Genomic DNA, 113,831 nt, shown 5'->3' with positions numbered 1-113,831 from the left:
TAGTCACGCATGTAGATATAGCCATATGTTGAGGAAAAGAGAAGGCCTGGACCGCTCCCAGACATTGAGACTGGCCGAACGGATGAGGGCCTTGACAAGGGAACCAACGTCGGCAATGACACGTCCGACGGACATGAGACCCGCCTCGACGACCGGCGTCACGATCGCGCTCCTGGCCGCCCTCCTGGCTGGCTGCACCGGCACCGACCGGGCCGGCAGCGCCGCGGATCGACCATCGGCCACCGGCACCCCGCCGCCAGCGACCGCGACACCGACCGCGCCAACCGGCACCGCGCAGACCGGGCCCGTGCTGCCTGGACCGGGCGCCACCGATGCGGCGGCCGGGCGGGTGACGCTGTTCCGCTCGGGCGGTTTCGCCGGACGCGGCGACAACGTGACCATCGAACCGGACGGCCGGTGGACGGTGGTGGACCGGGCCGGCAGCCGTCGTACCGGAAAACTCGACGCCGCGGACCTCGGCCGGCTACGCGGCCTGGCGGCCGACCCCCGGCTGACCACCGAGGCCCGCCGCACGGCCACCGCGACGAGCTGCGCGGACGCGTTCAGCTACCGCCTGACCGTCGGCGCCGTCGAGACCGGATACGTCGACTGCCCCGCCGATCCCGCGCCGCCGCCGGCCACCCGTGCGCTCGTCGAGCTGCTGCTGCGGGTCACCGGCTGACCGACCGGCGGCTCAGACCAGGTAGTCCGGGGGCAGGCCGGTGCCGCGCAGCTCCGTCGGCAGGTGCGCCACGTCGTTGACGGTGATCAGGTTCGGCGGCCCGGCCGGGCCGTACCGGATGACGGTCAACCCCGCGTTGTGGTGGTTCAACCCCAGCCACCGCCGCTCCGGTGCGTCGAGGGCATGCCGGACCAGCCAGGCGATCAGGAAGGCGTGCGTCACCACCAGCTCACGAACCGGCCCACCCTCGCCCGCTCCCTCATCGACGGCCACCGGACCGGTGAAGCGCCGCACCGCCGCCGCCGTCACCCGCGGCCCGTCGGCCCGCGCGGCCGTCGAGAATCCGGCCAGGAAATCGGCGTACGCCGACGGCAGGCCGGCCGGGTCCGTGTCGTGGGGGAGGTGGTCACCGGCCAACTCCGTGGCGTACACCGGAACACCGGGCAGTGCCGCGGCGACCACCTCGGCGGTCTGCGCGGCCCTGCGCAGCGGCCCGTGGTGTACGGCGACGAACGGCCGGCCCCGCAGGCGCTCACCGAGCAGCGTGGCCTGCCGCCGGCCACGCTCGGACAGGCCGGAATCCGGCTCGGTCGAGGCCGTGTCGGCGTGCCCGGTGAGGTCCTGTTCGCCGTGCCGGGCCAGGTACAGCAACCGCGTTCGCATGCCGTACACCCAAACACACCCGAGGGCGCGGGACTGGCCCGCGCCCTCCGGTTTTTGATCTTTACGCTACGCCCGGGGGAACATCTGGCCGATGCGGATCTTGTTGCCGAACGGGTCCCGGATGCCGAAGTCGATCCCGTACGGGCGCTCGGTCGGCTCGTCGGTGATCTCGACGCCCTTCGCCACGAGATCCTCGTGGGTCTTGTGGGCGTCGTCGGTGGTCAGGAAGAGGTACCCACCCAGGGCGCCCTTGGTGAGCAGCTCCCGCACCTGCTCGGCCGTGGCCGGGTCCAGCGCCGGCGGGCCCGGCTTCTCCAGCAGGATCTCGCGCTCCGGGTCACCGGGCAGGTTCACCGTCAACCAGCGCATGAAGCCGAGATCCTGATCGGTGTTGACCTCCATACCGAGCTTGTTGACATAAAAGTCCAGCGCCTCGTCCTGGTCGAGGACGTAGATCTGGGAGCGGCTGATCGCGTTCATCGTCATGCCCATGACGCTAGAGGTAGACCGTGACCTGCGGCTTATCCAAAACTGCTGGGTCGGGTCCACGCTTTGGCGAAGCAGGACGGCACGTTGCCCGCCGCCGCGCGGCGACGCCGGAAATCCGTGGGGGACTCCCCCACGATCTGCCGGAACGTCCGACTGAACGTGCCCAGGCTGCCGAAGCCGACGGCGTAGCAGATGTCCGTGACGTCCCGGTCCGTCTCCACCAGCAGCGTCATCGCCCGCTCCACCCGGCGGCGTTGCAGGTAGCGGTGTGGCGTCTCGCCGAACGTGGCCCGGAACGTCCGGATGAAATGCGCCTCGGAGACGTGCGCGATCCGGGCCAACGCGGGAATGTCCAGCGGCTCGGCGTACGCCCGGTCCATCGCGTCGCGCGCCCGCAGCATCGCCCGATTGGACTCCTCCACGGCCCGGCTCACCGCAGGCCGCCCGGCGGAAGGACCGACGTCTGCGCCACGTCCTGGTCACGCAGCTTGGCGTAGACGACCTCGGACGTGAACCCGCCGATGAACCCGATGGCCAGGACGAAGAAGACCAACTGCCGCGCCGCGTCACCGTCGAGCAGGCCCGGGTTCGTGGCGATCTGCGCCGCGACGAACAGCAGGAAGGCGATGACACCGGCGGCCGAGCCCAACGCCGCCGCCCGCAGCCAGTTGCCACTGCCGTCGTACGCGTTGCGCACGATCGCACCCCACACCGAGGCGAACAGCGGGGCGGCCACGAGAACCGCGACGTTCTGCCACCCGCCGGTCGGAGCGGCGTACGCCAGCGGGATCGTGGCGAGGGCGAGCAGCAGGAGGACCAGCGCGGTGACCAGGCCCGCCACCGTACGCCGCCCGGCAGCCCGCTCGGCCTCGCGGGAGGCGCGTTCCTGCTCGGCGCGGCGCTGCACCTGGGCGCAGAGCGCGGTGACGATCGGCTCGGCGGCACCCGGCTGCCACGGCCGGGCGAGCACTGCCACCTCCTCCTCGGTGGCGACGCCGCGCTCGCCGCTGAGGCGCTGCCAGACCTTCTCGGCACCCCCGCCGAACGCGGCGACCGCCGCCACCGGGATGCGCCGGGACAGACCGATGAGCCCGGCGATGAACGTGGAGCGTTCGCCGCCCACCAGCAGCAACGCGTCGGCAGTCAGCAGCGACCGGTAGAAGCTGACCTCCCAGTCGTCGGTCGACTCGGGCACGACTGTGAACAGCTCCGGATGCCGCTCGGCCTCCGCGAAGCCCACGTCCTGCTGGTAGCGACCACGGACCAGGATCGACCCGGGCGTCGCCCGGCCGGAGCTGATGTAGCCGCGCACGACGTCCCGTTCCAGGTATTCGGGATCGCCGGAGTACACGACGATGCGACAGCCCTGGTTGGCGAGTGCCGCACCCAGTTCGGCCGCCGCCGCAGGCGCACGCTCCGGGTCGCGTACGGCGGGCGAGTAGGAGCGGCCTGCCTGGGCGCTACCGGCGATCGCGACGAGCGGGCTCATGCGACTCCTCGACGGTCGGTGATACCCGAACTATAGGAGCGGCAGACCATCGGTGCCCCTGCCGACGGCACTGCCGGCGATCGTGACGAGCATCTGGCACGATCAACCCGCGTGGACCTGAGCGACCTGCAACTGAACCTGAGGCAACTGCTCAACCAGTGGGACCCGATAGGCGTCGCAGAGACCGCTCCGGACGAGTACGACTGCATGCTCGGCCCGTTGCTGGCGAGGTTGAGAGGCGGCGCGGGCCGGTCCGAGATCAGCGAGTTCCTCTGGCACGAGCTTGAGAAGCATTTCGGGCTTGATCCCACCCGTCACGAGGTCGGCTCCGCCGCGGATCGACTCGTCGTCTGGTGGGCCACCGCCAGACCGGCTCCCTAGCGACAGCCCCTTGCGGTGTCTCAGTCAACCGACGCGCGAAGCCGACTTATGGCCCTGAGCACCTCGTCCCGATTGCCGGCAGCCTTGAGCCAGTTCGGCAGCCGCGCCACCAGCGTCATGCCACCCGGCTGCGGGCCCCGCTCGCGCAGTCGCGCACCGACGTATTCCTGCAAGAGGTCGAGGTGAGTACGGTTGAGCGCCCAGAGCGTCTTCCCGCCGCAGCACTGGACCGTCAGCCACAACGGCAAGCCGAAAAACGGATCTACCGGACCGCCCCAACACGACTCCCGAGATCCCCGTGGCGACCAGGACGCCGAGTACGCGCACCTCGTGCACGAGAGCCGACGGGGCCACGAGGGCACCCGCTTATCGGCCGTTGGCCGTGCAGCGTTGATCGCCCGATGCCCGCAACGCGGACAGACGACGTAAATGTCCTCGGCCGCCATCTCGTACAGGCTGACCAAGGGATCGCGGAAGCGATCCTGCCCCGCACCCTGCCGCTCGTCCACGACACAAACCATGCCGCACGTTGTCCAGCCGGGCGTGACACCCACGTCCCGGGCAGCTCCACGTTCAGGACGCCAAGACCGAAGACTCGGAGGCGGTGTTGCCGCTGCCCGAGGTCACCTGGCTCACTCTTCTCGAACACCAGGAACGGCAGCCGGCAGAGCGAGCCGCCCTCGCCGAGGTGTGGGAGGACCACGACCTCGTGTTTCCCTCGGAACGGGGCACTCCGATGGAGCCGACCAACCTCAGCCGCTCTTTCGCCCGACTCCGGGAAACCGCCGGTCTGCCTGGTGTCCGCCTACACGACCTGCGGCACACCGTGGTCTCGCTACTGATGGAGCTGGGCGTACCGCCGCACGTCGTTCAGGCCATCGCTCGGCACGCCGACGTGAAGATCACGCTCAAGGTCTACGCTCACGCCAACCTCGACGCGATGCGTCTGGCTCTCGGCAAGCTCGACGGGAAGCTCTCGTGAGTGCCGTTGCTGTCAGCGTTGCTGTCAACCGGTTGACTCCCGGCAGAGCCGGGCGGGAAAAGCCTGATGGAATTGGAGCCCCCGGCCGGGATCGAACCGGCGACATCTCGCTTACAAGGCGAGTGCTCTGGCCAGCTGAGCTACAGGGGCGCGTGCGTCGTGGTCAGCATAGCGAGTGACGTCCGGATATCCCGCTCGCGAGGGCTCCCGAGCACGGGAAACGTCAGCAACCCGACGCCCACTGGTATGACGACTTGTCGATTGATGTGCGACCGTGCCCGACTGACCGGAATGCGTAGGTGATGGGTCCCGTTAGACCCACCCCGCCTTGGCAGCGCGGAGAAACACGTTTACGGTGCAGTGACACGGACGACAACCTGGCCGCCCCCGCGACCGGGCCCGCCGTCCGCTGACCGGCACGGGTACGTGCCGGTCGCTCCTTCACTCGGATCGTCCGGCACGTTCCTGCCGGTGAGAGGAAGCGCACCACCATGGCTACGGTCACCTATTCCAAGGCATCCCGGATCTACCCGGGCACCGAGCGTCCCGCCGTCAACGAGCTGAACCTCGAGATCGGCGACGGCGAGTTCCTCGTTCTCGTCGGCCCCTCCGGTTGTGGCAAGTCCACCAGCCTGCGCATGCTCGCCGGCCTGGAGGACGTCGACGCCGGCTCGATCTACATCGACCAGCGCGACGTCACCCACCTGCCCCCGAAGGCCCGCGACATCGCGATGGTCTTCCAGAACTACGCCCTCTACCCGCACATGACGGTGTACGAGAACATGGCGTTCGCCCTCAAGCTGCGCAAGACCTCCAAGTCGGAGATCGACCGGCGGGTCAAGGAGGCGGCCGGGCTGCTCCAGCTGGAGGAGTACCTGAGCCGCAAGCCGAAGGCGCTCTCCGGCGGTCAGCGTCAGCGTGTCGCGATGGGCCGGGCGATCGTCCGCGAGCCGCAGGTCTTCCTCATGGACGAGCCGCTGTCGAACCTCGACGCCAAGCTGCGCGTGCAGACCCGTACCCAGATCGCGTCGCTCCAGGCCAAGCTGGGCGTCACCACGGTCTACGTCACGCACGACCAGGTCGAGGCCATGACCATGGGCCACCGGGTCGCCGTGCTGCTCGACGGTGTCCTCCAGCAGGTGGACACCCCGCGGGCGCTGTACGACACCCCGGCCAACGTGTTCGTCGCCGGCTTCATGGGCTCTCCCGCCATGAACATCAAGACCGTTCCGCTGAACGAGCAGGGCGCCGAGTTCGCCGAGCTGCAGATCCCGCTGACCCGCGAGCAGGTCGCCGCGGCCCGCGCCGAGGGTGGCGACGGCAAGGTGACCGTGGGCTTCCGCCCGGAGGACTGCGACCTGGTCAGCCCGACCGAGGGCGGCATGCCGGTCGTCGTCGAGCTGGTCGAGGACCTCGGCTCGGACGCCAACGTCTACGGGCACGCCGCGCTGGGCGGCAACTCGGAGCGCTTCGTCGTCCGCACCGACCGGCGCACCATGCCGAACATGGGCGACACCGTGTTCGTCAAGCCGCGCACCGGCCGCAGCCACGTCTTCCACGCCGCCACCGGCAGCCGGATCTGACGTAACGCCGTACCGGAAAGGGGCGGTCCGCTTCGGCGGGCCGCCCCTTTCGTCGTACCCGGGGAGGGTTTCTCACCCCCAGGTGCCAGCACCAATGTGGCTCCGCGGGGCGACTCGGCAGGGCGGGCCGCGCCCGTAGCGTCGCGGCACACCGATCCCGAGGAGACGCCGTGTCCGCCACCGCCACAGTGCACCCGACCATCCGCTCCCGGCCGTACCGGACCGCCCGCCTGGCCGGCCGCAGCCTCGCCTACTGCGCGACGCTGGTGCCGGTCGCCCTGCTCGCGCTGGTGACCGCCCCGCTGGGTGGGGTCGCCGCCGCCGCGCGGTGGCGGAACCTGCGTACCGGGCTGCTCGGAGCGCCACCGACGCCCGCAACCGGCCGACGGCCCGGCCCGTTCGCGGTGCTCGGCCACGGGCTGCTCAGTCTGCTGCTCGGCGTCGTGGCCCTCGTGCCGCTCGGCGTCGAGCTGCTGATGGTGCTGCGCGGCGTGCTGTACGGAATCGTCGACCGCGGTCCGTACGACCACTCCTGGGGTGGCCCGACCCGGGCCGGCGCGTGGCTGGCGCACTTCCTCGTCGGCCTGCCGATGGCCGCCGCCGCCCTGGTCGCGTTGATCGGCATCGCCGCCGTGCACCAGCGGCTGACCCGACGTCTCGACGGGGAGCGCGCCCCGGCGTGGCTGATTCCGGTCACGCTGCTGATCGCGGTGGCCGGGGCGCTGCTCTTCGTCGCCTGGACCCACCAGATCTGACGACGAGGCCCCCTCCCGCACACCTGCGGGAAGGGGCCTCGTCGACAGTCGTTACAACTCGACCGAGCGGCGGCGGGCGACCTCGGCGAGGGTGACCGCGGCGGCCACACTGGCGTTGAGCGACTCCACCTCGGAGATCATCGGGATGCTCACGGTCAGGTCGCAGGTCTCGCCGACCAGCCGCGACAACCCGCGCCCCTCGGAGCCGACCACCACCACCAGCGGCCCGACAGCGGCCTCCAGGTCGTACAGGTCGGTGTCGCCGTCGGCGTCCAGGCCGACCACCATGAAGCCGGCGTCCCGGCACGCCTTCAGCGACCGGGTCAGGTTGGTGACCTGGGCCACCGGCACCCGCGCGGCGGCGCCGGCGCTGGTCCGCCAGGCGGTCGCGGTGATCCCGGCAGCCCGCCGCTCGGGTACGAAGACACCCTGCGCGCCGAACGCGGCGGCCGAACGGATCACCGCGCCCAGGTTGCGCGGGTCGGTGACCCCGTCCAGCGCCACCAGGAGCGGCGCCTGCTGCTCCAGGGCCGCGGCGACCATGTCCTCGAAGGGTTGGTACGCGAACGGCGGCACCTGCAACCCGACGCCCTGGTGCAGCACGCCGCCGGTCATCCGGTCCAGCTCGGCGCGGCTGATCTCCAGGTTGGCGATGCCCCGGTCGGCGGCCGTCCGGATGATCTCGTTGATCCGGTCGTCCATGTCGATGCCCTGGGCGACGTAGAGCGCCGTCGCCGGCACCTGGGCGCGCAGCGCCTCCAGCACCGGGTTGCGCCCGACCAGCAGCTCCGGGGTGTCCTTGGACGGGTTGGACTTGCGCCCCGGCGCGACCCGGGGGCCGGTCCGGCCGGCGGTCGGCCGACCACCCCGACCCGCGGCGCCACCCCGACTCGTCGGTACGCCCCGGCCACCGCCCTTGCCCCAGGTGGTGTCCTTGCTGCCCGGCTGGCCGATCTTCGGGGCACGCCCCTCCTCGGCCGCCGCCCGGCGCTCCTTGTCCTGCTTCCAGGCGGTGCGCTGCGGCAGCTTCTCGGTGCCCGAGTAACCCTTGTGCCAGGGTCGCTCGTCGGCGGGCAGGGTGCGCCCGCGTCCGGCGAGGGAGTCCTTGTTCTTGCCGCCGGAGCCCTTGGGGGCACCCGCCTTCGGCGTCAGTCGCCGGCCACGGCGCTGCGAGTTGCCGGCCATCAGTCCTGCTCTCCAATAGTCCAACGGGGGCCCTGGGGGGTGTCCTCGACCACCACGCCGGCCAGCTTGAGCTGGTCACGTACGGCGTCGGCGGCGGCCCAGTCCTTGCGGCCCCGGGCCTGCGCGCGCTGCTCCAGGGCCAGCGCGATCAGGGAGTCCACCACGGCGCGCAGATCGTTCGAGCTGCCGCCACCGGTCCAGGCCTCGTCGAAGGGGTCGATGCCGAGGATATCCAGCATGGCCCGCACCGCGGCCAGGGTGGTGCGGACGGTCACATCGTCGCCGGTGCTCAGCGCGGTGTTGCCGTCGCGCAGGTGCTGTTGCAGCACGGCCAGCGCGGCGGAGGTGTTGAGGTCGTCGTCCATCGCCGCGACGAAGCCGGCCGGCAGCTCACCGAGCTGCCCGGTGCCCACCCGCTCGGCGGCCCGCTGCACGAAACCCTCGATCCGCCGGTACGCGGTGGCCGCGTCGCGCAGCGAGTCCTCCGAGTAGTCGATCACCGAGCGGTAGTGGGCGGCGGCGTAGTAGTAGCGCAGCTCCACCGGCCGCACGCCGAGCGAAGCCACGTACGTCAGGTCGAGCGCGTTGCCTGCGGACTTGCCCATCTTGGCCCCGCCGATGCTGAGCAGCCCGTGGTGCACCCAGTAGCGGGCGAACGGCAGACCGGCCGCCTGGGACTGGGCGATCTCGTTCTCGTGGTGCGGGAACGTCAGGTCCAGACCGCCGCCGTGGATGTCGAACTCCGGGCCGAGGTAGCGCCAGCACATCGCCGAGCACTCGATGTGCCAACCCGGGCGGCCCAGCCCCCACGGCGACGGCCAGTACGCGTCCGCCGGCTCGTCCGGCTTGGCGCCCTTCCAGAGGGCGAAGTCGCGCGGGTCCCGCTTGCCCCGGTCGGGGGCGTCCCCCGCCGACTGCATCGCGTCCGGCGACTGACCCGACAGCGACCCGTACGCCGGCCAGGACGCCACGTCGAAGTAGACGTCGCCGGAGCCGTCGGTCGCCGGGTAGGCGTGCCCGTCCGCGATCAACTTCGTGATCAGCTCGTGCATCTCCGGGATGTGCCCGGTGGCGCGCGGCTCGTAGGTGGGCGCCAGCACGTTCAACGCCCGGTACGACTCGGCGAGGATCAACTCGTTGGCGTACGCGATCGACCAGAACGGCTGACCCCGCTCCCCCGCCTTGACGAGGATCTTGTCGTCGATGTCGGTCAGGTTGCGGATGAACGTGACCTCGTAGCCGGCGGCCAGCAACCAGCGGCGCAGCACGTCATAGTTGACGCCGGAGCGGAGATGGCCGATGTGCGGCGGCGCCTGGAGGGTGAGACCACACAGGTAGACCCCCACCTTGCCGGCTTCCCGCGGGACGAAGTCCCGCACCGATCGGGTGGCGGTGTCATACAGGCGTAGCGTCACCGTACAAGGGTAGCCGTCCGCACCTGTCCGGGCCCGCCGGTGCCGGGTCGTACGCTGCGTGCTGTGGATGAGACGGCGGGGTCCGGTCGGGCCGGGGAGACGTCCCAGACTCTCGACCGGGGTCTGCGACTGCTGCACCTGGTCGCCGACGCGCCGGCCGGGTTGACCGTCACCGAGGTGGCGACGCGACTCGGCATCGGCCGGGCGGCCGTCTACCGGCTCGTCGGCCCGCTGACCGGGCACGGCATGCTGCGCCGCGACGGCGACGGCCGGCTCCGCCTCGGCGCCGGGGTGCTGCACCTGGCCCGACGCGCCCAGCCGCTGCTCGCCGAGGGGGCGCTGCCCGCGCTACGCCGGCTCGCCGAGCAGGCCGGCGCCACGGCACACCTGACCGTGGTGGAGGGCGGCGAGGGCGTCGCCCTGGCCGTGGTCGAGCCGAGCTGGACGTCGTTCCACGTCGCGTACCGGACCGGCGCGCGGCATCCCCTGGACCGAGGTGCCGCGGGTCGGGCGATCCTGGCCGGTCGGGGCGGCGCCGCCGAGCCGGTGAGCAGCAGCGGAGAGCTGCAGTCCGGGGCGTACGGGGTGGCCGCGCCGGTGCTCGGCGTGCCGGGTCTGGAGGCCAGCGTCGGGGTGGTCGCGCTCGCCCCGCTGGACGTCGACCTGGTCGGCCCCCAGGTGCTCGCCGCCGCCACAGCCGTCACCGCCGCCCTCCGCTGACCCCCGCCGGTCGCCCACCTGGGCCGCCTGGGGCTTGATCAACTCGGATTCATGGAAAGCGCGGCATCCCAGCACCAGCGACAGCCCGATTTCCATGAACGCGAGTCGATCATCGCTGGGTGTCATACCACGATCGGTGCGTGGGCTCGCGGTTGTCCACAGGGGCCGACGGAGGCTCGGAGTGGGTTGTCCACAGGGGTTTCGGCGGGTGGTTCGCGGTCCGCACGCTGTACGACATGCCACCTCGTCCGTACCGACCCGATGCCCTCACCTGGCAGGTCTTCCGTGGCTCCGACGCTGTCCGGGCCGGCCTTCTCAGCGAGCACCAGTTGCGCAGCGCCGCCTGGGTACGACTGCGCCATGACATCTACGCCGACGCACGACTGGACCGGGACCACGCCCTGGCCTGTCGCGCCGCTCTCCTTCGGCTACCGCCCGGGGTGGTCGTCGGTGGCCCGTCGGCCGCCTTCCTGCACGGCATCGAACACGCCGCCGCATTCACCGACGACGTGCACGTCCTCGTGCCCCGATCGCTACGGGTCGGCGCGCAACGCGGCCTCCGCGTGCACGTCCACCCCGCGCCCCTTGACCCGGAGACGCGCGATCGCCTGGTGACCTCCCCGGCCACGAGCAGTTCGCCGAAGGCGGGACACCCAACCGGAACGAATCACCGACCGGGACCTGAGCACCCGGCCGACGCAGGCTCTCCACGAACAGCCCACCCAACCGGCGCTTCCCGCCCACCCGGGTCAGAACGCCCGCCCGGCCCAGGCCCTGCGCCGCGAACAGGCGTGCCCCGCCCACCCGGACCAGAACGCCCGCCCGGCCCAGGCCCCGCGCCACGAACAGGCGCGACCCGCCCCTTGGACGCACGGCGGCCCCGGGGGCGCGCGGTGGTGGCAGGACCAGGCAACCCGGTGGGGGTCAGGTGGGGTGACCACCGGACGGCCGCCGAGCCTTCCCGGTTCCCGCGCGGCTCGATCCCCCGCTCCGACCCCGGACAGGCCGCCTGGGAAACGGCAGTCTGGCTCGACCCGATCCGTGCGGTCAGCATCATCGACGCGTTGCTCGGGCAGGGGCTGACCGACCGTGCCGCGCTGATCGAGGCGGCTGCTCGTAACGCGAACCGGGCCGGGAGTCGCCGGGCAAGCTGGCTCTTCGACCTGGCTGACGGCGGGGCCCAGTCCCCGCCGGAATCGCAGCTGCGGGTGCGGTTGACACTGGGCGGGCTGCCACGCCCCGTTGTTCAACATCCGATACGCCTGCCCAACGGCGTGGTCCTTCATCCCGACCTGGCGTGGCCGGAGTACCGGGTAGCGGTCGAGTACGACGGGCAGTGGCACGCCGACGCCGATCAGCTGCACCGCGATCGCCGACGACTCAACCTGCTCGTCGGCGCGGGTTGGGTGGTGCTGCATGTGACCAGTCGACGAATGCATACCGAGTTCCCGGCGGTGCTCCGCGAGGTGCGCGCCGCGTTGAATGCCCGCGGCTGGCGGCGGTGACCACCCGGGGCTCACGTGATCCACTCGGGTTCCTGGAAGTCGGGCTGTCCCCGGGCCCGCGATACCCCGACATTCAGGAACCCGAGTGGATCAAGCGCGGGGAGGGCGACGCGGAGGCCCGGACGCCGGCGAGGCCCGGTCGACCAGCGTCGACCGGGCCTCACGGTGGTGTCTTACGGGCGGGCGTTCGGCTTGAGCGGGGTCGTCACCGCCGCGTACGCGTCGATGATCCCGTACCCGTAGAAGCCGTTGAAGTTGCGCCCACCGGCGCAGTACGCGTCGAAGCTCTCGTCACGGCCCTCGTTGCGGTACTGCTGCAGGCGCGGCTCCGGGCAGGCGTGCTCGGCGGCCGTGCGGTAGAGGTGCTGCTCGACCTGGTCCGGGGACATGCCGAAGCCGCCCCGGCCCTGCGGCTTGCCGTACCGGCTGATGATCAGCGCGGCCACACCGGCGGCGTGCGGGGACGCCATCGAGGTGCCCTGGAGGTAGGTGTAGTAGCCGCACTCACCGTTGGGCTTGCACTGCTTGAAGACGGACTCCTCGAACCCGGCGACGATGTTGCCGTCGGCGTCGACCGAGCCCTCCTCCTGGAGCACGTGCTTCGGGTAGGACGACAGGATCATGTTGGCGTCGGTGCGGAAGGTGTCCGTGCCGAAGCCGTCACGGAACCAGCCGCCCGGCGCGGCGACCGAGATCTGCTCGGTGCCGTAGTTGGAGTAGTCGGCCTTCTTGCCGGACGGGCCGACCGACGACACACCGATGACGTGCGGGCCCTCGGTGGGCAGATCCCAGCAGCTGTTGTTGTCGATCGGGCGCGGGTACGGGTCGGCGCCGTAGTCCGGGCTGGACGTGTCGGTGCGCGGAGCGCCCAGGTCCTCGTGGTTGTTGCCGAGCGCGCCGACCAGGGTGACGCCCTTGTTGTGGGCGAAGACCAGCGCCCGCTTCATGGCCTTGATGATGGCCCGCTGCTCGGCCTGCGCCTCGGGCGAGTCGGCCGGGTTGGCGGTGCAGTTGTAGAGCCACGGGTCGACGTAGAACGACATGTTGACCACGTCGAGCCCGTTACGACCGGCGTAGACCAGGGCGTTGACGACCGGGTTGAGGAAGAAGTAGCCGGAGTCCTGGCCGCCCTTGAGCTCCACCAGCGACACGTTCGGGGCGACCCCGGAGAGACCGAAGCCGTTGGCGGCGGCGCCGATGGTGCCGGCCACGTGGGTGCCGTGCCCGCCGTCGTCGGTGCCGACCGGGTCGAGGCAGCTCGGCACCTCACAGGGGCCGTCCACGTCGGTCAGGTCGGGTGCGAAGTTGCGCGACAGCGCCCAGTTGAAGTTGGGCGCGATGTCCGGGTTGCTGGCGTCGACGCCGGTGTCCAGCACGCCGACGGTGACCCGACGGTCACCGGGCTCGACCTTGCGGGCCTTGTCGGCCCGGATCATCTCCAGACCCCAGAGCTTGTCGTCGAGCGGGTCCATCTTGGCCCCGCGCCGGGCGGCAGCGCCGGCGGCGGCCTTGGTAGCGGCCATCAGGTGCTCCTGCTCGACCCGGTCCAGCTTCGGCTTGCGGCCGATGGCCTTCTGCTCGGCGGCGCCGACCAGGGTCGGCGCGGCGGCCGCCCGGGCCGCGAAGTCGGCCCGGTCACTGGTGACCTGGAACATGCCGACCTCGTCGGACGAGGACACCACCGTGCCACCGGCGGCCCGGATGGCGGCGACCGCCGTCTCGGCGGCGACCCCGTCCTCGGCGACGACCGTGAAGGTGCGGGACGTGCTCGGCGCGGCGCTGGCCGGTACACCCAGGCTCGCTGCCGTAAGTGCCAGTACCGCCGCGGTCGCGACGGCACCGGCGGTGAAGCGCTTGCTCACCACATCGGATCCTCTCGTTGAGGGACGTGGCAGCCATCACACAACACCCGCCCGATTTACGCCAGGTGAACGTCCGTTATGGCGGTGAATCTGTCCTTCATCCGCCCAGCTCGATACCCACGTCCACCCGGTCGGCCGATCCCGTCGCCAGTTCCGACAGGACCATCGGCAGGTCGGCCAGGGTGGCCACCTCCGCGTCGGGGGTGAGCCCGGCCGGGCGGGGCAGCCCGTACCGGTTCAGCCACACCGACCGCAGGCCGGCCCGTCGGGGTGCCACCACGTCGTGCTCCCACGAGTCACCGACGTACACGATCTGCTCGGCGGGGACCCCGGCGGTCGCGACCACCGCCGCGTAGAACTCCGGGGCGGGTTTCTTGGGCAGGCCGTTCTCGTGCGCGTACATCTCGAAGGCGAACTCCCCGGCGAGCCCGCAGCGCTCGGCGCGGCTGTTGCCGTTGGTGGCGAAGCCCAGCGTGTACCGGGTGCGCAGCGCGGCCAGGGTCGGCGGGACGTCCGGGAAGGGTCGGGTGAGGGCGAAACGGCGGGCGAAGAAGAGAGCGGCGATCTCGTCGAGGTGGTCGTCGAGCCCGGCGCGGGCCAGCGACCGGGCCAGCGCGGCGCGGCGGATCTCCAGCACCGGGGCGGCGCTCAGCTCGCCGAAGACCGCGCCCCAGTCGGACTCCAGCTCGGCGAGCGTCACGTCGGCGGCGTCCGGCGTACGGCGGCGCATCTCGTCGAGGACGGTCACCAGCCCGGCGGTCACCGCCGGCCGCAGGTCCAGCAGGGTCTCGTCGGCGTCGAACACCACTGCGGTCAGCACGGGTACCACTCTCTCACCGGGTGGTTGCCGCCAGCGCGGGCTCACCGGGGGCGGGCGCGGGCGTACCGCGCAGTTCGTCCAGGCGTACCAGAGCGACCCCGGCGACGATCAGCGCGCCGCCGAAGAGCTGCCAGGCGGTCGGCAGTTCGTCGAGGAACAGCCAGGCGATCAGCACCGCGAACAGCACCTCGGTCAGCCCGACGAACGACGACAGCCGGGGGCCGAGGATCCGGGTGCCGGCGATGCCGGCGAGGTACGCGATCACGGCGGCGACCAGGGTGAGCCCGACGATGGGCAGCAGCCAGGTGGTGCGGTGCCCGGCGAACGTGACCTCGCCGAACGTGGCGCGCAGCGGCAGCAGACCGGTCAGCCCGACGAGGAGCAGCACGGCCGCGCCGACGGCCATCCCGCCGCTGGCCATGGCGACCGAGGGCAGTCGGGGGTCGACCCGGCCGGCGAGCACGAAGTAGCCGGCCAGGCCAAACGCGGCACCCAGCCCCCACAGCACGCCGATCGGGTGGAAGCCGGCGGTGCCGGTGATGTCCAGGACGAAGGCCAGCCCGCACAGGGCGGCGGCCGAACCGGCCACGGTGAGCCGCCGCGGGCGCTGGCCGTGCCGCACCCACATCCAGCCGACGACCAGAATGATGCCCAGGTACTCCAGCAGCAGCGCGATGCCGACCGGCAGGTAGCGCACCGCGTTGAAGAAGCACACCTGCGCCAGGGCCACCCCGAGCAGCCCGAACATCACGATCGCCGCGCTGTTGCTGCGCAGCACGTGCCACCTGCCACGCAGGGACAGCAGGGCGGGGATCGCCAGCACCAGGGCGGCCACGCCGACCCGGGCGATCACGGCGGCCTCGGCCGACCAGCCGGCTTCGATGAGCGACCGCGCGAAGGTGCCCGAGGTGGCGAACGTGACCGCGGAGAGCAGCGCCAGCGCGGCGCCGGCGGCGGGTCGTGACTGCATCTCGCGCTCCTCGGGGACGACACGGTGTCATGAGCAAACTATCCTTGTGCTCATGACGCTAGGCGGCCACCGTGACAGGAGTCAAGTTGCTATTCGCTCATGACACCGAATGTTCGTTGATCGCCGCCACCGCGTTGGTCAACACCGCGGGCCGCGACGGCGAGCTGCTGCCCGACGTCGCCGCGCTGGACGCGTTCTTCACCCGGCACGCCTACAGCGGGCGGCACGAGCACACCGACGCCGAGCTGCGCGCCGTGCGGCAGTTGCGCCCCCGGCTGCGCCGGATCTGGCACGCCGAGCCGCCCGAGGTCGTCGCCATGGTCAACGCCCTGCTGCTGGAACACCGGGCGTTGCCGCAGCTCATCGAGCACGACGACGAGCCGTACCACCTGCATGCCGTGCCCCGCGACGCGCCGCTGGCCACCCGGATGGCGGTGGAGGCGGCGATGGCCATCGCCGACCTGGTCCGCATGGGCGAGCTGAGCCGGCTGCGGATCTGCGCGTACCCGGACTGCGACAACGTCGTCGTCGACCTGTCCCGCAACCGATCGCGGCGGTTCTGCGAGGCCGGCTGCGGCAACCGGGCCGCGGTGACCGCCTACCGGGCCCGCAGGGCCGCCGGCAGGTCCTGAGCGACGTCGGCCCGCAGCTCGTACTCCACCTCGCCGTGCTCGGTCCCCGGGATCGGGTCGTCGAACTGGAGGTGGAAGGTGCGCACGTAGCGCAACCCCGCCTTCACCATCACCCGCCGGGACCGCTCGTTGACCGCCATCGTCTGCGCCCACACCCGCCGCACCCCGACGACGTCGAGGGCGTACCGGACCAGCGCCCGCGACCCCTCGGTGGCCAGGCCGCGCCCCCACGTCGCCCGACGCAGCCGGTAGCCCAGCTCGGCCTCCGCGCCGTCCGCCGACGGGTCGAGCGCGAACCAGCCCAGGAAGTCACCGGCCTCCCGATCGAGGGCCGCCCACCGACCGAGGCCGGGATGACTGTCGTACTGCGCGAGCAGCTTCGGCAGGTGCTCGTCCCGGACGGTGGCACGCGGGGTGGCGACGCCGCCGGTGAGAAAACGCATCACCTCGGGATCGCTGTCCAACTCGACCAACGCGTCCACATCGGCCACGGTCAACCGCCGAAACCACAGCCGCTCGGTCCCCGCAGGAACCAGGTCATCGCCATCCATGACCGGATCATCGCGCCCGCCCGATGACCCCGTCGACCCGTTTACCCCAGGCCGCCCCGCGACCGCCGTCGCGCGCCAGGCGGTCGCGTCAGCGCGGCGGCGCGACCACGAAGAGCCGCCAGGAGTACGCGTCAACCACGAGCACGGGCCCGCCCGGGTCCTTGCTGTCGCGCACCCCGACCACGCCCCCAAGGTTCGTAGCCACCTCGACGCACTGGTCGTTGGAACCACTCCGGACGCTCTTGCGCCACACAGCTCGGGTCAACTCCACGACTCCGCCACTTCCCTCAGCACCTCGACCGACTCCTGCGGTGGCAACGCCTGCCCGAGAGTAGCCTCCCAAGTCCGCTGTAGACGCAGCAGATCCGCTGGTCCGTCCAGCTCCTGGCCGCCGATCTGGCCACCGAGGTAGGCAAGGTCGCTGTGGTCGGCCACGGTGGCGAGGATGAACGGTCCGTTCAGACCTGGGTACTCCTCGGCCGAGCGAGGCACCACATGTAGCTGGACTCGCGGATGCTCGGTTGCCAACCGCGCCAGGTGCAGAGCCTGCTCGCACATCACTTTCCGCCCGCCGACGCGTCGCCGAAGCACGGACTCGTCGAGCACAGCGACGACGTGCGGCGGTCGGTCCGAGTAGAGCACCTGCTGACTGTCCATCCGATCCGTCAGTCGCCGCTCCACCTCATCGGTGTCGAGCAGTCTGTCCGATTCGAAGACAGCGCGGGCATAGCCTTCGGTTTGCAGCAGGCCAGGGACGTGCAGCGGGTCGAACCATCGCAGTGCCCGCGCCTCCGCGAGGATGGCACGCCAACCGCGCAGCCAGACCTGCGCTTTGTCCAGGCTGACCAGTTCGGAGGCCATGCGGCCGAAGAGGCCGCCGGTGTCCAGGGCACGGTCGACGAGTTCCAGGTACTTGGCGGTGGGCGGCTGCTGACCCAGCTCGACGGCGCTGACCATGGACGGCGAGTAGTTGACCGCCTTGGCCAACTCGTCCTGACTCCAGCCCCGGCGAACACGCGCCCGGCGCAGCTCGGTGACCAGGAACGCCGCCGCCGTCATCTGCCCATCGGCCATGACCTGCCGCCTCTCCACCCCGTCGACGATCAACTCCAGCCGGCCGCCAGCGGCGTCACCACCGGAAACAGGACGGCTGTGACGACCCGGCCAAACCCTTCCGACCGTAGTCGCCCGATCACCAGACTGTGAAGTGCGGCACCGCTCCCCGTCCCCCGGGCCCGGCGGCGCCGCACGGGACCGCCCGATCCCCCGTGCCGGGCGGTCCCACCCCACAGAGCGAGCCGTCCGACCGCGCCGCCACCAGGGCGCGCGGGGTGATGCCACAAACGAGTCAGCTCGAAAGGACTGCCACACCATGTGCCGGACCGCCCGGGACGACCGCGCGACCACGCCCCGACGGCCGCACCTGCCGCTGCGTCCACTGTGGCTGTGCCGGGTGTGTGCCGGGCCCTGGCCGTGCCCGGTCGCCCGGCTCGGGCTCCGCCGCGAGTACGCCCACGACCGGATCGCGTTGAGCATCTACCTGTGCACAGTCCTGCACGACGCGGCGGCCGACCTGTACCGGCTCAACCCGCACGACGGGCCGGACCCAGCGGCGCTCTACGTCCGCTTCCTCGGCTGGGCGGCACTGCCCGAACCCTGACGCTCGTCGACGGCGGCCCTGCCGTCGAAGGGAGCGTCTAGCGCATGGCGAGCCGTTCCAGCAGGGCGGCGCTGCGCGCCAGCAACGCCCGCTCCTCATCCGTGAGTTCGGCCTCGATGGCCTGGGCGAGCCAACCGGCTCTGCGGCTGCGCTCCGCTTCCAGGGCGGCCCGGCCCGCGTCCGACAGCTCGACAAGCGACTTGCGGCCGTCCGTGGGGTGCGCCCGCCGCGTGATCAGCTTCTGCTCCATGAGCAGCCCCACCGCCCGCGCCATCGACTGGGGGCGTACGCGCTGGTCGGCGGCGAGGTCGCTGGTGGTCATGGCGCCATCGCGATCGAGTGCGCCGAGCACGGCGATCTGACCCAGCGGAATGCGGTCCTCGTGCTTGACGCGCCGGGTGAGCTTGCCCATCGCGGTGCGCAGTTCGGCGGCGATGGCGGCGGCTTCCGAGGTGGGCACAGGGCACTTTACCCCGCTCGTCAGCGCTCCTGGGCAGCTGACCTGCGCAGCAATGCTGTTCAGCGGGACTGTTCAGCATAACTGAGCAGCATTGCTGTAGGGTTTGTCGTTGTCGGGCCCAGCGCCAGCGTTGTCGCAGCTGGGGTCACGGCAGGCGACAACGAAAAGGACCTCCCATGTCCGCACCGGCAGCCGGAACCGTCACCACCACCATCGAGACCGTCACCGCCCGCCGCATCATCGACAGCCGGGGAAACCCCACAGTCGAGGTCGACGTCACCGTGGCGGACGGGTCCCTCGGCCGGGCCGCCGTCCCCTCCGGCGCCTCCACCGGGGCCCGGGAGGCCGTGGAGCTGCGCGACGGAGACCCGACGCGCTGGCACGGCAAGGGCGTCGACCGCGCGGTGGCCAACGTCAACGGGGAGATCGCGGCGGCCGTGCGCGGCAGGGACGCGGCAGACCAGGCGAGTCTGGACGCCGCACTGATCGCCCTCGACGGCACCGCCACGAAGTCCCGGCTCGGCGCCAACGCGATCCTCGGCGTCTCCCTCGCCGTCGCCAAGGCCGCCGCGGCGGCCCACCGCCAGCCCCTCTACCGCTACCTGGGCGGCGCCGACGCCCACCTCCTGCCGCTGCCGATGATGAACATCGTCAACGGCGGCGCCCACGCCGACAACCCGCTCGATTTCCAGGAGTTCATGATCGTGCCCGTGGGCGCGGACACCTTCGCCGAAGCCGTCCGCATGGGCAGCGAGGTCTTCCACACCCTGCGCCGCGATCTGCTGGCCGCCGGGCACTCCACGGGCGTGGGCGACGAGGGTGGCTTCGCGCCCGAGCTGCGTACCGCCGAGGAGGCGCTCGACTTCGTGCTGACCGCCGTCGAGGGCGCCGGCTACCGCCCCGGCACGGACATCGGCCTCGTCATGGACCCGGCGTCATCCGAGTTCTTCCGCGACGGCGTGTACGACTACACGGGCGAGGGAGTACGCCGCACCCCCGCCGAGCACGCCGACTACCTCGCCAGGCTCATCGACGCCTACCCGGTCGTCTCCATCGAGGACCCGATGGCGGAGAACGACCTGGACGGCTGGCGCGAGCTGACCGCCCGTGTCGGTGACCGCTGCCAGCTCACCGGTGACGACGTGTTCTGCACCAACGAGACGCTGCTCCGCGAGGGCATCCGCACCGGCGTCGGAAACTCGGTCCTGGTCAAGGTCAATCAGATCGGCACCCTGACCGAGGCGCTGGCCACGGTGGCCACGGCCCAGCGGGCGGGCTGGACAGTCGTCATGTCGCACCGCTCCGGCGAGACGGAGGACACCACGATCGCGGATCTGGCCGTGGCCACCGGCTGCGGTCAGCTCAAGACCGGCTCGCTCTCCCGCTCCGACCGGACGGCGAAGTACAACCAGCTGATCCGGATCGAGGAGGAGCTGGGCGACTCGGCGCGCTTCGCGGGCCGCTCCGCACTGCGCCAGGCGTGAGCGGCGCGCGGCGCGGGTCAGGGGTGGGTCATCCGGAGCAGGTCGAGCACCTCGTCGAGCTGGGTCTCGGTGAGCTTGCCCGAGTCGACGTGACCTCGGGAGATCACGACCTCCCGGATGGACGCCTGCTTGGCCAGCGCCTCCTTGGCGATCGAGGCGGCCTCGTCGTACCCGAGGTAGCGGTTCAGCGGGGTGACGATCGACGGCGACCCCTCCGCGTACGCCAGGCAGACCTCGGCGTCCGCGACCAGGCCGGCCACCAGGCGGTCGGCGAACAGCCGACTCGCCGCAGCCAGCAACCGGATCGACTCCAGCAGGTTGCGGCCCATCACCGGCAGCATCACGTTCAACTCGAAGTCGCCCTGCGAGCCGGCGAACCCGACAGTCGCGTCGTTGCCGATCACCTGGGCGCAGACCTGCCGCATCGCCTCGGCCACCACCGGGTTGACCTTGCCCGGCATGATCGACGAGCCGGGCTGGAGGTCGGGGATGCGCAGCTCCCGCAGGCCGGCCCGGGGGCCGGAGCCCATCCAGCGAATATCGTTCGCGACCTTGTAGAGACCCACCGCGATGGTCCGCAACTGCCCCGAGGTCTCCACCAGCGCGTCGCGGGCGCCCTGAGCCTCGAAGTGGTTGCGCGCCTCGGACAGCGGCAGCCCGGTCGACTCGCGCAGCTTGCCGATCACGGCGGCGGCGAAGCCGAGCGGCGTGTTGATCCCGGTGCCCACGGCGGTGCCGCCCAGCGGCAGCTCGGCCAGCCGGGGCAGCGAGCCCTCCAACCGCTCGATGCCGTAGCGGACCTGGGCGGCGTACCCGCCGAACTCCTGCCCGAGGGTGACCGGGGTGGCGTCCATCAGGTGGGTACGCCCCGCCTTCACCACCGTCTCGAACTCGGACGCCTTGCCCTCCAGCGCCTCGGCGAGGTGGGTCAGCGACGGCAGCAGATCCTCCGCGATGAACTGGGTGGCCGCGAGGTGGATCGAGGACGGGAACACGTCGTTGCTGGACTGGGAGGCGTTGACGTGGTCGTTCGGGTGCACGGCCGAGCCCAGTTCACGGCTCGCCAGGGTGGCGATCACCTCGTTGGCGTTCATGTTGGACGACGTTCCGGAGCCGGTCTGGAACACGTCGACAGGGAACTGGTCGTCGTACCCGCCGTCGGCGACGTGCGCGGCGGCGGCGGCGATCGCGGCGGCCACGTTGGCGTCGATCACGCCCAACTCGCCGTTGACCTCAGCCGCGGCACCCTTGATCTGGGCCAAGGCCTTGATCTGGGCCGGTTCGATGCCCCGCCCGGAGATCGGGAAGTTCTGCACCGCGCGCTGGGTCTGCGCCCGCCACAGCGCCTCGGCGGGCACCTCCACCTCGCCCATCGAGTCGCGTTCGATCCGGTAGCCGGTCGTCTCTGGAGTCGTCACGCGTACCATCCTGCCGCGCCCGTGGCCGACCCGCAGATGATCCGTCAGCCCAGCTCGGCGAGCAGCCGTTCCACCTCGTGCCGGTCCGGCGACTCGACCTGGCGGAACAGGGACAGCGCCCGGGTCAGATGCGCGCGTGCCGCCGACGGGTCGGTCGTACGCAGGCAGCGGCCGATGCCCTCCAGCGCCCGGCCCTGCTCGTATCGGGCACCAATCTGGGTCGCGTCGGCGAGCACCCGCCGGTACAGGTCGAGCGCGCTGGTCACGTCCCCCTGCTCCAGGATCGCCCGGGCCAGCAGGCTGCGCGAGCCACACTGGGCGATGCGGTCCCCCGCCTCGGTCATCGCGACCAGCGCCGCGCGGTGCAGGTCGGCGGCCCGCTCCGGGCGGCCGGCCTCGCACTCCATCATCCCGATCTCGTTCAGCACCTCACCCTCACCGAACCGGGCGCCCACCTGCCGCTTGATATGCAGCGCGGCCCGCAGCAACCGGCCGGCCGGTCCCACGTCACCCATCCGATGTCGGAGCATCCCGAGGTGCCCGAGGGCGTTGCCGACCCGGCGCGGGTCGCCGACCTCGCGGGCGATCCCCAGGTGCCGTCGGGCGGTGCGCAGCGCCTCGTCGTTGCGGCCCCACAGCAGCAGGGTCATCGACAGGTTGTTGAGTTCGTTCGCCAGCGCCCCCTTGTCGCCCATCCGCGTCGCCAGTGCCCGGGCGGCGTCGTAGCACTCCCGGGCACGGCGGAACTCGAAGTTCGCGGCGTACGAGGTGCCCAGGTTACCGAGGGTGTTGCGGTATTCGCGGCGCAGACCGAGCTGGCGGAAGATTTCGAGCGACCGCTCCATCAGCCGGGTCGACTCCGAAAAATCACCCAGCCGGTAGTGGGCCGAGGCGAGATAGTTGAGCATCGTCGCCACCGCCCTGTCGTCGCCCAACTCCTCGGCGGCGCGCAGGCCGGCGGAGTGCGTCTCGATCAGCTCGTCCAGGCGGCCGCCCTCGAACTGGGCGTGCCAGCAGGCCCTCGCCAGCTGCCAGCAGTGCCGGAGGAACCGTTCCGTCTCCGCCAACCGGACCAGGGCGGTCCACAGGGGCAGGTTCTCGTCGAGCCAGGCGCTGCCCTGCTCGGCGGCGATCGAGACCAGGTCGGCGCGGATCGGCTCCGCCACCACGATCAGCGAGTGGGCCGTGGAGAGTTCTCTCTTGCGGGCGATCGTCGTGGCGACGTGCAGGTGGTGATCGAGCAGGCGCTCGATGCCGTCCCGCCGCTCGACCGCCCGCTCCGGCTCGGCCACCAGGGTCCGCGCGTACTCCCGGACGAGGTCGTGCAGCCGGTACCGGCCCGGCTCCGCCTCCTCCACCAGGTGCGCGTCGACAAGCTCGTCGAGGAGGTGCTGGGCATCGGGCAGGGGCAGCTCGGCGAGGACGGCAGCGACCGAGTCGTCGAACCGTACCCCCGGGTGCAGGCCGAGCAGCCGGAACGCGCGCTGCGCCGCAAGCGACACCTGGGCGTACGACAGGGCGAAGGCCCGACCGACGGACCGGTCGCCCGCTTCGAACTCGGCCAACGGGTCTGGGCGGCTCGTCAGCCTCTCGGCCAGGTCGGCGATGCGCCAGCGGGGCCGATGCGCCAGCCGGGCACCGGCCAGCCGAATGGCGAGTGGCAGGTGCCCGCAGCGGCGGACGACCTCGGTGGCCGCCCCCGGCTCGGCCGCCACCCGGTCGACACCGACCACGTGTCCCAGCAGCTCGACGGCCTCGTCGGTGTCGAGCACGGGAAGCGACGACGGTCGCCCCTCGTCGACACCGACCAGCCGGCGACGGCTGGTGATCAGGATCAGGCAGTGCGAGCCGTTGGGCAGCAGCGGAGTCACCTGGTCGGCGGTGGCCGCGTTGTCCAGCACGAGCAGGGCTCGTCGGCCAGCCAGCTCCGTGCGCCAGAGCGCCAACCTGTCGTCCTGGTTGGTCGGCACCCGCTCGACGGGCACACCGAGCTGCCGCAGCAGCGTGGCCACCGCCGCGGACGGTGTCAATGGGGTGCGCTCACTGTGCCCGTGCAGGTCGATGTAGAGCTGGGCGTCCGGGTAGTCGTCCGCGAGGGCTGTCGCGAGGTGCACCGCGAGCGTGGTCTTACCGCTGCCGGCCATCCCGTCGATGAGCTGGATTCGCGCGCCGGCCTCCACATCCTTCGCCAGACGTGCCAGCGTCTGCTGCCGGCCGGTGAAGTCACCGATCGCCCGGGGCAGCGAGCGGACCGGCGCGATCGGTCGGATCTCCCGACCGGCCAGCGCGAGGTCGCCAGCGAGCACGCGCTGGTGCAGCGCCTGCAACTCGGCGCCCGGCTCGATGCCGAGGTCCTCGGCGTATGAGCGCCGGCCCTCCCGGTAGACCGCGAGCGCGTCCGCCTGTCGGCCGCCCGAGGACAGCGCCACCATCAGTTGGCCCCGCAGACGCTCCCGCAGCGGGTGCTGGTCGACGCTCTCGGCAAGCTCGTCGATCAGCTCCGCGGCGTGCCCGAGGCGCAGCTCGACGTCGACGCACTCCTCCAGGGCGGTGAGGCGCTGCTCATCGAGCGCCTGCGCGCGGCGACGGACACTGCGGCTGGGGACACCGCCGAGCGCCGGCCCGCGCCAGAGGGCCAGGGCCGAGCGGTACCGCTCACCCGCGTCGGCCAGCCGGCCGGCCGCGGAGGCGGCCCGGGCCTCCTCGACGCCACGGGCGAAGACCTCGGCGTCCAGATCGCTCGGGGCGGTGCGGACGCCGTACCCGACCGGATCGGTGATGATGGTTTCCGGGGCGAGCCCCAGCTCGGTGAACCGGCGACGCAACCGGGAGACGCAGGTCTGCAACTGGGCCCGGGCGGTCGCCGGTGGGCGCTCCTCCCACACCGCATCGACCAGCTCCTCGATCGGCACCAGCCGGCCGGCACGGAGCAGCAGCATGGCGAGCACGACCCGGTCCCGACCAGCGGTGACGGTGGACTCGCCACCGCCGACGCGCAGAGGCCCCAGGATCCCGAACCGCATCTGCTCCCCCGCGTCGATGGCGCAACTGCCAGCAGCGTAGCCCGATGATCACAGATCGCCTCAGTCTGGTGATAGCGATCTGAGAGCGGATCGAGTGCGGTGCGCCGCAGACTCGATCCGGGTTGTCGGTGACGACATCCGACGGGGGCGGTGCGCCCCTCCCACCCCAGGGGCGGGGCGCACCGATGTCGGCAGAGCACGGACGACAGAAGGGGTGCCGGGCGAATTCGCCCGGCACCCCTTCGCGTACGCGTCGGTCAGCGGCGGCCGACGGTGAGCACCGGCTTGGTGACCTCGGCGAAGAAGTCGTTGCCCTTGTCGTCGACCACGATGAAGGCCGGGAAGTCCTCCACCTCGATCTTCCAGACCGCCTCCATGCCCAGCTCCGGGTATTCGAGCACCTCGACGTGCTTGATGCAGTCCTGGGCGAGGCGGGCCGCGGGCCCGCCGATCGAGCCGAGGTAGAAGCCGCCGTGCTGCTGGCAGGAGCGGGTCACCTGACCGGACCGGTTGCCCTTGGCCAGCATCACCTGCGAACCGCCGGCGGCCTGGAACTTCTCCACGTACGCGTCCATCCGCCCGGCCGTTGTCGGGCCGAACGAGCCGGACGCGTACCCCTCGGGGGTCTTCGCCGGGCCGGCGTAGTAGACCGCGTGGTCGCGCAGGTACTGCGGCATCGGCTCACCGGCGTCCAACCGCTCGGCGATCTTGGCGTGGGCGATGTCCCGTGCCACCACGAGCGGGCCGGACAACGACAGTCGGGTCTTCACCGGGTACTTGGACAGCTCGGCGCGGATCTCGTCCATCGGCCGGTTCAGGTCGACGCGGACGACCATCTCGGCGTCGAGCGAGTCGTCGGTGACGTCGGGCAGGAACCGCGCCGGGTCGGTCTCCAGTCGCTCCAGCCAGACGCCGGACGGGGTGATCTTGGCGACGGCCTGCCGGTCGGCCGAGCAGGAGACGGCGATCGCCACCGGGCACGAGGCGCCGTGCCGGGGCAGCCGGACCACCCGCACGTCGTGGCAGAAGTACCGGCCGCCGAACTGCGCGCCGATGCCGAAGTTGCGGGTCAGCTCCAGCACCTGCGCCTCCAGCTCCAGATCCCGGAAGCCGTGGGCGCTCATCGAGCCCTGCGTCGGAAGGGCGTCCAGGTACTTCGCGGAGGCGTACTTCGCGGTCTTCAGGGCGTACTCGGCGGAGGTGCCGCCGATGACGATGGCCAGGTGGTACGGCGGGCAGGCGGCCGTGCCGATCAGCCGCAGCTTCTCCTCCAGGAACTGCATCATCCGCGTCGGATTGAGCAGCGCCTTGGTCTCCTGATACAGGTACGACTTGTTGGCCGAGCCGCCGCCCTTGGCCATGAACAGGAACTTGTACGCGTCGGGGTGCCCGTCCGGGTCCTCGGCGTACAACTCCACCTGGGCGGGCAGGTTGCTGCCGGTGTTCCGCTCGTCCCACATGGTCAGCGGGGCGAGCTGGGAGTAGCGCAGGTTGAGCCTCGTGTACGCCTGGTAGACGCCCCGGGAGATCGCCTCGGCGTCGGTGCCGTCGGTCAGCACGTGCCGGCCACGCTTGCCCATCACGATCGCGGTGCCGGTGTCCTGGCACATCGGCAGCACCCCGCCAGCGGCGATGTTCGCGTTGCGCAGCAGGTCCAACGCGACGAACCGGTCGTTCGGCGAAGCGGCCGGGTCATCGATGATCGCCCGGAGCTGGGCCAGGTGCGCCGGGCGCAGGAAGTGCGCGATGTCGTGCATCGCCTCGGCGGTCAGCGCGGTGAGCGCGGCCGGCTCCACGGTGAGGAAACGACGGCCCCCCGGGCCGTGTACGACGTCCACGCCCTCGTCGGTGACCAGGCGATAGTCCGTCTGGTCGGGACCGGTCGGCAGCAGAGGGGCGTACGAGAATGCGGCGGCACTGCTCATGAGCGGCAAGCCTAGGGCAGACCGGTCGATCATTCCCACCCGCCGGGCTGGGTCTGGGACGCCGCTCTCATCCCCCGGGCTCCACCGCGCTCCGCGCACCGGTGTCCCGCCCGCTCAGCCGTCCTTGCCGCCGTCGGGATCGGGACACAGTTCACGCTTGGGCCCGCAGTCGCCGTCGTTGCCCCGTCCGGGGCCGGTGCCGCCGGGGCCGGGGTTGCCACCGTCGCCGGGAGGCGGGACGGGGGTGCCTCCGGTGGCGCCGAAGCGGACGTACCCGATCTCCCGCCCCTCACCGATGATCATTCCCTGCGACCCGACGGCGAGGGCGTTCGCGGAGGTCCGCAGGACGGCCAGTTCCCGGCCGCTGCGCGGGTCGAGGGCGACCAACCTCGACGGTTTCTCGTCGGCGAGCACCGCCGCGTACGGGGTGAGCGCCGCGCCGGCCTTGGCACTGGCCGGACGGGTCCATCGCACCCGGTCGGCGCCGAGGTCACGGGACACCACCGAACGCTTGTCCGCAGAGCGGAACACCGCGTAGCGGTCGTCGACCGCCACGAGCTTGGTGCTCGCCTCACCGACCCAGAGCAGCCGCCCGTCGTACCCGTCGATGACCGCCTCGCGGCCGTCCGGACCCACGCCGATCAGCACGTTGCGCGCTCCCTGCGGGTCCTCACGCTGGACGCAGCCGGCGGTGTCGGCGGTACGCAGGTTGACCCCGGCCCGCTGCCACGCCTCCTGCCCCGTCGCCGGGTCCCGCGCCGAGATGGTGAAGTAGCAGGTGCCGTCCTGGGAGCGGGCGGCGATCCGCAGCATCCGGCCGCCCACCACGGAGAGCCGCTCGTCCCGGCCCGGCTCGACGTTCTGCAGCACCCGGCCGGTGGCGGTGTCCACGACGTGCACCCGACCGTCGACCGGGAAGCCGAGCAGCGGAGGCACCGGCTCCGGCCCGGCCACCCCGTCGTCGATGCGGGAGGCGCTGAGCCGGCGAGTGCCGCGCAGGCCCGGGTTGTCGGCGAGCAGCCCGCTGTGCACGCCGGGCAGGAAGGCCGTCCAGAGTGGGGCGGCGCCCCGGGGGTCCCACGCGCTCAGGGTGCAGTCGGTGGCATCCGTGCAGCGGGCGTCCAGCAGCAGGTTGCGGTACGTCCACACGGCCACGGCGTCGTCGTCGCGTCGCCGGGTCGCCCCGGTGGTCGGGTCGAGCAGCTCGTACCCCTTGACCAGGAGCTTGCCCACGGCGACGACCGAGTCGCGGTCGCCGCCCGCGACCGCCGACCAGTCCGCCTTGCGTTCCCAGAGTTGGGCGCCGGTGGCCAGGCTGCGGGCCTCCACCCGGGTGCGCTGCTCGACCACGACGGCGTCGCCGGCGATGGTCACGCTGCGCGGGGTGCCGCCGACCCGCTGCTGCCAGACCACGTCCGGCTCGGAGATGGGTTCGCTGCGGTCCACCCACTCCCACAGGCCGGGGAACGGGTTCCACACGCCGGTGGCGGCGAGGGCGACGACCACGGCGAGGCCGAGCAGCAGCCCACCGCGCACGCTCCCCTTCGCCACCCGCACACCGTAGCCACGATCACGGATCTTCCGTACGCCCCGCGCCGCCGTGTCGCCGCGCTTTCTGACGGCCGGGGTGTTAACGGGGGGCCCTTCCTCTACCGCAAGCGTTAGGAAGGGGCCCTTCCTTCGGCCCGGACCGCGCTGCGCACCAACGGCAGCGTGCGGTAGGGGATCTGCTCCGCCAGCGCGATGATCGTCGAGGCGCGGGTGATGCCGGCGGACGAGACGATCTGGTCGATGACCCGTTGCAGGTCGGTGTTGGAGCGGGCCACGATCCGGCAGAGCAGGTCGCTGGAGCCGGTGATGGTGTGCGCCTCCAGCACTTCGGGGATCGCCGCGAGGTGAGCGGTGACCGGGTCGTGGCCCTGCCGTTGACTGATCTCCAGCGTGACGAAGCTGGTCACCCCGAACCCGATCGCGGCCGGCGAGATCTCCGGGCCGAAGCCACCGATGACACCCCGGTCGACCAGCTTGTCCAGCCGGGCCTGCGCGGTGCCCCGGGCCACGCCGAGCCGCCGGGAACACTCCAGCACCCCGATCCGCGGCTCCTCGGCGAGCAGTTCGACCAACCGCACGTCGAGCACGTCGAGCTGCACAGCTTGTTCACCCTTCACGGGTTCAGACCATACCGAATGCACAACCTGACCAGCATTTACACCGACAGTTGCCCACTCGATGCCCGCACCGCGATCCTTCGGTCAAGAACCGGCCCACGAGGCCGGCCGGTACGCGAGGGAGGCCACCATGACCCAGGCGATCGACCGACCCCAGTCGACCGAGGACGTCGACGTCGACCGGCTCGTCGGCGCTGTCGACCACGACATCAGCCACGACCCGTTCCCCGTCCGTGGGCTCGACCACGTGCACTTCCTGGTCGGCAACGCCAAGCAGGCCGCGCACTACTACTCCACCGCCTTCGGCATGACCTGCGTGGCGTACCGCGGCCCGGAGCAGGGCTACCGGGACCACGCCCAGTACGTGCTGACCAGCGGCTCGGCCCGATTCGTGCTGACCGGCGCGGTCCGCCCGGACGCCGACGGCGCCGAGCACGTGGCGAAGCACAGCGACGGGATCAGCGACATCGCGCTGGAGGTGCCGGACGTCGACGCCGCGTACGCGCACGCCGTCGCCCAGGGCGCCACCGGCGTCGTCGAGCCCCACGAGGTGAGCGACGAGAACGGCACCGTCCGGATGGCCGCCATCGCCGCGTACGGCGACACCCGGCACACCCTGGTCGACCGCTCCCGCTACCGCGGCCCGTTCCTGCCCGGCTTCGTGGCCCGCGGCCCGATCGTCGACCGGCAGCCGATGATCGACGCCGGCATTCAGCCGAAGCGGTTCTTCCAGGCCGTCGACCACGTGGTCGGCAACGTGGAGCTGGGCCGGATGGACGAGTGGGTCGAGTTCTACAAGCGGGTGATGGGCTTCTCCAACATGGCGGAGTTCATCGGCGACGACATCGCCACCGACTACTCGGCGCTGATGAGCAAGGTCGTGGCCAACGGCACCCGCAAGGTGAAGTTCCCGCTCAACGAGCCGGCCATCGCCCGCAAGAAGTCGCAGATCGACGAGTACCTGGAGTTCTACCAGGGCCCCGGCGCCCAGCACATCGCCGTCGCCACCAACGACATCGTGGCCAGCGTCGACGCGATGCGCGCCGCCGGCGTGGAGTTCCTGGACACCCCGGACTCGTACTACGAGGACCCGGAGCTGCGCGCCCGGATCGGCAGCGTGCGGGTGCCGATCGAGGAGCTCAAGGCCCGCAAGATCCTGGTCGACCGGGACGAGGACGGCTACCTGCTCCAGATTTTCACGAAGCCGGTGCAGGACCGCCCGACCGTCTTCTTCGAGCTGATCGAGCGGCACGGCTCGCTGGGCTTCGGCAAGGGCAACTTCAAAGCCCTCTTCCAGGCGATCGAGCGGGAGCAGGAAGCCCGCGGCAACCTGTAACACTTGCGAGCGTGACGCAGCCTCCGTCGTACCCGACGCCGCCGGTCGGTGGGCCTCCGCCCGCCGCCGGCGGCGTCGCGCCGCCGCCCGGACAGATCCCCCAGGGGTACGCCGTGCCGCCGCACCACGCCCCACCCGGATACGCGGTTCCACCGCAGTACGCGCCGCTCGGCTATGGCCCACCGCCGTGGTATCCCGGCCCACCCCGGCCGGTGGCCCCGCCGCCGACGCTGAGCCCGGGTGGGCAGCCGCTCGCCAGCTTCAGCGACCGGCTGCTGGCGGGCCTGATCGACTGCGCGGTCTTCATGGTGGTCGGCCTGGTGTTCACCGTGCCCGCGATGATCTATTTCTTCGTCGTCATCGCGCCGGGTCTCTTCGAGGTCGCGTCGGACGGCACCATGGCCGAGCCGGACTTCTACCACGACTTCCTGCTGCCGCTGCTGTGGCTGGACCTCGCGATCATCGCCGCTTCGCTGGTGCTCTCGTACGTGTACTACGTCGAGATGATGTTCCGGACCGGCCAGACCTTCGGCAAGAAGACCATGAAGTTGCGGGTCGTGCCGCTCGATCCGACCCGCACCCTCGACCGCTGGACCGCCGCCAAGCGGTACCTGGTGCAGCAACTCGCCGGCCTGGTGCCCGGGGGCAGCTACCTCGACGGGTTCTGGCAGCTCTGGGACAAGCCCTGGCAGCAGTGCCTCCACGACAAGGCAGCCGAAACGATCGTCGTTAAGGTGGCCCAGTGAGCGAGCGCAGCGAGCGAACCAGCAGGCACAGTAGCGTGGCGTCGCACGCGGACGCGCAGCGAAGCGGAGCGTCGGCGTGAGCGTGCAACCCGGCTGGTATGTCGACCCCGCCGACACCGAGACCCGGCGGTACTGGGACGGCGAGGGTTGGCTCGGCGCGCCCATTCCTGTCGACGCCACCCCGCCGGACGGGCCGCCGCCGGCCGAGCCGCCGCCCGCGCCGGTCGCCCCGGCCGCTCCCGCCACTGACCAGCCGGTGAGCACCGCGCCGGGCTGGCCCCCGCACTCCGGGCCGGCCTCGCAACCGGGGCACGGTCCGCAGGCCGCCCCGGGTTGGGGCCCGCAGGCCGGCCCGCCCGGCTGGACGCCGCAGGGCGTGCCGCCGGGCTGGGCCCCGCCCGGCGGTCCGCCCGGCTGGCTCGGCCGTCCGCCCGAGCCTCGGCCGCACGGGCTCAGGTTGGCCGGTTACGGCCGCCGGCTCGTCGCCCGGCTGATCGACTTCGGTGTCGTGTTCGCGCTGAATGTGCTGGTCAACGGCTGGTTCGTCTGGCGGTGGCTGGACGAGTTGCTGCCATACTGGCGGGAGGCGTTCCGGCGCGGCCTGGAGGGCAACACCTCCACCGAGGGGATGCCACCGATCAGCGAGCAGACCGGGCTCCTCCAGGTGGTGATCGTGGTGATCGCCACCGCGCTGTGGCTGGCGTACGAGGTGCCCGCCATGGCGGCCAACGGGCAGACCATCGGCAAGCGGGTGATGCGGATCAAGGCGGTCCCGATCGCCGCCGACCAGCCGTTGGGCTTCGGTAGGGCGCTGACCCGGTGGACGACACTGGGCCTGCCCACCCTGCTCTGGTATTGCGCCGGGCTCGGCCTGCTGCTGCAACTGGTCGACTCCCTGTCCCCGCTCTTCGATCACCCGCTGCGCCGGGCGCTGCACGACAAGCGCGCGCAGACGGTGGTCGTCGAGGTCCCCGACACCGCCGCTTCCCCCGCCCCAGACGACCACCCCCAGCCCTCGGGAGACACGCCATGACCGACTCCGGACGTCACGAGCCCGCGCTGCGACTGACCCGCGCCGACCTGGACGCGCTGCCCAGCTACGTGCCGGGGCGCAGCCCTGCGGACCTCGCGCGCGAGCTGGGTCTGCCGGAGGCCATCAAGCTGGCCAGCAACGAGGTGCCGTACGGGCCGCTGCCGGGTGTGGTCGAGGCGGTCACCGAGGCGGTCACGGCCTCGCACCGTTACCCGGACATGGGCGTGGTCGCGCTGCGTGACGCGTTGGCGCAGCGCTACGGCGTGGACGCGGACCGGATCGCCACCGGTTGCGGGTCGGTGGCGCTCGCCGAGCACCTCGTCCGGGCCACCTGCCTGCCCGGTGACGAGGTCCTGTACTCGTGGCGGTCGTTCGAGGCGTACCCGATCATCGTGGCGACCAGCGGCGCGACAAGCGTGCGGGTGCCCAACGACGCCGGGCACGGGCACGACCTGGCGGCCATGGCCGCGGCGGTGACCGACCGGACCCGGGTGATTTTCGTCTGCAACCCGAACAATCCCACGGGTACGGCGGTACGCCGAGCCGAGCTGGACCGGTTCCTCGACGCGGTGCCGGACGACGTGCTGGTGGTCATCGACGAGGCGTACCGGGAGTTCGTCACCGACCCGGAGGTGCCGGACGGTCTCGACTTCCTGGACCGGCCCAACGTGGCGGTGTTGCGCACGCTGTCGAAGGCGTGGGGGCTCGCCGGGCTGCGCATGGGCTGGTTGGTCGCCCAGCCGGTGGTGGCCGCCGCCATTCGCAAGGTGGCGACCCCGTTCTCCAGCAGCACGGCCGCCCAGGCGGGCGCGCTCGCGGCGCTGACCCAGGCCGGCGAGATGGAGCGCCGCTGCGCGCTGGTCGTCGCCGAGCGGGACCGAGTCACCGAGGCGCTGCGCAAGTTCGTGCCCGACGTGCCGACCAGCCAGGCCAACTTCGTCTGGCTGCCACTGGGCGACCGGGCCGTGGCGTTCGGCAAGGCGTGCGAGGCGCGCGGGGTGATCGTCCGGCCGTTCGCCGGGGACGGCGTGCGGGTCACCATCGGCACTCCGGCCGAGAACGACGCGTTCCTGGCCGCCGCGGAGGCGGCGCTGACCTGAGCGGACGCAGTGTGACCAACCAGTGACATAAGATTCGTTTGTCCAGTTTTGCGTGTTATTTGCCCTATCTTCCGAAGTAGCCGGCGCGGCGCAGACCCGCGCCGGCCCACTTCGAGAAAACGGGGTAACGAACAGTGCGTACTGCCAAGATCTGTCTCGCCGGAGCGGCCGCCGCCGCGATGGTCGGCTTCCTCGCCGCACCAGCCGCCGCGGCGCCCACCGACACCACGACGGTCACCTTCGAGGTGCTCGTCGGCACCCTCGACATCGACGCGCCGGCCACCGCCGACCTGGGCACCGGCGCACCCGGTGGCACCATCACCGGTCAGCTCGGCACGGTGACCGTCACCGATTCCCGAGGCGCCGCCGACGCTTCCTGGGTCGCCTCGGTGACGTCGACGGTGTTCCAGACCGGCGGTGGTTCTCCGCCCGAGACGGTACTGCCGTCCGAGATCGACTACTGGTCCGGTCCAGCGACCGCGACCACCGGCACCGGCACCTTCACACCGGGCCAGGTCACCGCCGGCGACGCGGCGCCGCTGGACAGCGTCACCCCGCTCACCGCGTTCACCCACTCCGGCGGCACCGGTGGCAACACCGCCTCCTGGAACCCCACCCTGGTCGTCAACGTCCCGCTGGACAGCATCGCGGGCATCTACACCGGCACGGTGACACATTCGGTGGCGTGACCGCCGGGGGCGGTCGGCCATCGCGGTCGCGCTCGCCCTGTTCTGCCTCGCCGGTCCGGGTCTGTCGACCCGGGCCGGTGCGGCCGAGCCGGACGCGGGGTCGGACGAGGGCAGCATCGGAATCCGGTTGCTGGAAGCCCCGACCGACCGCCGCGACGACCCGCGGGCGCTGCGTTACATCGTCGACCACCTACCGCCGGGCACCACCATCAAGCGGCAACTGCTGATCGTCAACCGGACCGGCGAGCCGCGCCACGTCGACGTGTACCCGGCGGCGGCGGTCCTGGACGGTTCGGCGTTCACGTTCGGTGAGGGCCACGCGGCCAACGAGCTGACGTCCTGGATCACGCTCGACCGCAGCGCCGTGGAGCTGGACCCGTGGGGCGAGGCTCGTGTGCGGGCCACCATCACCGTGCCGCCGGCCGCCTCTCGGGGCGAGCGATACGGGGTGCTCTGGGCGTCCACCACCTCGGCACCCCGGGCGAACGGCGAGGTCAAGCAGATCCACCGGGTCGGCGTCCGGATGTATCTCGACATCGGTCCCGGCGGCGAACCGGCCTCCGACTTCGCGATCGGCGACCTGCGGCCGGCCCGTAGCCCCGAGGGCGTGCCGTCGCTGACCGTCCAGGTCACCAACACCGGCGGCCGTGCCATCGACCTGACCGGCGCGATAACCCTGAGCGACGGACCGGCCGGCAGCCGAGCCGGCCCGTTCCCGGTCGGGCAGGGCGTCACCCTGCCCGCGGGTGGCGCCGGGCAGGTCGTCGCCCGGCTTCCCGCCGAGTTGCCGAACGGCCCCTGGAAAGCCGAGGTGCACCTGGAGAGCGGGCTGGTGAAGCGGAACCTGACCGCACAGATCCGGTTCCCCGACCCGGGCCAGGCCGGCCGCAAGGGCAGCGTCGTCTCCCGCATGCTGTCCCCCTGGACGCTGGGGGCGGCCGTCGCGGCGCTGCTGCTGGCCACCGGTCTCGCGGTGCTCCTGCGCCGGTCCCGTCGCTCCCGCCGCTCCCCTGCCGCTACACCCCACGAGCGGATCCCGGCCGGACGCTGACACCGCCGGGGTGCGTCAGCTGGGTCGGCGGCGGCGTGCGGCCAGCCAACCGACGGCCAGCAGGGTCAGGCCCAGCGCGACGAGGAGCAGAACCGACCCACCCGAGCCGGTGACCGGCAACTCTCCACCGTGGCTGGGCGTCGGGGTGTGCGGGTGCCGGGTCGGCGTGGGTGTGGGCGGGGTGACGGTCGGCGAGGCCGGCACCACCTCGAAGGTGACACCCGTGTCGTCCGACGGTGCGACCCGCACGGCGGCGAACGCCCTCGCCGACGTCTCGTCCGACCCGAGCGCCGGCGGCACCGTGATCACGAGGCTCGCGGTCGCGGCGAGCACGCCGCCGACCCACCACCTGGCTGCCCTGCTGCCCATGCGCCGACCCCTCTCACCAGAAACCTGAACCGTGAGAAAAGTACCTTTTCTGGTCAGATATGGGTGAAAGTTTCATGACCCGGTGCCCCGATCAGGTGGCGGCCAGGATCACCGCCTCGGAGGTCAGGTAGTAGCGCTGGTCGTCGCCGTTCGGGTCGACCGGCTCGCGCAGCCGTTCCACCGCGACGTAGCCGTCCTCGGCCCAGACCGCCCCGGGCGCCCAGCCCGTGCCATCCGAGCCCACGTTGAGCGTGTAACGGGAGAGCAGCGCCCCGGTCACCGGGTCGAGGGTCACCAGCTCGTTGGCCTCGGTCAGCAGATGCGCCCGGCCGGGCTGCACCGCGAGCACCCGCGCCGGTCCCAGGCCGGCGAAACGCCACAGCTCGGCGCCCGTTCGCGCCGACCGGCCCACCGCCACCCCGTCGACGACGGCGACGGCCTGGTCACCCGCCAGGGTGACCCCGGCCGGGTCCAGCGCGGGCGCGGCCAGCGGCCCGCCACCGCCCAGCAGCCAGCCGCGGCCGCCGGCGTCACCGGGGCCGGCCGTCCGCAGGCCCAGGCAGCCCGACCGGCCGGTACGACAACCGAGCGGGGTGACCACCAGCCGATCCGGGCCGCCCGGCGGTCGCCAACGCTCACCCACCACACCCGTCGCGGCATCCCGGAACTCGATCGTGGCCGGCCCGGCACAGGCGTCCAGGCCGATCAACTGCCCGGTCGCCGTGGTGCCGAGGTCGCTGCGGCAGGCGCCGGGCAGATCGGCTCGCCACAGTTCCCGACCGCCGGCCACCTCCACCCCGCGGGCCTGCCTGTCACCGGTGACCGTCAGCACCGTCCGGCCGTCCGTGAGGTCGGTGAGAAGGAGCCCGCGCGCGTCCCAGACCGTGGCGGCCCCGGTCCGCCGGATCACCCCCGGCCTTTCGGCGGGCACCGGGCCGTCGGCCCGCCACCGCACCCGCCCGGTGGACGCGTCGAGCGCGACGAGCCGACCGTCGGACCAGCGACTGATCACGGTGCTGCCGCTCGCCACCACCCCGGTCAGCTCCGCCGGCCAGCGCCGGTACGACCAGTAGGGCGTTGTCCGGTGCCGCCCGTCGACCGGTCGGTCGGCGTAGACCTGGCGGTGTGCGGCGTACACCCGCAGCCTGCCGTCCACGATCAACGGGGCGACCGGCAGCCGACCGACCACACCGGCGGCCGGTCGGGGCGCGGCCGGATGTGCGCCGCGCGCCGGCGTGCTCACCTCGGCCGGCGCGAGCACCCGGTGGACGATGACCGCAGCGGCTGCCACGGCGAGCAGCACCACCGCCGCCAGCACGAGCCGTCGTCGGCCCCTCGGGAACCCCATGCCGCACCTCCGCCCGGCACCCTACCCAGGGCAACCGACCGGACCCCGGCCAGGTTGTACGCACGCGGTGCGCGGGTGAGCGGGTCAGGCCGCCTCGACCGAGCCGAGGGTGCCGGCCGCGACGGTCAGGTCGGCGAGATCACGCCGGAGTGCCACCTCGACCGCCCGGGCGGCGAGGCCACCGAGCAGCAGCGCCACCACCCGGCCGTACGGATCGGTGGGCACGGCCTCCTGAGTGACGGTGACCGCCGTGCGGGCGCGGCGGCGACGCCGGACCGGCCGCAGGCTCCAGGTGATCCGGTAGTCGGCCCCGGCACCGGAGGAACAGAGCACCAGACGCTGCGGCGCGAGCGCCTCCACCACCAGGAACTCCTCGGTGAGTGTGCCGCCGCCCGGCTGGGCGCGCGCCTCACGCCAGGCGGTGCCCGGCCCGAACGGGCCCGGGGTCAGCACCTCGACCGGGCCGGCCGCGGTCAGCCGGGTGGCCCGGCCTGGCAGGTCGGTCAGCAGACGCCAGACATCGACAGCGTGCGCCTCGATGAACCCGGTAACCGCCACCGTCGACATGCCACCCTCCCGTGTCGTCGACGGTACGCGCGGTGCGGGCCGGATGAGGGCCCCCAGACGGAATTTTCACCGCCCGGAGGCCCCGTTGTCCGTTCCGGCGGTCGCCTGGCACCGATCGTCCACCGGTGCCCGGCGTGCCGGTCAGCGGTCGAAGCGACCACCCCTGATCGCGCCGATGAACGCTGTCCACCCCGGCGGGCTGACGGCCAGCGTGGGGCCGGCCTGGTCCTTGGAGTCGCGGAGAGCGACCAGACCGAGGACGTCGACCAGGTTGTCCGCCACCTCCACGCAGAGCCCCTGGTCGTTGGAACGGCTGCTGGTGCGCCAGAGCGCTCCGGTGAGATCGTGCATAGTCGTTACCTCCGTGTGCGTCGGGATGCCCCCCACCACCCGCGACCGGGCGAGATCCGGCCGTACGGGTGGCGGGGCGACGTGGTCCGGATGACCAACGGGGTAACCAGGCTTGGTGATCGCACAGACGGTGCGAGCACGAGTCTCATCGATGAGACGGACAGGCGCTCAGGCGCGAGCGGAGGCGGGCGCGCTCCCGACAGGCCGGCTCAGCGGCCCTGCGGACGGACCGGCTCAGCGGGCCGGGCGGACCGTTCCGGTGACCTCACCGAGGGCGATGGTGGTGCCGTCCGGGCCGGGCGCGGTGGCGGTGATGGTGACGGTGTCGCCGTCGGCCAGGAAGGTACGGCTCTCGGTGCCGACCTTCGCGGGCTCGGCACCGCCCCACGTCAGCTCCAGGAAGGAGCCGACCTGGGAACGGTCCGGGCCGGAGACGGTGCCCGAGGCGTACAGGTCGCCGGTCCGCAGGGACGCGCCGTTGACGGTGAGGTGCGCCAACTGCTGGGCCGGGGTCCAGTACATGCTGGCGAACGGCGGTTCGCTGACCCGTTCGCCGTTCCACTCGACCGCCAGCCGCAGGTCGAGCCCCAGGTGCGGCACGTCGCGCAGGTAGTCGACGACCGGCGGGTCCTGCTCCGGAGCCGGCACGAAGGCCTCTGCCAGCGCGTCCAACGGCGTCACCCAGGCCGAGACCGAGGTGGCGAAGGACTTGCCGAGGAACGGGCCGAGCGGCTGGTACTCCCACGCCTGGATGTCGCGGGCCGACCAGTCGTTGACCAGCACCACTCCGAAGACGTGGTCGGCGAAGTCGTCGACGGACACCCGGGCGCCCAGCGGGCTGGGCACACCGACCACGAAGCCGACCTCGGCCTCGATGTCGAGGCGTACCGACGGGCCGGTGACCGGACCCTCGGCGGACGCCCGCTGGCCGGTGGGCCGGGTCACCGGCGTGCCGGAGACGACGACGGTGCCGGCCCGCCCGTGGTAGCCGATCGGCAGGTACTTCCAGTTGGGCAGCAGCGGCGGCTGACCGGGGCGGAAGATCTGCCCGACGTTCGAGGCGTGGTGCTCCGAGGAGTAGAAGTCGACGTAGTCGGCCACCTCGAACGGAAGCAGCAGCTCCACGTCGGCCAGGGGCACCAGCAGCGGTTCCACCGCCGGCCGGTGCGTCGGGTCGGTCAGCAGCTCGCCGATCCGCTGGCGCACCGCCGTCCACTGCGGACGTCCCAGCGCCATGAAGTCGTTGAGGGTGGGCCGGCACAGCGCGCCAGCAGCCAGCACCAGCTCGGCGGTCTCGGCACCGGCCAGGTCGAACACCCACGACCCGATCCGTACGCCGATCCGTGGCCGGCCTCCACCGGAGGAGAACACCCCGTACGGCAGGTTCGTCACCCCGTACGGCGAACCGTCAACGCCGGTCACCCAGGTCATGCGTCGTGCCCCCCGTTCACCAGCCCCAGCCGGATCAGATCGGTAAGTGGTTCCAGGATGCTGCACGAGCCGAAACCCACCCAGAGTGGGCGCGGCGCGTCCAGCCGTTCGTTGGCGCGTTCGAGCAGCGGGCGCGGGTCGAGCGCGGTCAGCAGCTCGGCGACCACCCGCACGCTCGCCCCGTCGGCTGCGGCGAGCGTCGCGGCCAGCACGTTGGCGTACCCGTGGTGGGTGAAACCGGTCTCCGGGTCGAGGTGACGCACGGCCTGGTGCAGCCCGGCGGTGAGCTTGAACGGCAGGGCCCGGTCCCGGCAGGCGCAGATCACGGCGGCCAGCTCGGCCGGCGTGGGGAACAGTTCGGCGGCCAGCCCTCCGGTGCGGAACTTGGCGGCGATCGGCACGCCGTCGGCGCGGGCGGCGGCGACCGCGTCGAGGGCGCCCATCAGCCCGAAGGTCAGCGGCAGCTCGGCGTAGACAGCGTCGACGTCCGGCAGTTCCTCGGTCAGCCGCAGCAGCTCGGCGATGCCGGGCAGCGGGTTCTCGCCCCGCTTGGCGACGGCCACCTCGACCTGGCGTGCGGTGACGCCGTCGGGTGCCAGGAACGAGAGCGCGAAGGGCAGACGACCGATGCCGGTGTCACCGATCAGCCCGATCACCAGGCCCTCAGCCGGGTCGACGAGACCGTTCAGCTCACCGGCCGCGACGGTCGACGCGGGGATGAGCAGCGGGCCCACCAGGTCGGCGTACCAGGCGGCGCGGTGCCGGCGGTGGGCGGTCAGGGCGTCGGGCAGCGCGGCGCTGCCCGGAGGGAAGACGGCGGCGTCGTCCACCAGGCCGTCGAGGAGCGCGGGCACCTGCGTTGACACGGAACAAGAATGTACGGGACGCTACAAGGAACGGACAACAGCGTCCGATTATCGGACGCCTTCGGCCGGTGAACGGGATATATCGGGAGGCGACATGCCGTACTACCGCAGCGTCGGCGAGGTGCCGCGCAAGCGCCACACCCAGTTCCGCCAGCCCGATGGCAGCCTCTACGCCGAGGAGCTGATGGGTCAGGAGGGCTTCTCCTCCGACTCGTCCCTGCTCTACCACCGGCACGCCCCCACGGCGATCCTGGCCGCCGACGAGTTCACCCCGCCGACGTACACCCGGGCGCCGAACCTGCCGCTCAAGCCGCGCCACCTGCGCACCCACAAGCTCGACGCGGGCGGCGCCGACCCGATCCTCGGCCGGCAGTACCTGCTCGCCAACGACGACGTCCGCATCGGGTACGTCCTCGCCGACCGGCCCTCCCCGCTGTTCCGCGACGCCACCGGTGACCACTGCCTCTACGTCGAGGCGGGCAGCCTGCGGGTCGAGTCGCCGTTCGGCGCGCTGGACGCGGTCGCCGGCGACTACGTCGTCATCCCCACCTCGACCATCCACCGGCTGGTGCCCACCGGCGACCAGCCCGTTCGGCTGCTCACCGTCGAGGCGGCCGGGCACATCGGCCCGCCCAAGCGCTACCTCTCCGTCCGCGGCCAGTTCCTGGAGCACTCGCCGTACTGCGAGCGCGACGTCCGCGGCCCGGACGCCCCGCTGCTCGTCGACGGCGAGGAGGTCGAGGTGCTGGTCCGCCACCGTCGTGGCTGGACCCGCTACGTGTACGCCAACCATCCGTTCGACGTCGTCGGCTGGGACGGACACCTCTACCCGTGGGCGTTCTCCATCCACGACTTCGAGCCGATCACCGGCCGCATCCACCAGCCCCCGCCCGTGCACCAGACCTTCCAGGGCCCCAACTTCGTCATCTGCTCGTTCGTGCCCCGCAAGGTCGACTACCACCCGCAGTCGATCCCGGTGCCGTACAACCACCACAACGTCGACTCCGACGAGATGCTCTTCTACACCGGCGGGAACTACGAGGCCCGACGCGGCTCCGGCATCGAGCAGGGCTCCATCTCACTGCACCCGTCCGGCTTCACCCACGGCCCCCAGCCGGGCGCCGCCGAACGCTCCATCGGCGCGGACCACTTCGACGAGTTGGCCGTCATGGTGGACACCTTCCGGCCCCTCGAGCTGTGCGACGCGGCGCGCGCCTGCGAGGACGAGGGGTACGCCTGGACGTGGGCGCGTTCTGTTTAGTCGCTGTTGTGGGTTTTCGCCGGAGCCCGCCCGCTCTGGGCGGTCAGGCTTGATCCCGACGCGGGCGGGCTCCGGCGAAAACCTGACGTGGGCGAGCTGAACGACGCTGGTGATCTTTTCGGGGTTACGCCCTGCGTCGGGTTGCGCCGTGCGGCGGATTGCGCCCTGCGTTGAGGTGCCTGGGTCAGCGGAAGGTTGTTCTGGTGAAGATGGCGAACTCGGCTATCGCGGTGACGACGATCGCCAGCACCAGCGGCCACGGCGAGCCGACCACCGCGTACACGAGCAGCAGCACCGGCGCGGCGGCCACCGCGTAGATCGCCAGGGCCATCGTGCGGTCCGCGTGCAGCATGGCGGGCAGGACAGTCCGGGTGAGCCCCGGCAGCCGCGCCGCGAGCTGCCAGACCACGACGCCGCCGGTGAGGGCGGCGAGCACCGCCAGGACACGGGAGAACCCGTCGCTCGTCGACGCCGCGAACGCCACCACCACCGCGGCGACCAGTGACCAGCCCGCGCCGTAGAGCACCAGGCGGTGCAGGCCGTACGCGAGGGTCCGCGGGGAGTCGACCCGGCTCGGGCCGATCGTCACCGCTTCTGCCACGTGCGCCAACGCCTCGGACCAGCGGCGCTGCTCCAGGTGCAGGACACCGACGTCGTGCCCGACCTCGGTGAGCCGCGGATCGAGTCGTAGCGCCTCCCGGTAGGCCCGCTCGGCCAGGTCGAACAGCTCCAGCCGGGCCGCGACCAGGCTGAGCACCAGGTGCGCCTGCGCCTCCTGCGGGGCCAGCTCAACCCCCCGCCAGGCCGCGTTCAGCGCCGGCTGCCCGTTGCGCGAGTCGGCCAGGATCGCCGCCGCGCTGCGCTGGGCGTACGCGTCGGTCGGCCCGAGCGCCAGCAGCCGGTCGGCGGTGACCGCCGCGTCGGCGTAGCGCCCCAGGTCGACCAGTGCCATGGCCCGGACGACGAGCGCCGGCAGGGCCTCCGGTGCGGCGGCCACGGCCGCGTCGGCGACGGCGAGCGCGTCGACCGGCCGGTCGGCGACGAGATGCACCCGGGCCAGCATGGTGAGAGCCTGCGAATCTGCGGGCTTGAGCGCGAGCCCTTCGGTCAGCTCGCCGGCCGCCTCGTCGTGGCGTCCCAGCTCGGCGAGGAGCTGGGCGCGTTCGAGATAGCCGTCGCCGGCGAACTGGTCGGGGGCGGGTTCGGTGGACATCGCGGCGAGCCTAGGCGGCCGACGCGTCGTACACCAGGGCCACCGCGATGCCCGCCAGACCTTCCTCACGGCCGGCGAAACCGAGCCCGTCGGTGGTCGCGGCGGAGACGGTGACCGGGGCGCCGACGGCGTCGGAGAGCACCTGCTGGGCCTCGTCCCGACGGCGGCCGATCTTGGGACGGTCGCCGACGATCTGGACCGAGACGTTGCCGATCTCCAGGCCGGCGGCCCGCACCCGGCGGGCCGTCTCGGCCAGCAGCGCCACGCCGGACGCCCCGGCCCACTCCGGCTGGTCCACCCCGAAGGCGGCGCCGAGATCACCGAGGCCGGCGGCGGAGAGCAGCGCGTTGCAGGCGGCGTGGGCGGCGACATCGGCGTCCGAGTGCCCGGCGAGACCGTCCTGGTCGGGCCAGAGCAGGCCGGCCACCCAGCAGGGCCGGCCCGGCTCGAACGCGTGCACATCGGTGCCGATGGCCACCCGAGGAACGATCATGAACAGAGGTTACGCGTCAGCCGTCGGCGGCGAGCAGATGCTCCGCCAACGCCAGGTCGAACGGACGGGTGATTTTCAGGGCATACTCCGAGCCGGGCACGCAGCTCACCGCGATGCCCTGCTTCTCGACCAGGCCGGCGTCGTCGGTGAGCGGGTCGCCGGCCGCGGCGTGCGCGGCGGTCAGGACGGACCGGCGGAAGCCCTGCGGGGTCTGCACCGCCCGGAGGGCGGCCCGGTCGACGGTGCCCAGCACGACCTCGTCGGCGCCGACCTCCTTGATGGTGTCGACGACCGGCAGGACGGGAATCACCGCGGCCCGGCCACCCCGGACCGCGGCGGCGACCGATTCGACCAACTCGGGCGGGGTCAACGCACGGGCGGCATCGTGCACCAGGATGATCGTCGGGCCGGCCGGCACCGCTGCCAGCGCGGCGGCGACCGAAGCCTGCCGTTCGGCGCCACCCGGCACCACGATCACCGGCGCCACCGGTGCCAGCAGCTCACGGACGCCCACCACCTCCGCGGCGGGCGCGGCCACCACGATCGTGTGCACCGATGCCGCGGCGGCGAGCCGGCGCACGGCGTGCACCAGCAGCGGCTCGCCAGCGAGCAGGCGCAGCGCCTTGGGTCGGCCGGGACCGAGCCGTACGCCGGCACCCGCCGCAGGCACAAGGACCGCGACGTCACCGCGCGGATTGAGCTGCGCGGTCACGTCGCGGTCCTCGGTGGTTTCTTCGCTACGAAGTGGGTACGACGATGCTGTGCGGACTAGGCCTCGGTGAGGACCTTGTCGAGCAGCGTCTCCGCCTCGTCCTTGGTGCTCTTCTCAGCCAGCGCGACCTCGCCGACGAGAATGTCGCGGGCCTTGGCCAGCATCCGCTTCTCGCCTGCGGAGAGGCCCCGCTCCCGCTCCCGGCGCCACAGGTCACGCACGACCTCGGCGACCTTCAGCGGATTGCCGGAGGCCAGCTTTTCCAGGTTGGCCTTGTAACGCCGCGACCAGTTGGTCGGCTCCTCGGTGTGCGGAGCCCGGAGAACGTCGAAGACCTTACCGAGGCCCTCTTCGCCGACCACCTCACGGACGCCCACGATCTCGGCGTTCTCGGCCGGCACCCGGACCGTCAGGTCACCCTGCGCGACCCTCAGGACGAGATATTGCTTGGGCTCGCCCTTGATGACCCGAGTCTCGATTGCCTCGATGAGTGCGGCCCCGTGGTGGGGGTAAACAACGGTCTCGCCGACACTGAAAACCATAGGTTCGAAACCCCTTTCGCTGTGTCTAGGGTAACACGCTCAGGCAACGATGTCTCACCGATGTCCTGACCGTTGGCGCAGCTCAGGGGCCCTGTGAGAGGTCTTTCTTCAGCTTGACAGGCGGTCAAACCGATGGTTCGAACACGCTCCGTAACGCACGGATGACTTCCCGATACGGGTGAACAGAACGTCGAGATCAAGGGCTATGCGCTCCTCCCATGGTATCCCGCCCGGCGGAAACGCGCCCAGATGTAGCGGGAGGTGCCCCCGGTGCGGGACGCTGGAGTCCGAGTCACACGCCGCTCTCGAGACGCTTCCTGGGGGTCCGATGGGCAAGCCGGACGCAGAGGGCCACGGGCCACCCGACGGCCTGCCCGACCTGCCACCCGAGTGGGGCCGCGTCGTCGTCCCCGACGACGCCTCGGCCCTGGCGAGCGAGGCCGCCGAGGTGCGCCGCCAGCTGCGCCGGGCGGTCGGCCGGCACACCGGGCACCGCGCCCTCACCCTGCCGCTGCTGGTCCTGCTGGTGGCGATGCTCACCACCCTGGCCGGCCTGGTCGCCGTGACCTGGCCGCGCGTCGGCCGGGGCACCGACCGACCCACCCCGACGCCCTCCACGCCACCCGTGGCGCTCACCGGTCAGGCCCTGCCCGCGCTGGACCTGGTCGATGCCGGGCAGGTGCCGGTGCCGCTGCGCGGCCTGCTGCCCGCCATGATCATCCTCGTGGACGACTGCGGCTGCCCGGACGTCGTCACCGAGGCCGTTGCGGCGGCGCCCGCCGGCGTCACCGTCGTCACCGTGACCGAAGGACGAGCTGTCGCGACCGCACCGCCGGTCAACGGCGTCCGGGCGCTGGCCGATCCCGCTGGTGGACTGCGCTCGTTCCTCGGGCCCGGCCCCGGCGCCGCGAACGCGCTGCTGGTCGACCGCACCGGCGTGGTGACCCGGGTGCTGCCGGACCCGGGGGCGGTCGACGCGTACCAGGACGACCTGAGCGCCCTGGCCCGCTGAGCGGTCGTCCTACGACGGGGGCAGCGCGACGAGCTGCGCCTCGACGTCGATGGGCTCGTCACCGACTGCCGACAGGGACACCCGGAACGGCCCGCCGGTGGGCAGCACCTCAGCGGAGGCCAGCGTGCCGTCGCAGTCGATGCGCGGCGGGCCGGCGATCTCGGCCCCGGTGCTCGTCACCGCCAGCGTGCCCGGCCGGGTGCACCGGTACTGCAGCAGATAGCGGGAACCGTCGCCGGACGCCTGACGCGTGAGAGCCTGGCCCGGGGCGAGCTCCCGCTGCTCCCGCCAGACCGTGGCTCGGAACGAGGGCAGGTCGCTCCCGGGAGCGAGCACGCCCTGATCGTCGCCGAGGTCGACGACAGCGCCCGTCTCCGGATCGACAAGCGAGGACCCGCCCTCCACCCGGACGGCCTCGCCCGTGTCGGGATCCACCCGCACCGTCACCCGTCCCTCGGGCACGCCACGGGCCAGGACACGCTCCAACTCGGTGCTGACGCTCGGCTCGGCGCTCGGTACGCCCACCGGCCCGGCCATCGGCGTGGGCGCGGCGGCACGCCACCACCAGCCGCCGACCGCCAGCGCGGCCAGGGTCACCCCGGCCAGCACCACCGACCGCAGCCGGTCGTCCGCCGCATCCACCTGGTGAGCGTACCGCTCGAATCGCGGGGCGCTCAGTCCTGTCGATCGAGCAGGGCAGCGTACAGGGTGAGGCCCGGACCGAACGCCAGCATGACGACCCGTCGGGGCGCCGAAGCCGAACGACCTAACCGGTCCAGGATCAGCAGGACCGTCGGCGACGAGCAGTTGCCATGCTCGTCGAGCGTCGCCCGGGACGCGCCCAGCGCCTCCGGCGGCAGGGCCAGCTCCCGCTCCACCACGTTGAGAATGCGGGGCCCACCCGGATGCACCGCCCAGCCGTCCACGTCGGAGCTGACGCCGCCGTGCCGCGCCAACAGGCCGTCCACCAGCCCACGAACGTGCCGGGAGAGGACCTGGGGCACCTTCGGCGACAGCCCCATCCGGAACCCCGCGTCGGTGACGTCCCAGGTCATGTGGTCGGCGGTCGAGGTGTCGGTGACCGACGTGACCTCGCGCAACGCGTACCCCCGACCGCCGGGCACCAGCACGGCGGCGACCGCCGCGTCCGAGAAGAGCGCGTGCGACACGATCTGCTGGGTGTCCACCCGGGCGGTGGACGGCTGGATGTGCAGGCTGGTCAACTCCGCGCAGAGCAGCAGCGCCGGCCGGCCCCGGGCGGTCACGAAGTCACTCGCCGCGCCCAACCCCGGAAGCGCCGCGTAGCAGCCCATGTGACCCACGAACATCCGCTGCGTGTCCGGCGCCATGCCCAGGTCGCGGGCGAGCAGGATGTCCAGCCCCGGGGTGGCGTACCCGGTGCAGGAGCAGACGATGAACAGCCCGATGTCGCTGGCGTCCAGACCGGCCGCCGTCAGCGCACGCCCCACCGCCTCCTTGCCGAGCGGCAGCGCCTCCACCTGGTACCGACGCATCCGGCGCTCGGTCGGCCAGTCCGAGACGTCCTCGAGCAGCGGGTTGACCGCGGCCTGCCGTCGGGTCACGCCCGAGTTCGCGAAGATCCGCTGGGCCAACGACCGGGTGGTGCCGGTGAAGTGCCGGGAGAAGAAGCCCTCCCACAACTCGTCCTGGGAAGCGGACGGCGGCTGCGCTGTCCCGAGCCCCGCGATCACTGGTACGGACACGATCCCCACCTCTCGTCTGACGCTGTCCTCCCCCTGGCCGTCCCACCGGCCACCTCGGCCGGCACCTCCCCCGTACGTGTAACGCCGCGCGGGCTCACCAACGCGGTGCCGATCCGTCGCGGTCCGGGTCCCCGCCCAGAGCGGCGATGCCCAGCCAGTCGGCGCAGACGTCCGAGGTGGCCGGGTGCAGTGAGCCGCACCGGGCGTCCCGGTAGAGCCGCTCCAACGGGTGACCGCGCCGGGTCGCCGACGTCCCCGCCGCCTCCAGCATCGACGCCGCCACCTCGGCTGCCGTGGTGCCGGCCAGCAGCTTCGCCCGCCACACCCAGCGGTTGGTCTCCGCGTCCCCCGGGCTGTCGTCCACCCGGCGGGCCGCCTCGGCCACCACCAGTTGGGCCGCCGCGGTCGCCGCGTCCGCCCGGCCCAGCCGCGCCCGCACCGCCGGCAGGCCGGCCAGGTTGCGGGCGTTGAGATGCTCGGCCGCCGCGTCGATCGCCGCCCGGGCCACCCCCACGTAGACGGCCGCGTAACTCGCCACCAGCCAGTGCGGCATCAGCTGGGCGACCACCAGCGCCAGCCCCTCCACCCCGCCGAGCAGCCGGTCGGTCGGCACGGTGACGTCCAGGTGCAGGTCGTGCGACGACGTGGCGCGCATGCCGAGGGCGTCCCAGGTCGGCTCGACGCTCAGACCGTCACCGGCCGGCACCAGGAACTGCGACACCATTGACTGGTCGGCGGAGCTGCGCGCGGCCACCAGGTAACCGTCGGCGTGCCCCGCACCGGAGCAGAACGTCTTGCTGCCCTTGAGGTGCCACCCCTCGTCGGTCGGCTCGTAGACCGTGCTCAACTGGGAGAGTCGCGCACCGGCGCCGCGCTCGCTCATCGCGACGGCATACCAGGAGCCCTGTGCGGCGGCGGTGAGCAGTCGGTCGCGGGCGGCCAGCGCCTCGTCCGGCACACCCAGAGCCTCGGCCAACTCCTCGGTGACCGCGCCCAGCGCGCCCGTCACCGAGGCGTGCATGTTGAACACCAGCGCGGTCGCGCCGTTGCCCCGGGCAAGTTCGGTGGCCACCGCGGCGTACTCGGCGAAGCTGGCGCCCAGGCCACCCAGCGCGCGGGGCACCATCAGCCCGAACAGGCCGGCCTCCCGCAGGTCACGGAAGTCGTCGACCGGAAAGGAGCCGTCCCGGTCGTGCGCCGCCGCCCGCGCGGCGAACCGCGGCGCCAACCGGCGGGCCGCCTCAAGCGCGTACACCGTCATATCGCTCCCTTCACGGCGTCCCATACCCCGCCACGAGCCGACTATCCTCTGCGGACCCCCTGGCCCTGGTACAGCACAGCGGTCGACCGGGTCGGCACGATGCGCGGGGCACTGCCCGTCGACGTCGCGCCCGGCGTCCGCGCCGCGCGCGCCCGGCGCACCAGCCAGGCGACCAGACCGCCGACCTGCGGACGGATGCCGCGCAGGCGCAGCTCGACACCGTGCCGGGCACACTCGGCCACCAGAGCGCGAGCGTCCACGAACAACCGTGGATCGTGGATGCCACGCGGCACCGTCGGCAGCCGCTCGGCGATCCGTACCGCGACCAGCCGGGCCAGCGCCGTGTCGTTGAGCGTGTCCAGCACCAGCAGGCCGCCCGGGCGCAGCAGCCGGCACGCCTCCGCCACCGCGCGCGGCCAGTCCGGTACATGTTCCAGCAGCTCACCGGCGGAGACCACGTCGGCGCACCCGTCGGGCAGCGGCACCGCGGTGACATCACCCTGGACCACCCGCACCCCGTGCCCGGCGGCCTGGACCAGCGCCGAGCGGGTCAGGTCGACACCGACGTGCCGGTATCCCTTACCGGCGAGGTGCGGCGCGAGCAGCCCGGCGCCGCAACCCAGATCGACCAGGACCGCGTCCGGGCGGGTCGCCGGCGGCACGAGCGCCGCGCGGGCCTCGGCCAGCCAGTGCAGCATCGCGAACGCGCCATCGGGCCGCCACCACTCGCCGGCCAGGTCGTCGTACTGGCGCGGGTCGTTGCGCGGCAGCACCCGGGGACCGGTGGACGCCGCGGCCGCAGCCACGTCTCGCATGGCACCGAGCGTGGCACGACTGCTCGGTAACGACCAGACTTCCCTTATGTCGTCGAGGGTGTTAGGGCTGGTCAGAGCGAGCCATCCGGAACCGGCCGCCGCAGTGACCACGGTGTCCGGTCTGCTCGCCTGGGGAGTGGGGCACCGGCCGTCGGGAATCGTCTCGGTGGTGCTCGCCGTACTCGCCAGCCAGCTCGCCGTCGGCTGGACCAACGACGCGTTGGACGCCGAGCGGGACGCCACTGTGGGGCGTACCGACAAGCCGGTCGCCGCCGGCGCGGTGGGCCGGCGCGTCACGGCCTGGGCCGCGGCGGCGGCCGCGCTGGCCTGCCCGCTGCTGGCGTTGACCACGAGCCCTCCGGCGGCGCTCTGGCTGACGGTCGCCCTCGTCTCCGCGCTGCTCTACGACTGGCCGCTCAAGGCCACCGTCTTCTCGGTGGTGCCGTACGCCGTGTCCTTCGGCGCGCTGCCCGGCTTCGTGGTGCTGGCGCTGCCCGGCGAGCCGACCCCGCCGGTCTGGCTGCTGGCGGCGGCGGCCTGCCTGGGGGCCGGCGCGCACTTCGCCAACGTGCTGCCCGACCTGGCCGACGACGCCCGGACGGGGGTACGCGGCCTGCCGCACCGCCTCGGCGCGGCGGGCAGCCGGGCTGCCGCGGCGGGCCTGCTCCTCGCCGCGACAGCGATCCTGGTCCTGGGGCCGCCCGGGCCGCCGTCGGCCCTCGGGCTGGCGGCGGTCGGCACGGCCGCCGTCGTGCCGCCACTGAGCTGGTACGCCGGACGCTCGGCGGCCCGGGCGGGCCGGCGGCCGGTCGCCGCCTTCCGGGCGGTCATGCTGGTGGCCCTCATCGACGTCGTTCTGCTGGTGGCGAGTGGTCGGGTGGTGTGAGGGGCACCCCGGAAGGTGGCATTGCCGGGTCCCCGTGCGGGCCTCGATCAGCTCCAACTACCCTGGAGCGCGGTCTGCGCGGGTATGGCCACCATGCCCGGCGTGCGGCCGGGTGGGGATCGTAACGAGGAGGACCGACGTGACGCGCTCGATCAGGGGATCCCGGCGGGCGGCCCTGCTGCTGTCCGGGATGGCGGCGGCTACCAGCCTGCTCGCGTCCGGATGCGGCGCCGGCCAGGTCGCCGAGACGGCTTTGAAGGAGCCGTCGGTCCAGGGCGTCAGCCTCACGACCCCCAACGGCGCCTACTCGGTGCGTGGTCTGCTGGTCACCTACCCGGGCACCGAGGGTTACCGGGCCGGCCAGGACGCCCCGCTCAATGCCGTGATCTACAACGATTCGAAGAGCACCGTGACGGTCACCGTCACCACCCAGAGCGCGCGCGAGGTGTTGGTCTCGGGTGGCTCGGCGAGTCCGACGCCGTCGGCCTCCGAGTCGGCGTCCGCCACTCCGTCGACCTCCGCGTCCGGCTCGGCCAGCCCGTCGGCGACCCCGTCCGAGACCGGTTCGTCGTCGGCGACGCCGTCCGCCCCGGAGTCGGCGCGGGCGTCTGGTTCGGCGAGCGCGGCCGCGCCGGGCCAGCCCGCCCGGATCGAGCTGGCTCCGCTGAGCTACCTCCAGCTCGACTCGGAGGCCACCACGCAGCTGCGGCTGGTCGGCCTGACCGAGGCGCTGCGCTCCGGCCAGAACGTCGTCGTGACCTTCGACTTCGGCAACGGCAACACGGTCACCGGCCATGCGCCGATCGCCGTCCCGCTCACCCCGGCCGCGCCCGCCTCGCCGATCATCGAGCGTGAGGGCGGCTACGAGGGCGACGAGGGCGGCACCAGCCACGGCTGACCCCGACCCCGACATCGACGAACACCCCGGCGTGGGAACCACCACGCCGGGGTGTTTTCGTCGTACGAGAGGGCTAGCGTCCCTGTTGTGACCACCTCCCGAACGACCTCTGGCCGTGGCGGCACGGCCGGTGCCGCCCGCGGCCGGTCCGCCACCCGCGAACCGCGTCCGGCGTACGAGTGCGACGCCTGCGGGCACCAGCCGCCCAAGTGGGTGGGTCGCTGCCCGGAGTGCGGCGAGTGGGGCTCGGTGGTCGAGTCCACGGTGACCGGCCCGACCGTCTCCGGTCGGGTGGTGAGCTCACGGCTGCCGGCCGAGCCGGCTCGGCCGATCGCCACCATCAGCGCCGCTCCGGCCCGCGCCCGGCCCACCGGCGTGAGTGAGCTCGACCGGGTGCTCGGCGGTGGGCTGGTGCCCGGGGCGGTGGTGCTGCTCGCCGGCGAGCCCGGCGTGGGCAAGTCGACCCTGCTGCTCGACGTGGCGCAGCAGTGGGCGGTGGGCGCCGGCAGCCCTTCCCTGGTGGTCAGCGGGGAAGAGTCGGTCAGCCAGGTCCGGCTGCGTGCCGAGCGGATGGGCACCCTGCACGACCAGCTCTATCTGGCGGCCGAGAGCGACCTGGCCTCGGTGCTCGGGCACCTCGACGCGGTCAAGCCCGGCCTGCTGGTGCTCGACTCGGTGCAGACCATCTCGACCACCGGCACCGAGGGCGTGCCCGGTGGCGTCACGCAGGTGCGCGCGGTCACGGCCGCGCTGGTCTCGGTCGCCAAGGAACGGGGCATCGCCACCGTGCTGGTCGGCCACGTCACCAAGGACGGCCAGGTGGCCGGGCCCCGGGTGCTGGAGCACCTGGTCGACGTGGTGCTGCACTTCGAGGGCGACAAGCACTCCTCGCTGCGGCTGGTGCGCGGCGTCAAGAACCGGTTCGGCGCGGCAGACGAGGTCGGCTGCTTCGAGATGCACGAGGGCGGCATCAGCAGCCTGGCCGATCCGTCCGGGCTGTTCCTCACCCGCTACTCGGAACCCGTGCCCGGCACCTGCGTGACCGTGGCCATGGAGGGGCGGCGGGCCCTCGTCACCGAGGTGCAGGCCCTGATCGGCGCGACGGTTGCCGGCTCACCCCGTCGTACGGTCTCCGGCCTCGACTCCGCGCGCCTGGCCATGGTGCTCGCGGTCCTGCAACGGCGTACCGAGCGGTTGACCCTGCACGACCGCGAGGTCTTCGCGGCCACCGTGGGTGGCATCCGGGTGGTGGAGCCGGCGGCCGACCTGGCCGTCGCGCTGGCGGTCGCCTCCGGCGGGCTCAACCTGGCCATCGCGCCGCACCTCGTGGCGATCGGCGAGGTGGGGTTGACCGGCGAGGTGCGCCGGGTCGGAGCGGTGCCGCGCCGGCTGGCCGAGGCGGCCCGCCTGGGGTTCAAGGTGGCGCTGGTCCCGCCGGGCTGTGGCCCGGCCAGCACGGGCGCCGGGCCCGACGGGATGCGGGTGACCGAGGTCACTGATGTCCGCTCTGCGCTCCACCATGCGGCCCGCGCGTCCGCCGAGTGACCCAGCGTGTCGACGCGAACGGCGATACCGGACAGCATCGGCGCAAGTGGAAACGGTTCGAAGGGCCGCATCGTGACACATCACAGTAACCACGACAGCACCCACCGCACGGCAGTCCGTAGACTGTGCCCGTGCCGATCGACCGCGATACCACCAAGCCTGCCGGAGCGCCGCCCCAGGCCCGCACCGGCGCCGTGGGCTCGCCAGCCCGCCCGATCAGCGTGAGCGTGACCGCCGCTGCCGGGAGCGCCGGCGATCCGCTGCGGGCGAACCTCGCCCTGATGGCACCCGGCACCGCGCTGCGGGACGGGTTGGAGCGCATCCTGCGGGGGCGCACCGGCGCGCTCATCGTGCTCGGCTACGACAAGGTCGTCGAGGGTCTCTGCACCGGCGGCTTCCCGCTGGACGTCGAGTTCTCCGCGACCCGGGTGCGGGAGCTGTGCAAGATGGACGGGGCCGTGGTGCTCTCCAGCGACGGCACCCGCATCGTCCGGGCGGCCGTGCACCTGATGCCCGACCCGTCCATCCCGACGGAGGAGTCGGGCACCCGGCACCGCACCGCCGAGCGGGTCGCCCGGCAGACCGGCTACCCGGTGATCTCGGTCAGCCAGTCGATGCGGATCATCAGCCTCTACGTCAACGGCCAGCGGCACGTGCTGGACGACTCGGCGGCGATCCTGTCCCGGGCCAACCAGGCGCTGGCCACCCTCGAGCGGTACAAGCTGCGCCTGGACGAGGTTTCCGGCACGCTCTCCGCGCTCGAGATCGAGGATCTGGTCACCGTGCGGGACGCGGTGGCCGTGGTGCAGCGGCTGGAAATGGTCCGCCGGATCGCCGACGAGATCGCCGGTTACGTCGTCGAGCTGGGCACCGACGGGCGACTGCTCGCCCTCCAGCTCGACGAGCTGATGGCCGGCGTCGACGCCGACCGCACGCTGGTCATCCGGGACTACCTCCCGGTCGGCCGCAAGTCCCGCACGCTGGACGAGGCGCTGGTCGAGCTGGACCTGCTCGGCGCCACCGAGCTGATCGACCTGGTGTCGGTCGCCAAGGCCATCGGCTACCCGGCCGCATCGGACGCGCTGGACGCCGCCGTCAGCCCGCGTGGCTTCCGACTGCTGGCCAAGGTGCCGCGTCTGCCGGTGGCCGTGGTCGACCGCCTGGTGCTGCACTTCGGCAGCCTTCAGCGGCTGCTGGGCGCGACCGTGGAAGACCTGCAGGCCGTCGAGGGCGTGGGCGACGCCCGTGCCCGGGGCGTCCGGGAGGGCCTGTCCCGGCTCGCCGAGGCGTCCATCCTGGAGCGGTACGTCTGATCCGGCTCAGCCGGTGATGGTGATCTTCACGGGTGCGCTGTACTTGGTGCCGACCCGCGCGAACACCTGGTACGTCCCGGCCGGCGGGAAGGGGCCGGCGGCCAGCCCAGCGCCATCGCAGCGGGTGGTGTCCCGCCCGTTCCAGCCCACCCGGTAGGAGCGCTCGAACCCGGGCGTGAAGGACTGCACATCCGAGCCCTGGACCTTGCCGCAGGTGTCCGAGGACCACACCTTCTCGGCACCGGCCTTGATGAAGATCTCCTGAAGGTCGGCGCCGACGTTGCGGCTGCACGTCCGATCCGAGGTGTTCTTGATCTTCAGTTGCAGGTCGACCACCGCGCCGCGCTGGACCGAGGTGGGCCGCGCCACCGAGGTCACGCTGATCTCCGCGTCGGTGCAGGTGCCGTCGTCGACCGACCCGGCGGCCGAGCCCGGCGGCGGGTCGTTGCTGGTGGTCTCGGAGCTCGGGTCCGTGGCGTTCGGATCGGCCGACCCGTCCGGGGCATTCGACCCGGCGGGCGCGGACGCCGACGGCGCCCCGGTCTGCGGGCTCAACAGCGGACCGCCCGGCCCGGGACTCGCCGTGGACGTCGGAGTCGACGTCGAGCCCGCCCCCGCATTCGGTCTACCGCCGGAGCGGCTCGACCCGGTGCAGGAGTAGAGCAGGACAATCAGGAAGAGAAGCCCCGCTCCGAGTACGACGGCGCGACGCCGCCAGTACACGGCGGGTGGCAGGGGGCCGACCGTCAGACGCATGATGCCCCCCACCGTAGCCGCGCGACGCCCACCAGCCCGTCACGACGCGCCGGAGCGTCACCGGGCCACCGTGACCAATCTCCACAGAGGACGGACGCGCCGACGTTTCGCCCCCCGCTCAGAGGTAGACCTTGCGCTGGTAGACGGCGTGCGCCCCGGCCACCCGATCCAGGAAGAGCAGCCCCGCGCAGTGGTCGATCTCGTGCTGCAACGCCCGCGCCTCGAAGCCGTCCGTCACCAACCGGACCGCCGCGCCGGTGCCCGGCAGGTCACCCTCCACCACCAGCCGACTGGCCCGCTTCACATCCCCGGTCAGGTCCGGCACCGACATGCACCCCTCCCGACCCGGCTTCCAGCGGGTCGCCTCGACCACCCTGGCGTTGCAGAGCACGAAGGTGCCGTGCACGGTGACCGCCTTCGGATGCCCGGTCACGTCGACGGCGAAGACCCGGGCAGCCACACCGACCTGCGGCGCCGCCAACCCCACGCAGCCCGGCGACACCCGCATCGTGGCGACCAGGTCGGCGGCCAGCCGGACCGTCTCCTCCGCCGTCGGATCGACATCGTCCCCGGCCCGGCTCAACACCGGATGCGGGGCCGAGAGGACGGCCCGCACCTCGCCCGCCACGGCCAGCGACTCCGGCGTCCAGTCCCCCAGACCGGCGTACGCCTCGACGTCCCGGCCGGCGTCCGGCCCGCTCCGCCCGTCGCTCACAGCAGATCCGGGTCTGCCGGCCGAAGGGTGACCTCGACCCCCAACTCGGCGGCCGTCCGGTGCAGCCGTCCCGTCACCGCCTCGGCCACCCCCGCCGGCAACTCGACCTCGGCCAACACCACGTAGAGCGAACCCGCCAACCGGGTGCTCAGGTCGGTCACGTTCCCGCCGGCGTCCACCAGCACCCGGGTCATCGCAGCGACGATGCCCATCCGATCCGACCCGTGCACCGCCAGCACGTACGGCTCGCCGGCCGGGGCCACCTCACCGTCGGGCGTGACCGCGCGGACGGTCGCCAACAGCTGCCCCTCGGCGGCCAGCGGCGCCAGCGCCGCCTCCACCCCGGCGGCGTCCGGCCCGGTGCAGATGAGGGTCATCGCGAAATGCCCCCGCAGTCGGGTCATCGTGCTGTCGGTGAGGTTCGCGCCCAGTTGGGCCAGCACCTCGGCGACGTCAGCCACGATGCCCGGCCGGTCCCGACCGATGACGGTGATCGCGAGCTCGCTCATCCGCGCATTCTGCCCGATCCGCCCATCGCCACCGCGACACCCCGCCCGAGCCGCCCACCCAGCGGGACCGGACCGCGTGACATCATCGACGGCGCCATGACTCAACCCGATTTCGCCACCCTGGTCAGCCGGTGGTTCCAGCAGCACGCCCGTGACCTGCCGTGGCGGGAACCCGGGGTCAGCCCGTGGGCCATCCTGGTCAGCGAGGTCATGCTCCAGCAGACCCCGGTCGTCCGCGTGGTGCCGGCCTGGCACGCCTGGCTGGCCCGCTGGCCCGACCCGGTCACGCTGGCGGCCGACACCCCGGCCGAGGCGATCCGCATGTGGGGGCGCCTCGGCTATCCCCGCCGGGCCGTCCGATTGCGGGAGTGCGCGGTCGCGATCGTGGACCGGCACGGCGGTCAGGTGCCGGACCGGCTGGAGCAGTTGCTGGCGCTGCCCGGCGTGGGCACCTACACGGCGCGTGCGGTGGCCGCCTTCGCGTACGGGCAGCGGCATCCGGTGGTCGACACCAACGTACGGCGGGTGGTCTGTCGCGCCGTGGCCGGTGAACCGGACGCCGGACCGGTCACCCGACCCGCCGACCTGGTCGCCACCGAGGAGCTGTTGCCGGCGGAGCCCGCCGCCGCGGCGCTGGCCAGCGCCGCGTTCATGGAGCTGGGAGCGGTGCTTTGCACGGCCCGGTCACCACGCTGCACGGCCTGCCCGGTCGAGTCGGTCTGCGCCTGGCGGGCCTCCGGGCAGGAGCTGGCAACCGGCCCGACCCGCCGCCCCCAGCGGTACGCGGGCACCGACCGGCAGGTACGCGGACTGCTGCTCGGGGTGCTCCGGGAGACCACCGGGCCGGTCCCGCACCAGCGCCTCGACCAGGTCTGGACCGACGACGTGCAGCGCGCCCGGGCGTTGGCCGGCCTCGTACAGGATGGGCTGGTGGAACCGGTCGGCACCGACTCGTTCCGGCTCGCCGGCGACGGCCCGTCCCTGCCCACCACCACCCTGACCCCCTGACCTCGCCCGACCCGCCCGGCCTCCCAGCCCGCCGGCCGCCGCCCATAGCCGGCCTGCGCCGACGCCAAGATCGCGCTCGATCCTCGATGTAGTGGTGTCGGGTACGCCGGATACCACTACAACCAGGATGTTGCGCGATCTTGTCGGCGCGAAGCCGCCGGTGACGCCGCAGCAGTGCTGGCGGCGCGTGCTGCGGCGCGTGCTGGCGGCGCGTGCTGGCGGCGCGTGCTGGCGGCGCGTGCGGCCGACCCGGGGCCACGGGAGTGTCGTGCGGTGGGACGAAAAAGGCGGGGCCCCGGTGGCTTGCGCCACCGGGGCCCCGCCCCTTGCTGCTGATCGTGCTACTCGTCGGCACCCGCCGCGGCGGTGCCGGCGGCGGTGCCACCGAGGTCGGCGGGGACGGCGTCCGGAACCTCGACCGGCTTGTCCGCGCCGTGGAAGACGAGCTTGGACTTGTCGATGTCGTTCGGGTCGCCCTCGCAGTCGACCACGACGATCTGACCCGGGGTCAGCTCGTTGAACAAGATCCGCTCGGAGAGGTTGTCCTCGATGTCGCGCTGGATCGTGCGACGAAGCGGACGTGCACCGAGCACCGGGTCGAAGCCCTTCGCCGCCAGGTACTTCTTGGCGTTGTCGGTCAGCTCCAGGCCCATGTCCTTGTTGTGCAGCTGGCCCTCGATCCGCCGGATCATGATGTCCACGATCGAGAGGATCTCGGTCTGGCGCAGCTGGTGGAAGACGATGGTGTCGTCGATCCGGTTGAGGAACTCAGGCCGGAAGTGCTGCTTGAGCTCGTCGTTGACCTTCTGCTTCATCCGGTCGTAGTTGGACTCGGAGTCCTCCGACTGCTGGAAGCCGAGCGACACCGCCTTGGCGACGTCCCGGGTGCCCAGGTTGGTGGTCAGGATGATGACCGTGTTCTTGAAGTCCACGATCCGACCCTGACCGTCGGTGAGCCGACCGTCTTCGAGGATCTGCAGGAGCGTGTTGAACACGTCCGGGTGGGCCTTCTCGATCTCGTCGAAGAGGACCACCGAGAACGGCCGACGCCGCACCTTCTCGGTCAGCTGCCCGCCCTCGTCGTAGCCGACGTAGCCGGGAGGGGCACCAACGAGCCGGGAGACCGTGTAACGGTCGTGGAACTCGGACATGTCCAGCTGGATGAGGGCATCCTCGCTGCCGAACAGGAACTCGGCGAGCGCCTTGGACAGCTCGGTCTTACCGACACCGGACGGGCCGGCGAAGATGAACGAGCCCGACGGGCGCTTCGGGTCCTTCAGGCCGGCCCGGGTACGCCGGATCGCCTTCGAGACCGCCTTGACCGCGTCCTCCTGGCCGATGACGCGCTTGTGCAGCTCGTCCTCCATGCGCAGCAGGCGCGAGGTCTCCTCCTCGGTCAGCTTGTAGACCGGGATGCCGGTCCAGTTGCCGAGCACCTCGGCGATCTGCTCGTCGTCAACCTCGCTGACGACGTCCAGGTCACCTGCCTTCCACTCCTTCTCCCGCTGAGCCTTCTGGCCGAGGAGCTGCTTCTCCTTGTCGCGCAGCTGGGCGGCGCGCTCGAAGTCCTGCGCGTCGATCGCGGACTCCTTGTCGCGACGCACCTGGGCGATGCGCTCGTCGAAGTCACGCAGGTCTGGCGGCGCGGTCATCCGACGGATCCGCATCCGGGCGCCGGCCTCGTCGATCAGGTCGATCGCCTTGTCCGGCAGGAAGCGGTCGGAGATGTACCTATCGGCCAGAGTTGCGGCAGCCACCAGGGCTGCGTCCGTGATCGAGACGCGGTGGTGGGCCTCGTAGCGGTCCCGCAGGCCCTTGAGGATCTCGATGGTGTGGGCCAGCGACGGCTCACCCACCTGGATCGGCTGGAACCGGCGCTCGAGAGCGGCGTCCTTCTCCAGGTGCTTGCGGTATTCGTCAAGGGTGGTGGCGCCGATGGTCTGCAGCTCACCACGGGCCAGCATCGGCTTGAGGATGCTCGCGGCGTCGATCGCGCCCTCGGCGGCACCCGCACCCACCAGGGTGTGGATCTCGTCGATGAACAGGATGATGTCGCCGCGGGTGCGGATCTCCTTGAGCACCTTCTTGAGGCGCTCCTCGAAGTCACCGCGGTAGCGGGAACCAGCCACCAGCGCACCGAGGTCGAGGGTGTAGAGCTGCTTGTCCTTGAGAGTCTCGGGCACCTCGCCCTTGATGATCTTCTGGGACAGCCCCTCCACCACGGCGGTCTTACCGACGCCGGGCTCACCGATCAGGACCGGGTTGTTCTTGGTACGGCGGGAGAGCACCTGCATGACCCGCTCGATTTCCTTCTCGCGCCCGATGACCGGGTCGAGCTTGCCCTCGCGGGCGGCCTGGGTCAGGTTGCGGCCGAACTGGTCCAGCACGAGGCTGGTCGACGGCGCGGCCTCACCCGGCGCGGCACCCGCCGCGGCAGGCTCCTTGCCCTGGTAGCCCGAGAGCAGCTGGATCACCTGCTGGCGGACCCGGTTGAGGTCGGCGCCGAGCTTGACCAGCACCTGGGCGGCGACGCCCTCGCCCTCGCGGATCAGACCGAGCAGGATGTGCTCCGTGCCGATGTAGTTGTGGCCGAGCTGCAGCGCCTCGCGCAGCGACAGCTCCAGCACCTTCTTGGCCCGCGGCGTGAACGGGATGTGCCCGCTCGGCGCCTGCTGGCCCTGGCCGATGATCTCCTCGACCTGCTGGCGGACGCCCTCCAGGGAGATGCCGAGGCTCTCCAGGGCCTTTGCCGCGACGCCTTCACCTTCGTGGATCAGGCCCAGCAGGATGTGTTCCGTACCGATGTAGTTGTGGTTGAGCATCCGGGCCTCTTCTTGGGCCAGGACGACAACCCGTCGCGCTCGGTCGGTGAACCGCTCGAACATGCCCTCGTGCTCCTCACATGCCGTGCGCCTTGATGGTCAAGATCTTGGCGGGGCCGGTGCACGAACGTCCGGGACGGGCGTCCGTGCCTCCTTACTCTATCGTCGCTGACCGACTCAGCTGAGGTCGTGTCTCTCCGGTCTGGGTCAGTTCCACGTCGTTTTGCACAACCGTCCGCGCTCAGGAGGTGTTCCGGTACCCCTGGCGCTACGCGCAGAGCGAAATCCGATCGACCCCACGGAAGGCTCCGCAGGGCCCGGGAGGGCCTTGGACGGCCTCCAGGGGCCCTCGGCGGGCGGATCGCGCAAGGGCGAGCGCTGAGCCGAGGCCCGGTGGGCGACCCTTTCGGGAAGTTGTCCACAGGTTGTGGATAGTTACTCCACTGCCTGTGGACAACGCCGGTCGGGCCGGGAAACATTCCGACCGGCCCGTCCGGGCGCGGATACGGCGACGCCGGCCCGGAGGATGCTCCGGCCCGGCGTCGGTGTCGCCCTTGCGGTGGCGACTGCCACCGGTCAGCTGAACGGATCAGCGCTTGGCGTGGTACTCGTCGACGATCTCCTGCGGGATACGGCCCCGGTCCGAGATGTCCTTGCCTTCCCTCTTGGCCCACTGCCGGATCGCCTTGTTCTGCTCCCGGTCGGCGGTGGCGCCACCGCGACCGCGGGCGGCCCGCCCACCGATCACCACGCCACCACGACCCACCTTGGTGCCGGCACCGACGTACGGCGCGAATACGTCGCGCAATTTCGCGGCGTTGGCACCGGACAGGTCGATCTCGTACTGAACGCCGTCGAGCGCGAACTTGACGGTCTCGTCAGCGTCCCCACCGTCCAGGTCATCGACCAGCTTGTGAATGATCTGCTTGGCCACGTCCCACATTCCTTTCGAGCAGGGCGCTCCTGCTAACGAGAGCACAATAACCCCCGTGCTGCTCGCCTCGTCAATAGGATGCCGCTACGACTCGCTGGCAGTCGGCGGACGACTACTCCGGGCGGACCAACGGGAAGAGGATCGTTTCCCGAATTCCGAGGCCGGTCAGGGCCATCAACAGCCGGTCGATTCCCATTCCCATGCCCCCGGCCGGGGGCATTCCGTACTCCATGGCCCGGAGAAAGTCCTCGTCGAGACGCATCGCCTCGTCGTCGCCGCGGGCGGCCAGCTGCGCCTGGGCCACCAGCCGTTCCCGCTGCACCACCGGGTCGACCAGCTCGGAGTACGCGGTGCCCAGCTCGAAGCCGAGAACGTAGAGGTCCCACTTCTCCGCCAGCCCCGGCTCGCTGCGGTGCGCCCGGGTCAGCGGGCTGGTCTCCTCCGGGTAGTCGCGTACGAAGGTGGGCGCCTGCAGGCCCGGGACGACCAGTTCCTCGAACAGTTCCTCGGCGAGCTTGCCCGGGCCCCACTTCGGGTCCACGGCCAATCCCACCTTGTCCGCGTACTCCACCAGCCGGGAACGGTCGGTGCGGACCGTGACCTCCTCGCCGAGTGCCTCGGAAAGGGCCCCGAACAGGGTCACCGATCGCCACTCGCCGCCCAGGTCGAACTCCCGCCCGTCGGCATGGGTCACCACCGTCGACCCGCTGACCGCGATCGCCGCCTGTTGCACGAGATTGCGGGTCAACTCGGCCATCGTGTCGTAGTCGCCGTACGCCTGGTACGTCTCCAGCATCGCGAACTCCGGTGAGTGCGAGGAGTCGACGCCCTCATTACGGAAGTTGCGGTTGATCTCGAAGACGCGGTCCACACCACCAACGACCGCGCGCTTCAGAAACAGTTCCGGAGCGATTCGCAGATACAGATCGGTGCTCAACGCATTGCTGTGGGTCACGAAGGGTCGGGCCGCCGCGCCACCGTGCAGGAGTTGCAGCATCGGCGTTTCCACCTCGATGAAGCCTTGGCCGTGCAGTGAATCGCGCAGGCTGCGCACCGCCGCCGCCCGGGTGCGGACCATCTGCCGGGCCTGCGGCCGGACGATCAGATCGACGTAGCGCTGCCGGACCCGGGCCTCCTCGGAGAGCGGCTTGTGGGCCACCGGCAGCGGCCGCAGGGCCTTGGCCGTCATCTCCCACCGCTGCGCGAGCACGGACAGCTCACCCCGGCGGCTGGTGATCACCTCACCGGTCACGCCGACGTGGTCGCCCAGGTCGACCAGGCGCTTCCACGCCTCCAGCCGCTCCGGACCGACCCGGTCCAGCGAGAGCATGGCCTGCAACTCGGTGCCGTCGCCGTCGCGCAGGGTGGCGAAGCAGAGCTTGCCGGTGTTGCGTACGAAGATCACCCGGCCGGTGACCGAGACCTGGTCGCCGGTGGCGGTGTCGGTGGGCAGCTCCGCGTACTTCGCGCGGATCTCGGCGAGCGTGCTGGTCCGGGGGAAGCCGATCGGGTACGGCTCGACGCCCTCGGCGAGCATCCGGTCCCGCTTCTCCCGGCGGACCTTCATCTGCTCGGGAAGGTCGTCGGCGGGGTCCACTGGCACGGCGTTCTGCTCGGTCACGGCACGCTTCCTCGTCACGAAGACTACGGGGGGTCAGGCCCGAGCGTACTCAAGCCCTCAGGTGGTCGTTACCGGATAACCTGCCCGCCATGGCGGATCACACTCAGGCCCTCTCGTTCGGCGTCGCGGCGGCCGACTACGACCGGTTCCGGCCCCGCTATCCGGTGGCGGCCGTGCGGTGGGCGCTCGACGGGCTGGGCGATTCCGCCCAGGTCGTCGACCTGGGCGCCGGCACCGGCATCCTCACCCGGGGAGTGCTCGCCCTCGGCCACCGGGTGACCTCGGTGGAGCCGGACCCCAAGATGCGCGCCCAACTGGACGCCGCCACCCCCGGCGTCACCGCGCTGGCCGGCGGCGCCGAGTCGGTGCCGCTGCCGGACCGGGTCGCCGACGCCGTCGTGGTGGGGCAGGCGTACCACTGGTTCGACCGGGAGTTGGCGCACGCCGAGATCGCACGGGTGCTGCGGCCGGGCGGGACGTTCGCCCCGATCTGGAACATGCGGGACGAACGGGTCGCATGGGTGGCCGAGCTGGGTCGGATCGCCCACCTCGGTGACAACGCCGGCGACGTCGTCGGACGGTACGAGGACTTCGGCTCCGCGTTCACACCTGTCGAGCTGGGCGAGTTCACGCACCACACGACGCTCACACCCGACGAGGTGATCGCGATGCTGCACACCCGTTCGTACTGGCTCACCGCCCCACCCGAGCGGCGGGCGCGCATCGACCGGGAACTGCGCGACCTGTTCGCGGGCCATCCCGAGCTGGCCGGGCGGAAAACCGTCGACCTGCCGTACCGGACGATCGTGCTGCGGGCCCGGCGGCACTGAACGCCCGCACGGAGGTCGGGGTTCACAGGTTGCGGTCGTAGACCATCCGCAGGCCGATCAGCGTGATCATCGGCTCGTGGTGGGTGATGGTGCTGCACTCGTTGATCACCAGGGAGGCGAGGCCGCCGGTGGCGATCACCGCCTTCACCTCGCCCAACTCCTCGGTCATCCGCTCGACGATCCGGTCCACCTGCCCGGCGAACCCGAAGTAGAGACCGGCCTGGAGGCACTCCACGGTGTTCTTGCCGATCACCGAGCGGGGCTTGGTCGCCTCGACCTTGCGTAGCTGGGCGGCCCGGGCGGCCAGCGCGTCGAAGGAGATCTCGATCCCCGGGGCGAACGCCCCACCCAGGAACTCGCCCCGGCCGCTGATCACGTCGAAGTTGGTGGTCGTGCCGAAGTCCACCACGATCGACGGCCCGCCGTAGAGGGTGAACGCGGCCAGCGTGTTCACCACCCGGTCGGCGCCCACCTCCTTCGGATTGTCGATCGCCAACTGCACCCCGGTCCGCACGCCCGGCTCGACGATCAGGCTCGGCAGGTCGGCGTAGTAGCGGCCGAGCATGGTCCGCAGCGACCGCAGCGCGGCCGGCACCGTGGAGCAGGCGGCCACGCCGGTGATCTCGACGTTGTCCCCGGCGAGCAGGCCCCGGAACATCAGGCCCAGCTCGTCCGCCGTCGAGCGGGCATCGGTCTTGATCCGCCAGGAGTGCACCAGCTTGTCGCCGTCGAAGGTCGCCAGCACGGTGTTGGTGTTTCCGATGTCGATGCAGAGCAGCACTGTCGCAGCCTAGACAACTACTCGGTGCGCAGGTCCAGCGCGATGTCCAGGATCGGCGACGAATGGGTCAACGCGCCCACCGAGAGGAAGTCGACGCCGGTGGCCGCGTACCGGGCGGCCACCTCCAGGGTCAGCCCGCCGGTCGCCTCCAGCTCCGCCCGGTCGCCCACCGCGGCCACCGCCTCGGCCAGCACCTCCGGCGCCATGTTGTCGCAGAGCAGGAAGTCGGACCCCGCCTCCACCGCCTCCACCGCCTCGGCGACCGTGGTCACCTCGACCTGCACCGGGACCTCCGGGAACGCCTCCCGGACCCGCCGGTACGCCGCCGTGATGCCCCCGGCCGCCAGCTTGTGGTTGTCCTTGATCATGGCCACGTCGTAGAGGCCCATCCGCTTGTTGGTGCCACCGCCGGCCCGCACCGCGTACTTCTCCAGCGCCCGCAGGCCCGGCGTCGTCTTGCGGGTGTCCAGCACCATCGCCTTCGTGCCGGCCAGGGCGTCCGCCCAGGCACGCGTGTGGGTGGCCACCCCGGACATCCGGCAGAGCAGGTTGAGCGCCGTCCGCTCGGCCGTCAGCAGCAGCCGGGTCGGGCCGGTCACCGTCGCCAGCACGTCGCCGCGGGCCACCCGCTCACCGTCGCGGACCAGCTCCGACACCTCGACGGTACGACCGAAGCCGGTCACCTCGCCCACCAGCTCGAACACGGCGGCGGCCACGGCCAGCCCGGCAACCACGCCGTCGGCGCGGGCCACCAGATCGGCGGTGTCAGTCTGCTCCGCTCCGATGGTGGCCACGCTGGTGACGTCGAGGAAATCCGGTCCCAGATCCTCGACCAGCGCGCCCTCGATCACCCGCCGCACCTGATCCGGGTCCAGCCCGGCCGCCTGCAACGCCGCCTCTGTCGACCCCGTCAATGCCACCTTCGTTCGCGACTGCGGGGCTCGCAGAACCGGCTCACTCCTCGCGCTCACTGTGCACTCCCCTCCCACTGCTCCGTCACCCGGCCCTGCGCCCCGACCGACCCGACCAGGTGGCCCAGCCACCGTTCGTCGGCCGTCGGGAAGTCCTCCCGCCAGTGGCAGCCCCGGGTCTCACCGCGGGCGTACGCGGCCGCGACCAACGTCGACGCCACCGTGAGCAGGTTGGTCGCCTCCCAGTCAGCGGTCCGCGGTCGGCCCCGGGCCGCGCCCAGCTCGGTCAGCGTCCCCGCCGTCTCCGCCAGCGTCGCCGCGGACCGGAGCACCCCGGCCCCCCGGGTCATCGCCCGCTGGAGCGTCGGCGTCACCCCGGCCGGCACGACCCAGCCCGCACCACCGCGCCACGCGCCGACGTCCGCCGGCTGGGCCTGCTCGGGCAGACCGGCCGCAATGTCGTCGGCGATCCGTCGGGAGAACACCAGCCCCTCCAGCAGCGAGTTGCTGGCCAGCCGGTTCGCGCCGTGCACGCCAGTGCAGGCGACCTCGCCACAGGCGTACAGGCCGGGGATCGACGTGCGGCCGCGCAGGTCGGTGCGGACGCCGCCGGAGGCGTAGTGCGCGGCCGGGGCGACCGGGATCAGATCGGTCGCCGGATCCACGCCGATCGCCAGGCAGGACGCCACGATGGTCGGGAACCGCCCGGTTAGGAAGTCGCCGCCGAGATGGCGGGCGTCGAGGAAGACCTGGTCCGCGCCGGTGGCCAGCAGCACCCGGTGGATGCCCTTGGCCACCACGTCCCGGGGGGCCAACTCGGCCAGCTCGTGCTGGCCCACCATGAACCGCTTGCCGTCGGAGTCCACCAGGTACGCGCCCTCGCCGCGCAGCGCCTCGGAGACCAGCGGCTGCTGGGCGTGCCCGGCGCCGGGCACCCCCGCGCCGGGCGGGGTGATCAGGGCGGTCGGGTGGAACTGGACGAACTCCACGTCGGTCACCGCCGCGCCGGCCCGCATCGCCAGCGCCACCCCGTCGCCGGTGGAGACCGCCGGGTTGGTGGTGGCCGCGAAGATCTGGCCCATCCCGCCGGTGGCCAGCACCACCGCCCGGGCCAGCAGCGCGCCGACGCCGTCCTCGCTGCCCTCACCGAGCACGTGCAGGGTGATCCCGCAGGCCGGACCGAGCCCGTCTGGGCCGTCGCCGGGCGCCCGCAGCAGGTCCAGCACCAGGGCGTGCTCGACCAGCCGGATCCACGGGTCGCGCTGCACAGCGGCGTGCAGGGCCCGCTGCACCTCGGCGCCGGTGGCGTCCCCGCCCGCGTGCACGATCCGGTCCGCGCGGTGCCCACCCTCCCGGGTCAGCATCAGCGAGCCGTCGGGGTGGCGATCGAACTCGGCGCCGATCCGCATCAGCTCGCGCAGCCGGGTCGGCCCCTCCTCGACGAGCACCCGGACCGCCGCGGGGTCGCAGAGCCCCACCCCGGCGATCTCGGTGTCCCGGGCGTGCGCTGCGGGGGTGTCCGTCGGGTCGAGCACGGCGGCGATGCCGCCCTGCGCCCACCGGGTCGAGCCGTCGTCAATGTTGACCTTGGTGACGACTGTGACGTGCAGGCCCGCCTCCCGCAGGTGCAACGCGGCGGTCAGCCCCGCGACCCCGGACCCCACCACGATCACGTCGGTGGTCTCCACCCAACCGGGCTCGGGCGCGGCCAGCAGTCTGGGCAGGGCCGGCAGATCGACCGTCGGTACGTCCATCCCACCAGTCAACCCGAAGGGTCCTCGCCGGGGGAGGCCGGGGCTCAACGAGTGGTTTGGGCTACCCCGTCCGGCCAGGAGCGTGCCGCGCCGGTCACTTCGTCCGCACCGGCAGGCCGGCCGGGCCCGCGCCCTTCAACGACGCGGTCACCGTACGGTCGCTCAGCCACAGGTAACAGCGGACCCCCCGGTCACCGACCCGCCAACGCCCCGCACCCGGCGGGCGCACCACCACCCCGCTGCGGAACCGCAGGTCGGAGTCGTCCGGTACGCCGACATAGCGGCCAAGGACGTTGCGGCAGCCGGTGTAGAGCGGTGCCCAGTCGGCATCCTTGGCCGGGTACGGCCGGTCCGGCGCACGCCACACCCCGACGAACTCGGCGTCGTGCCGACCGCCGCACTCCACCGGGACCAGCGTCTGCACGCCCCGGCCCGCCCCGGCGCGGGTCTGCTGGCAGCCCAACCGCAGCCCGGAGGCCCCCTTCAACGCGTCCCGCAGGCTGCCCGACCGGACCACCACCGTGGCCGCCGCCTCGACCGTCGTCAGCTCGGTCAAATCGCACCGGTACCAGCGGGAACCGGCTGCCCAGCCCGGCCCGGAGGGCAGCGCCACCGACAGCCGCAGTCGCCCGGCCCGCCAGTCGTCGCCCACGTAGGCCGAGGCCCGGGTGTCGCACTCCGTGAACGCCCCGCGCAGCTCCACCGACCCGTTGGCCGGGGCGGCGGCCCGCTCCGGCGGGAACGCCCCGACGTGCACGGTCTCCACCCGGTGCGGGCCGGCGCAGTCCATCGGTTGATAGGCGGCCAGCGTGACCACCTCGACGAAGTCGGCGGCCTGACACACGCCGACGGTCGGCGTGAACGCCGTGGCCGATGGCAGCGCCGCCCAGTCGTCGGTCAGGTCACCGTCCAGACCACCGGACCCGGCGCAGCCGACCAACAACACTGCCGTGACGGCAGTGGCGAACAGGGTCGTCATGGCACGGCGCATCGCGGCCTCCCCCAGCCACCTACCGGCTTCCGCCAGCGTGCCCAGGGTAACCGCAAATGACCTTCCGGTGACAGACCGGAATCGGCTCGCGCGAGATCAGACTCCGGACACGGCGAACGGGCTCGGCACCGGGTCGCCGGCCGTGCCCGGGGCCGCCGCCGCCGGGTTGGCCCCCAGCTCGACGATCCGGTTGTCGGTGTCGACGTGCACCACCCGCGGTCGGTACGACCGGGCCTCGGCGTCGTCCATCTGCCCGTACGAGATCAGGATGACCAGGTCACCGGGGTGCACGAGGTGCGCGGCGGCCCCGTTGATGCCGATCACGCCGCTGCCCCGCTCACCCGGGATGACGTACGTCTCCAGCCGGGCGCCGTTGGTGATGTCCACGATCGCGACCTGCTCCCCGGGGAGCAGGTCGGCGGCGTCGAGCAGGTCCTCGTCCACCGTCACCGAACCGATGTAGTGCAGGTCGGCCTGGGTCACGGTGGCCCGGTGGATCTTCGACTTGAGCATGGTCCGCAGCATCGGGCTCGCCTTTCGCGAAAAGAGTGATGGTGGGGTGCGGCCGGGTCAGGGACGAGGGGCGAGGTGGATCGCCGCGTTGTCGATCAGCCGGGTGGCGCCGACCCAGGCGGCGATCACCAGCCGGGCCGGCCCGCTCACCGGCCCCGGCTCCAGTTCGGGGTCGGTGAGCACCAGGTAGTCGAGCTGAGCGCCGGGCGTACCGGCGCCGAACGCGGCGTGCGCGGCGGACAGCACCTCCCCCGCGTCCAGTCCATCGGCGGCGGCCCGGGACCCGGCCCGCAGCGCGGCGGACAGGCTCAGCGCCGCCGCCCGCTCGGGCTCGCTCAGGTAGCGGTTGCGGCTGGACAGCGCCAACCCGTCCGACTCCCGGACGGTCGGTACGCCGATCACCTCGACCGGGACGTCCAGGTCCCGCGCCATCCGCCGCACCAGGGTGAGCTGCTGATAGTCCTTCTCACCGAAGAAGGCCAGGTCAGGACGCGTGAGTTGGAGCAGCTTCAGGACCACGGTGAGCACCCCGTGGAAGAAGCCGGGGCGGCTCGCGCCCTCCAGCTCCCCGCCCAGCGGACCCGGGTCGAGGCGCACCCGGGGCTGGCCGTCCGGATACATGTCGGCCACCGACGGCGCGAAGACGAGGTCGGCGCCGGCCCGCCGGCACACCTCCAGGTCGGCGTCGAGGGTGCGCGGATAGCGATCGAAGTCCTCGTTCGGCCCGAACTGCAGCGGATTCACGAAGATCGTCACCAGCACGTGGTCGGCCTGCTCCCGGGCCGCGCGCAGCAGCGTCTCGTGCCCGGAGTGCAGGGCGCCCATGGTCATCACCACGCCGACGGTGCCCTGCACCGCGGCCCGGGCCTCGGCCAACTCGGCGCGCGTGTGGACAAGCTGCGTCATGCCGCGACCTCCCGGCTCGTCCCGGCAAGCACACCGAGCAGCGGCTGGGCGTCCACCGGTCGCAGACGGCCCGCGGCGATCGCCCGGTCGGCGGTACGCCGGGCCAGCGCCAGGTACGCGGGGACCGACTCCGGCGCGGTGGCGGCCAGCCGGGCCAGGTGTCGCTCGACCGTGCCCGCGTCGCCCCGGGACACCGGCCCGGTCAGCGCGTCGTCGCCGAGGCGCAACGCGTTCTCCAGGGCGGCCCGCAGCAGAGGGGCGAGCACCTTCTCCGGACGAGCCACGCCGGCGTCCCGCAGCCGGTCGGTCGCCTCGTTCACCAGGGTCACCAGGTGGTTCGCGCCGTGCGCGAGCGCCGCGTGGTACAGCGGGCGGTCCGCCTCGGCCACCCACTCGGGGACGCCACCGAGGTCGGTGACCAGCCGGGCGGCCAGCGGGCGCAGGTCCGCCGAGGCCGTCACCCCGTACGAGATGCCGGCCAGCCGGGGCAGGTCGTCCGGCGTACCGGTGAAGGTCATGGCGGGGTGCAGGGCCAGCGGCCGGGCGCCGACCGCGGCGGCCGGCGCCAGCACGGCGAGACCGTGCGCGCCCGAGGTGTGCGCGACCACCTGGCCCGGGTGCAGGGCACCCCGGTCGACGAGGTCGGCGACCACTCCGGCCAGCGCGTCGTCCGGCACCGCGATCAGCAGCAGGTCGGCGGCGGCGCGCGCGACGGCGGGGACCGGACGGCGGTGCACCTCGGGCAGCAGCAGGGCGAGCCGTGCGCGGCTGGTCCCGGAGTTACCCGCCACAGCCACCACCCGGTGCCCGGCGGCGGCGAGCGCGGCCCCCAGGACGGCACCGACCCGACCGGCGCCGACGACGCCGACCGTGAGCAGACGGGACGTTGGGGCGCCGGTGACGGCGGAATCCCGCGGTGCGGCAGGCCCAAGCTGGGCGGCCGGACGCGGGCGCAGCGGTGCGCTCATGACGACGATCCAGTCCTCGAGAAGGGGTACCGGTCGATCGCAAGTATGCGCCCGCGCCACAGAGCCGAGACAGGATGTGTGAAAACGTTCACCGCCGAAGCAAGGGTCTTCGCGCTGACCGGTCGGGCTCAGTGACCGCGGCCACCAGCGAGCCCGTCTTCCGCCGCTCACGCTCTTGCGGCTCCGGGCTGCTCTCGATGATGGCCTGTCGCGCCCGGACCAGTTCGAGGCGGTCGGCGAAGATCTCCTCCGCCACCCGGCGGAAGGCGGCGACGACCACCTCGAACGGGTCGTCGTCCGGGTGGCCGTAGGGTCGACACGGTGACGCCTCCTGAACCCGGAGTGAGCTGATGTCGATCCCGTGGCGGGACGCGATGAGCCACGCCCTCTACGGGCCGGACGGCTTCTTCGTGGCCGGCGCTGGACCGGCCGACCACTTCCGGACCAGCGTGCACGCCTCCCCAGCGTTCGCCGCCGCGCTGCTGCGCCTTGTCTCGCAGGTCGACGCAGCTCTCGGCCACCCTGCGCGGCTCGACGTGGTCGACGTGGGCGCGGGGCGAGGTGAGCTGCTGCGGTCTCTCGCCGGGCTCGCGGTGGGGGTTTCCGCCCGTTCCTTGCGGCACGAGCCGTCGTCGGTCACTGTCCGTCCGTCGCTCGCGGAACGGATCCGCTTCACAGCAGTCGAGTACGCGGCCCGCCCCGCAGATCTGCCTGACGAGATCAACTGGGTGGCCGAGATTCCCAACGGGATCACGGGGGTGCTGCTGGCTACCGAGTGGTTGGACAACGTGCCGTTGGACGTGGCAGTGCACACCGCCGATGGCTGGCGATATGTACTGGTCGACCCCGAGAGCGGCGTCGAGACAGTTGGTGAACTGGTCAACGCTGCTGATCTTGATTGGCTGAGGAAATGGTGGCCCGCGCCTTCGACCTCCCCAGGTGCGGACAGCGACCCAGATCTGGCGTTGACCTGGACCGACGCGACCAGCCGGGGCGAGTCGGGTTTCCGGGCAGCCCGGCCGGCGGAGGGATCAAGCTTGACCGCCCGGAGCCGGCCGGGCTGCCCGGAAACCCCAAACAGTGACTACCTACGAGCCGAGATCGGCCGAAGCAGAGATGAGGCTTGGGCCGACGCGGTGCTACAGATCAGCCGAGGGTTGGCGGTGGCGGTCGACTACGGGCATCTGCGGGAGGGTCGGCCGGTCGACGGGACGTTGACCGGGTATCGGGGTGGGCGGCAGGTGCCTCCGGTGCCGGACGGGTCGAGTGATGTGACCGCGCACGTGGCCATGGACTCGGTCGCCTCCGCCGGTGCGGCGGTCGCCCGGTGTGCGTACTCCCTGATCTCGCAGGCCGAGGCGCTGCGGGCGCTCGGGGCCGACGGTGGGCGACCGCCGCTGAGCCTGGCCGGCACCGACCCGCCCGGCTACGTGCGGGCGCTGGCCGCTGCGTCGGCGGTGGCCGAGCTGACCGACCCGGCCGGGCTCGGCGGACACTGGTGGCTGCACCAACCGGTCGGCATCGGGCTACCGCCGGCCGTGGCACGATGACGGGCATGACCACCGACGCCGGGGCCCTCCGTGAACTGACCGTCGGCACCGGGGCCGGTCTCGTCGCCGGCACCGGCGATCAGCAGCTCGGCACCGACATGGTGCTCAACATCGGCCCGCAGCACCCCTCGACACACGGCGTGCTGCGCCTGAAGCTGGTGCTCGACGGCGAGCGGGTCATCGCCTGTGAACCGATCGTCGGCTACATGCACCGAGGCGCGGAGAAGCTCTTCGAGGTGCGCGACTACCGGCAGATCATCGTGCTGGCCAACCGGCACGACTGGCTCTCGGCGTTCTCGAACGAGCTGGGTGTGGTGCTCGCGGTGGAACGCCTGATGGGCATGGAGGTGCCGGAGCGGGCCACCTGGCTGCGGATGGCCCTCGCCGAGCTGAACCGGGTGCTCAACCACCTGATGTTCCTCGGTTCCTACCCGCTGGAGATCGGGGCCATCACGCCGGTCTTCTACGCCTTCCGGGAACGGGAAACCATCCAGGCGGTGATGGAGGAGGTCTCCGGCGGCCGGATCCACTACATGTTCAACCGGGTGGGCGGGCTGAAGGAGGAGGTGCCGTACGGCTGGACCGGGCGGGCCCGCGCGGCGATCGGCGAGGTCCGTCGACGGCTGCCCGACCTCGACCACCTGATCCGGCGTAACGAGATCTTCCTCGCCCGTACGGTGGGCGTGGGCGTGCTGTCCGCCGCCGACGCCGCCGCGTTCGGCGCGTCCGGGCCGGTGGCCCGCGCCTCCGGGCTCGACCTGGACCTGCGCCGCGACGACCCCTATCTGGCGTACGACGAGCTGGACGTGCCGGTGGTCACCAAGACCGCCGGGGACTGCCATGCCCGCTTCGAGGTGCTGCTCGACCAGGTGTACGTCTCGCTGGATCTCGCCGAGCAGTGCCTGGACCGGGTGGACCGGCTGACCGGGCCGATCAACACCCGCCTACCGAAGGTGCTCAAGGCGCCCGAGGGGCACACGTACGCCTGGACGGAGAACCCGCTCGGCATCAACGGCTACTACCTGGTGTCGCGGGGCGAGAAGACCCCCTGGCGGTTGAAGCTGCGCACCGCCTCGTACGCGAACGTGCAGGCGCTGGCCACCCTGCTCCCGGGCTGCCTCGTGCCGGACCTGATCGCCATCCTCGGCTCGATGTTCTTCGTGGTCGGCGACATCGACAAGTGACCGGGGCTGGTCGGGGCGTCAACGCCAGCGGTCGGTGGCCGGGGCGCCGCCGGCACGCGGAACGTCGTCCTGCGGCGGGTAGCCGTACCGTTCCTCGACCCGGCGGCGGCCGACCCGCTCGGGGGCGGGCTCCGGCTCGTGACCGCGCTGGCGCGGCGGGCGCCACTCGTCCGGCACGGGCACGCCCCCGACCGGCAGCGCCGGCCGGCCGCCCGGCTCGGACCGGTGGTACGACTCGCGCTCGTCCTGCCGGCGCGGGTCCTCGTGCCGGCGCGCGTCGTCCTGCCGGCGCGGGTCCTCGTGGCGGACGGACGCCCAGCGGTCCGCCAGCCGGTACTCGGTCCCCGTGGCGTCGGCGTGCACCTCGGCCCGGCGTTCCCCGACGTGCAGCTCCCGGCCGTTCTCGTCGTCCCGGACGGCCGCCCATCGGTCGCCGGCCCGCAGCTGCGACCAGTACTCGCCGGTGTCGTCCGCGCGCAGGGCGGGCCCGGGCTGCGGCGCACCGGCGTGGTCGGGCTCGGCCTGCTCCGACCAGCCACGGTCGTCGCGCGGCGAACGGCCGCCCCAGGCGGGCTCGTCGGCCTGGGCGTACCCGTCGCGCTGCCCGGTCCACTCCGGCTCGTCGCGGCGAGCCGTCCAGCCCGGCTTCTCGTCGCCGCGGTCGGGCCCGCTCCGGTCGGAGCCCGAGCCGTCCCGTGCGCCCCGCCAACCGGACTCACCCCGGGCAGCGGGCTGCTGACCCCAGGACCGGTCGTCGACGGGCCGAGCACGGTCGTCGACTGGGCCGGCGCGGTCGTCGACTGGGCGAGCCCGGTCGTCGGCGTACGTGGACCGGGGGTTCTCCGGCTCGCGCCACGAGCGGTCGGCCGGCCGGGCGCGTCCCTCCGTGCCGCCGCCCCGGGTCCATTCCTGGGCCGGCGGGGTCCACTGGCCGGCGTACCCGCCGCCGTAGCGCCCGGCCGGCTCGGCCGGTCCGCCGTCGACGACGGTGTGCCGGGTGGTGACGTGCACGGTCTCGGTGTGCCGGACCACGCCGACGGGCCGGTGCGCCGGCTCCGGGCGGTCGTGCTCACGCGGGCGGTCGTGCTCACGCGGGCGGTCGTGCTCACGGGGGCGGTCGTGCTCACGGGGGCGGGGAGCGGCGGCGTACCCGGGCGCAGGCCGTTCGGCGCCGTAGACACCGCCGGCGGGTGGCTCGGGGGGCACGTCGGCGGCGGCGCGGTGGCGGTACGCCGGTTCCTCGTCGGCGCGCTCGTCGCGACCCCAACCGGCGACCTCGTCCGGGGCCGGCGCCCGAACCCGACCAGCCACCTCGTCCGGCCCGGGGCCCCGAACCCAGCCGGCGGCCTCATCCGGAGCGGGCACCCGAACCCGGGCGACCGGGGCATCGCCGGGGACCGGTACCCGGCTGCGGGCCGGCGGAGTCTCGTCCACCGGATCGGCAGCCGGCACCCGCACCCGGCCGGCGCCTGCCAACTCGGCCGGCGGGGTGGCGCCGGCGAGGGCCGCTCCGGTGGCATCGAGGCGACGGCGGACCGCCGCGATCCCCTCCTGGGCTCGCTGCGCCTGGTCGAGCGCCTGGTTGCCGCGCTGCGCGGCGGCCACGATCTCGGCGCGCAGCTCCCGACGCAGCTCCTCGATCTCGTCCAGCAGCTCATCGGCCCGGGCATCGTCACCGTCGGGGCGCAACGCGATGGAGAGACCGATCAGGACCACCGCCACGATGGCGAGCACCGCCGCGAAGCGCAGCGGGCCGTTACCGTCGGCGACCAGAAGGATCAGCGCCGCCACCGGGGCCAGGGCCACGCCGCCCCAGAAGAGCACGGTCAGCAGCAGCGGTTGACGCCGGGCGTCGGGGGTGACCGGGGCTGGCATGGCTGTGCAGCCTACCGACGATCCCCAGCGGAGGGAACGGGTCCCCGGACGCGCGGACGCCCCCGCCCCGAGATGGGGAGGGGGCGTCCACGGCACACCCGAAGGAACCTCAGCTGGTGGCGAAGGCACTGTTCGAGGAGAAGACGAGACCGACGCTGATCTTGCCCTCACGCAGCCCGTTCTTGGTCAGCGGCCCGCCCTGGTCCAGCGAGGAGAACGAGCCCACCGAGAGCCCGTACGTCTTCTCCAGGCCCGGCTTGCAGAACGTACGCTGCTGGCACTCCGGCGGACCGCCCAGCACCGTCGCGCTGCCGGAGCACTTCGCGGCCAACTCGGAGAGGGTCCGCACGCCGTACTTGTCGGCGAACTCCTGGGTGACCGCGAACGCGTTCTGGTCCTGCGCGGCGGCCGGGGTGCCGAAGGTGATGCCCACCTTGTCGCCCTCGGCCTTGAGCTTGGTCACCGTCGTGTTGATGTCGGGCGAGGACACCGGCTGGACGTTCTTGCCGTTGGCCTTGGTGTTGAGGAACTCGGCCATGGTCGACGCGTACTCCGGGACGACCTGGATCTCGCCCTTCTCCAGCGCCGGCTCGTACAGCTCCCGGTTGCCGATCTGCTGCACCTTGACCTGGTAACCGGCGGCGGTGAGCACGATCCGGTACAGCTCGCCCAGGGTCTGACTCTCGCTGAAGTTGCCAGCGCCCACCACGATCTCGCCACCCGGGCCCTTGGCGATGCCCGCGGTGATGTTGTTGGCGCTGGCGAACTCCTCGGCGGCCACCTTGGGAGTCTTGCGGTCGGCGTCGACGGCCTTGTTGAGCTGGATCAGCTTCGGGGTGTCGAGCGCCGCCGAAACCTTGTCCAGCGCGGCGATCAGCTGCGGGTTGGCCACCTTGCTGTTGACCGCCGGAATGACGTTGTCGGAGTTCTGGAGCTTCTTGTCGTCCGTCAGAGCGATGAGCTGCTGACCGGCGACCGGGGCGCACCCGGCGCCGGAGGCGCTCGTCTGGGGGGCGTCGGTGCCGGACGAGCCGGCATCACCACACCCGGTGAGCAGTGCTGCCCCGGCGACGGCGCCGATGGCGCCCATCGCCAGACGTGTACGTGCGCGCATGTGTGCCGCCCGCCTTCCGTGTCCCGGCGCGACCCGTCCCGGGCCGGCCGCGTGTCCGACGGGCGATCCTGACTGTGGCCGCCCGCAACTTCCACCCAACATGCTCCGCGAGCGACCGACAACCCGGGATGGGCTTCGTCACCGCATCGTCACCGACCGGCCCGCCGCTGGTCGCCGCTTCGATGTCCGCTCACCCGGACGGATCGCGAAGGGGCGTCAGGCGCGGCCGGTGGCGTCGGCGGGCCGGGCGCGGCCGGCGCGCTGCCGTCCGCGTCGCAGCGGACGGGGGGTGACCAGGCGTTCGACGATCCCGAGGAGCAGTTCGGCCAGCAGTGCCAGCCCGGCCACCAGCACACCGCCGGCCACGATCTGCCCGCCACCGGCGGCGATGCTCAGACCGAATCCGGTACGGATGATCTCACCGAGACCGCCACCGTTGACGAACGAGGCCAGCGCGGTCGTGGCGATGACCTGCACGGCGGCGGTCCGGAAGCCGGCCGCCAGGTACGGCACCGCGATCGGCAGCTCCACCCGACGCAGCAACTGCCCGCCGGACAGGCCCATCCCGCGGGCCGCGTCGCGCGCCTCCGGGTCGGCCTGACGTACGCCGGTGTAGGCGTTCGCCAGCAGCGGTGGGACGGCGAAGACGGCGAGCGCCACCACCACCGGCGTACGCCCGAAGCCGAGGAAGGTCAGCGGCAGGATGGTCAGCAGCGCCAGGGTGGGAATGGCCAGGGTGGCGTTGGACACCAGCACCACCAGGCCACCGCCGCGGCCGGTGTGCCCGAGCCACAGCCCGACCGGCCAGGCCACCAGACAGCCCAGCACCACGGCCAGAGCGGAGATCGTCAGGTGCTCGCCGAGCCGGTCCAGGATGCCGCCCGGGTTGCTCCAGTTCAGGGGGTCGTTGAGCCAGAGCACAGCCTGCTGCACGGGGTTGGCCGCGGCGCTCACCGGACGCCCCGGGCGGACCAGGGGGTGACCAGCCGGCCGACGAGGACCAACAGCAGGTCCAGCAGCACCGCGAGCGCCACGCAGAGCACCGTACCGGTCATGATCTCGGCCTTGTAGAGGTTGTTCTGGAAGCCCGCGAAGATCAGTTGGCCGAGGCCACCGTGCCCCACCAACACGCCGACGGTGACCAGCGCGACCGTCGACACGGTGGCCAGCCGCAATCCGGTCAGGATGCCGGGGATCGCGAGCGGCAGGTCGATCCGGAAGAGCCGCCGCCAGCGGCCGTAGCCCATGCCCTCGGCGGCCTCGCCGACCTCCGGCGGCACCTGGTTGAGCCCCGCCACCACGTTGCGGACGATCAGCAGCAGCGCGTACAGGACCAACCCGACCAGCACGGTGGTGGCGCCGGTGCCCAGGTACGGCGCGATGAACGCGAACAGCGCCAATGACGGGATGGTGTAGATCACGCCGGTGACGCCGAGGATCGGGCCGGCCAGCGGGCGGACCCAGTACGCGAGCACGGACAACGGCAGGGCGATCAGCACCGCGATCAGCACCGCGCGCCCGGTGAGGGAGGCGTGTTCGCGCACGGCGGCGAGGATCGTGTCAGAGTTGTCCCGCACGTACTGCCAGGAGAACCAGGGGTTACCCGGGTCGGCCCGGTAGCTCAGGCGGAAGGACATACGTGGACGTTACCCCGGAGGCCGCCAGCGTGGCCGAATCCCCTCGCGCGGCGTCGATCTCCCTGCAGGGCATCCAGAAGCGCTACCCGAACGGCACCGAGGCCGTGCGGGACCTGAGCCTGGACGTCAAGGCCGGGGAGCTGGTGGTGCTGATCGGCCCGTCCGGCTGCGGCAAGTCGACAGTGCTGCGCATGGTCAACCGGCTGATCGAGCCGACGGCCGGGCGGATCATGCTCGGCGACGAGGACGTCACCGACGTCGACCCGGTGCGGCTACGCCGCCGGATCGGCTACGTGATCCAGAACGTCGGTCTCTTTCCACACCAGACGGTTCGCGCGAACGTGGCAACCGTCCCGGGTCTGCTCCGCTGGTCCCGGGATCGGACCCGGGCCCGCGTCGACGAACTGCTCGACCTGGTCGGTCTGGATCCGGGCCAGTTCGGCCGCCGCTATCCGCACGAGCTGTCGGGTGGGCAGCGGCAGCGGGTCGGCGTAGCCCGCGCGCTCGCCGCCGACCCGGTGGTGCTGCTGATGGACGAGCCGTTCTCGGCCGTCGACCCGATCGTCCGGGCCCGCCTGCAGGAGGAGTTCCTCCGCCTCCAGGCCGAGGTCCGCAAGACGATCGTGCTGGTCACCCACGACCTCGACGAGGCCGTCCGGCTCGGTGACCGGATCGCCGTGCTCTCTGAGGGCGGGCATCTTGAGCAGTACGACACGCCGGCCGCCCTGCTTGGCGCACCGGCCACCCCGTTCGTCCGCGAATTCGTCGGAGCCGACCGGGGCATCCGCCGACTGGCGGTCACCCCGCTCGACCGGAAGTCCCTGGAGCCGGTGCCCTCGGGCGCCGCCGCGGATCTGCCCACCGTGGCGCTGGACGGCACGGCGTACGACGCGCTGGCGGTGCTGCTCACGTCGGGACGGGATCGGCTCGTCGTGACCGACGACGGCCGTGCGGTGGGCGCGCTCAGCCGCCAACGTCTGCTCGACCTGGGCCGCTCGCCGAGCTGACCCGGGCCGGTGACCCGGCCGGCGTCGGCGACACCCGTCCGGCTGGGTGTCGCTCGGGTCAGGCGCGACCACCGAGGCTCGCGGTGCCGATGATCCAGCCGGTGAGGAAGCCGTAGCCGGCGCCGCTGCTGGCGTCGCGCAGTGCTGCCAGCAGCGACGGGTCCGGGCCGAGCAGCGCCGCCAGCACGGCGGCGAGCCCGCCGGCCAGCACGTACGCGGCCCAGCCGGAGAAGAACTGGCTGACCGGGCCGGGCACCCGGGCCACCTGGGCGGCGGGCAGCAGATAGAGCAGCGCCACCGCGAGAACCACCAGCGCGACGGCCCGCAGGTCGGCGGCGAACAGTCCGCCGGCCTGCCCGTCCGCGTCCAGCCGCCAGGCCGGCCAGGCGAGCAGGCGCAGGTAGAAGCCACCGGCCGAGTCCGGGTCGGTCAGCGTGGCGGCGGCCCAGCCGGTGTACGCCGGGCTGCCACAGATGCCGACCAGCAGCAGCACGGCGAGCGCGCCGGTGCCGGCGGCCGTCCCGTAGCCGCTGACCGGGCCCGTACGGACGAATGCCATGATCCGCCCAGGTCCCGTGCCGGCCGGCCGGGCGGACCTGGGCTGCCCCGAACGGCTCAGTGCTTCAGCAGGTAGTCGATGAAGGCGGCCCGCAGCAGCGGCGCCGACTCCTCGTAGCCGTGCCCGGTCAACTCCCGCCACAGGGCGTTCGCCTCGTCGATGGTCGGACCGATCGAGTTCGGGGCGCCGTCCAGCACCGTTGCCTCGTCCGCGTTCGGCAGGTGCCGCAGCACCGACCAGTAGAACCCCACGTCGCGACGCTCCCGGGCCCGGGCGAACGCCCGCTCCCGCAGTTCCTCCGTGGACAGCGCGTCGAGTTCCTCGAACGAGGTTCCGCCGGGGGTGGCGGCAGGTGTGTCGGTCATGCGGCGAGCCTAACGGTCCAGATCAGCGCCGGCTCGGCGGACGGGACACGGCTCACCTGTCGTCGGCGTCCCAGCGGCGCGGGCCGGTCTCCCAGCGGGGGTCACGCCACGGGTCGGCCGGTTCCGGCGCGGGCGGTGTCGGCAGCGTCGGAGGCCAGTTGTCGGCCGACTGTGGCCGGGGCACGTTCCATCCCGCGCTGATCGTGCCGTCGCCGACCGGCTCGATCTTCTCCACGCTGCCCGGCCGGGGCCGCCCGAACGTCTCGACCAGCCGGGTCACCAGCAGCCCGACGCCGAGCGCCACGCCACCGAGCGCCCAGTGACTCACCGTCCAGTCGCGCTCCGGCGCGTACGCCTGGAAGACGGTGACCAGGCCGACGGCCAGCACCGTGCCGAACACCCCGCCGCGGCGGCCGTACGCGCTGGTGCCGCCGAGCAGGGACACGCCGATGGCCAGGACGGACCAGTCCAGTCCGGAGGTGGGCGTGACCGCCCCGGGGCCGTTGGCGGCGAGCAGGACACCGGCGAGCGTGGCCAGCACCGTGGAGCCGACCAGCGCGACGGCGGCGACCACGGCGGCCAGCGCGCCCCGGCGACGGGCCGGGTCGGCCACCGGCCGGTATCGGCCCACCAGCCGGCGGATCGACCTGATCGTGCCGAACAGACCGCCGAGGACCGCGACGGCGGCGAACCCGGCGAAGAGGTAGCCGGCCGTACGCCTCGGGTCGTAGTCCCCCTGCACCAGAATCGACGTCGAACGACGTTCGATGTACACCACGACTCCGGCCGCCGCGGCCAGGCTCGCCGCCCAGGCGGGCACCTGTAACACGACCACGGCCAGCGCCAACACGAGACCACCCGCCGCGGCGACCACGACAGCCGACCCCACGGACGCCGTCAGACCCCGGTCGCCCTGTTCCGCGTAGTGCAGCGCTGCGGCGACCGCGACCGGCCCGACGGCCAGGTTGGGGGCGGCGGTGCGCAGGCTCAGCCCGGCGGCGAGAGCGAGCAGCCCGAGGCCGACCGCGCCGACCAGCAACGCACGCAGGCCGGCGCCGCGCAGCGCGTCCGGGTCGGCTCGCCAGAGCAGCCAGCCCAGGGCGGCGAGACCGACCAGCAGCAGGAGTTCCCAGACCACGTGCACGCCGACGCGGTCCCGACCCGGCTCGCCGTGGGTGGGATCGTCGAAGACGTTCTCCAGGACGGCGGCAGGAACCCCGGACGCGGGTTCGACCGATCGGCCCCGGCCCGTGTCTTCGTACCCCATGGCACCGCCTCCCCAGTGGCCGGCCGTCCCGGTCCGGCCCACGGACGGATCGGGGGCGGCCGTTGCTCTCCGATCGGAGGCACCGTACCCGCGCCCAGAGCCAGGCGTAACCCCCTGCTCAGCGCTGGCCGGGACGGCTCTGGCGCTGGTCGGGCTCGTGCTCGTCGTCCGGGCGTTCCGGGACCCGACAGGATCGTTCCAGCCAGAGCGCGGCCCCGACCAGCGCCAGCGACGCCAGCAGCCCGGCCCCGGCGGCCGGCCGGTCGTCGATGGCGGCCCGGGTGGTCTCGACGAAGAGCCACCCGCTGAGACCGGCGTAGAAACCGGCGAAGATGGCCCCGGCCAGCGCCGACGCCTTGGCGAGCACCACGAACCGGGCGACCATCAACGGGTTCACCGGATCCCGGCCGGACTTGCGCTCGATGCGACCACGGGTGTTGACAGCCGCGTACGCCTCCAGCACCGCGAGCGCGGCCAGCGTCACCACCGGCAGCCACGGCAGACGGGGGATGCCGCTGTAGTAGAGGGTGCTGATCAGCAGCCAGGCCACCGCCGCCGCACCCAGGGCGGCCACGACCAGGGTCGAGATCCGGGTGGGGCCCATCCGCGACCGGTCCGGGCCCGGCCCGCCCGGTGGTGGGGACTTCGCCTGCGTCATGCCGGCCGGCTCCACTGGGTCATGCCGTCGACTCTAACGCGAGTTCGGGCCGGGGACGCAGTTCCAGCGCGTCGTCGGCGACCGGGCCGGCGGTGAGCAGGTCGGTCAACCAGCCGTGGCCGGGCAGTCGCCCGTACGGCTGGATGTCGATCCACGGTCGCAGCACGAACGCGCGCAGGTGCGCCCGAGGGTGCGGCAGGGTCAGCTCCTCGTCGTCGCTGAGCACCGGCTCGTCGTCGTCGCCCCAGACCGCGATCACGTCCACGTCGAGGGTGCGCGGCCCGAACCGCCGCTGCGGGTCACGGACCCGGCCGGCGGCGCGCTCCGCGGCCCGCGCCCGCTCCAGCCAGTCGCGGGGCGTGGCGGCGGCGTCCTGGGCCAGCAGCACCGCGTTGAGGTACGCGGGCTGGTCGGCGTCCCCCCACGGTGGAGTCTCGTACACGCCGGAGATCACCAGGACGGTGTCGCCGAACGTGGTGACGGCCGTCCGGAGGTGCTCCAGGCGGTCGCCGAGGTTGCTGCCGAGCGACAGCACGGCCCGGGTCATCGGGTACGCGTCCGGGTCATCGTGACGGCCACGTCGGTGAACGTGTGCGGCACCGGCGCCTCCGGCTTGTGCACGGTGACCGTGGCGGTGCGGACCCGTTCGTCGGCCAGGCAGACGGCGAGCAGTCGGTCGGCGAGGGTCTCGATCAGGTTGGCCGGCTCGCCGGTCACCACCGCCACCAGACGTTCGGCCAGCTCGCCGTAGTGAACCGTGGCGGTGACGTCGTCGCTCGCCGCCGCCGGGGCGAGGTCCAGCTCCAGGACGGCGTCGACCACGAAGTCCTGCCCCTGGGCCCGCTCGAAGTCGTACACCCCGTGCCGGCCGCGGGCGCGCAGTCCGGTCAACTGGATCCGGTCGCTCATCGGTCTCCCTCTCGCCGGCCGGCGGCTGCGCGTACGGTCCGCTCAGCCGGGCCGGCTGGCACCAGGCGCGGGCTGCCGGTGGCGGCCCAGACGGCGAGCGCGTCCACGGTGGCCCGCACGTCGTGCACGCGTACGCCCCAGGCGCCCGCCGCGACCGCGAGCACACTGGTGGCCACGGTGGCGGCCTCCCGCTCGGCGGCGGGTCGCGGTGTGCCGTCGGCGTCGGCGAGCAGTCGACCGAGGTAGGACTTGCGGCTGGCGCCGAAGAGCAGCGGGTACCCGAGGTCCAGCAGCTCCGGCAGGCGAGCGCTGAGTTCCCAGTTGTGGGCGGCCGTCTTGGCGAAGCCGAGGCCGGGGTCGACGACGATGCGGTCCGCCGTGACCCCGGCGGCCAGCGCCTCGTCGATCCGCTGGGCCAGCTCGTCCCGCACATCGGTCACCACGTCGGTGTAGCTCGCCAGGTCGCGCATCTGCCGGGAATGGCCACGCCAGTGCATCAGGACCCAGGGGCAGCCGGCGTCGCGGACGACGCGGGCCATGTCGGGGTCGGCCAACCCGCCGGAGACGTCGTTGACCACGGCCGCGCCGGCATCCAATGCGGCCTCGGCCACGCGCGCCCGGCTGGTGTCGATGCTGACCGGCACACCGGCGGCGGTCAGCTCGCGGATGACCGGCAGCACCCGCTCGGCCTCGGTCACCGCGTCGATCCGCTCGGCGCCGGGACGGGTCGACTCACCGCCGACGTCGATCAGGTGCGCCCCGGCAGCGCGCAGACGGACGCCGTGTCCGACGGCCGCGTCGAGGTCGGCGTACCGTCCGCCGTCGGAGAAGGAGTCCGGCGTGACGTTGAGGACGCCCATCACCACCGGGCCCGGAGCCCGTACCAGATCGGTCACGACTAGACGGTACCGGTCGCGGCGGCGGCACCCGGCGGCCCGGGTCGACCACCCCTGACGTGCTCATTGGAACAGGTGTACGATCGGTCATCCGGGCAGCATCAGGCAGTCCCTTCGCGGCTTGTCGCAATCCGGGGCGGCCCGTACGCTTTGGAATTGGCCAGCATCGAGATGGCGAAGCTTGGAGGGAGGGCCGAAGCGGGGGAAAACCGCCCAAACCTCGCCACCCTCCGTGGTGAGTAACGAACGCAGGGTCAAGAACGCTGCGCCCTGTGGAGCACATTTCCCGCCAGGCTCGTCCATTGCACCGCTGCGGCACCGCCGGCCGCGCTATGGGGAGGTTCCAGTGATCGCCTTCGAGCTCATGGAGACGGCGTCTTCCAGCGTCGCCCACGCGCTCTCCACTCTGGCATCGGCTCCACTCGCGGAGCCGGCACCGAAGGGGATCGACACCAACAGTGTCGTCACCTTCTTCGCCAGCAAGATCGCGCCGATCCTGCTCGCCGTCCTGGGCGTCATCTTCATCGGTCGCGCCAGCCGGGGCGAGATCTCCAAGGTGCTGACCAGTTCCGCGATCGCCATCGTCGGGCTCGCCTTCATCGCCGGCGCGGCAACACTCTTCTTCGTCGGCGGTTACCTGATCGACCTGATCTTCGAATAGGCGCGTTCACCAGATGCGGCTACGCACCGACGACGACATCTACCGGGCCCGCCTGGTCTACCTCGGGCCGCCCGGCTACACCCTTCCGGTCCACCTGCCCTACGCCCAGTACGGGCTCTTCATGCTGCTCGTCCCCCTCTACATGTTCATCCACTGGCTGTTCACGTTGACGGTCGAACTCTTCCCAGCGTGGGAGATCGCGCTCGCCATCGTGACCACGTCGTTCATCTTCCGGCACGTCGACCCCGACCGGCCGGCGCGGGTGGTCATCCGCACCGCGCTGACCGACTGGCGACGTACCCGGGAGCCGGCGATCGAGCAGCGCGACCCGCGTCTGGTCGGCAGCCGGATCAGGATCCGGGAGGAGCTGGCATGACCGGGCGTACGCCGAGCGGTCTGTTGCACGACGCGGGTGAGGCGGTCGCATGAGTCGCTCTTCCACGCCGGGCTCCCCGGCCGGCCGCCCGGCCGCGCCGACCAGTCACCGTGCGCAGTCATTTGATTACCCCGAGGCCGAGGACGAGGTGGCGCTCGACCCCGCGCTGGTGACCTCGCCCGGCCACGGCGCGGTCGGTGTGTTCCAGGCACCTCGGCCGGTCACCCGCCGGACGCCGCCCGCCGAGCCCAGCGCGGTCTCGGCCGGCGAGAACGCCGACATCGACTCGCCGTTCCTGGACCTGTTCGGTGGCGCGCGACCTGGTGGTCCACGGGCCGTGACGGCAGGCCCCGCGACCCGAAGCCAGCCGACGATCCCGCAGCAGCCGCCCGCGGTCGCCCCGACCCCGGCCCGACCGGCTCCCGAGTTGGAGCCACCCTGGACGCCCGACGACCGGTCCACCAACGACCGACAGGCCGTCGAGCCACGACGGGCGGACGCCTACCCGGCCAGCGAATCCCGGGTGCCGCATCAGGCGGGCGGCCGACGCTCGATGCTGCCCTCGGACGACCCCGAGCCGACCGCCGCAGGCGCGTCCGCGTCGACGGCCACCGGCTCGGCACCCCGGACGCCCAGCACCGCGCCCGTCGTCCAACCAACGGCATCGGTGCAGCGTCCGGCCGCCCCGACGGACCGGCCGACCGTGCCGGCGGAACGGCCGGCCACCGCCGGCCCGAGTGACCGGCCCGCGCTGGAGCGGGCGCCACGCCGCCCCGCATCGGAGCGATCCAGGGGGGCCGGGAAGGAAGTCGCCCCGCCCCGCCAGCGGACCGCGAGCAACCAGGACCGGCCGATCAAGCCAACCCGGGTCCGCGCCCCGAAGATCAAATTCGGAGACCGGGATCCCTCGGTCGAGCTGGCCATCACCGAGATCGCCGGCCACCTGACCTTCACCCCCAACACGGTCACCGCCTGGTACTGGCTGCCCGAGGTTCGCTGGGCCTTCCGCCCGGACGCCGAGCGTGAGGCGCTGCTGTCGGCGATCTCCGAGCAGTACGCCGGCCTGGCCGGTTTCCGGCTGCACCTGCGCCGGACCACCCGACCGTTCCCCGCCGACGAGTGGGCGCGCACCATCGACGGGCACACCCCGGCACCGCTGCCCGACGTCGCCGGCACCACCGGCTGGGCAGACCACCTGGTCGCTGCCCAGCGGCACCTGATGGCCGTCAACCACGCCGAGGGGCAGACCTACCTGGGCGTCACCTTCGCCCGCCGCTCCCTCGGCGACTCCATGACCGAACGCCTGCTCCGCACCTTCGGCCGGGGCACCGCCGAGGGCGAGCGCCGCAAGCTGGGCCGCACCGTGGAACAGTTCGACGAGGTGCTCGGCGCGTTCGGCATGCGGGGCCGACGAGTCACCGCCCAGGAGCTGGAGTGGCTGCTCTACCGCTCGGTGGCGCTGTGCATGGCACCCCCGGGCCGGCTCTCCCCGGTGACCGACGGGCACTGGGAGCGCGGTGACCTGCTCGCCCTGACCGAGCAGGTCGAGCGCTACCGCACCCCGTACGGCTCGACAGTGAAACTGGTCAACCGGATGACCGGCGAGGAACGGCACGTGGCCGTGCTCGCCGTCGGCCGGATGGAGCCGCTGGAGATCCCGGAGCGGCACGAGCCCTGGCTACACTTCCACGAGCGACTGCCCTGGCCGATGGAGATCTCCACCCGGGTCGACATCCTCGGTTCCGGCGACTCGTTCCGCAATCTCGAACACCGGCTGCGAATGATCCGCTCCCAGCAGCTCGACTACGCCGAGCACGGCATCGACGCGCCACCGGAGTTGGAACGCCTCGCCAAGCGGGCGCTGGTGATCGGCGACGAGATGACCACCGGGCTGCCCGTCGACTCGGCCCGCGCCCACGGCTGGCACCGGATCGCGGTCGGCGGCCGGACCAGGGAGGAGTGCCTGGAGCGGGCCCGCCGGCTCATCCAGCTCTACTCCCGGGAGCTGCGCATCTCCCTGCAGCACCCGAAGAACCAGGACTGGCTGGCTCGCGAGTTCATCCCCGGCGAGCCCATCGCCAACACCGGTTACGTCCGCCGGATGCCGGTCCCGCTGCTCGCCGCCGCGCTCCCCCAGGCCGCGTCCACCGTCGGTGACCGCAGGGGCGACCTCATCGGGCGTACCGCCGGCACCTGCCGCCGCCCGGTCTTCCTCGACCTGCACTTCCCCATGGAGGTACGCGAACGCTCCGGGCTCGCGGTCTTCGTGGCCGAGCCGGGCGGTGGCAAGTCGACCCTGCTCGGCGCGCTGGGCTACCTCGCCGCCCGACGAGGGGTCCAGGTGACCCTGCTCGACCCGTCCGGGCCGCTGGCCCGGCTCTGCGCCATGCCCGAGCTGCGGCCGTACTCCCGGGTGTTGAACCTGACTGGTTCGGAGCACGGCACCCTGGCGCCCTACTCACTCATCCCGACGCCCCTGCGCAGTGAGTTCGCCACCGGCGCCGCCGGCGACCGCGAGTTCGAGATCGCGGTCTCCAACGCCCGGGCCGAGCGACGAATGCTCGTCCAGGACATCTGCATGATGCTCGTGCCGCCGCAGGTGGCCCGCGAGGCGTCGACCGCCACCCTGTTCCGGCACGCCGTCCGGCAGGTCCCCGCCGAAGAGACGTCCACCCTGGACGACGTCGTGAGCTGCCTCGGGCGGCTCGACGACGACGCCGGCAAGGAGCTGGCGAACCTGCTCCTGGACACCGCCGAAATGCCGCTGGCCATGCTCTTCTTCGGTCGGCCGCCGGAGGGTCTGCTCGGCGCCGACGCGGCGCTCACCGTGATCACGATGGCCGGGCTCCGGCTGCCCGACCTCAAGATCGAACGAGAGTACTGGTCGGCCGAGGAGTCCCTCGCCCTCCCCATGCTGCACACCGCGCACCGGCTCGCCGTCCGCCGCTGCTACGGCGGGTCGATGTCGTCCCGCAAGCTCGTCGGCCTCGACGAGGCGCACTTCATGGAGGGCTGGCGGTCGGGCCGGTCGTTCCTGGTCCGGCTCGCCCGGGACTCCCGCAAGTGGAACCTCGCCGCGCTGGTCGCCTCGCAGAACCCCCGCGACATCCTCGGCCTCGACGTACAGAACCTAGTCTCCACCGTTTTCGTCGGCCGCATCGCCGAGGACGCCGAGATCGCCTCCGAAGCGCTGCGACTGCTGCGGGTGCCGGTCAACGACGGATACGAGGCCACCCTGGCCTCGCTCTCCGCCGCCGACACCAACTCGGCCAACCGCCTCGGATTCCGCGAGTTCGTGATGCGCGACGTCGACGGCCGGGTGCAGAAGGTCCGCGTCGACGTCTCGTACGTCGACGGCCTGCTGGACCACCTCGACACGACGCCCGCCGCGATCGCCGCGGCGGCCGGAGTCCTGCCGAGCATCTCCCTGCCGGATCTGGAGGCGTGACATGGCTGGGCCCCGGGCACGGATCGCGTCGTTCCTGCTCGCGCTCGGCGTACTGGCCGGGGCCACCCTCAGCTGGCCGCTGCTCGGCGCGGAGGCGGCCGCAGCCGCGCCACCGGTCGCCCAGGCCCGAGCCGACCTCTGCACGACAGCCGAATGGCAAGCGGACTTCCGGGCCTGCGTAGGGAAGCTCCAGGCGGTCAGCGAGGACGAGGTCAAGTGCCGTAACGCGCCGACCCCGGGCACGCCGGACTCCGGCCTCGCCGGCTGGTTCGCCGCCGCGCCCCCGGCTGAGGCGGCGAACGGAGTAGCCGGTCGGTACAGCCTCTACGGATACGCGGGTTACAGCTACAACACCTACGACATCGACGGCGGCTGCGCGTCGAGCGTGCTGCATCCGGATTACAAGTTCACCACAACGATCGCAAACGGCGAGTTCATGGCCGCCACGGCGATCATCGGCGCCTCGAACGCGCTCAGAGAACGCGCTTGGGATCCCGGCTCGATGTGGGGCTGGGCCGACCCGTTGGTCGAGAAGGCGACCAAGGCCGTCTACGAGAAGGTGTTCAGCGTCTTCGGGATCGTCACGCTGTGCGTGGTGGGGCTCTATCTGCTCTGGCGATCCCGGCAGTCGGACATGAGCAACGCCATGACCACCGCGGGCTGGGCTCTGTTGGTGATGGTCGCGGTCACCGCGCTCGCCGCCTGGCCGGTGAAATCGGCGAACATCGCCGACGGCGCGCTTGTCACCAGCCTCGGTGTGGTGCACGACGCGGTGGGCCCGCAAGCGAAGGAACCCGCACCCGGCCGATGCATCGACCCAGATCGCTGCAAAGACCTTAGAACCCCGGCCGTCCGCGCGAGCGACACCGCTACCGAGACCATGCTCTATCGGAACTGGGTCCGGGGGGTCCTCGGATCGGCGGACAGTGAGACGGCCCGCAAGTACGGTCCGGCGCTGTACGACGCCAAGGCGTTGTCGTGGGACGAGGTCGAGAAGCTGCGCGCCAACCCGGCCACCCGGGAGGCGACGATCAAGGCCAAGCAGCAGCAGTGGGCGCGGGTGGCCGAGCAGATCCAGACCGAGGACCCGGAGGCGTACGAGTACCTCCAGGGTGTCCGGGACATGGACCGGGTCGGGGCCGGGTTCATCGCGGTGCTGGCCTCGGTCCTGTTCGCCATGTTCGACCTGACCGCGTCGCTGCTGGTCCTGCTGGGCTTCCTGATCTTCCGATGGGCGGTGATCGCGGCACCTATCCTGGGCACGGTCGGGTTGCTCCGACCGGCCAGTGCCGGCCTGCGGCGGCTCGCGAACGCCGTGGTCGCCGCGATCTTCAACATCGCCATCTTCGGCACCGGGGCCGCGATCTACCTGTTCGCGGTCGATTTGATCATGAGTACGCCCACGCTGCCCGGCTGGCTCCAGGTGGTGCTGGTGTGGTTGTGCGGAGTGGTCGGCTGGCTGCTGCTGCGGCCGTACCGGCGGATCACCCAGCTCGGCGGTAAGGACAGCAGCGAGGCGGTCAGCTCGGCGGGGTCCTGGCACCGCCGGTTCTTCCGGGACATGCGGACGGCGGCGCGGCTCGACGTGGCCGAGCCCGGGGGCACGATGGAACCGGTGGGCGGACGTCGCCGATCGCCGGACGCCGAGCAGACCCGACTGCGCCCGGAGGCACGTCGGGAAGACCCGGCCCCGACGCCGACGCCAACCCCGGTCGCGGGCCGACGCGCCAGCGATGGTCGACCGGACGGTCAGGAACGCGCCGATGAGGCGCCGACGAAGGAGACCGGCAACCGAGGTCGTCCGGTGCCGCCGCAGCCCCGTCGACGGCAGCCGGCGACCTGGACCGAACCGGACGTGCCGTCGGAGAACCCCTCGTTCGTGGTCTACCGGCCCGGCTCCACCGAACGTGCGCCGGACCGCACCGGACCGCGGGTGCGCTCAGAGGCTCGGTGACGGCGATGCGACGGGCCCTGGAATTCCTCTTCACCCGGGCGCTGCGGTCTCGACTGGGAGTGGCGGTGGTGATCGCGGTACTGGTCTTCGGGGTGATCGGGGCGGCCCGCCTCGCGTCCGGTCCGATGGACCCGACGGACGGCTTGAGCAGCCGACCGAGCCGGCCGATCACCACCGTAGACCCGACGGCCGGTGACGACGGGGTGACCTCCACCGAGGCTCCGCCGTCGCCGGTCACTCCGCCCGGCGCCCGCACGCCGGAGCAGACCGCCGGCCGGTTCGCCTCGGCCTGGCTGGGCCGACCCGGAATGACTACCGAACAGTGGCAGGCCGGCCTGCGGCCGTTGTCGACCCCGGCGCTGACCGAGAAGCTGGCCGGCGCCGAGCCCGGCGGAGTGCCGGCCGAGGAGGTGACCGGCCCACCATCGGTGCGATCGCGCACCGAGACGTTCGTCGAGGTGCTGCTACCGCTCGACACCGGGCGGCTCCGGTTGGAGCTGGTGGTGGCGGACGAGGGTTGGCTGGTCGACGTGGTGGACTGGGAGCGACAGTGACCGCCGGCCGAGCAGGCCGTGCTCTTCGCCGCCCGATCCGGGTCGGCGTGATCGCCTCGGTGCTCACCGGGGTGCTGCTCCTGCTCTGCTGCACCGGAGGCACCGCGGCGTTCTTTCTCAGCGGTCTCGGCGGCGACGCGGAGAACGGAGACGCCCTGGCCGGCTGGGGCTGCGGACCCGTGCGTCCGGTGGACATCGCCGGCGAACTGCCTCGGTTCGCCGAGTATGGCGACGCGCAGATCCGCAACGCGGCAATCGTCATCAAGGTCGGTCAGGACATGGGGGTGCCCTCGCGTGGCTGGGTGATCGCCCTGGCCACCGCGATGCAGGAGTCCGCGCTGCGTAATCTGGCGAACACCGGGGTGCCCGCCTCTCTCGCCCTGCCGCACGAAGGCGTCGGCGCGGATCACGACTCGTTGGGTCTGTTTCAGCAGCGGCCGGGATGGGGCTCGGTCGCCGAGCGGATGACGCCCGCCTACACGGCCCGGAAGTTCTACGAGAAGCTCGTGAAGGTCCGCAGCTGGCAGCGCCGACCGCTGACCGTCGTGGCCCAGCAGGTCCAGATCAGCACCTATCCGGACGCGTACGCCAAGCACGAGGAGCTGGCCAGCAAGATCGTGGACGCGCTGGCCGGCGGCGCGGCCCGCACCGTCGAGATCAACGGAAAGGCGGTGTGCGACGCAGCCGAGCGCGGCCAGATCGCCGCCTCCGGCTGGACCGCGCCGATCTCCGGTGACGTCGGCTCCGGCTTCCGGACCGCCGAGCGACCCAGCCACAACGGTGTCGACATCGGAGCGGGCAAGGGCACCGAGATCCGTGCCGCAGCCGCCGGCCGGGTGCTGGTCGCCCGCTGCGACCCGGACAATCACGGACGGCGGAGCTGCGACGTGGACGGGTACCCCGGCAAGGGCGGCTGTGGCTGGTTCGTCGACATCCTGCACGCCGGCGGCTACATCACCCGGTACTGCCACATGGTGGTCCACCCCCGGGTCGCACCCGATCAGATCGTGCCGGCCGGCGAGGTGATCGGGCAGGTGGGCAGCAGCGGTAACTCGTCCGGTCCACACCTGCACTTCGAGGTGCACTTGCGCAACGACCGGTCCAGCCGGGGCGCGATCGACCCGATTCCGTTCATGCGCGAGCGGGGTGCCCCGCTGCGCGCCGCGGAGTGAGGCTGTCGCGGGCATGACCGGACCGATGCCGGACCCGTTCGCCGACCAGCCCGACTGGGCACCCCGGCCACCCCGACCACTGGCCATCGTGCCCGCCACCGGACGGGTGGAATTACGCGGGCAGCGGGTGCTGGTCGGTCTGCCCGGGCTGGGCTGGCGAGGGGACCTGCGCGCGGACGACCGCGTCGTGCAGGGTGCCCGGACCTACGTGCCGGTCATCCCCGAGCACGAGTGGTACCGGGCCGAGGCCGACCAGGTCGAGGTGTTCGCGCCGCTGGTGCCGGTGGAGCGGGTCTGGGTGGAGACGGTCGGTGAACGGCCCGGATCGGACAGCAACCGGGACACCGGGATCCGGCTGGTCTCGCTGGACGGCCCGTCCCATCGGTCCCCCACGCCCGTGTTCGAGGCGGACGCGGTCACCGGACGCCGGGTGGTGCACGTCGAGGGTGGGCTGGAACACCGGGACATGCGGGCCGTCACCGAGACCTACTCCGGGGCCGAGGGCGACATCTGCGTGCGGATCACACCCGAAGTGGAGTGGTACCGCTGGGCCTGGCGGGGCCAGTCACCCACCACTCTAGAGGTTCCGGTCCATTTGTTGTGGATCGAATGACAGTCAGCTCACTTTTGCTCCGCTGCAGACCCGCCAGCCTTCCTGCTTTCGGACGTCGAACTGCCAAGTGTCCGTCAAGCTTTGCTGGGTCCCATCTACCGTGGCGCTGCGGCGAACTGTCGTCACGACAGTGGCAATGTTGCCCTGATCGTTGACTTCAAGGCTGCCCCAACTGACCAGGATGCTGACGTCTAGCTGCCGCTCACGCGTAAGCAGGTCGGCTCGTAGCGCGCGAAGTGGCTCCAGTTGTGTCCCGCCCTCGCACGTGTACTGATCAGCTCGTGCGTCGTTGCGGTCCACGAGAAATGCCCGCAGGTAGTTGTCGACGGCCACGTCGGGGGCGCTTCGGTCGGGGGCCGCCGCGCGGTTGTACAACACGTACCCCGTCGCTATCGCACCGAGGCAGAGCAGGGCGAGCACCCCACCGACCACGGTGAGCACGGTTCGCAGTCGGCGGCGGCGCGGCTGTGGTGCCGGCGCTGGCGGGGCCGGCGGCAGCTGCTCGGACGGAGTCCGTTGGGCCGGTACGCGGGAGACCTGGGAACCGGCGGGGGGCTGCACTGATTCCACCTCCTGAAGTTAACGGCTGGACGGCCCGGAGCCAATGCCTCAGATCCAGCGGATCGTGACGGACCCCTCCCCACCGGTGAGATCCGCGACAACACCGGCGCACCGCCGCGGTACCTCCCAAAGGAGCGGCTCGGGCTGGGATACCGTCACTGCTCGGGGAGGGGTTGCCGACCTCGGGTGAGGGGGTGGACACGGTGGCCGGTCCGAAGGCACGCACGAACCGAGCGGCGGCGCTGCACCGCCGGGCCGCAGCTGTCGTGACCGCCGCCGCCGGCATCCTCGACGAGACTCGGCCGGCCCCCGCGGATCAGCGCCGCCAGTACGAGTTGGCCGACCGACTGCGGGTGGTTGCCGCGCGGCTGGCCCCGGGCTGGTCGGGCGCCAATCTGGACTCGCTCACCGTGGATTCTCCGGCGGGTGACGGCCCGCCGTCCTTTGTGCGGGTGGGTACGGCGGCGCCGTTGGATGACGCCCGGTTCCCCGCGCTCGTGCCGTTGATCGGGGCCGGGCACCTGAGTGTGGACGCCGATGCGCGGGAACCCCGGGTGGCGGGGCTGCTGCGGGCCGTGCTGCTGCGGTTGCTGGGCGGGGCACCCGCCGGTGCGCTGCTGGTGCGCGCGGTGGACGCCACGGGTGCGGTGCTCACGCCGTTCGGCGCGCTGGCTGATGCCGGGCTGCTGCCGCCGCCGGCGGTGGACGTGGCGGGTCTGCGGGCGGTGTTGACGGAGGCGGAGCAGTGGGTGACCCCGGGTGCGAGCGGGCGTCGTCGCCACGACCGCACCCTGCTGCTGGTGGTCGCCGCGTTGCCGGAGCTGACCGGCCCGACCGACCTGGTCCGGATCGAGGCGCTGGCCGAGCAGGGGCCCGCGGCCGGTCTGCACCTGGTGGTGGCCGGTTGGCCGCCACCGGGCCCGTACGCGTCCCGGGCGCCGTTGGCGCAGGCGACCTCGCTGGTGCTGCGCAACGCGTACGCGCTGCTCGGCGACCCGCCGGGGGCGTCGTTCGCGAGCCCGGGGGCCGAGCCACCGGTCGGGTTGAACTCACCGGTCTTCGTGGAGACGGACCCGCCGGCTGATCTCGTCGACGCGGTCTGTCGACGGCTCGCCGCCCAGGTGGAGGCGGGTTCCCGGCTGGCGTTGGCCGATCTCCTGCCGGCGACGGGTGAGCAACTCTGGGAGGCGGACTCCTCGAACAGCCTCACCACGATGGTGGGTGACGCCGGGGGCCGGCCGGTGCCGCTGGGTTTCACCGAGTTGACCCCGCACTGGCTGGTCAGCGGCCGTTCCGGGGCGGGACGTGCGGCGTTCCTGACCACCGCGATGCTGGGGCTCGCCGCTCGGTACGGCCCGGACGACCTGGCGCTCTACCTGGCGGATCTGGGCGACGGTGAGTCGTTCGTGGAGTTTCTGCAGACCGAGCGGGACCGCTCCTGGATCCCGCACGTGCGGGCCGCGGCGATGGCCGCCGACCGGGAGTACGTCCGGGACCTGCTCGGCCAGTTGACGGCCGAGGTGCAGCGCCGTGCGGAGGCTGCCGGGCGGGCCGGTGGGCAGCGCTTCGCGGAGCTGCGCCAGCACCGCTCGCTGCCCCGCATCGTCTGTGTGGTGGACAATGTGCCGCTGCTCTTCGCCGAGCGGGATCGGCTGGCCGCCGAGCTGACCGCGCAGGTGGATGTGTTGGCGCGCACCGGTCGGGCGTACGGCGTGCACCTGGTGCTGGCCGGCGCGGGCGAGCTGGGGTTGAGTGGCCGCGCGGACGCCGGGCACCGGGATTCGGTCCTCGGACAGTTCCCGGTGCGGGTGGCGTTGCCGGGTGGCGGCCCGGTGCTGGAGCCGACCAACGATTCGGCCGCGGGACTGCCGGTGGGCAGCGCGGTGGTGAACACCGCCGGAGGGCTGGGTGGCCCTCGGGGCGCGATCCGTGGCCACGAACGGTTGATCCGGCACCCGGATCCGCTGGACCATCCGGAGGTCGTGGAGCAACTGCGGCACGAGCTGTGGGCGGCCCGGCCGGCCGGGTCGGCGCCACCGGTGGTGTTCGCCGGTTACGCTCGCCCGCTGCTGAGCAACGATCCACGTCACCGGGCGGCTCTGGCGGGCCAGGCGCACGGGCCGGCCGCTCTGCTCGGCCGGGCGGTGGACGTGGCCCGTACGACGGTTGCCGTTCCGATGGGGCCGGCGGCCGGGCGCAACCTCGCCGTGCTGGGCTCGGGGCCGGCGGCGGGCGGCCTGTTGGCGACGGCGGCCCGGAGCACCGCAGCTCATCATCCGCCGGGCACCGCCCGGTTCCTGGTGGCCGCGCCGGACCAGGGGGCACGCCCACTGGCGGAGGAGTTGACGGCGGAGCTGGCCGCCCGCCATCCGGCGTGCCTGGTGGACGTGCCGGCGCTGCTCGCGGACACCGACGGGGAGCTGCCGACGTACCTGGTGGTCTTCGGGTTGGATCGGCCCGGGCCGCGGGAGTTGCCCGCGGATCGGCTGCGCGCGCTGCTGCGGGACGGGCCACCGGCGGGCCGCCACCTGCTGGGCTGGTGGCGGGCGGTGCTGCCGTTCGCCGCGCTGCTGGAGCCGGACGGCGAGGTCGACAAGCTCGCCGCCGTCGTGGTGCTGGACGTGCCGGCGGCGCAGCTCGCCGCCGTCTTCGGCCGGCCGGTGGAGTGGCGGGCGCACCCGGAGCGGGCGGTGCTGTGGGACGGTCCGGACGAGCGGGGCACGGTCCTGGTGCCGTTCGCCGACAGGGTGGGGTGAGCGGACGGTGCACGCGGGAGGTGTCGGTGTGGGGTCGAACGCTACGGTGACCGGGCCGGGGCGGCAGCGGACCGCCGGGCCGGACGGCGATGGCACGCCGGCGGCCGCGGAACCCGTCAGCGGCTGGGCCGAGTATCTGGCGGCGGCGCGGCAACTGGATGCGGTCCGACGCGGCGCGGCTGCCGCCGCCGGTGAGCAGGCCCGCTCGGCGGAGGCCGCCCGGGAGGAACTGACTGTCGTGCGTGCCGGGCTGGCGGGTCAGCAGGAGCGGCTGCGGGAGCGAGGCGTACCGGCGATCTCGCTGGTGCCGTCGCCGCCGGAGCTGACCGAGGCGGCCCGGTCGATGGCCGGCGGTCCGGCCGCCGTGCTGGCGGCGCTGCGGGCCGCGCGGGGTCAGGCCGAGGCGGCGGACGCGGCGTTGGCCGCGCGTCGCGGCCTCCGACCGGCCTCCTGGCCCGCGCGGGCGCGCAACCTCCTGGTGTACGGGCCGTTGGCGCTGCTGGTGCCGCTGATCCAGGTCATCGTGTACGCGATGACGGGTGCCGGCCCGGCCAGCGTGACGGCCCTGATCGCTGGGCTCCCGATGCCGGCGGTCGCCTTCGTCGTCGGCTGGGTGGGTGTCGGTCGGGTGTTCCACGCCAGCCCCGGCGAGCGGCTGGACCGGACGGTGCGCCTCGGTGCGCTGGTCTGCCTGGTGCCGGCGGCGCTGGTCACTGCCGGCCTGCTGCTGGCCCTGCTGGCCGGCTGACCCGGCGTCGCGCGGACCGCACCGCAGACGCGACGGCCGACCACCCCAGGACGGACGGCCGGCCGTTGTCGCGTTCGCCAGGTCAGCGGGGGATGATCAGCGCCATCGCCTCGGCCCGCGACTTGGAGTCGGACTGCAGGACGCCGCGGACCGCCGAGGTGATGGTCTTGGCACCGGACTTCTGGATGCCCCGCATCGCCATGCACATGTGCTCGCATTCGAGCACGACGACGACGCCGCGCGGGGCGAGCTTGCTCATCAGCAGGTCGGCGACCTGCGAGGTGAGCCGCTCCTGCACCTGGGGTCGGCGGGCGAAGACCTCCACGAGGCGGGCCAGCTTGGACAGGCCGGTGATCCGCCCGTCCGGGCCGGGAATGTAGCCGATGTGCGCGCTGCCCCGGAACGGCAGCAGGTGGTGCTCGCAGAGGCTCATCACGTCGATGTCCCGGACGATCACCAGCTCTTCGTGGTTGGCCTCGAAGGTGGTGCTGAGCACCTGGGCCGGGTCGACGCGCAGGCCGGCGAAGAGCTCGGCGTACGCGCGGGCCACCCGGGCCGGGGTCTGCTGGAGCCCGTCGCGGTCCGGGTCCTCGCCGACGGCGATCAGGATCTCCCGGACGGCCTTCTCGATCCGGCCGAGGTCGACTGCGTCCTCGACCGGGCGGCCGGTCAACCGGCCGCTGATCAGCCGGGCGGCAACGTAGTCCAGCCCGTCGTCGCCGTCGGGCTCGGTCGCGGAAACGGCCAGCTCCCGGTGCGGGGAGCTGGCCGTCGGGTCGTCGCTCAGTGCGTACCGTCCGAGTTGTTGGACGGCGTGCCACCACCAACGGACGCCTGCGCGCCGTCGGCCTGGGCCTGCGCCTTGAGCTTGTCCTTCTCCGCAGGGGTGAGCACAGGCGGCTCGGTGGACGGCTGGCGCTTGCCGAAGCCGTTGTACGGAGCCAGCGGCGGGCGCTTGACGACCCGCGCGCAGATCCGCGCCATGTCGGCCGTGGAGAGGGTCTCCTTCTCCATCAGCTCGAGCACGATGCTGTCCAGGACGTCCCGGTATTCCACCAGGATCTCCCAGGCCTCGTCGTGCGCCAGCTCGACCAGTGCCCGCATCTCGCCGTCGATCTCGGCGGCCACCGAGTCCGAGTAGTCCCGCTCGTGGCCCATGTTGCGGCCGAGGAACGGCTCGTCCCCGCTGGTGCCGTACTTGATCGCGCCGAGCTTCGAGCTCATGCCGTACTGGGTGATCATCGCGCGGGCCAGCTGGGTGGCCTTCTCGATGTCGTTGCCGGCGCCGGTGGTCGGCTCGTGGAAGACCAGCTCCTCAGCGGCCCGGCCGCCCAGCGCGTACGCCAGGGTGTCGATCATTTCGGCGCGGGTCTGGGTGTACTTGTCTTCGGTCGGCAGCACCAGGGTGTGGCCCAGCGAGCGGCCACGGGACAGGATCGTCACCTTGTGCACCGGCGCGGCGTGCGGCAGCGCCCAGGCGACCAGCGCGTGCCCACCCTCGTGGTACGCGGTGATCTTCTTTTCCTGGTCGCTCATCACCCGGGTCCGTCGCTGCGGACCGGCGATCACCCGGTCGATCGACTCCTCGAGGGAGTCGTTGGTGATCGCCCGCTGGTCCTTGCGGGCGGTGAGCAGGGCCGACTCGTTGATCACGTTGGCCAGGTCGGCGCCGCTGAAGCCCGGGGTACGCCGCGCCACCGAGTCGAGGTCGACGTCGGGGGTGAACGGCTTGCCCTTGGCGTGCACCCGCAGGATGGCCTTGCGGCCCTCCATGTCGGGGGCGTCCACCGGGATCTGCCGGTCGAACCGGCCCGGGCGCAGCAGCGCCGGGTCGAGGATGTCCGGCCGGTTGGTGGCCGCGATCAGGATGACTCCGCCCTTGGTGTCGAAGCCGTCCATCTCGACGAGCAGTTGGTTGAGCGTCTGCTCGCGCTCGTCGTGGCCGCCGCCCATGCCGGCGCCGCGGTGGCGGCCGACGGCGTCGATCTCGTCGACGAAGACGATCGCCGGGGCGTTCGCCTTGGCCTGCTCGAAGAGGTCGCGGACCCGGCTCGCGCCGACACCGACGAACATCTCCACGAAGTCGGAGCCGGAGATCGAGTAGAAGGGCACCCCGGCCTCGCCGGCGACCGCGCGGGCCAGCAGGGTCTTGCCGGTGCCGGGCGGGCCGAACAGCAGCACGCCCTTCGGGATCTTGGCGCCGAGGGCCTGGTACTTCGCCGGGTTCTGCAGGAAGTCCTTGATCTCGTGCAGTTCCTCGACGGCCTCCTCGGCGCCCGCGACGTCCGCGAAGGTCGTCTTCGGCGTGTCCTTGGTGATCATCTTCGCCTTGGACTTGCCGAAGTTGAGCACCCGGGAGCCGCCGCCCTGCATCTGCGACATGAAGAACAGCAGCAGGAGCACGAGCAGCGCGATCGGCAGCAGGTTGACCAGCAGGCTCACCCAGATGCTGTCCGACGAGACCTTGGTGTCGGCCGGGCCGGTGACCCGGTTGGCCGCCTTGGCGTCCTCCACCTCGTTCCAGACCTGATCGCCAACCTGGTACGGGAATTGGGCCTCGATCTTGTCGGTCTCGGTCTTACCGAACTTGGTCTTCTGGGCAAGATCGAGCTGGAGCGTCTGCTCCTTGTCCTGGAAGACGACCTTGTTGATCTTAGCGGTGTGCAGCTGATCGAGCGCAACGGAAGTGTCCACGCGGTGGTAGCTGGGACCAGCGGTGAACAGCTGACTGAGCACAACGGCGCCGAGGATGACCAGGATGATCCAGACCACCGGTCGGCGGAAGAAACGCGTACGTTCCATACTGTTGTCGAGCGCCGAGGCGCCCGCATCCTCCTGATCGACGTCCTGACCGTCTGATGGTGTCGCCGCCCTGGGCGGCGTCGGAGCCGCCGTGCGGGCCGGCCTCGACCCCGAGGCGCGAAAACTGCCGCGCCGCGGTCATTCGACCGTACACCGTGTACGCGAGGAGTGAGCTTGCGAGCCCCGCAGTGGTGTATCAATCGAAGGCCCGTGTACGCGAGGAGCAGGCCTGCGAGCCCCGCCCCCGGTTCTCCGTCGCCATCGACGACGGGCTCCGTGAGCGGCCTCGCCAGCCCCGCACCAGACGTACGGCGGGTCCGGGCAAGAACCGGCGTGGCGGGGAATCCGACCCGGCCACCCGCACGCCCGGTCACGCGGACGAGGGGCCGGGCGCGAAGTTGCCTCCGCGCCACCGGGCTCCACGGTAACCGGAACAACTGGGAGCCCGCTGAACGTCGGCTTGACGAATACCGATGCGAGTTGCCCTCACTCGGCCCCGGGCGCGACCCGGCCGGGCCGGACGGCCGGCGTCAGGACCGGGCGTAGACCTCGGGCTTGAGCACCCCGACGTAGGGCAGCTCCCGGTACCGCTCGCCGAAGTCGAGGCCGTACCCGACCACGAACTCGGTGGGGATGTCGAAGCCGACGTACTTCACGGGCACCGGCACCTTGACCGCATCCGGCTTGCGGAAGAGCGCGACCACCTCGACGCTCGCCGCCGAACGCGATTCCAGGTAGCGCAGCAGCCAGGAGAGCGTCAGACCGGAGTCGACGATGTCCTCCACGACCACGACGTGCCGGCCGGCGATGTCCCGGTCGAGGTCCTTGAGGATGCGGACCACCCCGGAGGAGGTGGTGCCCTGGCCGTAGGAGGAGATGGCCATGAAGTCGAGTTCGGCCGGCGGGCCGTTGCGGCCCAACGCCCGGGCGAAGTCCGCCATGAACATCACCGCGCCCTTGAGCACGCAGACCAGCAGCAGTCCGTCGCCCACGTGGGCGTAGTCGGCGGAGACCTGCTTGGCCAGCTCCGCTGTCTTCTCGCGGATCTGCGCCTCGGAGATGATCACGTGGTCGATGTCGGCGTCGTACCAGGAGCCGTCAGCCATGACTCCTAGCCTGCCGTACGTCCGATGGCCTCCGTCGGCGGGGCCGCACCTTTCGGCGCGGTCCCGCCGGGGATCTTCGGTGCAAAGGACACCAAAAGCATCAGCTGGTGCGAGACCGCCAGCGACGGCCGTCCTCGCTGGGCTTCCAGTCGGCCGAGTCGCGGCTGTCCGCGGTGAGGCCGGCCGCCGAGGCGGCGACGAGCAGGACGAGGAACAGGAGGAAGAGCAGGAACTCCATGGCGGCGCTCACTTTCGCATGGTTGCTGTCGGTTTCGCCGCCGGTGCGCACCGGACTGAGACCAGTCTCCGCCGACTCCCGTCGGCCGGACAGTGGCAGAGATGCCATTGGGCATCGATTTACTGCCATCTCTCGGGTTACCCTCGTCACATGCTCCGATCCGTCGCCGTCCTCGCCCTCGACCAGGTCGCTCCCTTCGAGCTCGGCGTACTGGCCGAGGTGTTCGGCACCGACCGGACGGCCGACGGCTTCCCGGGGTACCGCTTCGACGTGTGCAGCCCCGACGGCGCTGCCGTACGGACGTCCTCCGGCTTCCACCTCACCCCGAACGCCGACCTCGGCCCGCTGGAGGAGGCCGACCTGGTGGCCGTCCCCGCGCACAGCGCGGGCACCGTCATCCCCGACCCGGTGCTCGACGCGCTGCGCCGCGCCGACGCGCGCGGCGCGCACCTGCTCAGCGTCTGCTCCGGCGCCTTCCTGCTCGGCGCGGCGGGCCTGCTGGACGACCGGGAGTGCACCACCCACTGGCGCTACGTCGACGAGCTGCAACGCCGGCATCCCCGCGCCCGGGTGCGCTGCAACTCGCTGTACGTCCAGGACGGTCGGCTGCTCACCAGCGCCGGCACGGCGGCCGGCATCGACGCCTGCCTGCACCTGATCCGCCAGGTGCACGGCTCGGCCACCGCGACCCGTCTGGCCCGGCGGATGGTGGTCCCGCCACACCGCGACGGCGGCCAGTCGCAGTACGTCGAGGCACCCATCCCCCGGGCTCCCGAGGCGCCGACGCTGGAGCCGGTGCTGGAGTGGCTGATGGGGCACCTGGACCGGGCGATCACGGTGGAGGAGCTGGCCGCCCGCGCCGGCATGGCCCCGCGCACGTTCGCCCGCCGGTTCCGCGCCGAGACCGGCACCACCCCGCACGACTGGCTCACCAACCAGCGGGTGCTGCTCGCCCGACGGCTGCTGGAGGAGACCCCGTTGAGCGTGGAGGCCGTCGCCGACCAGGCCGGCTTCAGCGACGCTGCGGCGCTGCGCCACCACTTCAGCCGCCGGGTCGGCACCACACCGCACAGCTACCGGACCACCTTCCGGGACCGGGCGGACACCGCCGGGGCGCTCAGCCCGAGCTGAGGGTCGTCAGCCGGTCGCCACGACGGAGTACGCGGACACCCCCGGGCAGGTCGGTGGGACCCTGACCGTGCCAGTCGGTGACCAGGGCGTCCAGCGCGGCGACGTGCCGGTGCGACAGCGCCCCGGGCACCGCGCCCAGCTCCCGCGCCCAGGCGTGCAGCACCCGGGTGCGTACGGCGGCGGCCAGACCGGCCAGCTCCGGCACCGCGAGCCCACCGGCGGGGTGCCGGGCCGCCGCCAGCGCCGCCGCCGCCGTCTCGTCGAGGGCGGCGTTGTCCGCCGCCACCAGCCGGGCGGTACGCGCCAGGTTGTCCACCACGCCCGGCCCGAGCGCCCGCACCAACGCCGGCAGCACGTCGGCGCGCACCCGGGAGCGGGCGTACGACGGGTCGGTGTTGTGCGGGTCCTGCCACGGGCTGAGCCCGAGCGCGGCGCAGGCGGCGCGGGTCTGCTCCCGACCGATCTCCAGCAGCGGGCGCAGCAGCGGCACCCCGGCCAGGTCACGTCGGGCGGGCATCCCGGCCAGCCCCCGTGGACCGGCGCCCCGGGCGAGCGCGAGCAGCACGGTCTCCGCCTGGTCGTCGCGGGTGTGCCCGGTGAGCACCGCGACCGCCTCGTGCCGCCGAGCCGCCTCGGTCAACGCCTCGTAGCGGGCCTCCCGAGCCGCCGCCTCGGGGCCACCCATCCGGCCGGCCACCTCGACCCGGGCCACCGTCACGGGCGCGAACCCGGCCTCTCGGGCCCAGCCGGCCACCGCCTCCGCGCGCTGCGCCGAGCCGGCCTGCAGGCCGTGGTCGACGGTCACCAGGCCGGTGGGCCGACCCAGCCGGGGCGCCACGAACACGGCCGCCGCCGCCAGGGCCAGCGAATCGGCCCCACCGGAACAGGCGACCAGCACCGGGCCGCCGGACGGCAGGTGAGTCAGCGCGCGACGGACCGCCACCCGGATCGCGGCCACCGGCGGCGCGAGCGCGCCCATCGACGGACGGTCAGCCAGCGGTCGGTACGGTGCCGGTTGGCCCGTGCACGCGCGCCACCCAGGCGTCCGGGTCGCCCAGCTCGGACAACCGGGGCAGGGTGAGCGGCGAGTTGAAGATCGAGTTGAAGCCCGGCATGCCGACCCGCTCGACCACGCCGTGCACGAACTTGCGACCCTCGGCGTACTGACGCATCTTGACGTCCACCCCGAGCAGCCGACGGATCGCCTTCTCCAACGGGTTACCCGCCTCGCGACGCCGGTTGAACGACGCCCGGATGCGCTCCACGCTCGGGATCACCCGCGGACCGACGCCGTCCATCACGAACTCGGCGTGCCCCTCCAGCAGGGTCATCAGGGCGGTGAGCCGGTCGAGGACGGCCCGCTGCGCCGGGGTCTGCACGATGTCCAGCACACTCGTCCGGCTCTCCGGGTCGCGGACCGCCTCGGACAGCGTCGCCACCCCGCGCCGCAGCCGCTCGACGAGGTGCTCGCCGCCGCTCGACGAGGCGTCGACGAACGCCTGCACCTCGCTGAGGAAGTAGGCCCGCATCCACGGCACGGCGGTGAACTGCGTCCGGTGGGTGACCTCGTGCAGGCAAACCCACAGCCGGAAGTCCCGGGGGTCGGCGCCGAGCTTGCGCTCCACCTCGACGATGTTCGGCGCCACCAGCAGCAGTTGGCCCGGGTCGGCGGAGAAGACCTCGTACTGGCCGAGCACCCGGCCGGAGAGGTAGGCCAGCACGGTGCCGGCCTGCACCCCGGTCAGCCGGGACCCGATCGCCTCGGTGAGCGCGCCGGGCGGCTTGTCGCCGGACAGCCGACTCACCAGCGGGGTGATCACCTCACGCAGCCCGGCGATGTTGGCGGCCGCCCAGTCCCGGCGGTCGACGACCCGCACCGGCGGGTGTGCCACCTGCGCCCGCAGCCCCGTGTAGTCGGCCACGTGCCCGGCCGCCTCGTCGGTCAGCCGACGCAGGTCGCCGACCACGTCGGTGGCCTCGGAGTACGACACCCGGGGGCCCGACTTGCTCAACGCCCCCGCGGTTGCGGCGGCCAGATCCCAGTCCACGAACTGCGCCATGAACCCACCGTACCCGCGTCGCGACAGCCCGGCCCGGGCTCGCGTCGGCGATCGACACCATCGCCGGCCCGGCACCGCCGGAAACCCCGCTTCGACGAAGGTCAGCGGCAACCGCAACCGGCCAGCGCGGCGGCGATGCGGTCCAGCGCCGGCTGGGCGGTGTCCGTCCCACCGGGCACCCTGTCGGTGAGCACCGCGAACGTGAGCAGCCGACCGTCTGCCGTGGTGACCAGGCCCGCGATGGCGTGCACCCCGCTCAGGGTGCCGGTCTTGGCGCGGACGACGCCCGCCCCGGCGGCGGTGCCGGGAGCGCCCCGGTACCGGGCGCCCAGCGTGCCGGACCAGCCGCCCACGGGCAGACCGCCGAAGACGCCGGCCAGCTCCGGGTGGTCCGGGCTCGCGGCCAGCCGGATCAGGTCGGTGAGCAGCGACGGGCTGATCCGGTTACGGCGGGACAACCCGCTGCCGTCGGAGAGGGTGATCTCCTCGGCGGGCAGGCCCAGCGCCGCCACCTCGGCGTCCATCGCGGCGGCGGCGCCATCGAACGACGCCGTCTGGCTGCGGGCCAGCGCCACCTGGCGGGCCAGCGCCTCGGCCACCAGGTTGTCACTCTCGCTGATCATGATGTCGACCAGCCGGATCAACGGCGGCGACTGCACCGCGCCCAACTCCGTACCGGGAGGCGGGGCGCCACCGGCGGCGGTGGCCAGGGCCGGGGCCGTGCCCCGCTTGACGGTGCTGGCGGGTACGCCGAGCAGCCGGGCGAACGACCGGCCGGCGGCGAGGTCCGGCTCGGCGACCCGCTCGGCGCCGCCGGCCTCGGCACCCGGGTCCTTGCGCGCCCCGTTGGTCATCAGCGCGGTCACCGCAGCGCCGTACCCGTCGGTCGGGATGTCCTCGTCCCAGCCGGGGCCGTACACCGGGCCGGAGTAGATCGTGCCGTCGACGGTGACGCTGGTCGGGGCCGTGCCGCCGAGCGCGGTGCGCACCTGCGCGGCCAGGTCGTCCAGGCGTGCCGCCCCGGGGTAGTAGCTCTTCTTGTCCACCGCGAGCGTGGGGTCGCCGCCACCGACGATCACCACCTCGCCGGGCTTGGCGCCGGCCACCGCCCGGGTGGGGATCCGGTACCCAGCCCCGCGAGCGGCCAACACGGTCACCGCGGTCGCCAGCTTCGTCACCGAGGCGGGCATCGTCCCGTCGTCCGCCCCCTTGGCGAACAGCGTCTGACCGGTGATCACGTCGGCCACCGAGACGTTCACCCGGTCGCCCAGGGCGGGGACACCGACCAACGGGTCCAGCGCGGCCCGTACGCCGTCGGGCGCGGGCAGCGGGGCGTTCGGGTCGGGCCCGTCCAGCACGTCCGCCGGAGCGGGTTCCGCAGCGGGGCCGGCGGCGGTCGGCGCCGACGCCGCATCCTCGCCCAACCAGCCGGCGACCGGGCCGGGCCGGGTCACCACGACGCCGGCACCGGTCAGCACCAGCAGCAACACCACTGCCAGCACGGCCACCAGCCGCCCCCGGCGGCGCGGCGAGGTCGGCGGCGCGGAGGGCGCTACCGGCGGCTCGGCGTCGGCCGGTGCCGGCAGCGCGGAGATCGGCGAGCCCAGCGGTGGTACGCCGGTCGGAATGCGGACAGTCGGGCCGTCACCGGACGGTGTGCCACCCCAGGCAGGACTGGCCGGGTGTGCGCCGCTCGGCGGGGCGGTCGTGGGATGGTCTCCACCACCCAGGACCGGAAAGCGACCGCTGTTCGGCCCGGCGGAAGTCGCCTCCGACGGGTGCCACGGCAGCGGCGGAGGCCGCTCAGGCACCGACTCCTCGGGCACCCGCGGAAGGTGGGCGTCGGGCACCGGAACCCGCCCGGTGGCACCGCCGGAGCCGGACCGTCCGGTACCACGCGCGGTGCCCCCGTCCGGGCGGTAGTGTGAATCTTCCCTCCCCACGACCCCCTCCTCCCCCAGCGAAAATCGGCTTGGGTGACACTACTTCGGTCCGAAGACTATGCGGTGGCCGGAGTCGGCGGGTGGGCATTCACCTGTCCGGAGGGCCGCCAGTGGTTCCGTTAGCCAGCGTGGGCAGACGAGGGAGCGTGCAGATGGATTTCGACGTGACGGTTGAGATCCCCAAAGGTCACCGGAACAAGTACGAGGTGGACCACAAGACCGGCCGGATCCGGCTGGACCGCACCCTGTTCACGTCCACGCAGTACCCGGCGGACTACGGGTTCATCGAGGAGACGCTGGGCGAGGACGGCGACCCGCTGGACGCGCTGGTGCTGGTCCCCGAACCGACCTTCCCGGGCTGCCTCATCCGCTGCCGGACCATCGGCATGTTCCGGATGACCGACGAGAAGGGCGGCGACGACAAGGTCCTCTGCGTGCCCTACGAGGACCCCCGCCAGGAGCACCTGCGCGACATCCACCACCTGGGCGAGTTCGACCGCCTGGAGATCCAGCACTTCTTCGAGGTCTACAAGGACCTGGAGCCCGGCAAGTCGGTCGAGGGCGCGACCTGGGTCGGCCGCACCGAGGCCGAGGCCGAGATCCAGGCCTCCTACCAGCGGGCCCGCGACGCCGAGGCGCGCGGCGAGTTCACCCACTGACGAACGTTGTACGACCGGGCCCGGGAGCCGCTCAACCGAGCAGCCCCCGGGCCCGGTCGTACAGGTCGAGCACCGCGCAGGCGACCGGCACCACGGCGACCACCAGGGCCGTGTCGGTGAGGTCCGCGACCCTTCCGAGGTACGGCGAGACCGCTCGCCGGGCGTACCCGGTGCCGGCGGCCACGGTCACCAGGCCCAGCGCCGCGCCACCGAGGACCAGGGCCAACCGGCCGGTGTCGTCGGCCCGGTCGAGAAGCACCGCACCCAGCACCGCGTAGCCGGCGAGGCCGGCGAGCACCGTCGGCACCCGGTGCCGCAGCGCCACGAACAGCCGCGACCGCAGCAGCAGGACGGCCGAGACCACCGCCACCAGCGCCGGGCCGGCGGTCCCACCGGCCACCCCGAGGACGACCGTCGCGCCCACCGCCAGCACGGCGTGCCCGAGCAGCATTCCGGTCAGCACCTCCTCGGTGCGGGTGACGGCCGCGTGCACCCGACCCCGGTCCGGCAGGTCCCGGGGACGCTCCGGCTCGGCACCCGACGCGGCGGCCGGCAGGGTGATCGGCGGCAACGGCAGCTTGCCCAACCGGATGGCGAGCAGCGGGATCGCCCCCAGGGCGAAGACCAGCGCGCTGAGCAGCACCGCCGCCGTGCCGGCGGGGGTCAGCAGCAGCGCGCCGAGCGCCGCGCCGGCACCCAGCAGACCGACCGTCACGCCGGCCACGAAGACCCGCAGCCGACTGGCCACCCCGAGCAGACCGACCAGCGCCACCAGCAGCAACGCCACCGAGCCGGTCAGCAGTTCGGGTGCGCCGACCCAGCGCACCGGCCCGAGCGGGCCGACCGGATCGCCGGAACCGATCGCCAGGGCGCCGGCCACGAAGGCGTACGGCAGGGCGTAGCCGCCGAGCGTCGCCCCGGCGGCGCCGTCGCCGTTGGCGCGAGAGGCGACCGCGCCGGCCACGGTGAGCAGCAGCGCCACCACCGCCGCCGCGAACCAGCCGCTGGGCAGCGTCGGACCGCCGGCGAGCAGCGCGAACAGCCCGACGGCGAGCGGCACGGCGGCACCGGCCAGAGCGGCGACCCGGGTGGCGTCCGGTGACCAGGCCCCACCTCGGCGGCGGGCGCCGTCGGCGATCGCCTCCACCACGTCGTCGTACTCCAACTCGGGCCAGTGGGCGCGGGCCGGCACCAGGTGCAGCACCTCACCGTCGCGGACCCCCTGCGGCAGCAGCGCCTGCGCTGTCGCCAGCAGCGCCCCGTCGGTACGACGCAGCACCCAACCGCCGTGCCGCTCGCCGTCGTCGGCCAGGCCCTCGCCGGCGTGTCGAAGCACGTCGGGCAGCAACTCGGCCAGGGGCACCTGCTCCGGCAGTGCGACGTCGACCCGCCGTTGCGGCGCGCTGATGGTGACGCGGGCCAGCCCGGTTGTCATCGAGTGATCTCCATATCGAGGGGGATCGGAGGCTGCGCGGACGACAGGACTTTACCTACGATGAGCCAGGCTCGGGTTACCCAGCGCTGTCAGGAGGCCGAGTGTCCACCGTCGTCATCAAGCGCCCGCCGCGTCGGCCGGCGCCGGAGATCCCCGTCGGTGAGCTGCCCGTCGAGGCGCCGCCGGAGATCCCCGCGGTGGCCGGCGGCCGGTGGCAGCAGATGCTGATGGTGTTGCCCATGCTCGGCGGCACGGTGGCGATGGCGATGATGTTCGGCCGGGGCGGCGGCGCCTACTCGTACGTGGTGGGCGGGATGTTCGGGCTCTCGTCGCTGGCGATGCTGGTCACCTCGTGGGGCAGCGCCTCGGGCACCCCGAAGAAGTCGGAGATGATGGCGGCCCGCCGGGAGTACCTGCGCCACCTGGCCACGCTGCGCCGCCGGGTCCGGCAGACCGCCGGGCAGCAGCGGGCCGGGCTCTACTACCGACACCCCGACCCGGGTCGGCTGTGGTCGACGGTGGACAGCGGCCGGGTCTGGGAACGCCGCCCCGCCGACCCGGACTTCGCGGTGGTACGCGTCGCCGTCGGGCCGCAGACCCTGGCCACCCCGCTCGTCGGACCGGTCACCCGACCGCTCGAGGAGCTGGAGCCGATGACCGCCGGCGCGCTGCGCCGCTTCCTGGACGCGTACTCCGTGGTGCCGGAGCTGCCGGTGGCCCTGTCGCTGCGCAGCTTCGCCCGGGTGCACGTGCGGACCGCCGCCGGTGGCCCGGCCAGCGGTGAGCGGCCCATCGGCGACCTGGCCGCCCAGGCCCTGGGCCGGGCGGTGCTGACCCAGTTGGCCGTGTTCCATGCCCCCGACGAGCTGTTGATCGCGGTCTGCGCCGGCCCGGAACGCCGGGCCGACTGGGAGTGGGTGAAGTGGCTCCCGCACGCGCACCATCCCTCTCGCACGGACGCGCTCGGGCCGGTGCGGCTGGTGACCTCGTCGGGCGCGGAGCTGGAACGGCTGCTCGGCGACGTGCTGGCCAGCCGGTCCCGGTTCAGCCCTGCCGGACCGGCCACCGACGGCCCGCACGTGGTGGTGGTCCTCGACGGCGGTGACCTGACCGGCGCCACCGACCTGACCGGCGACGGCGGCATCGACGCGGTCACCGTGCTGGACCTGGACACTCCGCCGCCCCGCCTGCTCGACAGGTACGCGCTGCTGTTGGAGCTGCGCGGTCGGCGACTGCACTCGTGGTCGGTGGAGGGGCACGCGGAGGTGGGCACCGCCGACCACCTCGACCTCGCCGACGCCGAGGCGGTCGCCCGGCGGTTGGCGCCGCTGCGGCTGGCCGGCACGGCCCGCGGGCCGGACGCCCCGCTCCAGGTCGAGCTGGGCCTGCCGGAGCTGCTCGGTCTCGGCGATCCGGAGAGCTTCACCGCCGAGCAGGGTTGGGCGCCGCGCTCGGCCCGGGACCGGCTGCGGGTGCCGATCGGGGTGGGTGTCGACGGCGGCGCCATCGAGCTGGACCTCAAGGAGTCCGCCCAGGACGGGATGGGCCCGCACGGCCTGCTCATCGGGGCCACCGGGTCCGGCAAGTCCGAGCTGCTCCGCACGCTGGTGCTGGGGTTGGCGGCGACGCACAGCAGCGAGCAGCTCAACTTCGTCCTGGTCGACTTCAAGGGCGGTGCCACCTTCGCGCCGTTCGACCGGCTGCCGCACACCGCCGCGGTGATCACCAACCTGGCCGACGCGCTGCCCCTGGTCGACCGGATGGTCGACGCGATCAACGGGGAGCTGGTCCGCCGGCAGGAGCTGCTGCGCCGCGCCGGCAACTTCGCCAGTGTGCGCGACTACGAGCGGGCCCGTGCGGCCGGCAGTCCGCTCGCCCCGCTCCCGTCGCTGCTGCTGATCTGCGACGAGTTCTCCGAACTGCTCTCCGCCAAGCCGGACTTCATCGACCTGTTCGTGCAGATCGGCCGACTGGGCCGGTCGCTGGGCGTGCACCTGCTGCTCGCCAGCCAACGCCTGGAGGAGGGCCGGCTGCGCGGGCTCGACACGCACCTGTCGTACCGGATCGGGTTGCGCACCTTCTCCGCGCTGGAGTCCCGGACGGTGCTCGGCGTGCCGGACGCGCACGAGCTGCCCCGCTCGCCGGGCCACGGCTACCTGCGGGCCGGCACCGATCCGCTGGCCCGTTTCAAGGCCGCGTACGTCTCCGGAACGGTGCGCCGCCGCGCCGCGACGGCGGGGGCCTCGGCCGGCGGCGGCGCCCGCCTGCTCACGTTCACCACCCACGCCGTGCCGCTGCCCGAGCCGGCCACCCCGGCCCTGACCATGGTTGCCGAGGACGAGGGCGACCGGGAGACCCTGCTCGACCTGCTTGTCGACCGGCTCGTCGGGCAGGGCCCGCCCGCCCACCAGGTGTGGCTTCCGCCGCTCGGTGAGCCACCGGCCCTGGACGAGCTGGTGGGCCCCGTCGAGGTGGACCGGGCGCGCGGGCTCACCGTGGGCAACCCCGAGCTGCACGGCGCGCTGGGTGTGCCGGTGGCAGTGGTGGACCGGCCGTTGGAGCAGCGCCGGGACCTGCTCTGGCTGACCCTGGACGGTGCGGCCGGGCACGTCGCGGTGGTCGGTGCGCCGCAGAGCGGCAAGTCCACCGCGCTGCGCACGCTGATCTGCGCGTTGGCGCTCACCCACACCCCGGCCGAGGCGCAGGTCTACTGTCTCGACTTCGGCGGCGGTGGCCTCGCGGCGCTGCGCGACCTGCCGCACGTGGGCGGGGTGGCCGGCCGCGCCGATCCGACCGCCGTGCGGCGCACGGTCGGCGAGATGACGACCCTGCTGGCCGAGCGGGAGCGCCGGTTCGCTGAGCTGGGCGTGGAGTCGATGGCCGCGTACCGGCAGCGTCGCGCAGCGGCGGGAACGACCAGCCAGCCGGGCACCGACCCGTTCGGCGACGTCTTTTTGGTGATCGACGGCTGGAGCACCGTCCGCGGCGAGTACGACGACCTGGAACCGCTGGTCACCGACCTGGCTACCCGGGGCCTGTCGTACGGGGTGCACGTGGTCGCCACGGCGCTGCGCTGGCTGGATTTCCGCCCGGCGATCCGGGATCTGTTCGGCTCCCGGTTGGAGCTGCGCCTCGGCGACCCGGCCGACTCCCTGGTGGCCCGGCGGGCGGCGGCGAACGTGCCGGAGCGTCCCGGCCGGGGGGTGACGGCGGAGAGCCTGCACTTCCTCACCGCGCTCCCGCAGCTCGCCGCCCCGGACGCGGGCACCACCGACCTCGTCAAGCGGATCGCCGACAGCTGGGCCGGGCCGGTGGCCCCCCGCGTCCGGCTCCTCCCACCGGTGCTGCCGTACGCCGACCTGGATCTCGCCGCGACGACCGGGCTGCGGCTGCCGATCGGGATCGCCGAGGCGGACCTGCGGCCGGTGCTGCTCGACTTCGCCGTCGAGCCGCATTTCGTGGTCTTCGGGGACGCGGAGTGCGGCAAGTCGACGTTCCTGCGGGCGCTGGCCACCTCGATCACCACCCGGTTCACGCCGGAGGAGGCCCGGGTGATCCTGGTCGACTACCGGCGCAGCCTGCTCGGCGCCATCGAGACGCCGCACCTCATCGGGTACGGCACGGCCGCCGCGCACACCGCCGACCTGGTCGAGTCGGCCGCCGGGTACCTGGAGCGTCGGGCTCCCGGGCCGGAGGTCACTCCGGCGCAGTTGCGGGACCGCTCCTGGTGGTCGGGACCGGAACTGTTCGTGCTGGTCGACGACTACGACCTGGTCGCGGCGGGACCGGCGAACCCGTTGCGGGCCCTGGAGGAGCATCTGCCGCACGCCCGCGACGTCGGGCTGCACCTGGTGCTGGCCCGCCGCGCCGGAGGCGCGGGACGTTCCCAGTACGAGCCGATCGTGCAGCGGCTGCGGGAGCTCTCCACCGCGGGGCTGGTGATGGCGGGCAGCCCCGAGGAGGGTGCACTGGTCGGCCCGGTGCGGCCCGGACCGCTGCCGGCGGGCCGTGGTCGGCTGGTCACCCGACGGGAGGGCGTACGCCTCGTGCAGCTCGCACATCTGCCGCCACCATGACCTGTCTCCGTAGTTCCTCCCGTGACGGGTGGGGAAACCGGTAATCTCCGATCGTCGTGGTTCCGTCGGGATGAATGGCTGAAGATGTGACAGGGGTTCGGCACAGCGGTCCGGCAGTGGCCCGACGGGCCGGCCGGGCGCTGCTCGGTGTGGCGGCGATGCTCGCCGTCGCGGTCCCGACCGCCGCACCTGTCGCCGCGCCCAGCAGCGGCGGGCAACTCGCCGGCGCGCCGGCGGCGCTCGCCCCCGGTGACAGCGTGACCCGCACCGACCAGGTCCGTGACGAGCAGTGGCAGCTCGACGAGTTGCGGGCCGACACGGCGTGGCGCAGCTCGACCGGCCGGGGCGTGACCGTGGCGGTGATCGATTCCGGCGTGGACGGCAACCACCCCGACCTGGCCGGCCAGGTGCTGCCCGGCCTCGACCTGGTCGGGCCCGCTGGCGGCGCCGGCCCGGATCCGGTCGGTCACGGCACCACGGTCGCGGGCCTGATCGCCGGGCGTAACGACGACAAGCGGGGCGTGGTCGGCCTGGCGCCGGATTCGCGGATCCTCCCGGTCCGTGTGCTGGACGAACGCAACAAGTACGACGACGCCCTGATCGTCGCGAAGGGCGTCCGCTGGGCGGTCGACAACGGCGCCCGGGTGATCAACCTGTCGCTGGGCGGCAGCGGGGACAGCCCGGCCCTGGCCGCGGCTCTGGACTACGCGTTCGCCCGGGACGTGGTGGTGGTCGCCTGCACCGGCAACCTGGCGACGTCGACCGACTCCAAGGTCTGGTACCCGGCTCGTGAGCCGGGCGTGATCGCGGTCGCCGGGCTGGAGCGCAGCAGCGACAACCTGTGGTCCGGGTCGATCACCGGCCGGGCGACAGTGCTCACCGCCCCCGCTACCAATCTGGTCGGCGCCCGCCCGGCAAACGGGTACTGGCGGGTGCAGGGCACCAGCTTCGCCGCGCCATTGGTGGCCGCCACCGCCGCGCTGGTCCGGTCCCGCTTTCCGGACATGCCCGCCGGCGAGGTGGTCAACCGGCTGCTGGCCACCGCCCGTGACCTCGGCCCGACCGGCCGGGACGACCGCTTCGGGTACGGGGTGGTCGACCCGGTGGCGGCGCTGACCGCGGACGTTCCCCCGGTCACCGCCAATCCGCTGGACGATCAGACCTCGCCGGGCGTGGTCGGCTTCGGTCCGGCCCCCGGTTCGGACGACAACGGCCCGGTCAGCGGCGCCGGCAGCGACCCGCTCGGTTTCACCGCTGGACGACAGCAGACCGGGTGGACGGCCCGGCCGGCAGGCGCGCCGGCCGAATCCGCGCCGGAGCAACTGTGGACCGGGCTCGCGCTCGTCGCCGCCCTGGTGACCGGTGCGGCGCTGATGGTGCGCCGGTTCCGCCAGCGCAGTCGCTGAGCGCGGCAGACGGCAGGCCTGAAGGCCCGGCGAGTGGGGTAGAAGCGTCCGCATGAGCAGGCCCGCCGTACGTACCCTCGACACCAACCGGCGCCCGTCCTGGCGGCGCCGTCGCCTCGACCCGGACCACTCGTTGGGTCTGCGGCTGACCCTGGCGTCGACGGCGGCGTTCCTGGTGCTGGTGCCGTTCGCCCTGCTCGCGCTGCTGGTGCTCGGTGCGTGGGCGCCGCTGCACCGGCTGGACACGACGATCACCGACGCGCTGCACGACCTCGCGGTGCACCACCCGGCCTGGGTCGCGCTGATGGACGTCTGGAGTGCGGTGTTCGCGCCCATGCCGCTGCGGGTCGTGGCCCTGCTCGTGGTGATCTGGCTGCTGCGCCGCCGGGCCCGCCGGCTGGCCCTCTGGGTGACCACGACGATGGTGGTCGGCGGGTTGATGGGTCCACTGCTCAAGTTGCTCGTCGGCCGGGACCGACCGGAACTGCTCGACCCGGTGGCGCGGGCCGCCGGCTACTCGTTCCCGTCCGGGCACGCGCTGAACGCCACCCTGGCCGCCGGGGTGCTGCTGCTGGTGTTCCTGCCGTACGTCCGGCGCTGGGCCTCGCGGGTCGCGCTCTGGGTCGCCGCACTGCTGCTCACCGTGGTGACCGGGCTGAGCAGGATCGCGCTCGGTGTGCACTTCACCAGCGATGTGCTCGGCGGTTGGCTGCTCGGCGTGGCGGTGGTCACGGCGACCACCGCCGCGTTCACCAGTTGGCGGGCGCACACCGGCCTCCGACCGGTCCGGCCGGTGCGCGACGGCGTCGCGCCCGAGGTCGAGCGGCAGCCGGACAAGACCTGAGGCGTGACGACGACGCCGATCGGGTACTGGCCGGCTCATGTCCGACACCCTGGTCCAGATCGTCCGGCGGGTGCTGCTGCCGGTATCTCTCCTGTTCGGTTTCATGGTGCTGCTCGGAGTGCTGATCACTCGCGTGTTCGCCCGGACCTGGCCGTTCACCGTCGAGGACGCGGTGAATCGGCAGTTCGCCGGTGACCGCACCGGCGGCTGGAACGACGTCTCGCTGGTGTTCAGCACGCTGGCGAGCACCCAGATGATCGTCGTGGTCACCGTGCTGGTGGCGCTGGCGCTGCGGCTCTGGCTGAAGCGCTGGCGGGAGCCCCTGTTCCTGTGCGCGGCGGTGACCGCCCAGGCGCTGGTGTTCCTGCTGACCACGATGGTGATCGACCGGCAGCGGCCGGCGGTGGAGCACATGGACGCCTCGCCGCCCACGTCGAGCTTCCCGTCCGGGCACACCTCGGCGGCGGTGGCGCTCTACGTCGGTATCGCGGTGCTGATGGCCCTGCGGGCGCCCAGCACCGGAGCGAAGGTCGCCTGGTGGACGCTGCTGCTGATGGTGCCGGTGGGTGTGGCGCTGACCCGGATGTACCGGGGGATGCACCACCCGAGCGACGTGCTGGCGTCCTTCCTCAACGGCGGCACCTGCGTCGCGATCATGGTCCGGGCGGTGCTGGACCGGGGACTGCGCTGGGGGCGGACCAAGCTGCCGCTCGTCGCACCGGCCCGGACGTGATCCGGCGCGACGCTCAGGTGCAATCGCCGGTGGCGACGGCCCGGTTGCGCTCGGCGCCGGCCAGCGCCACCGGGCGGGCCTCGGCGGCGGTCACCGCGAACCCGGTGTTGGGGTCGTCCGCCGCCGCCGCG

109 protein-coding genes and 1 tRNA gene (1 of these 110 running past the window's edge) are annotated in these 113,831 nt (G+C 72.6%); 42 read left to right on the top strand and 68 right to left on the bottom strand.

The window, feature by feature from the left end; all coding sequences use genetic code 11:
* Positions 1-133 precede the first annotated feature (133 nt).
* Positions 134-682: a hypothetical protein gene (locus tag OG505_RS29160; protein ID WP_405429233.1), complete on the top strand. Its 549-nt coding sequence runs from the start codon at positions 134-136 to the stop codon at positions 680-682.
* A 12-nt stretch (positions 683-694) separates the two neighbouring features.
* Here the strand turns inward: OG505_RS29160 and OG505_RS29155 are convergent, their stop codons facing one another.
* From OG505_RS29155 to OG505_RS29140, 4 genes are all read right to left on the bottom strand, one after another.
* A complete protein-coding gene (locus tag OG505_RS29155) occupies positions 695-1,345 on the bottom strand; it encodes a histidine phosphatase family protein (protein ID WP_405429232.1) in 651 nt (216 codons plus the stop codon).
* A gap of 66 nt (positions 1,346-1,411) precedes the next feature.
* Positions 1,412-1,831 (bottom strand): VOC family protein, encoded by a 420-nt coding sequence (locus OG505_RS29150; protein WP_405429231.1) that lies wholly within the window; start codon positions 1,829-1,831, stop codon positions 1,412-1,414.
* Positions 1,832-1,866: 35 nt separating this feature from the next.
* The gene (locus tag OG505_RS29145) at positions 1,867-2,268 is read right to left on the bottom strand and encodes a helix-turn-helix domain-containing protein (RefSeq protein ID WP_405429230.1); all 402 of its coding nucleotides are present in this window, start codon (positions 2,266-2,268) and stop codon (positions 1,867-1,869) included.
* Positions 2,265-3,323, bottom strand: coding sequence for a hypothetical protein (locus tag OG505_RS29140; RefSeq protein WP_405429229.1), 1,059 nt, complete (start codon positions 3,321-3,323; stop codon positions 2,265-2,267). Before OG505_RS29140 ends, OG505_RS29145 begins: the two co-directional genes overlap by 4 nt.
* A gap of 111 nt (positions 3,324-3,434) precedes the next feature.
* On the opposite strand from OG505_RS29140, the gene OG505_RS29135 reads away from it, so the two are divergent.
* Positions 3,435-3,704 carry a hypothetical protein gene (locus OG505_RS29135; RefSeq protein WP_405429228.1) on the top strand — a complete coding sequence of 90 codons (270 nt, stop codon included), beginning with the start codon at positions 3,435-3,437 and terminating at the stop codon, positions 3,702-3,704.
* A 20-nt stretch (positions 3,705-3,724) separates the two neighbouring features.
* On the opposite strand, the gene OG505_RS29130 is transcribed toward OG505_RS29135, so the two are convergent.
* Positions 3,725-4,213: a hypothetical protein gene (locus OG505_RS29130; RefSeq protein ID WP_405429227.1), complete on the bottom strand. Its 489-nt coding sequence runs from the start codon at positions 4,211-4,213 to the stop codon at positions 3,725-3,727.
* Positions 4,214-4,308: 95 nt separating this feature from the next.
* Here OG505_RS29130 and OG505_RS29125 point away from each other — a divergent pair, with 95 nt between their 5' ends.
* Positions 4,309-4,686, top strand: a complete 378-nt coding sequence (locus tag OG505_RS29125; RefSeq protein WP_405429226.1) for a tyrosine-type recombinase/integrase — start codon at positions 4,309-4,311, stop codon at positions 4,684-4,686.
* Positions 4,687-4,759: 73 nt separating this feature from the next.
* On the opposite strand, the gene OG505_RS29120 is transcribed toward OG505_RS29125, so the two are convergent.
* Positions 4,760-4,836 (bottom strand) — tRNA-Thr (locus OG505_RS29120).
* A gap of 341 nt (positions 4,837-5,177) precedes the next feature.
* On the opposite strand from OG505_RS29120, the gene OG505_RS29115 reads away from it, so the two are divergent.
* Positions 5,178-6,269, top strand: coding sequence for an ABC transporter ATP-binding protein (locus tag OG505_RS29115; protein ID WP_405429225.1), 1,092 nt, complete (start codon positions 5,178-5,180; stop codon positions 6,267-6,269).
* Between the two features lie 170 nt (positions 6,270-6,439).
* Entirely contained in the window at positions 6,440-7,024 is a 585-nt protein-coding gene (locus tag OG505_RS29110; RefSeq protein WP_405429224.1) for a hypothetical protein, read from the top strand.
* A 51-nt stretch (positions 7,025-7,075) separates the two neighbouring features.
* Here OG505_RS29110 and rlmB read toward each other — a convergent pair whose 3' ends face one another.
* Complete coding sequence (gene rlmB / locus OG505_RS29105; protein WP_405429223.1) at positions 7,076-8,209, bottom strand: 23S rRNA (guanosine(2251)-2'-O)-methyltransferase RlmB; 1,134 nt, start codon at positions 8,207-8,209, stop codon at positions 7,076-7,078.
* The gene (gene cysS, locus OG505_RS29100) at positions 8,209-9,624 is read right to left on the bottom strand and encodes a cysteine--tRNA ligase (RefSeq protein ID WP_405429222.1); all 1,416 of its coding nucleotides are present in this window, start codon (positions 9,622-9,624) and stop codon (positions 8,209-8,211) included. Before cysS ends, rlmB begins: the two co-directional genes overlap by 1 nt.
* 54 nt (positions 9,625-9,678) lie before the next feature.
* On the opposite strand from cysS, the gene OG505_RS29095 reads away from it, so the two are divergent.
* Positions 9,679-10,344, top strand: a complete 666-nt coding sequence (locus tag OG505_RS29095; RefSeq protein ID WP_405434787.1) for an IclR family transcriptional regulator — start codon at positions 9,679-9,681, stop codon at positions 10,342-10,344.
* A gap of 893 nt (positions 10,345-11,237) precedes the next feature.
* Complete coding sequence (locus OG505_RS29090) at positions 11,238-11,849, top strand: endonuclease domain-containing protein (RefSeq protein ID WP_405429221.1); 612 nt, start codon at positions 11,238-11,240, stop codon at positions 11,847-11,849.
* 173 nt (positions 11,850-12,022) lie between these two features.
* Here OG505_RS29090 and OG505_RS29085 read toward each other — a convergent pair whose 3' ends face one another.
* The 3 genes from OG505_RS29085 to OG505_RS29075 form a co-directional block, all read right to left on the bottom strand.
* Positions 12,023-13,711, bottom strand: a complete 1,689-nt coding sequence (locus OG505_RS29085; protein WP_405429220.1) for a S8 family serine peptidase — start codon at positions 13,709-13,711, stop codon at positions 12,023-12,025.
* Positions 13,712-13,808: 97 nt separating this feature from the next.
* Positions 13,809-14,531 carry an HAD family hydrolase gene (locus OG505_RS29080; protein ID WP_405429219.1) on the bottom strand — a complete coding sequence of 241 codons (723 nt, stop codon included), beginning with the start codon at positions 14,529-14,531 and terminating at the stop codon, positions 13,809-13,811.
* 13 nt (positions 14,532-14,544) lie between these two features.
* Positions 14,545-15,501: an EamA family transporter gene (locus OG505_RS29075; protein WP_405429218.1), complete on the bottom strand. Its 957-nt coding sequence runs from the start codon at positions 15,499-15,501 to the stop codon at positions 14,545-14,547.
* A gap of 86 nt (positions 15,502-15,587) precedes the next feature.
* Between OG505_RS29075 and OG505_RS29070 the strand changes: the two genes are divergently transcribed.
* Positions 15,588-16,133 carry a CGNR zinc finger domain-containing protein gene (locus OG505_RS29070; RefSeq protein ID WP_405434785.1) on the top strand — a complete coding sequence of 182 codons (546 nt, stop codon included), beginning with the start codon at positions 15,588-15,590 and terminating at the stop codon, positions 16,131-16,133.
* Here OG505_RS29070 and OG505_RS29065 read toward each other — a convergent pair.
* The 3 genes from OG505_RS29065 to OG505_RS29055 form a co-directional block, all read right to left on the bottom strand.
* Positions 16,100-16,684, bottom strand: coding sequence for a GNAT family N-acetyltransferase (locus OG505_RS29065; protein ID WP_405429217.1), 585 nt, complete (start codon positions 16,682-16,684; stop codon positions 16,100-16,102). The two genes, OG505_RS29070 and OG505_RS29065, sit on opposite strands and share 34 nt — an antisense overlap.
* 88 nt (positions 16,685-16,772) lie before the next feature.
* Positions 16,773-16,955 (bottom strand): DUF397 domain-containing protein, encoded by a 183-nt coding sequence (locus OG505_RS29060; RefSeq protein WP_405429216.1) that lies wholly within the window; start codon positions 16,953-16,955, stop codon positions 16,773-16,775.
* A complete protein-coding gene (locus OG505_RS29055) occupies positions 16,946-17,758 on the bottom strand; it encodes a Scr1 family TA system antitoxin-like transcriptional regulator (protein WP_405434783.1) in 813 nt (270 codons plus the stop codon). Before OG505_RS29055 ends, OG505_RS29060 begins: the two co-directional genes overlap by 10 nt.
* A 298-nt stretch (positions 17,759-18,056) precedes the next feature.
* Between OG505_RS29055 and OG505_RS29050 the strand changes: the two genes are divergently transcribed.
* Complete coding sequence (locus OG505_RS29050) at positions 18,057-18,344, top strand: hypothetical protein (RefSeq protein WP_405429215.1); 288 nt, start codon at positions 18,057-18,059, stop codon at positions 18,342-18,344.
* A gap of 37 nt (positions 18,345-18,381) precedes the next feature.
* Here the strand turns inward: OG505_RS29050 and OG505_RS29045 are convergent, their stop codons facing one another.
* The gene (locus OG505_RS29045; protein ID WP_234583379.1) at positions 18,382-18,804 is read right to left on the bottom strand and encodes a MarR family winged helix-turn-helix transcriptional regulator; all 423 of its coding nucleotides are present in this window, start codon (positions 18,802-18,804) and stop codon (positions 18,382-18,384) included.
* A 176-nt stretch (positions 18,805-18,980) separates the two neighbouring features.
* Between OG505_RS29045 and eno the strand changes: the two genes are divergently transcribed.
* Positions 18,981-20,288, top strand: a complete 1,308-nt coding sequence (gene eno, locus OG505_RS29040; RefSeq protein WP_405429214.1) for a phosphopyruvate hydratase — start codon at positions 18,981-18,983, stop codon at positions 20,286-20,288.
* Positions 20,289-20,305: 17 nt separating this feature from the next.
* On the opposite strand, the gene OG505_RS29035 is transcribed toward eno, so the two are convergent.
* The 5 genes from OG505_RS29035 to OG505_RS29015 all read right to left on the bottom strand — a co-directional run bounded on the left by OG505_RS29035 (position 20,306) and on the right by OG505_RS29015 (position 28,822).
* The gene (locus tag OG505_RS29035; RefSeq protein ID WP_405429213.1) at positions 20,306-21,715 is read right to left on the bottom strand and encodes a class II fumarate hydratase; all 1,410 of its coding nucleotides are present in this window, start codon (positions 21,713-21,715) and stop codon (positions 20,306-20,308) included.
* 35 nt (positions 21,716-21,750) lie between these two features.
* Entirely contained in the window at positions 21,751-24,729 is a 2,979-nt protein-coding gene (locus OG505_RS29030) for a BTAD domain-containing putative transcriptional regulator (protein ID WP_405429212.1), read from the bottom strand.
* 257 nt (positions 24,730-24,986) lie between these two features.
* The gene (locus OG505_RS29025; protein ID WP_405429211.1) at positions 24,987-26,654 is read right to left on the bottom strand and encodes a fumarate hydratase; all 1,668 of its coding nucleotides are present in this window, start codon (positions 26,652-26,654) and stop codon (positions 24,987-24,989) included.
* Between the two features lie 114 nt (positions 26,655-26,768).
* The gene (locus OG505_RS29020; RefSeq protein ID WP_405434781.1) at positions 26,769-28,178 is read right to left on the bottom strand and encodes a PQQ-binding-like beta-propeller repeat protein; all 1,410 of its coding nucleotides are present in this window, start codon (positions 28,176-28,178) and stop codon (positions 26,769-26,771) included.
* Positions 28,179-28,315: 137 nt separating this feature from the next.
* Positions 28,316-28,822 (bottom strand): Lrp/AsnC family transcriptional regulator, encoded by a 507-nt coding sequence (locus OG505_RS29015; RefSeq protein WP_405429210.1) that lies wholly within the window; start codon positions 28,820-28,822, stop codon positions 28,316-28,318.
* A 130-nt stretch (positions 28,823-28,952) separates the two neighbouring features.
* On the opposite strand from OG505_RS29015, the gene hppD reads away from it, so the two are divergent.
* From hppD to OG505_RS28985, 6 genes are all read left to right on the top strand, one after another.
* Entirely contained in the window at positions 28,953-30,158 is a 1,206-nt protein-coding gene (gene hppD, locus OG505_RS29010) for a 4-hydroxyphenylpyruvate dioxygenase (RefSeq protein ID WP_405429209.1), read from the top strand.
* Between the two features lie 11 nt (positions 30,159-30,169).
* Positions 30,170-30,904, top strand: coding sequence for an RDD family protein (locus OG505_RS29005; RefSeq protein ID WP_405429208.1), 735 nt, complete (start codon positions 30,170-30,172; stop codon positions 30,902-30,904).
* Positions 30,905-30,980: 76 nt separating this feature from the next.
* Positions 30,981-31,937 carry an RDD family protein gene (locus OG505_RS29000; RefSeq protein WP_405429207.1) on the top strand — a complete coding sequence of 319 codons (957 nt, stop codon included), beginning with the start codon at positions 30,981-30,983 and terminating at the stop codon, positions 31,935-31,937.
* Positions 31,934-33,037 (top strand): histidinol-phosphate transaminase, encoded by a 1,104-nt coding sequence (gene hisC / locus OG505_RS28995; protein WP_405429206.1) that lies wholly within the window; start codon positions 31,934-31,936, stop codon positions 33,035-33,037. The genes OG505_RS29000 and hisC overlap by 4 nt, the downstream gene beginning before the upstream one ends.
* 134 nt (positions 33,038-33,171) lie before the next feature.
* Positions 33,172-33,726: a hypothetical protein gene (locus OG505_RS28990; RefSeq protein WP_405429205.1), complete on the top strand. Its 555-nt coding sequence runs from the start codon at positions 33,172-33,174 to the stop codon at positions 33,724-33,726.
* Positions 33,727-33,853: 127 nt separating this feature from the next.
* Positions 33,854-34,777: a hypothetical protein gene (locus OG505_RS28985; protein ID WP_405429204.1), complete on the top strand. Its 924-nt coding sequence runs from the start codon at positions 33,854-33,856 to the stop codon at positions 34,775-34,777.
* A 15-nt stretch (positions 34,778-34,792) separates the two neighbouring features.
* On the opposite strand, the gene OG505_RS28980 is transcribed toward OG505_RS28985, so the two are convergent.
* The 6 genes from OG505_RS28980 to OG505_RS28955 all read right to left on the bottom strand — a co-directional run bounded on the left by OG505_RS28980 (position 34,793) and on the right by OG505_RS28955 (position 39,709).
* A complete protein-coding gene (locus tag OG505_RS28980) occupies positions 34,793-35,146 on the bottom strand; it encodes an LPXTG cell wall anchor domain-containing protein (protein ID WP_405429203.1) in 354 nt (117 codons plus the stop codon).
* A gap of 91 nt (positions 35,147-35,237) precedes the next feature.
* Positions 35,238-36,494 carry a PQQ-binding-like beta-propeller repeat protein gene (locus OG505_RS28975; protein ID WP_405429202.1) on the bottom strand — a complete coding sequence of 419 codons (1,257 nt, stop codon included), beginning with the start codon at positions 36,492-36,494 and terminating at the stop codon, positions 35,238-35,240.
* An 84-nt stretch (positions 36,495-36,578) separates the two neighbouring features.
* Complete coding sequence (locus tag OG505_RS28970) at positions 36,579-37,061, bottom strand: SRPBCC family protein (protein ID WP_405429201.1); 483 nt, start codon at positions 37,059-37,061, stop codon at positions 36,579-36,581.
* Positions 37,062-37,202: 141 nt separating this feature from the next.
* On the bottom strand, positions 37,203-37,412 hold the full coding sequence (locus OG505_RS28965) for a DUF397 domain-containing protein (RefSeq protein WP_007466013.1): 210 nt from the start codon (positions 37,410-37,412) through the stop codon (positions 37,203-37,205).
* 234 nt (positions 37,413-37,646) lie between these two features.
* Positions 37,647-38,843, bottom strand: a complete 1,197-nt coding sequence (gene fahA, locus OG505_RS28960; protein ID WP_405429200.1) for a fumarylacetoacetase — start codon at positions 38,841-38,843, stop codon at positions 37,647-37,649.
* Entirely contained in the window at positions 38,840-39,709 is an 870-nt protein-coding gene (locus OG505_RS28955; protein WP_405429199.1) for a hypothetical protein, read from the bottom strand. Before OG505_RS28955 ends, fahA begins: the two co-directional genes overlap by 4 nt.
* Positions 39,710-39,803: 94 nt before the next feature.
* Here OG505_RS28955 and OG505_RS28950 point away from each other — a divergent pair, with 94 nt between their 5' ends.
* The gene (locus OG505_RS28950) at positions 39,804-40,970 is read left to right on the top strand and encodes a homogentisate 1,2-dioxygenase (protein WP_405429198.1); all 1,167 of its coding nucleotides are present in this window, start codon (positions 39,804-39,806) and stop codon (positions 40,968-40,970) included.
* 184 nt (positions 40,971-41,154) lie between these two features.
* Here the strand turns inward: OG505_RS28950 and OG505_RS28945 are convergent, their stop codons facing one another.
* Genes OG505_RS28945 through OG505_RS28930 form a run of 4 tightly spaced genes read right to left on the bottom strand, consistent with a single transcriptional unit; the run spans position 41,155 to position 43,930 of the window.
* A complete protein-coding gene (locus OG505_RS28945; protein ID WP_405429197.1) occupies positions 41,155-42,183 on the bottom strand; it encodes a tetratricopeptide repeat protein in 1,029 nt (342 codons plus the stop codon).
* Between the two features lie 10 nt (positions 42,184-42,193).
* Complete coding sequence (ispF, locus tag OG505_RS28940) at positions 42,194-42,676, bottom strand: 2-C-methyl-D-erythritol 2,4-cyclodiphosphate synthase (protein ID WP_405429196.1); 483 nt, start codon at positions 42,674-42,676, stop codon at positions 42,194-42,196.
* Between the two features lie 16 nt (positions 42,677-42,692).
* The gene (gene ispD, locus OG505_RS28935) at positions 42,693-43,388 is read right to left on the bottom strand and encodes a 2-C-methyl-D-erythritol 4-phosphate cytidylyltransferase (RefSeq protein WP_405429195.1); all 696 of its coding nucleotides are present in this window, start codon (positions 43,386-43,388) and stop codon (positions 42,693-42,695) included.
* Between the two features lie 56 nt (positions 43,389-43,444).
* Positions 43,445-43,930 carry a CarD family transcriptional regulator gene (locus OG505_RS28930; RefSeq protein ID WP_007073334.1) on the bottom strand — a complete coding sequence of 162 codons (486 nt, stop codon included), beginning with the start codon at positions 43,928-43,930 and terminating at the stop codon, positions 43,445-43,447.
* Between the two features lie 328 nt (positions 43,931-44,258).
* On the opposite strand from OG505_RS28930, the gene OG505_RS28925 reads away from it, so the two are divergent.
* Positions 44,259-44,942 (top strand): hypothetical protein, encoded by a 684-nt coding sequence (locus OG505_RS28925; protein ID WP_405429194.1) that lies wholly within the window; start codon positions 44,259-44,261, stop codon positions 44,940-44,942.
* 9 nt (positions 44,943-44,951) lie between these two features.
* Here the strand turns inward: OG505_RS28925 and OG505_RS28920 are convergent, their stop codons facing one another.
* The 4 genes from OG505_RS28920 to OG505_RS28905 all read right to left on the bottom strand — a co-directional run bounded on the left by OG505_RS28920 (position 44,952) and on the right by OG505_RS28905 (position 48,742).
* On the bottom strand, positions 44,952-45,584 hold the full coding sequence (locus OG505_RS28920) for a hypothetical protein (protein WP_405429193.1): 633 nt from the start codon (positions 45,582-45,584) through the stop codon (positions 44,952-44,954).
* A 32-nt stretch (positions 45,585-45,616) separates the two neighbouring features.
* Positions 45,617-46,666 (bottom strand): type III polyketide synthase, encoded by a 1,050-nt coding sequence (locus OG505_RS28915; protein WP_405429192.1) that lies wholly within the window; start codon positions 46,664-46,666, stop codon positions 45,617-45,619.
* Between the two features lie 94 nt (positions 46,667-46,760).
* A complete protein-coding gene (locus OG505_RS28910; RefSeq protein WP_405429191.1) occupies positions 46,761-47,927 on the bottom strand; it encodes an acyl-CoA dehydrogenase family protein in 1,167 nt (388 codons plus the stop codon).
* Between the two features lie 41 nt (positions 47,928-47,968).
* Positions 47,969-48,742: a class I SAM-dependent methyltransferase gene (locus tag OG505_RS28905; protein ID WP_405429190.1), complete on the bottom strand. Its 774-nt coding sequence runs from the start codon at positions 48,740-48,742 to the stop codon at positions 47,969-47,971.
* A 46-nt stretch (positions 48,743-48,788) separates the two neighbouring features.
* On the opposite strand from OG505_RS28905, the gene OG505_RS28900 reads away from it, so the two are divergent.
* From OG505_RS28900 to disA, 4 genes are all read left to right on the top strand, one after another.
* Positions 48,789-49,628 carry a UbiA family prenyltransferase gene (locus OG505_RS28900; RefSeq protein ID WP_405429189.1) on the top strand — a complete coding sequence of 280 codons (840 nt, stop codon included), beginning with the start codon at positions 48,789-48,791 and terminating at the stop codon, positions 49,626-49,628.
* Between the two features lie 139 nt (positions 49,629-49,767).
* On the top strand, positions 49,768-50,526 hold the full coding sequence (locus tag OG505_RS28895) for a hypothetical protein (RefSeq protein ID WP_405429188.1): 759 nt from the start codon (positions 49,768-49,770) through the stop codon (positions 50,524-50,526).
* 87 nt (positions 50,527-50,613) lie between these two features.
* Positions 50,614-52,071: a DNA repair protein RadA gene (gene radA / locus OG505_RS28890; protein ID WP_405429187.1), complete on the top strand. Its 1,458-nt coding sequence runs from the start codon at positions 50,614-50,616 to the stop codon at positions 52,069-52,071.
* Between the two features lie 131 nt (positions 52,072-52,202).
* Positions 52,203-53,384, top strand: coding sequence for a DNA integrity scanning diadenylate cyclase DisA (gene disA / locus OG505_RS28885; RefSeq protein WP_007466050.1), 1,182 nt, complete (start codon positions 52,203-52,205; stop codon positions 53,382-53,384).
* A 6-nt stretch (positions 53,385-53,390) separates the two neighbouring features.
* Here disA and OG505_RS28880 read toward each other — a convergent pair whose 3' ends face one another.
* The 3 genes from OG505_RS28880 to OG505_RS28870 form a co-directional block, all read right to left on the bottom strand.
* Positions 53,391-54,140 carry a hypothetical protein gene (locus OG505_RS28880; protein WP_405429186.1) on the bottom strand — a complete coding sequence of 250 codons (750 nt, stop codon included), beginning with the start codon at positions 54,138-54,140 and terminating at the stop codon, positions 53,391-53,393.
* A 118-nt stretch (positions 54,141-54,258) separates the two neighbouring features.
* Positions 54,259-54,855: a peptide deformylase gene (locus OG505_RS28875; RefSeq protein ID WP_405429185.1), complete on the bottom strand. Its 597-nt coding sequence runs from the start codon at positions 54,853-54,855 to the stop codon at positions 54,259-54,261.
* Complete coding sequence (locus OG505_RS28870) at positions 54,852-55,364, bottom strand: glycine cleavage system protein R (RefSeq protein ID WP_405429184.1); 513 nt, start codon at positions 55,362-55,364, stop codon at positions 54,852-54,854. Before OG505_RS28870 ends, OG505_RS28875 begins: the two co-directional genes overlap by 4 nt.
* Before the next feature lie 96 nt (positions 55,365-55,460).
* On the opposite strand from OG505_RS28870, the gene OG505_RS28865 reads away from it, so the two are divergent.
* The gene (locus OG505_RS28865) at positions 55,461-56,372 is read left to right on the top strand and encodes an A/G-specific adenine glycosylase (protein ID WP_405429183.1); all 912 of its coding nucleotides are present in this window, start codon (positions 55,461-55,463) and stop codon (positions 56,370-56,372) included.
* Between the two features lie 341 nt (positions 56,373-56,713).
* Here the strand turns inward: OG505_RS28865 and OG505_RS28860 are convergent, their stop codons facing one another.
* The 3 genes from OG505_RS28860 to lysS all read right to left on the bottom strand — a co-directional run bounded on the left by OG505_RS28860 (position 56,714) and on the right by lysS (position 61,749).
* Positions 56,714-59,257 (bottom strand): ATP-dependent Clp protease ATP-binding subunit, encoded by a 2,544-nt coding sequence (locus OG505_RS28860; RefSeq protein ID WP_405429182.1) that lies wholly within the window; start codon positions 59,255-59,257, stop codon positions 56,714-56,716.
* 526 nt (positions 59,258-59,783) lie between these two features.
* On the bottom strand, positions 59,784-60,128 hold the full coding sequence (locus OG505_RS28855) for an Lsr2 family protein (RefSeq protein ID WP_405429181.1): 345 nt from the start codon (positions 60,126-60,128) through the stop codon (positions 59,784-59,786).
* A gap of 112 nt (positions 60,129-60,240) precedes the next feature.
* Positions 60,241-61,749 carry a lysine--tRNA ligase gene (gene lysS, locus OG505_RS28850; protein WP_405429180.1) on the bottom strand — a complete coding sequence of 503 codons (1,509 nt, stop codon included), beginning with the start codon at positions 61,747-61,749 and terminating at the stop codon, positions 60,241-60,243.
* An 89-nt stretch (positions 61,750-61,838) separates the two neighbouring features.
* On the opposite strand from lysS, the gene OG505_RS28845 reads away from it, so the two are divergent.
* A complete protein-coding gene (locus OG505_RS28845; protein WP_405429179.1) occupies positions 61,839-62,579 on the top strand; it encodes a class I SAM-dependent methyltransferase in 741 nt (246 codons plus the stop codon).
* A gap of 22 nt (positions 62,580-62,601) precedes the next feature.
* Here the strand turns inward: OG505_RS28845 and OG505_RS28840 are convergent, their stop codons facing one another.
* The 7 genes from OG505_RS28840 to OG505_RS28810 all read right to left on the bottom strand — a co-directional run bounded on the left by OG505_RS28840 (position 62,602) and on the right by OG505_RS28810 (position 69,403).
* Positions 62,602-63,360, bottom strand: coding sequence for a type III pantothenate kinase (locus OG505_RS28840; protein ID WP_405429178.1), 759 nt, complete (start codon positions 63,358-63,360; stop codon positions 62,602-62,604).
* Positions 63,361-63,377: 17 nt separating this feature from the next.
* Complete coding sequence (nadC, locus tag OG505_RS28835; protein WP_405429177.1) at positions 63,378-64,274, bottom strand: carboxylating nicotinate-nucleotide diphosphorylase; 897 nt, start codon at positions 64,272-64,274, stop codon at positions 63,378-63,380.
* Positions 64,275-64,327: 53 nt separating this feature from the next.
* The gene (locus tag OG505_RS28830; RefSeq protein ID WP_405429176.1) at positions 64,328-66,025 is read right to left on the bottom strand and encodes an L-aspartate oxidase; all 1,698 of its coding nucleotides are present in this window, start codon (positions 66,023-66,025) and stop codon (positions 64,328-64,330) included.
* Positions 66,026-66,119: 94 nt separating this feature from the next.
* Positions 66,120-67,016 carry a septum formation family protein gene (locus OG505_RS28825; RefSeq protein ID WP_405429175.1) on the bottom strand — a complete coding sequence of 299 codons (897 nt, stop codon included), beginning with the start codon at positions 67,014-67,016 and terminating at the stop codon, positions 66,120-66,122.
* Between the two features lie 96 nt (positions 67,017-67,112).
* On the bottom strand, positions 67,113-67,541 hold the full coding sequence (panD, locus tag OG505_RS28820; protein ID WP_405429174.1) for an aspartate 1-decarboxylase: 429 nt from the start codon (positions 67,539-67,541) through the stop codon (positions 67,113-67,115).
* Between the two features lie 45 nt (positions 67,542-67,586).
* Positions 67,587-68,435 carry a pantoate--beta-alanine ligase gene (gene panC, locus OG505_RS28815; RefSeq protein ID WP_405429173.1) on the bottom strand — a complete coding sequence of 283 codons (849 nt, stop codon included), beginning with the start codon at positions 68,433-68,435 and terminating at the stop codon, positions 67,587-67,589.
* On the bottom strand, positions 68,432-69,403 hold the full coding sequence (locus tag OG505_RS28810) for a Rossmann-like and DUF2520 domain-containing protein (protein WP_405429172.1): 972 nt from the start codon (positions 69,401-69,403) through the stop codon (positions 68,432-68,434). The genes panC and OG505_RS28810 overlap by 4 nt, the downstream gene beginning before the upstream one ends.
* A 350-nt stretch (positions 69,404-69,753) precedes the next feature.
* On the opposite strand from OG505_RS28810, the gene OG505_RS28805 reads away from it, so the two are divergent.
* Complete coding sequence (locus OG505_RS28805; RefSeq protein WP_405429171.1) at positions 69,754-70,953, top strand: SAM-dependent methyltransferase; 1,200 nt, start codon at positions 69,754-69,756, stop codon at positions 70,951-70,953.
* Entirely contained in the window at positions 70,950-72,137 is a 1,188-nt protein-coding gene (locus OG505_RS28800; protein ID WP_007466075.1) for an NADH-quinone oxidoreductase subunit D, read from the top strand. Before OG505_RS28805 ends, OG505_RS28800 begins: the two co-directional genes overlap by 4 nt.
* A gap of 18 nt (positions 72,138-72,155) precedes the next feature.
* Here OG505_RS28800 and OG505_RS28795 read toward each other — a convergent pair whose 3' ends face one another.
* The 4 genes from OG505_RS28795 to OG505_RS28780 all read right to left on the bottom strand — a co-directional run bounded on the left by OG505_RS28795 (position 72,156) and on the right by OG505_RS28780 (position 76,763).
* On the bottom strand, positions 72,156-74,012 hold the full coding sequence (locus tag OG505_RS28795) for a hypothetical protein (RefSeq protein WP_405429170.1): 1,857 nt from the start codon (positions 74,010-74,012) through the stop codon (positions 72,156-72,158).
* Positions 74,013-74,121: 109 nt separating this feature from the next.
* A complete protein-coding gene (locus OG505_RS28790) occupies positions 74,122-75,102 on the bottom strand; it encodes a glycine betaine ABC transporter substrate-binding protein (RefSeq protein ID WP_405429169.1) in 981 nt (326 codons plus the stop codon).
* A 240-nt stretch (positions 75,103-75,342) separates the two neighbouring features.
* Complete coding sequence (locus tag OG505_RS28785; RefSeq protein WP_405429168.1) at positions 75,343-76,080, bottom strand: ABC transporter permease; 738 nt, start codon at positions 76,078-76,080, stop codon at positions 75,343-75,345.
* The gene (locus OG505_RS28780) at positions 76,077-76,763 is read right to left on the bottom strand and encodes an ABC transporter permease (protein WP_007466083.1); all 687 of its coding nucleotides are present in this window, start codon (positions 76,761-76,763) and stop codon (positions 76,077-76,079) included. Before OG505_RS28780 ends, OG505_RS28785 begins: the two co-directional genes overlap by 4 nt.
* 2 nt (positions 76,764-76,765) lie before the next feature.
* Here OG505_RS28780 and OG505_RS28775 point away from each other — a divergent pair, with 2 nt between their 5' ends.
* Positions 76,766-77,770 carry an ABC transporter ATP-binding protein gene (locus OG505_RS28775; protein WP_405429167.1) on the top strand — a complete coding sequence of 335 codons (1,005 nt, stop codon included), beginning with the start codon at positions 76,766-76,768 and terminating at the stop codon, positions 77,768-77,770.
* A gap of 58 nt (positions 77,771-77,828) precedes the next feature.
* Here the strand turns inward: OG505_RS28775 and OG505_RS28770 are convergent, their stop codons facing one another.
* From OG505_RS28770 to folP, 7 genes are all read right to left on the bottom strand, one after another.
* The gene (locus OG505_RS28770) at positions 77,829-78,329 is read right to left on the bottom strand and encodes a hypothetical protein (protein WP_405429166.1); all 501 of its coding nucleotides are present in this window, start codon (positions 78,327-78,329) and stop codon (positions 77,829-77,831) included.
* Positions 78,330-78,385: 56 nt separating this feature from the next.
* Positions 78,386-78,694, bottom strand: a complete 309-nt coding sequence (locus OG505_RS28765) for a hypothetical protein (RefSeq protein ID WP_234587453.1) — start codon at positions 78,692-78,694, stop codon at positions 78,386-78,388.
* A gap of 52 nt (positions 78,695-78,746) precedes the next feature.
* Positions 78,747-79,961, bottom strand: a complete 1,215-nt coding sequence (locus OG505_RS28760) for an ABC transporter permease (RefSeq protein ID WP_405429165.1) — start codon at positions 79,959-79,961, stop codon at positions 78,747-78,749.
* Between the two features lie 118 nt (positions 79,962-80,079).
* Positions 80,080-80,619, bottom strand: a complete 540-nt coding sequence (locus tag OG505_RS28755; protein WP_405429164.1) for a DUF3180 domain-containing protein — start codon at positions 80,617-80,619, stop codon at positions 80,080-80,082.
* 19 nt (positions 80,620-80,638) lie between these two features.
* Positions 80,639-81,166 carry a 2-amino-4-hydroxy-6-hydroxymethyldihydropteridine diphosphokinase gene (gene folK, locus OG505_RS28750; RefSeq protein ID WP_405429163.1) on the bottom strand — a complete coding sequence of 176 codons (528 nt, stop codon included), beginning with the start codon at positions 81,164-81,166 and terminating at the stop codon, positions 80,639-80,641.
* On the bottom strand, positions 81,163-81,528 hold the full coding sequence (gene folB, locus OG505_RS28745; protein WP_405429162.1) for a dihydroneopterin aldolase: 366 nt from the start codon (positions 81,526-81,528) through the stop codon (positions 81,163-81,165). Before folB ends, folK begins: the two co-directional genes overlap by 4 nt.
* On the bottom strand, positions 81,525-82,424 hold the full coding sequence (gene folP / locus OG505_RS28740) for a dihydropteroate synthase (protein ID WP_405429161.1): 900 nt from the start codon (positions 82,422-82,424) through the stop codon (positions 81,525-81,527). The genes folB and folP overlap by 4 nt, the downstream gene beginning before the upstream one ends.
* 346 nt (positions 82,425-82,770) lie before the next feature.
* Here folP and OG505_RS28735 point away from each other — a divergent pair, with 346 nt between their 5' ends.
* Genes OG505_RS28735 through OG505_RS28705 form a run of 7 tightly spaced genes read left to right on the top strand, consistent with a single transcriptional unit; the run spans position 82,771 to position 91,202 of the window.
* The gene (locus OG505_RS28735; RefSeq protein ID WP_405429160.1) at positions 82,771-83,085 is read left to right on the top strand and encodes a hypothetical protein; all 315 of its coding nucleotides are present in this window, start codon (positions 82,771-82,773) and stop codon (positions 83,083-83,085) included.
* Between the two features lie 13 nt (positions 83,086-83,098).
* Positions 83,099-83,461, top strand: coding sequence for a hypothetical protein (locus OG505_RS28730; RefSeq protein ID WP_007466101.1), 363 nt, complete (start codon positions 83,099-83,101; stop codon positions 83,459-83,461).
* A 49-nt stretch (positions 83,462-83,510) separates the two neighbouring features.
* Positions 83,511-86,909, top strand: coding sequence for an ATP-binding protein (locus tag OG505_RS28725; RefSeq protein ID WP_405429159.1), 3,399 nt, complete (start codon positions 83,511-83,513; stop codon positions 86,907-86,909).
* Between the two features lies 1 nt (position 86,910).
* Positions 86,911-88,863 (top strand): MFS transporter, encoded by a 1,953-nt coding sequence (locus OG505_RS28720; RefSeq protein ID WP_405429158.1) that lies wholly within the window; start codon positions 86,911-86,913, stop codon positions 88,861-88,863.
* Positions 88,860-89,417: a hypothetical protein gene (locus OG505_RS28715; RefSeq protein ID WP_405429157.1), complete on the top strand. Its 558-nt coding sequence runs from the start codon at positions 88,860-88,862 to the stop codon at positions 89,415-89,417. The genes OG505_RS28720 and OG505_RS28715 overlap by 4 nt, the downstream gene beginning before the upstream one ends.
* Positions 89,414-90,589: a M23 family metallopeptidase gene (locus OG505_RS28710; protein WP_405429156.1), complete on the top strand. Its 1,176-nt coding sequence runs from the start codon at positions 89,414-89,416 to the stop codon at positions 90,587-90,589. The genes OG505_RS28715 and OG505_RS28710 overlap by 4 nt, the downstream gene beginning before the upstream one ends.
* 13 nt (positions 90,590-90,602) lie before the next feature.
* The gene (locus tag OG505_RS28705; RefSeq protein WP_405429155.1) at positions 90,603-91,202 is read left to right on the top strand and encodes a hypothetical protein; all 600 of its coding nucleotides are present in this window, start codon (positions 90,603-90,605) and stop codon (positions 91,200-91,202) included.
* Between the two features lie 3 nt (positions 91,203-91,205).
* On the opposite strand, the gene OG505_RS28700 is transcribed toward OG505_RS28705, so the two are convergent.
* Positions 91,206-91,763 (bottom strand): hypothetical protein, encoded by a 558-nt coding sequence (locus OG505_RS28700; protein ID WP_405434779.1) that lies wholly within the window; start codon positions 91,761-91,763, stop codon positions 91,206-91,208.
* A 194-nt stretch (positions 91,764-91,957) separates the two neighbouring features.
* On the opposite strand from OG505_RS28700, the gene OG505_RS28695 reads away from it, so the two are divergent.
* Both OG505_RS28695 and OG505_RS28690 read left to right on the top strand, forming a co-directional pair.
* Positions 91,958-94,519 carry an FtsK/SpoIIIE domain-containing protein gene (locus OG505_RS28695; protein ID WP_405429154.1) on the top strand — a complete coding sequence of 854 codons (2,562 nt, stop codon included), beginning with the start codon at positions 91,958-91,960 and terminating at the stop codon, positions 94,517-94,519.
* Positions 94,520-94,547: 28 nt separating this feature from the next.
* Entirely contained in the window at positions 94,548-95,267 is a 720-nt protein-coding gene (locus OG505_RS28690) for a hypothetical protein (RefSeq protein ID WP_405429153.1), read from the top strand.
* Positions 95,268-95,349: 82 nt separating this feature from the next.
* Here OG505_RS28690 and folE read toward each other — a convergent pair whose 3' ends face one another.
* From folE to OG505_RS28670, 4 genes are all read right to left on the bottom strand, one after another.
* On the bottom strand, positions 95,350-96,015 hold the full coding sequence (gene folE / locus OG505_RS28685) for a GTP cyclohydrolase I FolE (RefSeq protein WP_405434777.1): 666 nt from the start codon (positions 96,013-96,015) through the stop codon (positions 95,350-95,352).
* Positions 96,016-96,050: 35 nt separating this feature from the next.
* Positions 96,051-98,069, bottom strand: coding sequence for an ATP-dependent zinc metalloprotease FtsH (gene ftsH / locus OG505_RS28680; protein ID WP_405429152.1), 2,019 nt, complete (start codon positions 98,067-98,069; stop codon positions 96,051-96,053).
* Between the two features lie 530 nt (positions 98,070-98,599).
* Complete coding sequence (gene hpt, locus OG505_RS28675; protein ID WP_030328005.1) at positions 98,600-99,175, bottom strand: hypoxanthine phosphoribosyltransferase; 576 nt, start codon at positions 99,173-99,175, stop codon at positions 98,600-98,602.
* Between the two features lie 100 nt (positions 99,176-99,275).
* On the bottom strand, positions 99,276-99,425 hold the full coding sequence (locus OG505_RS28670; protein WP_405434888.1) for a hypothetical protein: 150 nt from the start codon (positions 99,423-99,425) through the stop codon (positions 99,276-99,278).
* A 138-nt stretch (positions 99,426-99,563) separates the two neighbouring features.
* On the opposite strand from OG505_RS28670, the gene OG505_RS28665 reads away from it, so the two are divergent.
* Positions 99,564-100,544 (top strand): GlxA family transcriptional regulator, encoded by a 981-nt coding sequence (locus tag OG505_RS28665; protein ID WP_405429151.1) that lies wholly within the window; start codon positions 99,564-99,566, stop codon positions 100,542-100,544.
* Here OG505_RS28665 and tilS read toward each other — a convergent pair.
* The 3 genes from tilS to dacB form a co-directional block, all read right to left on the bottom strand.
* Entirely contained in the window at positions 100,531-101,523 is a 993-nt protein-coding gene (tilS, locus tag OG505_RS28660; protein ID WP_405429150.1) for a tRNA lysidine(34) synthetase TilS, read from the bottom strand. The genes OG505_RS28665 and tilS overlap by 14 nt on opposite strands.
* Before the next feature lie 10 nt (positions 101,524-101,533).
* Positions 101,534-102,604, bottom strand: coding sequence for a zinc-dependent metalloprotease (locus tag OG505_RS28655; protein WP_405429149.1), 1,071 nt, complete (start codon positions 102,602-102,604; stop codon positions 101,534-101,536).
* Positions 102,605-102,705: 101 nt separating this feature from the next.
* Complete coding sequence (dacB, locus tag OG505_RS28650) at positions 102,706-104,190, bottom strand: D-alanyl-D-alanine carboxypeptidase/D-alanyl-D-alanine-endopeptidase (protein ID WP_405434775.1); 1,485 nt, start codon at positions 104,188-104,190, stop codon at positions 102,706-102,708.
* A 509-nt stretch (positions 104,191-104,699) separates the two neighbouring features.
* Here dacB and OG505_RS28645 point away from each other — a divergent pair.
* A complete protein-coding gene (locus OG505_RS28645; RefSeq protein ID WP_405429148.1) occupies positions 104,700-105,206 on the top strand; it encodes an inorganic diphosphatase in 507 nt (168 codons plus the stop codon).
* A gap of 31 nt (positions 105,207-105,237) precedes the next feature.
* Here OG505_RS28645 and eccD read toward each other — a convergent pair whose 3' ends face one another.
* Complete coding sequence (gene eccD, locus OG505_RS28640) at positions 105,238-106,641, bottom strand: type VII secretion integral membrane protein EccD (RefSeq protein ID WP_405429147.1); 1,404 nt, start codon at positions 106,639-106,641, stop codon at positions 105,238-105,240.
* A 101-nt stretch (positions 106,642-106,742) separates the two neighbouring features.
* On the opposite strand from eccD, the gene eccCa reads away from it, so the two are divergent.
* The 4 genes from eccCa (at position 106,743) to OG505_RS28620 (ending at position 113,700) form a co-directional block, all read left to right on the top strand.
* Positions 106,743-110,717, top strand: a complete 3,975-nt coding sequence (eccCa, locus tag OG505_RS28635) for a type VII secretion protein EccCa (RefSeq protein WP_405429146.1) — start codon at positions 106,743-106,745, stop codon at positions 110,715-110,717.
* Positions 110,718-110,791: 74 nt separating this feature from the next.
* The gene (gene mycP / locus OG505_RS28630; protein ID WP_405429145.1) at positions 110,792-112,123 is read left to right on the top strand and encodes a type VII secretion-associated serine protease mycosin; all 1,332 of its coding nucleotides are present in this window, start codon (positions 110,792-110,794) and stop codon (positions 112,121-112,123) included.
* A 52-nt stretch (positions 112,124-112,175) separates the two neighbouring features.
* The gene (locus OG505_RS28625; protein ID WP_405429144.1) at positions 112,176-112,967 is read left to right on the top strand and encodes a phosphatase PAP2 family protein; all 792 of its coding nucleotides are present in this window, start codon (positions 112,176-112,178) and stop codon (positions 112,965-112,967) included.
* Between the two features lie 37 nt (positions 112,968-113,004).
* On the top strand, positions 113,005-113,700 hold the full coding sequence (locus OG505_RS28620; RefSeq protein WP_405429143.1) for a phosphatase PAP2 family protein: 696 nt from the start codon (positions 113,005-113,007) through the stop codon (positions 113,698-113,700).
* A 13-nt stretch (positions 113,701-113,713) separates the two neighbouring features.
* On the opposite strand, the gene OG505_RS28615 is transcribed toward OG505_RS28620, so the two are convergent.
* A protein-coding gene (locus tag OG505_RS28615; protein ID WP_405429142.1) for a MarP family serine protease crosses the window boundary here: on the bottom strand, positions 113,714-113,831 show its final stretch. It continues 1,061 nt past the right edge of the window; the window shows 118 of its 1,179 coding nt (coding positions 1,062-1,179); its start codon lies beyond the right edge, outside the window; the stop codon is at positions 113,714-113,716.

The sequence above is a fragment of the Micromonospora sp. NBC_00617 genome (assembly GCF_045161355.1).
Lineage (GTDB): Bacteria > Actinomycetota > Actinomycetes > Mycobacteriales > Micromonosporaceae > Micromonospora.
The sequence above is the reverse complement of the archived record's forward strand: the minus strand, read 5'-3'. Positions and strand labels throughout refer to the sequence as shown.

Coding starts and splice junctions, on each gene's coding strand:
- panD (WP_405429174.1), bottom strand. CDS start 67,541: ATGCTGCGGACCATGCTCAAGTCGAAGATCCACCGGGCCACCGTGACC.
- tilS (WP_405429150.1), bottom strand. CDS start 101,523: ATGGGCGCGCTCGCGCCGCCGGTGGCCGCGATCCGGGTGGCGGTCCGT.
- OG505_RS28655 (WP_405429149.1), bottom strand. CDS start 102,604: ATGGCGCAGTTCGTGGACTGGGATCTGGCCGCCGCAACCGCGGGGGCG.
- OG505_RS28770 (WP_405429166.1), bottom strand. CDS start 78,329: ATGGCATTCGTCCGTACGGGCCCGGTCAGCGGCTACGGGACGGCCGCC.
- OG505_RS28805 (WP_405429171.1), top strand. CDS start 69,754: ATGTCGATCCCGTGGCGGGACGCGATGAGCCACGCCCTCTACGGGCCG.
- OG505_RS29150 (WP_405429231.1), bottom strand. CDS start 1,831: ATGACGATGAACGCGATCAGCCGCTCCCAGATCTACGTCCTCGACCAG.
- OG505_RS28825 (WP_405429175.1), bottom strand. CDS start 67,016: ATGCGCCGTGCCATGACGACCCTGTTCGCCACTGCCGTCACGGCAGTG.
- eno (WP_405429214.1), top strand. CDS start 18,981: ATGTCCGCACCGGCAGCCGGAACCGTCACCACCACCATCGAGACCGTC.
- OG505_RS28800 (WP_007466075.1), top strand. CDS start 70,950: ATGACGGGCATGACCACCGACGCCGGGGCCCTCCGTGAACTGACCGTC.
- OG505_RS28730 (WP_007466101.1), top strand. CDS start 83,099: ATGCGGCTACGCACCGACGACGACATCTACCGGGCCCGCCTGGTCTAC.
- OG505_RS28950 (WP_405429198.1), top strand. CDS start 39,804: ATGCCGTACTACCGCAGCGTCGGCGAGGTGCCGCGCAAGCGCCACACC.
- OG505_RS28945 (WP_405429197.1), bottom strand. CDS start 42,183: ATGTCCACCGAACCCGCCCCCGACCAGTTCGCCGGCGACGGCTATCTC.
- panC (WP_405429173.1), bottom strand. CDS start 68,435: ATGACGCAGCTTGTCCACACGCGCGCCGAGTTGGCCGAGGCCCGGGCC.
- OG505_RS28705 (WP_405429155.1), top strand. CDS start 90,603: ATGACCGGACCGATGCCGGACCCGTTCGCCGACCAGCCCGACTGGGCA.
- OG505_RS29035 (WP_405429213.1), bottom strand. CDS start 21,715: ATGGTACGCGTGACGACTCCAGAGACGACCGGCTACCGGATCGAACGC.
- hisC (WP_405429206.1), top strand. CDS start 31,934: ATGACCGACTCCGGACGTCACGAGCCCGCGCTGCGACTGACCCGCGCC.
- OG505_RS29050 (WP_405429215.1), top strand. CDS start 18,057: ATGTGCCGGACCGCCCGGGACGACCGCGCGACCACGCCCCGACGGCCG.
- OG505_RS28625 (WP_405429144.1), top strand. CDS start 112,176: ATGAGCAGGCCCGCCGTACGTACCCTCGACACCAACCGGCGCCCGTCC.
- OG505_RS28725 (WP_405429159.1), top strand. CDS start 83,511: ATGAGTCGCTCTTCCACGCCGGGCTCCCCGGCCGGCCGCCCGGCCGCG.
- OG505_RS28755 (WP_405429164.1), bottom strand. CDS start 80,619: ATGACGCAGGCGAAGTCCCCACCACCGGGCGGGCCGGGCCCGGACCGG.
- OG505_RS28905 (WP_405429190.1), bottom strand. CDS start 48,742: ATGCGAGACGTGGCTGCGGCCGCGGCGTCCACCGGTCCCCGGGTGCTG.
- OG505_RS28965 (WP_007466013.1), bottom strand. CDS start 37,412: ATGCACGATCTCACCGGAGCGCTCTGGCGCACCAGCAGCCGTTCCAAC.
- hppD (WP_405429209.1), top strand. CDS start 28,953: ATGACCCAGGCGATCGACCGACCCCAGTCGACCGAGGACGTCGACGTC.
- OG505_RS28760 (WP_405429165.1), bottom strand. CDS start 79,961: ATGGGGTACGAAGACACGGGCCGGGGCCGATCGGTCGAACCCGCGTCC.
- OG505_RS28970 (WP_405429201.1), bottom strand. CDS start 37,061: ATGTCGACGGTGGCGGTTACCGGGTTCATCGAGGCGCACGCTGTCGAT.
- OG505_RS28980 (WP_405429203.1), bottom strand. CDS start 35,146: ATGGGCAGCAGGGCAGCCAGGTGGTGGGTCGGCGGCGTGCTCGCCGCG.
- OG505_RS28880 (WP_405429186.1), bottom strand. CDS start 54,140: ATGCGTCTGACGGTCGGCCCCCTGCCACCCGCCGTGTACTGGCGGCGT.
- OG505_RS28845 (WP_405429179.1), top strand. CDS start 61,839: ATGGCGGATCACACTCAGGCCCTCTCGTTCGGCGTCGCGGCGGCCGAC.
- hpt (WP_030328005.1), bottom strand. CDS start 99,175: ATGGCTGACGGCTCCTGGTACGACGCCGACATCGACCACGTGATCATC.
- OG505_RS28930 (WP_007073334.1), bottom strand. CDS start 43,930: ATGGTTTTCAGTGTCGGCGAGACCGTTGTTTACCCCCACCACGGGGCC.
- mycP (WP_405429145.1), top strand. CDS start 110,792: ATGGCTGAAGATGTGACAGGGGTTCGGCACAGCGGTCCGGCAGTGGCC.
- OG505_RS29115 (WP_405429225.1), top strand. CDS start 5,178: ATGGCTACGGTCACCTATTCCAAGGCATCCCGGATCTACCCGGGCACC.
- OG505_RS29155 (WP_405429232.1), bottom strand. CDS start 1,345: ATGCGAACGCGGTTGCTGTACCTGGCCCGGCACGGCGAACAGGACCTC.
- folB (WP_405429162.1), bottom strand. CDS start 81,528: ATGAGCGACCGGATCCAGTTGACCGGACTGCGCGCCCGCGGCCGGCAC.
- rlmB (WP_405429223.1), bottom strand. CDS start 8,209: ATGGCCGGCAACTCGCAGCGCCGTGGCCGGCGACTGACGCCGAAGGCG.
- OG505_RS28795 (WP_405429170.1), bottom strand. CDS start 74,012: ATGCCAGCCCCGGTCACCCCCGACGCCCGGCGTCAACCGCTGCTGCTG.
- OG505_RS28910 (WP_405429191.1), bottom strand. CDS start 47,927: ATGACGGTGTACGCGCTTGAGGCGGCCCGCCGGTTGGCGCCGCGGTTC.
- OG505_RS28860 (WP_405429182.1), bottom strand. CDS start 59,257: ATGTTCGAGCGGTTCACCGACCGAGCGCGACGGGTTGTCGTCCTGGCC.
- OG505_RS28925 (WP_405429194.1), top strand. CDS start 44,259: ATGGGCAAGCCGGACGCAGAGGGCCACGGGCCACCCGACGGCCTGCCC.
- OG505_RS28900 (WP_405429189.1), top strand. CDS start 48,789: ATGTCGTCGAGGGTGTTAGGGCTGGTCAGAGCGAGCCATCCGGAACCG.
- OG505_RS28790 (WP_405429169.1), bottom strand. CDS start 75,102: ATGGGCGCCATCGGCGCCGTCGCCGGGGCAGCACTGCTCACCGGGTGT.
- OG505_RS28830 (WP_405429176.1), bottom strand. CDS start 66,025: ATGGACGTACCGACGGTCGATCTGCCGGCCCTGCCCAGACTGCTGGCC.
- folK (WP_405429163.1), bottom strand. CDS start 81,166: ATGACCCGGGCCGTGCTGTCGCTCGGCAGCAACCTCGGCGACCGCCTG.
- OG505_RS28620 (WP_405429143.1), top strand. CDS start 113,005: ATGTCCGACACCCTGGTCCAGATCGTCCGGCGGGTGCTGCTGCCGGTA.
- OG505_RS28765 (WP_234587453.1), bottom strand. CDS start 78,694: ATGACCGACACACCTGCCGCCACCCCCGGCGGAACCTCGTTCGAGGAA.
- OG505_RS29160 (WP_405429233.1), top strand. CDS start 134: ATGAGACCCGCCTCGACGACCGGCGTCACGATCGCGCTCCTGGCCGCC.
- OG505_RS29055 (WP_405434783.1), bottom strand. CDS start 17,758: ATGGCCGATGGGCAGATGACGGCGGCGGCGTTCCTGGTCACCGAGCTG.
- OG505_RS28975 (WP_405429202.1), bottom strand. CDS start 36,494: ATGGGGTTCCCGAGGGGCCGACGACGGCTCGTGCTGGCGGCGGTGGTG.
- OG505_RS29030 (WP_405429212.1), bottom strand. CDS start 24,729: ATGCGGTTCGGGATCCTGGGGCCTCTGCGCGTCGGCGGTGGCGAGTCC.
- OG505_RS28645 (WP_405429148.1), top strand. CDS start 104,700: ATGGATTTCGACGTGACGGTTGAGATCCCCAAAGGTCACCGGAACAAG.
- OG505_RS28720 (WP_405429158.1), top strand. CDS start 86,911: ATGGCTGGGCCCCGGGCACGGATCGCGTCGTTCCTGCTCGCGCTCGGC.
- ftsH (WP_405429152.1), bottom strand. CDS start 98,069: ATGGAACGTACGCGTTTCTTCCGCCGACCGGTGGTCTGGATCATCCTG.
- fahA (WP_405429200.1), bottom strand. CDS start 38,843: ATGACCTGGGTGACCGGCGTTGACGGTTCGCCGTACGGGGTGACGAAC.
- eccD (WP_405429147.1), bottom strand. CDS start 106,641: ATGACAACCGGGCTGGCCCGCGTCACCATCAGCGCGCCGCAACGGCGG.
- OG505_RS29140 (WP_405429229.1), bottom strand. CDS start 3,323: ATGAGCCCGCTCGTCGCGATCGCCGGTAGCGCCCAGGCAGGCCGCTCC.
- OG505_RS29075 (WP_405429218.1), bottom strand. CDS start 15,501: ATGCAGTCACGACCCGCCGCCGGCGCCGCGCTGGCGCTGCTCTCCGCG.
- OG505_RS28780 (WP_007466083.1), bottom strand. CDS start 76,763: ATGTCCTTCCGCCTGAGCTACCGGGCCGACCCGGGTAACCCCTGGTTC.
- OG505_RS28665 (WP_405429151.1), top strand. CDS start 99,564: ATGCTCCGATCCGTCGCCGTCCTCGCCCTCGACCAGGTCGCTCCCTTC.
- OG505_RS28865 (WP_405429183.1), top strand. CDS start 55,461: ATGACTCAACCCGATTTCGCCACCCTGGTCAGCCGGTGGTTCCAGCAG.
- OG505_RS28810 (WP_405429172.1), bottom strand. CDS start 69,403: ATGAGCGCACCGCTGCGCCCGCGTCCGGCCGCCCAGCTTGGGCCTGCC.
- OG505_RS28870 (WP_405429184.1), bottom strand. CDS start 55,364: ATGAGCGAGCTCGCGATCACCGTCATCGGTCGGGACCGGCCGGGCATC.
- OG505_RS29025 (WP_405429211.1), bottom strand. CDS start 26,654: ATGAGCAGTGCCGCCGCATTCTCGTACGCCCCTCTGCTGCCGACCGGT.
- ispF (WP_405429196.1), bottom strand. CDS start 42,676: ATGATCGTTCCTCGGGTGGCCATCGGCACCGATGTGCACGCGTTCGAG.
- OG505_RS29065 (WP_405429217.1), bottom strand. CDS start 16,684: ATGGATGGCGATGACCTGGTTCCTGCGGGGACCGAGCGGCTGTGGTTT.